Source organism: Streptococcus sp. ELY_137 (assembly GCF_058314515.1).
The window spans coordinates 1-115,343 of record NZ_JBZFUL010000001.1; the positions used below are offsets into that span (position 1 = coordinate 1).

The 115,343-nt window shown below is 42.2% G+C and carries 109 protein-coding genes and 4 pseudogenes (1 of these 113 running past the window's edge); 89 read left to right on the forward strand and 24 right to left on the reverse strand.

Features of this window, described 5'->3' with window-relative positions:
• A pseudogene (locus AC4HAO_RS00005) lies at positions 1-130 on the forward strand (IS30 family transposase); the annotation flags it as partial.
• 86 nt (positions 131-216) lie between these two features.
• Here AC4HAO_RS00005 and AC4HAO_RS00010 read toward each other — a convergent pair.
• Positions 217-1,098 carry a TSUP family transporter gene (locus AC4HAO_RS00010; RefSeq protein ID WP_491134178.1) on the reverse strand — a complete coding sequence of 294 codons (882 nt, stop codon included), beginning with the start codon at positions 1,096-1,098 and terminating at the stop codon, positions 217-219.
• Positions 1,099-1,353: 255 nt separating this feature from the next.
• On the opposite strand from AC4HAO_RS00010, the gene AC4HAO_RS00015 reads away from it, so the two are divergent.
• Together AC4HAO_RS00015 and AC4HAO_RS00020 are read left to right on the forward strand one after the other, a co-directional pair.
• Positions 1,354-2,106 carry a CppA N-terminal domain-containing protein gene (locus AC4HAO_RS00015; RefSeq protein WP_491134179.1) on the forward strand — a complete coding sequence of 251 codons (753 nt, stop codon included), beginning with the start codon at positions 1,354-1,356 and terminating at the stop codon, positions 2,104-2,106.
• Positions 2,103-3,029: a serine hydrolase domain-containing protein gene (locus AC4HAO_RS00020; RefSeq protein WP_491134180.1), complete on the forward strand. Its 927-nt coding sequence runs from the start codon at positions 2,103-2,105 to the stop codon at positions 3,027-3,029. The genes AC4HAO_RS00015 and AC4HAO_RS00020 overlap by 4 nt, the downstream gene beginning before the upstream one ends.
• Positions 3,030-3,093: 64 nt before the next feature.
• On the opposite strand, the gene pflB is transcribed toward AC4HAO_RS00020, so the two are convergent.
• A complete protein-coding gene (gene pflB / locus AC4HAO_RS00025) occupies positions 3,094-5,427 on the reverse strand; it encodes a formate C-acetyltransferase (RefSeq protein WP_491093759.1) in 2,334 nt (777 codons plus the stop codon).
• Positions 5,428-5,650: 223 nt separating this feature from the next.
• Between pflB and dinB the strand changes: the two genes are divergently transcribed.
• Positions 5,651-6,748, forward strand: a complete 1,098-nt coding sequence (dinB, locus tag AC4HAO_RS00030) for a DNA polymerase IV (RefSeq protein ID WP_491093760.1) — start codon at positions 5,651-5,653, stop codon at positions 6,746-6,748.
• Between the two features lie 202 nt (positions 6,749-6,950).
• On the opposite strand, the gene AC4HAO_RS00035 is transcribed toward dinB, so the two are convergent.
• From AC4HAO_RS00035 to rnhC, 4 genes are all read right to left on the reverse strand, one after another.
• Positions 6,951-7,415, reverse strand: coding sequence for a hypothetical protein (locus AC4HAO_RS00035; protein ID WP_447451863.1), 465 nt, complete (start codon positions 7,413-7,415; stop codon positions 6,951-6,953).
• A gap of 26 nt (positions 7,416-7,441) precedes the next feature.
• Positions 7,442-9,895, reverse strand: a complete 2,454-nt coding sequence (gene recD2, locus AC4HAO_RS00040; RefSeq protein WP_491134181.1) for an SF1B family DNA helicase RecD2 — start codon at positions 9,893-9,895, stop codon at positions 7,442-7,444.
• Between the two features lie 107 nt (positions 9,896-10,002).
• Positions 10,003-10,644, reverse strand: a complete 642-nt coding sequence (lepB, locus tag AC4HAO_RS00045) for a signal peptidase I (RefSeq protein WP_491134182.1) — start codon at positions 10,642-10,644, stop codon at positions 10,003-10,005.
• A gap of 8 nt (positions 10,645-10,652) precedes the next feature.
• Positions 10,653-11,561: a ribonuclease HIII gene (gene rnhC, locus AC4HAO_RS00050; RefSeq protein ID WP_491134183.1), complete on the reverse strand. Its 909-nt coding sequence runs from the start codon at positions 11,559-11,561 to the stop codon at positions 10,653-10,655.
• A 191-nt stretch (positions 11,562-11,752) separates the two neighbouring features.
• Between rnhC and AC4HAO_RS00055 the strand changes: the two genes are divergently transcribed.
• The 6 genes from AC4HAO_RS00055 (at position 11,753) to AC4HAO_RS00080 (ending at position 17,327) form a co-directional block, all read left to right on the forward strand.
• Complete coding sequence (locus AC4HAO_RS00055; RefSeq protein ID WP_447451867.1) at positions 11,753-12,070, forward strand: hypothetical protein; 318 nt, start codon at positions 11,753-11,755, stop codon at positions 12,068-12,070.
• Positions 12,067-12,585: a CvpA family protein gene (locus tag AC4HAO_RS00060; protein ID WP_491134184.1), complete on the forward strand. Its 519-nt coding sequence runs from the start codon at positions 12,067-12,069 to the stop codon at positions 12,583-12,585. The genes AC4HAO_RS00055 and AC4HAO_RS00060 overlap by 4 nt, the downstream gene beginning before the upstream one ends.
• A gap of 324 nt (positions 12,586-12,909) precedes the next feature.
• Positions 12,910-15,252 (forward strand): endonuclease MutS2, encoded by a 2,343-nt coding sequence (locus AC4HAO_RS00065; protein ID WP_491134185.1) that lies wholly within the window; start codon positions 12,910-12,912, stop codon positions 15,250-15,252.
• Between the two features lie 31 nt (positions 15,253-15,283).
• Entirely contained in the window at positions 15,284-15,694 is a 411-nt protein-coding gene (locus tag AC4HAO_RS00070) for an acyl-CoA thioesterase (protein WP_491134186.1), read from the forward strand.
• A gap of 21 nt (positions 15,695-15,715) precedes the next feature.
• Positions 15,716-16,528, forward strand: a complete 813-nt coding sequence (locus AC4HAO_RS00075; RefSeq protein ID WP_491134187.1) for a Cof-type HAD-IIB family hydrolase — start codon at positions 15,716-15,718, stop codon at positions 16,526-16,528.
• 208 nt (positions 16,529-16,736) lie between these two features.
• Positions 16,737-17,327, forward strand: coding sequence for a DUF4352 domain-containing protein (locus AC4HAO_RS00080; protein WP_491134188.1), 591 nt, complete (start codon positions 16,737-16,739; stop codon positions 17,325-17,327).
• Positions 17,328-17,911: 584 nt separating this feature from the next.
• On the opposite strand, the gene AC4HAO_RS00085 is transcribed toward AC4HAO_RS00080, so the two are convergent.
• Positions 17,912-18,091, reverse strand: coding sequence for a hypothetical protein (locus AC4HAO_RS00085; protein ID WP_491093383.1), 180 nt, complete (start codon positions 18,089-18,091; stop codon positions 17,912-17,914).
• Between the two features lie 97 nt (positions 18,092-18,188).
• The gene (locus tag AC4HAO_RS00090) at positions 18,189-18,497 is read right to left on the reverse strand and encodes a hypothetical protein (RefSeq protein WP_491134189.1); all 309 of its coding nucleotides are present in this window, start codon (positions 18,495-18,497) and stop codon (positions 18,189-18,191) included.
• A gap of 426 nt (positions 18,498-18,923) precedes the next feature.
• Here AC4HAO_RS00090 and nagA point away from each other — a divergent pair, with 426 nt between their 5' ends.
• The 3 genes from nagA (at position 18,924) to fghA (ending at position 22,803) form a co-directional block, all read left to right on the forward strand.
• Complete coding sequence (nagA, locus tag AC4HAO_RS00095) at positions 18,924-20,072, forward strand: N-acetylglucosamine-6-phosphate deacetylase (protein WP_491134190.1); 1,149 nt, start codon at positions 18,924-18,926, stop codon at positions 20,070-20,072.
• Between the two features lie 235 nt (positions 20,073-20,307).
• Positions 20,308-21,426, forward strand: coding sequence for an S-(hydroxymethyl)glutathione dehydrogenase/class III alcohol dehydrogenase (locus tag AC4HAO_RS00100; RefSeq protein WP_491093380.1), 1,119 nt, complete (start codon positions 20,308-20,310; stop codon positions 21,424-21,426).
• Between the two features lie 519 nt (positions 21,427-21,945).
• On the forward strand, positions 21,946-22,803 hold the full coding sequence (gene fghA, locus AC4HAO_RS00105; RefSeq protein ID WP_491134191.1) for an S-formylglutathione hydrolase: 858 nt from the start codon (positions 21,946-21,948) through the stop codon (positions 22,801-22,803).
• A gap of 170 nt (positions 22,804-22,973) precedes the next feature.
• On the opposite strand, the gene AC4HAO_RS00110 is transcribed toward fghA, so the two are convergent.
• Positions 22,974-23,306, reverse strand: coding sequence for a winged helix-turn-helix transcriptional regulator (locus AC4HAO_RS00110; RefSeq protein ID WP_491134192.1), 333 nt, complete (start codon positions 23,304-23,306; stop codon positions 22,974-22,976).
• Positions 23,307-23,384: 78 nt separating this feature from the next.
• Here AC4HAO_RS00110 and AC4HAO_RS00115 point away from each other — a divergent pair, with 78 nt between their 5' ends.
• The 13 genes from AC4HAO_RS00115 (at position 23,385) to alsE (ending at position 34,297) form a co-directional block, all read left to right on the forward strand.
• Positions 23,385-24,011 (forward strand): NAD(P)-dependent oxidoreductase, encoded by a 627-nt coding sequence (locus AC4HAO_RS00115; RefSeq protein WP_491134193.1) that lies wholly within the window; start codon positions 23,385-23,387, stop codon positions 24,009-24,011.
• A 289-nt stretch (positions 24,012-24,300) separates the two neighbouring features.
• Entirely contained in the window at positions 24,301-24,717 is a 417-nt protein-coding gene (locus tag AC4HAO_RS00120) for an SRPBCC family protein (protein ID WP_491134194.1), read from the forward strand.
• Positions 24,714-25,172, forward strand: a complete 459-nt coding sequence (locus AC4HAO_RS00125) for a MarR family winged helix-turn-helix transcriptional regulator (protein ID WP_491134196.1) — start codon at positions 24,714-24,716, stop codon at positions 25,170-25,172. The genes AC4HAO_RS00120 and AC4HAO_RS00125 overlap by 4 nt, the downstream gene beginning before the upstream one ends.
• Positions 25,165-25,575, forward strand: coding sequence for an EVE domain-containing protein (locus tag AC4HAO_RS00130; protein ID WP_491134197.1), 411 nt, complete (start codon positions 25,165-25,167; stop codon positions 25,573-25,575). The genes AC4HAO_RS00125 and AC4HAO_RS00130 overlap by 8 nt, the downstream gene beginning before the upstream one ends.
• A 284-nt stretch (positions 25,576-25,859) precedes the next feature.
• Positions 25,860-26,777, forward strand: coding sequence for a glycine--tRNA ligase subunit alpha (gene glyQ / locus AC4HAO_RS00135; protein WP_491134198.1), 918 nt, complete (start codon positions 25,860-25,862; stop codon positions 26,775-26,777).
• 195 nt (positions 26,778-26,972) lie between these two features.
• Positions 26,973-29,009 (forward strand): glycine--tRNA ligase subunit beta, encoded by a 2,037-nt coding sequence (glyS, locus tag AC4HAO_RS00140; RefSeq protein ID WP_491134199.1) that lies wholly within the window; start codon positions 26,973-26,975, stop codon positions 29,007-29,009.
• A 48-nt stretch (positions 29,010-29,057) separates the two neighbouring features.
• The gene (locus AC4HAO_RS00145) at positions 29,058-29,315 is read left to right on the forward strand and encodes a DUF896 family protein (RefSeq protein ID WP_491093381.1); all 258 of its coding nucleotides are present in this window, start codon (positions 29,058-29,060) and stop codon (positions 29,313-29,315) included.
• A 200-nt stretch (positions 29,316-29,515) separates the two neighbouring features.
• Positions 29,516-30,991 carry a BglG family transcription antiterminator gene (locus AC4HAO_RS00150; protein WP_491134200.1) on the forward strand — a complete coding sequence of 492 codons (1,476 nt, stop codon included), beginning with the start codon at positions 29,516-29,518 and terminating at the stop codon, positions 30,989-30,991.
• Positions 30,981-31,406 carry a PTS sugar transporter subunit IIA gene (locus AC4HAO_RS00155; protein ID WP_491134201.1) on the forward strand — a complete coding sequence of 142 codons (426 nt, stop codon included), beginning with the start codon at positions 30,981-30,983 and terminating at the stop codon, positions 31,404-31,406. Before AC4HAO_RS00150 ends, AC4HAO_RS00155 begins: the two co-directional genes overlap by 11 nt.
• Before the next feature lie 60 nt (positions 31,407-31,466).
• Positions 31,467-31,916: a PTS sugar transporter subunit IIA gene (locus AC4HAO_RS00160; RefSeq protein ID WP_491134202.1), complete on the forward strand. Its 450-nt coding sequence runs from the start codon at positions 31,467-31,469 to the stop codon at positions 31,914-31,916.
• Between the two features lie 116 nt (positions 31,917-32,032).
• Positions 32,033-32,467: a PTS fructose transporter subunit IIB gene (locus AC4HAO_RS00165; protein WP_491134418.1), complete on the forward strand. Its 435-nt coding sequence runs from the start codon at positions 32,033-32,035 to the stop codon at positions 32,465-32,467.
• A gap of 15 nt (positions 32,468-32,482) precedes the next feature.
• Positions 32,483-33,586, forward strand: a complete 1,104-nt coding sequence (locus tag AC4HAO_RS00170) for a PTS fructose transporter subunit IIC (protein ID WP_491093349.1) — start codon at positions 32,483-32,485, stop codon at positions 33,584-33,586.
• A gap of 21 nt (positions 33,587-33,607) precedes the next feature.
• A complete protein-coding gene (gene alsE, locus AC4HAO_RS00175) occupies positions 33,608-34,297 on the forward strand; it encodes a D-allulose 6-phosphate 3-epimerase (RefSeq protein WP_491134203.1) in 690 nt (229 codons plus the stop codon).
• 312 nt (positions 34,298-34,609) lie between these two features.
• Here the strand turns inward: alsE and AC4HAO_RS00180 are convergent, their stop codons facing one another.
• Complete coding sequence (locus tag AC4HAO_RS00180; protein ID WP_491134204.1) at positions 34,610-35,101, reverse strand: DUF3278 domain-containing protein; 492 nt, start codon at positions 35,099-35,101, stop codon at positions 34,610-34,612.
• A complete protein-coding gene (locus AC4HAO_RS00185) occupies positions 35,098-35,304 on the reverse strand; it encodes a helix-turn-helix transcriptional regulator (protein ID WP_491093352.1) in 207 nt (68 codons plus the stop codon). Before AC4HAO_RS00185 ends, AC4HAO_RS00180 begins: the two co-directional genes overlap by 4 nt.
• Before the next feature lie 917 nt (positions 35,305-36,221).
• Here AC4HAO_RS00185 and uvrA point away from each other — a divergent pair.
• Positions 36,222-39,047 (forward strand): excinuclease ABC subunit UvrA, encoded by a 2,826-nt coding sequence (gene uvrA, locus AC4HAO_RS00190; protein ID WP_491093353.1) that lies wholly within the window; start codon positions 36,222-36,224, stop codon positions 39,045-39,047.
• 164 nt (positions 39,048-39,211) lie between these two features.
• Here uvrA and AC4HAO_RS00195 read toward each other — a convergent pair whose 3' ends face one another.
• Positions 39,212-39,769, reverse strand: a complete 558-nt coding sequence (locus AC4HAO_RS00195) for a hypothetical protein (RefSeq protein ID WP_491093354.1) — start codon at positions 39,767-39,769, stop codon at positions 39,212-39,214.
• A 185-nt stretch (positions 39,770-39,954) separates the two neighbouring features.
• Between AC4HAO_RS00195 and AC4HAO_RS00200 the strand changes: the two genes are divergently transcribed.
• The 4 genes from AC4HAO_RS00200 (at position 39,955) to nusB (ending at position 41,989) form a co-directional block, all read left to right on the forward strand.
• The gene (locus tag AC4HAO_RS00200; protein ID WP_447451892.1) at positions 39,955-40,410 is read left to right on the forward strand and encodes a deoxycytidylate deaminase; all 456 of its coding nucleotides are present in this window, start codon (positions 39,955-39,957) and stop codon (positions 40,408-40,410) included.
• A gap of 159 nt (positions 40,411-40,569) precedes the next feature.
• Complete coding sequence (efp, locus tag AC4HAO_RS00205; RefSeq protein WP_447451893.1) at positions 40,570-41,130, forward strand: elongation factor P; 561 nt, start codon at positions 40,570-40,572, stop codon at positions 41,128-41,130.
• Positions 41,131-41,181: 51 nt separating this feature from the next.
• A complete protein-coding gene (locus tag AC4HAO_RS00210) occupies positions 41,182-41,568 on the forward strand; it encodes an Asp23/Gls24 family envelope stress response protein (RefSeq protein WP_447451894.1) in 387 nt (128 codons plus the stop codon).
• Positions 41,561-41,989 carry a transcription antitermination factor NusB gene (nusB, locus tag AC4HAO_RS00215; RefSeq protein WP_447451895.1) on the forward strand — a complete coding sequence of 143 codons (429 nt, stop codon included), beginning with the start codon at positions 41,561-41,563 and terminating at the stop codon, positions 41,987-41,989. The genes AC4HAO_RS00210 and nusB overlap by 8 nt, the downstream gene beginning before the upstream one ends.
• Before the next feature lie 211 nt (positions 41,990-42,200).
• Here the strand turns inward: nusB and AC4HAO_RS00220 are convergent, their stop codons facing one another.
• Together AC4HAO_RS00220 and AC4HAO_RS00225 are read right to left on the reverse strand one after the other, a co-directional pair.
• Complete coding sequence (locus AC4HAO_RS00220) at positions 42,201-43,163, reverse strand: LacI family DNA-binding transcriptional regulator (RefSeq protein WP_491093355.1); 963 nt, start codon at positions 43,161-43,163, stop codon at positions 42,201-42,203.
• Positions 43,164-43,171: 8 nt separating this feature from the next.
• The gene (locus AC4HAO_RS00225) at positions 43,172-44,608 is read right to left on the reverse strand and encodes a sucrose-6-phosphate hydrolase (protein ID WP_491093356.1); all 1,437 of its coding nucleotides are present in this window, start codon (positions 44,606-44,608) and stop codon (positions 43,172-43,174) included.
• Between the two features lie 213 nt (positions 44,609-44,821).
• Here AC4HAO_RS00225 and AC4HAO_RS00230 point away from each other — a divergent pair, with 213 nt between their 5' ends.
• The 18 genes from AC4HAO_RS00230 to AC4HAO_RS00315 all read left to right on the forward strand — a co-directional run bounded on the left by AC4HAO_RS00230 (position 44,822) and on the right by AC4HAO_RS00315 (position 70,641).
• Complete coding sequence (locus AC4HAO_RS00230; RefSeq protein WP_491134205.1) at positions 44,822-46,777, forward strand: sucrose-specific PTS transporter subunit IIBC; 1,956 nt, start codon at positions 44,822-44,824, stop codon at positions 46,775-46,777.
• A 316-nt stretch (positions 46,778-47,093) separates the two neighbouring features.
• Positions 47,094-47,972, forward strand: coding sequence for a fructokinase ScrK (gene scrK, locus AC4HAO_RS00235; RefSeq protein WP_491134206.1), 879 nt, complete (start codon positions 47,094-47,096; stop codon positions 47,970-47,972).
• A gap of 66 nt (positions 47,973-48,038) precedes the next feature.
• Positions 48,039-48,815 carry a MurR/RpiR family transcriptional regulator gene (locus AC4HAO_RS00240; RefSeq protein ID WP_491093358.1) on the forward strand — a complete coding sequence of 259 codons (777 nt, stop codon included), beginning with the start codon at positions 48,039-48,041 and terminating at the stop codon, positions 48,813-48,815.
• An 86-nt stretch (positions 48,816-48,901) separates the two neighbouring features.
• The gene (locus AC4HAO_RS00245; RefSeq protein WP_491093359.1) at positions 48,902-50,191 is read left to right on the forward strand and encodes a PTS sugar transporter subunit IIC; all 1,290 of its coding nucleotides are present in this window, start codon (positions 48,902-48,904) and stop codon (positions 50,189-50,191) included.
• 78 nt (positions 50,192-50,269) lie between these two features.
• Positions 50,270-51,664 (forward strand): glycoside hydrolase family 1 protein, encoded by a 1,395-nt coding sequence (locus AC4HAO_RS00250; RefSeq protein ID WP_491134207.1) that lies wholly within the window; start codon positions 50,270-50,272, stop codon positions 51,662-51,664.
• A gap of 43 nt (positions 51,665-51,707) precedes the next feature.
• Positions 51,708-52,655, forward strand: a complete 948-nt coding sequence (gene manA, locus AC4HAO_RS00255) for a mannose-6-phosphate isomerase, class I (protein ID WP_491134419.1) — start codon at positions 51,708-51,710, stop codon at positions 52,653-52,655.
• A gap of 238 nt (positions 52,656-52,893) precedes the next feature.
• A complete protein-coding gene (locus AC4HAO_RS00260; RefSeq protein ID WP_491134208.1) occupies positions 52,894-58,197 on the forward strand; it encodes a collagen-flanked surface repeat-containing protein in 5,304 nt (1,767 codons plus the stop codon).
• 421 nt (positions 58,198-58,618) lie between these two features.
• A complete protein-coding gene (gene secA, locus AC4HAO_RS00265) occupies positions 58,619-61,150 on the forward strand; it encodes a preprotein translocase subunit SecA (protein WP_491134209.1) in 2,532 nt (843 codons plus the stop codon).
• Between the two features lie 126 nt (positions 61,151-61,276).
• Positions 61,277-62,308: a 3-deoxy-7-phosphoheptulonate synthase gene (locus AC4HAO_RS00270; RefSeq protein WP_491134210.1), complete on the forward strand. Its 1,032-nt coding sequence runs from the start codon at positions 61,277-61,279 to the stop codon at positions 62,306-62,308.
• 1 nt (position 62,309) lies between these two features.
• Positions 62,310-63,368, forward strand: a complete 1,059-nt coding sequence (locus tag AC4HAO_RS00275) for a 3-deoxy-7-phosphoheptulonate synthase (RefSeq protein ID WP_491093364.1) — start codon at positions 62,310-62,312, stop codon at positions 63,366-63,368.
• Positions 63,369-63,418: 50 nt separating this feature from the next.
• Positions 63,419-63,769 carry a holo-ACP synthase gene (acpS, locus tag AC4HAO_RS00280; protein WP_447451907.1) on the forward strand — a complete coding sequence of 117 codons (351 nt, stop codon included), beginning with the start codon at positions 63,419-63,421 and terminating at the stop codon, positions 63,767-63,769.
• Between the two features lie 483 nt (positions 63,770-64,252).
• Positions 64,253-65,356, forward strand: coding sequence for an alanine racemase (gene alr, locus AC4HAO_RS00285; RefSeq protein WP_491093365.1), 1,104 nt, complete (start codon positions 64,253-64,255; stop codon positions 65,354-65,356).
• A gap of 64 nt (positions 65,357-65,420) precedes the next feature.
• Entirely contained in the window at positions 65,421-67,436 is a 2,016-nt protein-coding gene (gene recG / locus AC4HAO_RS00290) for an ATP-dependent DNA helicase RecG (RefSeq protein WP_491134211.1), read from the forward strand.
• Positions 67,437-67,856: 420 nt separating this feature from the next.
• The gene (locus AC4HAO_RS00295) at positions 67,857-68,249 is read left to right on the forward strand and encodes a DUF5684 domain-containing protein (protein WP_491093367.1); all 393 of its coding nucleotides are present in this window, start codon (positions 67,857-67,859) and stop codon (positions 68,247-68,249) included.
• Positions 68,250-68,265: 16 nt separating this feature from the next.
• Entirely contained in the window at positions 68,266-68,778 is a 513-nt protein-coding gene (locus AC4HAO_RS00300; protein ID WP_491093368.1) for a DUF2975 domain-containing protein, read from the forward strand.
• A gap of 12 nt (positions 68,779-68,790) precedes the next feature.
• The gene (locus AC4HAO_RS00305; protein ID WP_491093369.1) at positions 68,791-69,000 is read left to right on the forward strand and encodes a helix-turn-helix domain-containing protein; all 210 of its coding nucleotides are present in this window, start codon (positions 68,791-68,793) and stop codon (positions 68,998-69,000) included.
• 498 nt (positions 69,001-69,498) lie between these two features.
• The gene (locus tag AC4HAO_RS00310; protein WP_491093370.1) at positions 69,499-70,413 is read left to right on the forward strand and encodes an aldo/keto reductase; all 915 of its coding nucleotides are present in this window, start codon (positions 69,499-69,501) and stop codon (positions 70,411-70,413) included.
• Positions 70,414-70,485: 72 nt separating this feature from the next.
• A complete protein-coding gene (locus tag AC4HAO_RS00315) occupies positions 70,486-70,641 on the forward strand; it encodes a hypothetical protein (protein ID WP_491134212.1) in 156 nt (51 codons plus the stop codon).
• An 84-nt stretch (positions 70,642-70,725) separates the two neighbouring features.
• Here AC4HAO_RS00315 and AC4HAO_RS00320 read toward each other — a convergent pair whose 3' ends face one another.
• Together AC4HAO_RS00320 and AC4HAO_RS00325 are read right to left on the reverse strand one after the other, a co-directional pair.
• The gene (locus tag AC4HAO_RS00320) at positions 70,726-70,869 is read right to left on the reverse strand and encodes a hypothetical protein (RefSeq protein ID WP_491093372.1); all 144 of its coding nucleotides are present in this window, start codon (positions 70,867-70,869) and stop codon (positions 70,726-70,728) included.
• Between the two features lie 9 nt (positions 70,870-70,878).
• Positions 70,879-71,844 carry an asparaginase gene (locus tag AC4HAO_RS00325; RefSeq protein ID WP_491134213.1) on the reverse strand — a complete coding sequence of 322 codons (966 nt, stop codon included), beginning with the start codon at positions 71,842-71,844 and terminating at the stop codon, positions 70,879-70,881.
• Positions 71,845-71,916: 72 nt separating this feature from the next.
• Between AC4HAO_RS00325 and AC4HAO_RS00330 the strand changes: the two genes are divergently transcribed.
• Positions 71,917-73,320: a Cof-type HAD-IIB family hydrolase gene (locus AC4HAO_RS00330; protein ID WP_491134214.1), complete on the forward strand. Its 1,404-nt coding sequence runs from the start codon at positions 71,917-71,919 to the stop codon at positions 73,318-73,320.
• Positions 73,321-73,493: 173 nt separating this feature from the next.
• On the opposite strand, the gene AC4HAO_RS00335 is transcribed toward AC4HAO_RS00330, so the two are convergent.
• On the reverse strand, positions 73,494-73,943 hold the full coding sequence (locus AC4HAO_RS00335; RefSeq protein WP_447451975.1) for a universal stress protein: 450 nt from the start codon (positions 73,941-73,943) through the stop codon (positions 73,494-73,496).
• Positions 73,944-74,239: 296 nt separating this feature from the next.
• On the opposite strand from AC4HAO_RS00335, the gene AC4HAO_RS00340 reads away from it, so the two are divergent.
• The 3 genes from AC4HAO_RS00340 (at position 74,240) to AC4HAO_RS00350 (ending at position 77,110) form a co-directional block, all read left to right on the forward strand.
• A complete protein-coding gene (locus AC4HAO_RS00340; protein ID WP_491134215.1) occupies positions 74,240-75,454 on the forward strand; it encodes a pyridoxal phosphate-dependent aminotransferase in 1,215 nt (404 codons plus the stop codon).
• Positions 75,455-75,691: 237 nt separating this feature from the next.
• Positions 75,692-76,474, forward strand: coding sequence for a GTP-sensing pleiotropic transcriptional regulator CodY (gene codY / locus AC4HAO_RS00345; RefSeq protein ID WP_447451919.1), 783 nt, complete (start codon positions 75,692-75,694; stop codon positions 76,472-76,474).
• An 84-nt stretch (positions 76,475-76,558) separates the two neighbouring features.
• Positions 76,559-77,110: a cysteine hydrolase family protein gene (locus tag AC4HAO_RS00350; protein ID WP_004225258.1), complete on the forward strand. Its 552-nt coding sequence runs from the start codon at positions 76,559-76,561 to the stop codon at positions 77,108-77,110.
• A 557-nt stretch (positions 77,111-77,667) separates the two neighbouring features.
• Here the strand turns inward: AC4HAO_RS00350 and AC4HAO_RS00355 are convergent.
• A complete protein-coding gene (locus tag AC4HAO_RS00355; RefSeq protein ID WP_491134216.1) occupies positions 77,668-78,216 on the reverse strand; it encodes a TetR/AcrR family transcriptional regulator in 549 nt (182 codons plus the stop codon).
• 119 nt (positions 78,217-78,335) lie between these two features.
• Between AC4HAO_RS00355 and AC4HAO_RS00360 the strand changes: the two genes are divergently transcribed.
• Entirely contained in the window at positions 78,336-79,037 is a 702-nt protein-coding gene (locus tag AC4HAO_RS00360; RefSeq protein WP_491134217.1) for an ABC transporter ATP-binding protein, read from the forward strand.
• A gap of 12 nt (positions 79,038-79,049) precedes the next feature.
• Positions 79,050-81,683: an ABC transporter permease gene (locus AC4HAO_RS00365; protein WP_491134218.1), complete on the forward strand. Its 2,634-nt coding sequence runs from the start codon at positions 79,050-79,052 to the stop codon at positions 81,681-81,683.
• A gap of 92 nt (positions 81,684-81,775) precedes the next feature.
• Here AC4HAO_RS00365 and AC4HAO_RS00370 read toward each other — a convergent pair whose 3' ends face one another.
• Positions 81,776-82,558 (reverse strand): TraX family protein, encoded by a 783-nt coding sequence (locus AC4HAO_RS00370; protein WP_491134219.1) that lies wholly within the window; start codon positions 82,556-82,558, stop codon positions 81,776-81,778.
• 131 nt (positions 82,559-82,689) lie between these two features.
• Here AC4HAO_RS00370 and gatC point away from each other — a divergent pair, with 131 nt between their 5' ends.
• The 25 genes and pseudogenes from gatC (at position 82,690) to AC4HAO_RS00495 (ending at position 101,253) form a co-directional block, all read left to right on the forward strand.
• Complete coding sequence (gene gatC / locus AC4HAO_RS00375; protein ID WP_165208940.1) at positions 82,690-82,992, forward strand: Asp-tRNA(Asn)/Glu-tRNA(Gln) amidotransferase subunit GatC; 303 nt, start codon at positions 82,690-82,692, stop codon at positions 82,990-82,992.
• Complete coding sequence (gene gatA / locus AC4HAO_RS00380; RefSeq protein ID WP_491134220.1) at positions 82,992-84,458, forward strand: Asp-tRNA(Asn)/Glu-tRNA(Gln) amidotransferase subunit GatA; 1,467 nt, start codon at positions 82,992-82,994, stop codon at positions 84,456-84,458. The genes gatC and gatA overlap by 1 nt, the downstream gene beginning before the upstream one ends.
• Complete coding sequence (gene gatB / locus AC4HAO_RS00385) at positions 84,458-85,900, forward strand: Asp-tRNA(Asn)/Glu-tRNA(Gln) amidotransferase subunit GatB (protein WP_491134221.1); 1,443 nt, start codon at positions 84,458-84,460, stop codon at positions 85,898-85,900. Before gatA ends, gatB begins: the two co-directional genes overlap by 1 nt.
• A 219-nt stretch (positions 85,901-86,119) precedes the next feature.
• Complete coding sequence (locus tag AC4HAO_RS00390) at positions 86,120-86,338, forward strand: hypothetical protein (RefSeq protein ID WP_491093803.1); 219 nt, start codon at positions 86,120-86,122, stop codon at positions 86,336-86,338.
• A 139-nt stretch (positions 86,339-86,477) separates the two neighbouring features.
• The gene (locus AC4HAO_RS00395; RefSeq protein ID WP_491134223.1) at positions 86,478-87,593 is read left to right on the forward strand and encodes a 5-methyltetrahydropteroyltriglutamate--homocysteine S-methyltransferase; all 1,116 of its coding nucleotides are present in this window, start codon (positions 86,478-86,480) and stop codon (positions 87,591-87,593) included.
• A gap of 235 nt (positions 87,594-87,828) precedes the next feature.
• Positions 87,829-88,485 carry a TetR/AcrR family transcriptional regulator gene (locus AC4HAO_RS00400; protein ID WP_491134224.1) on the forward strand — a complete coding sequence of 219 codons (657 nt, stop codon included), beginning with the start codon at positions 87,829-87,831 and terminating at the stop codon, positions 88,483-88,485.
• Entirely contained in the window at positions 88,478-88,876 is a 399-nt protein-coding gene (locus tag AC4HAO_RS00405) for a hypothetical protein (protein WP_491134225.1), read from the forward strand. The genes AC4HAO_RS00400 and AC4HAO_RS00405 overlap by 8 nt, the downstream gene beginning before the upstream one ends.
• Positions 88,877-88,913: 37 nt before the next feature.
• The gene (locus AC4HAO_RS00410) at positions 88,914-89,786 is read left to right on the forward strand and encodes a DUF3114 domain-containing protein (RefSeq protein ID WP_491093799.1); all 873 of its coding nucleotides are present in this window, start codon (positions 88,914-88,916) and stop codon (positions 89,784-89,786) included.
• Between the two features lie 128 nt (positions 89,787-89,914).
• Complete coding sequence (locus AC4HAO_RS00415) at positions 89,915-91,030, forward strand: SPFH domain-containing protein (RefSeq protein WP_491134227.1); 1,116 nt, start codon at positions 89,915-89,917, stop codon at positions 91,028-91,030.
• Complete coding sequence (locus AC4HAO_RS00420) at positions 91,027-91,548, forward strand: hypothetical protein (protein WP_491134228.1); 522 nt, start codon at positions 91,027-91,029, stop codon at positions 91,546-91,548. Before AC4HAO_RS00415 ends, AC4HAO_RS00420 begins: the two co-directional genes overlap by 4 nt.
• 21 nt (positions 91,549-91,569) lie before the next feature.
• Positions 91,570-92,160, forward strand: a complete 591-nt coding sequence (locus tag AC4HAO_RS00425; RefSeq protein WP_491134229.1) for a hypothetical protein — start codon at positions 91,570-91,572, stop codon at positions 92,158-92,160.
• Between the two features lie 245 nt (positions 92,161-92,405).
• Positions 92,406-92,567 carry a Sec23/Sec24 zinc finger-containing protein gene (locus AC4HAO_RS00430; protein WP_491134230.1) on the forward strand — a complete coding sequence of 54 codons (162 nt, stop codon included), beginning with the start codon at positions 92,406-92,408 and terminating at the stop codon, positions 92,565-92,567.
• A gap of 103 nt (positions 92,568-92,670) precedes the next feature.
• Positions 92,671-93,198 carry a YqeG family HAD IIIA-type phosphatase gene (locus tag AC4HAO_RS00435; RefSeq protein WP_491093796.1) on the forward strand — a complete coding sequence of 176 codons (528 nt, stop codon included), beginning with the start codon at positions 92,671-92,673 and terminating at the stop codon, positions 93,196-93,198.
• Entirely contained in the window at positions 93,198-94,319 is a 1,122-nt protein-coding gene (gene yqeH, locus AC4HAO_RS00440; protein WP_491134231.1) for a ribosome biogenesis GTPase YqeH, read from the forward strand. The genes AC4HAO_RS00435 and yqeH overlap by 1 nt, the downstream gene beginning before the upstream one ends.
• A gap of 23 nt (positions 94,320-94,342) precedes the next feature.
• Complete coding sequence (yhbY, locus tag AC4HAO_RS00445) at positions 94,343-94,651, forward strand: ribosome assembly RNA-binding protein YhbY (protein ID WP_491134232.1); 309 nt, start codon at positions 94,343-94,345, stop codon at positions 94,649-94,651.
• A 163-nt stretch (positions 94,652-94,814) separates the two neighbouring features.
• Positions 94,815-95,447, forward strand: coding sequence for a nicotinate-nucleotide adenylyltransferase (locus AC4HAO_RS00450; RefSeq protein WP_491093793.1), 633 nt, complete (start codon positions 94,815-94,817; stop codon positions 95,445-95,447).
• Entirely contained in the window at positions 95,447-96,043 is a 597-nt protein-coding gene (gene yqeK, locus AC4HAO_RS00455; RefSeq protein WP_491093792.1) for a bis(5'-nucleosyl)-tetraphosphatase (symmetrical) YqeK, read from the forward strand. Before AC4HAO_RS00450 ends, yqeK begins: the two co-directional genes overlap by 1 nt.
• Positions 96,044-96,550 carry a cysteine hydrolase family protein gene (locus tag AC4HAO_RS00460; RefSeq protein ID WP_491093807.1) on the forward strand — a complete coding sequence of 169 codons (507 nt, stop codon included), beginning with the start codon at positions 96,044-96,046 and terminating at the stop codon, positions 96,548-96,550. It abuts the gene before it with no gap.
• A gap of 15 nt (positions 96,551-96,565) precedes the next feature.
• Positions 96,566-96,919: a ribosome silencing factor gene (gene rsfS / locus AC4HAO_RS00465; protein WP_491093791.1), complete on the forward strand. Its 354-nt coding sequence runs from the start codon at positions 96,566-96,568 to the stop codon at positions 96,917-96,919.
• A gap of 47 nt (positions 96,920-96,966) precedes the next feature.
• Positions 96,967-97,704 (forward strand): class I SAM-dependent DNA methyltransferase, encoded by a 738-nt coding sequence (locus tag AC4HAO_RS00470; RefSeq protein ID WP_491134233.1) that lies wholly within the window; start codon positions 96,967-96,969, stop codon positions 97,702-97,704.
• A gap of 69 nt (positions 97,705-97,773) precedes the next feature.
• Positions 97,774-97,983 (forward strand): annotated as a pseudogene (locus tag AC4HAO_RS00475) (hypothetical protein); the annotation flags it as partial.
• 420 nt (positions 97,984-98,403) lie between these two features.
• Entirely contained in the window at positions 98,404-99,501 is a 1,098-nt protein-coding gene (locus tag AC4HAO_RS00480; RefSeq protein WP_491134234.1) for a nucleotidyltransferase, read from the forward strand.
• Between the two features lie 320 nt (positions 99,502-99,821).
• Complete coding sequence (locus AC4HAO_RS00485; RefSeq protein ID WP_165329227.1) at positions 99,822-100,076, forward strand: type II toxin-antitoxin system Phd/YefM family antitoxin; 255 nt, start codon at positions 99,822-99,824, stop codon at positions 100,074-100,076.
• 2 nt (positions 100,077-100,078) lie between these two features.
• Complete coding sequence (locus AC4HAO_RS00490; protein WP_165329226.1) at positions 100,079-100,333, forward strand: Txe/YoeB family addiction module toxin; 255 nt, start codon at positions 100,079-100,081, stop codon at positions 100,331-100,333.
• Positions 100,334-100,539: 206 nt separating this feature from the next.
• Entirely contained in the window at positions 100,540-101,253 is a 714-nt protein-coding gene (locus tag AC4HAO_RS00495; protein WP_491134235.1) for a MerR family transcriptional regulator, read from the forward strand.
• A gap of 482 nt (positions 101,254-101,735) precedes the next feature.
• On the opposite strand, the gene AC4HAO_RS00500 is transcribed toward AC4HAO_RS00495, so the two are convergent.
• A complete protein-coding gene (locus tag AC4HAO_RS00500) occupies positions 101,736-102,431 on the reverse strand; it encodes a GntR family transcriptional regulator (RefSeq protein ID WP_491134236.1) in 696 nt (231 codons plus the stop codon).
• 113 nt (positions 102,432-102,544) lie between these two features.
• On the opposite strand from AC4HAO_RS00500, the gene AC4HAO_RS00505 reads away from it, so the two are divergent.
• From AC4HAO_RS00505 to AC4HAO_RS00530, 6 genes and pseudogenes are all read left to right on the forward strand, one after another.
• A complete protein-coding gene (locus AC4HAO_RS00505; RefSeq protein WP_491134237.1) occupies positions 102,545-103,657 on the forward strand; it encodes an NADH-dependent flavin oxidoreductase in 1,113 nt (370 codons plus the stop codon).
• A 12-nt stretch (positions 103,658-103,669) separates the two neighbouring features.
• On the forward strand, positions 103,670-104,629 hold the full coding sequence (locus tag AC4HAO_RS00510; RefSeq protein WP_491134238.1) for an NAD(P)H-dependent flavin oxidoreductase: 960 nt from the start codon (positions 103,670-103,672) through the stop codon (positions 104,627-104,629).
• Positions 104,630-104,640: 11 nt separating this feature from the next.
• A complete protein-coding gene (locus AC4HAO_RS00515; RefSeq protein WP_491134239.1) occupies positions 104,641-104,781 on the forward strand; it encodes a hypothetical protein in 141 nt (46 codons plus the stop codon).
• Between the two features lie 23 nt (positions 104,782-104,804).
• On the forward strand, positions 104,805-105,479 hold the full coding sequence (locus AC4HAO_RS00520; RefSeq protein ID WP_491134240.1) for an enoyl-CoA hydratase/isomerase family protein: 675 nt from the start codon (positions 104,805-104,807) through the stop codon (positions 105,477-105,479).
• Positions 105,476-105,766 carry a DUF1330 domain-containing protein gene (locus AC4HAO_RS00525; protein ID WP_491134241.1) on the forward strand — a complete coding sequence of 97 codons (291 nt, stop codon included), beginning with the start codon at positions 105,476-105,478 and terminating at the stop codon, positions 105,764-105,766. Before AC4HAO_RS00520 ends, AC4HAO_RS00525 begins: the two co-directional genes overlap by 4 nt.
• A gap of 29 nt (positions 105,767-105,795) precedes the next feature.
• Positions 105,796-105,984 (forward strand): annotated as a pseudogene (locus tag AC4HAO_RS00530) (family 1 glycosylhydrolase); the annotation flags it as partial.
• A 46-nt stretch (positions 105,985-106,030) separates the two neighbouring features.
• Here AC4HAO_RS00530 and AC4HAO_RS00535 read toward each other — a convergent pair.
• A pseudogene (locus tag AC4HAO_RS00535) lies at positions 106,031-106,480 on the reverse strand (transposase); the annotation flags it as partial.
• A gap of 11 nt (positions 106,481-106,491) precedes the next feature.
• On the opposite strand from AC4HAO_RS00535, the gene AC4HAO_RS00540 reads away from it, so the two are divergent.
• From AC4HAO_RS00540 to ltrA, 3 genes are all read left to right on the forward strand, one after another.
• Positions 106,492-107,739 carry a recombinase family protein gene (locus AC4HAO_RS00540; protein ID WP_491134242.1) on the forward strand — a complete coding sequence of 416 codons (1,248 nt, stop codon included), beginning with the start codon at positions 106,492-106,494 and terminating at the stop codon, positions 107,737-107,739.
• Between the two features lie 71 nt (positions 107,740-107,810).
• Positions 107,811-107,969: a hypothetical protein gene (locus AC4HAO_RS00545; RefSeq protein ID WP_491134243.1), complete on the forward strand. Its 159-nt coding sequence runs from the start codon at positions 107,811-107,813 to the stop codon at positions 107,967-107,969.
• 325 nt (positions 107,970-108,294) lie between these two features.
• Positions 108,295-109,572 (forward strand): group II intron reverse transcriptase/maturase, encoded by a 1,278-nt coding sequence (gene ltrA / locus AC4HAO_RS00550; RefSeq protein WP_491134244.1) that lies wholly within the window; start codon positions 108,295-108,297, stop codon positions 109,570-109,572.
• A 71-nt stretch (positions 109,573-109,643) separates the two neighbouring features.
• Here ltrA and AC4HAO_RS00555 read toward each other — a convergent pair whose 3' ends face one another.
• The 3 genes from AC4HAO_RS00555 to AC4HAO_RS00565 all read right to left on the reverse strand — a co-directional run.
• Complete coding sequence (locus tag AC4HAO_RS00555) at positions 109,644-112,532, reverse strand: KxYKxGKxW signal peptide domain-containing protein (RefSeq protein WP_491134245.1); 2,889 nt, start codon at positions 112,530-112,532, stop codon at positions 109,644-109,646.
• A gap of 430 nt (positions 112,533-112,962) precedes the next feature.
• Positions 112,963-114,324 carry an SLC45 family MFS transporter gene (locus tag AC4HAO_RS00560; RefSeq protein WP_491093785.1) on the reverse strand — a complete coding sequence of 454 codons (1,362 nt, stop codon included), beginning with the start codon at positions 114,322-114,324 and terminating at the stop codon, positions 112,963-112,965.
• Positions 114,325-114,335: 11 nt separating this feature from the next.
• Positions 114,336-115,343, reverse strand: partial view of an alpha-glucosidase gene (locus tag AC4HAO_RS00565; protein ID WP_491134246.1) — the 3' portion only. 675 nt of this gene lie beyond the right edge of the window; only the last 1,008 of its 1,683 coding nucleotides appear in the window; its start codon lies off the right edge, out of view; its stop codon occupies positions 114,336-114,338.

Here is a 115,343-nt window from a genome sequence, read left to right on the forward strand (position 1 = left end):
TAAAGGTGTTTCACAAAACACCTTATCAGCTATAGCTGATAAGAGAAATAGAATTCCTAGAAAATCTTTAAATTATCAAACCCCTTATCATGTTTTTCTGAGTCAGGTGAAACTGTCCAACTTAAATTGACAATTTAAGTATTAAAAAATATCTAGAAATGCCTGGCATCTGAGGTAGCTTATCTTTATAATTTATCAAAAAAATCTAGCTTTAAGCTAGATTTTTTTGATAAGGGACGAGCGGATAAGCATAATACCAGTAAAGATAACGATCCCCACGACCAATGTTTTGAGAGTATTGAGATCGATGCTCGTCAAAAATCTAACAGCAATCAGCACTCCAATGATACCTCCAAGAACAAGACCAGCATAGCCGGTCCAATTAACACGGTCGGCCTTGATAAATTGTGTACTGGAAGCTGTCATAATCATGGCCGCATCCAGCATCATAACCGGCATAGCAATGGTTGGGCTGAGTCCCATAAGTGAGAAGAAGATGAGCTCAGGTGCGTAGTTGCCTAATCCCATTGTCATGAGGATTCCAATGATAAAATTGAATATTACCCCGACGATGAGCCAGATACCGTGCAGACCATGGATGCTATTGGACAGGTTATTTCCAGGGTTAGTAAGCATGCGGTAGAGCATGATTAAGGCTGCAACAATCAACAGACTACCTAGAATCAGTTGGACTAATTTTTCATTCCAATTTTTGGTGATTCGTGTTCCATAGAGGGCGCCAAAGAAGGAAGCTGCTGCCATGAGAACCAGGGTCAAAGGCTCAACTTTAACAACCAGAATAAAGCAAAGAGCTTGCACCATAACTGGAATAACATGGGCTGTATTCATAGTACCCGGCAACTTGCTATCATCATCATTAAGTTTAGTAATTTTAAAGAGGGTTGTCGTCGTCGCAAAAGATCCAATTCCTAAGGTATCTAGCATATCTGTGATGAGGCCAATCCAAAAACCCGTGAAGAAGCGTTTAAAAATATCAATTTTATTATGGCGAATGTGAAGAAAAAGTTCGATGATAATCGCCAACATAGCTATTACCAAAGTTGCTTGGATAACATGTAAGATAATATTTTCGTTCATATAGCTAGTTTACAGAAAAAAAACATAATAGTAAATAGTTTTTGCTTAGGGCGCATAATTATTTGTCAAATGGATAGTTTTTGACTAAAATGGAGGAGATCGGGTTGAGAAATCACGATTTAGAAATACAATTGCATTGGCCTTAATCAAGTAGCCAAAATGGTTAAGTCCAGCACGTTTTAGCTTAAGCAGCGGTGCTTTTCTAAAATGATAGCTACTTTTTAAGAGTCTTGAACTTTGTATAAGGAGAGTATTATGACAATATTTGATGGTATTAGTTTATCAGCACCTGTTCTGCGGGTGAATAATCGCGAACGTAATATAGAGTTTTATTGTAAGACGCTGGGATTTAAGGTTTTAAAGGAAGAAAACACCGAGGTTTTTTTCGGTGGTCATGCTAAGAAAATTAATCGTTTTCGGATTGAGGAGTCACCATCGATGCGTGTTCGTGCGGTAGAAGGGCCAAAAAAGCTCCATCGTCTTTATATAAAAGCAACAGTGGCAGGGGAGATCGAGGCTCTTTTAGCAAAAGGCGCCTCTTATCAACACCTTTATAAAGGCGACAATGGCTATGCTTTTGAAGCTCTGTCGCCAGAAGGAGATACTATCTTGCTACATGCGGAAGACGATGTGTCTAGTCTGAAAGATATCTCTAATCAGAAGTGGTCTTTCCAAATTATAGAAAATTTTCAGGGTCTATCTGACTATCAAGTGGATAAGCTTATTTTAAATGTTCCTGATTTACAGCAATCGAATCACTTTTATCAGTATTTTGCTGGCTTATCTTTTCTGCCGGATTTACGTTTAACTCAAGGATCCGATTTACAGGCTGAACCTAATAGCACTTGGGATCTTGAGTTTCTTGAATATCATGTTCCAGACGACTATGATCTATCAATGCTGAAATCTCATCTTGAAACTTTAGGTCTGGATGTTTACTTGGATAGGGCCCAGACTGTGCTTGTTCTTTCAGATCCTAGCCGTGTAGAAATTTGGTTCAGTAAATGAAAGTTATTTTAGATAAAATTAGGGTCCAGATTGAGGCTGGTATTTATCGTGGTGCCAGTCTAGGTCTGTATCGTGGTGACTGGCAGGAATATTATCTAGGCACTCAGGATGGGCACCTACCGGTTGGACCAGACTTGGTTTATGATTTGGCCAGTGTTTCCAAGGTTGTGGGAGTTGGTACTGTGATACTTCAATTGATTGATGAAGGAACTATTCGGCTGGATCAACCGCTCAAGCTCTATTATCCTGACTTTGATAATGGGCAGGTCACCATTCGTCAGCTCCTGACCCATACTTCTGGTATTGAGCCCTTTATTCCGAATCGGGATGATTTAGATGCAGCAGGTTTGAAAGCGGCTATTAACAACATTCAGGTGATAGAAAAAAAGGATTTCCACTATACTGATATTAACTTTATCCTACTTGGTTTTATGCTTGAGCGCGTGACTGGTCAATCCCTATCTCAACTTTTTTCTGAACGTGTATTTAAACCTTTTGGAATGTCAGAAACAGGTTTTGGGCCTGTAGCAGCGGCAGTACCGACAGTAAAAGGTTTACCATCTGGTCGAGTTCATGATCCCAAAGCGCAGGTTCTGGGTGTTCATACGGGTTCTGCAGGCCTTTTCTCAACGTTAAAGGATTTAGAGCTCTTTAGTCAGGCTTATTTGATACAGGATTTTGCAAAATCCCTTCGTCACAATTATGCTCCTTCAGGACATAAGGAACGCAGTCTTGCTTGGGACAAGCAAGGGGACTGGCTCCTCCATACTGGCTACACTGGTACTTTTATTATGTTTAATCGTAAGGAACAGCAAGCTGCTATTTTCCTATCTAACCGCACTTACGATAAGGATGAACGAGCTCAGTGGATTTTGGATCGTGATGAGCTCATTGCAGTCATCAAAGAAGCCTTGGGGCAGTGACGGGGAAAATCTCAAAGTAAAAAAAAGGCTTTGCCTAAGCGGCAAAGCCTTTTATAAATGGATTTTATTTAGCTTGGCCTGAAATGGCTTCAGCTGCATCATCCATTGAAAGAACTTCGTGGAAGACACGTTGCGTCAATTCAGTCTTTTGTTCCTTAGTCAGGTACTTAGTGTTAACACAGTAACCAGAGATACGAACGATAACATCTTCACCATTCATGATCTTGTCGTAAACATCTTTAAGGTCCATGACATTGAGGTTGACGTGTTGGCCACCATTTTCAAAGTAACCATCAAGGATAGTAACAAGATTATCTACTTGTTCATCACGAGTCTTACCAAGAGCACGTGGAGAAACTTGAGTGGTCAATGAGATACCATCTGCTGCATAGCCAAAGTCAAGGCTTGCAAGAGAGTTAAGGTTTTGCAACCAACCACCCTTTGCCTTGTTAGAAGGGTTAGCACCTGGTGAGAAGAATTCGAGTTTAGACAAGTTAACTGTACCATCTTCGTTGAGGTAAACACCCTTGTGGACTGGTGAGTTACCAGTTTGTTTAGAGTAAGCAACATTAGATGTGATTGTAAGAAGTGATACAGTAGCTTCAGCATTCTTGTAAAGCTTGTGGCTGCGAAGACGAGTCGTGTAGGCTTCGATCAACCATTCTGCTAGTTCGTTTGAACGAGGATCGTCTTCACCCCAACGTGGGTAATCACCAGTTGTTTCGTAATCGTAGATGTAGCCATCTTCATCACGAATTGGTTTAACAGTAGCATACTTGATAGCTGAAAGCGTATCAACTGTGTTGGCAAAACCACAGATACCGAATCCCATGTTAGCACGTTGATGAGTAGGCAAGAAGGCCATTTGTACAGCTTCATAGTTGTACTTATCAGTCATGTAGTGGATGATGTTAAGGGCGTCAACATAAGTATCAGTCAACCAATCTAATGATTTTTCAAAGTTTTCCTTAACAGTATCAAAGTCTAGGACATCATCACGGATAGGCTCGATATCGAAGACCTTGTAGTCTTTATGAACATCATCGTAACCACCGTTAAGACCAGTCAAGAGAGCTTTCAGAACATTTACACGAGCACCAAAGTATTGGATGTTGTGGCGTTGCTCTTCATTTTCAGGGTCAAGCGGTGATACACAGCATGAGATACAGCTCATTTCACCGTAACCGTCTTTAGCCATTGTTGTCACACCTTCGTACTGGATAGAAGAGTGCTTATGACTCATATGCATGCAGTAATGACGGAAAGCGTATGGCAATTTATCTGTCCAAAGAACAGTCAGGTTTGGTTCTGGTGAATTACCAATATTATCCAAGGTGTTTAAGAAACGATAATCCATCTTGGTAACACGGTGACGGCCATCCGCTCCCATACCAGCCATAGAAGTAGTGATAAAGGTAGGGTCACCTGAATACAGTTCATCGTATGCTTTAGTGCGGGCAAATTTAACCGTACGCAGTTTCATAACGAAATCGTCAATAAATTCTTGGATTTCACTTTCAGTATAAGTACCGCGAGCCAAGTCACGTTCAGCATAGATGTCAAGAACGATTGGAACACGTCCAAGAGAAGTAGCCGCACCATTGATAACACGGCAGACAGCCATGAAGGCAATATTAGTCCATTGAACAGCTTCTTTTGTATCATAAGCAGGACGGCGGACATCAAGACCATAAAGGTCACCTAATTTAACAACATCTTGTAAAGCTTGATATTGCAGGTTAACTTCTTCACGGAGACGAATGGTTTCTTCGTCAATTTCTGTTAAAGCATTCCAATCATTAACTTTTTCCTGCATAAGGTAGTCAGCACCATAAAGGGCAAGACGAGCATAAACACCGATGATACGTCCGCGTGAGTATGCATCTGGCAAACCAGTTACAGTGTGGGCGTGACGAGCACGACGAATATTTGAAGTGTAAGCACGGAAGATACCATCATTAACAGTTGTCACATGTTTTGTAAAGATTTCATGAACAGCTGGATCTGGTTCGTATCCGTGTTCCTTCAAAGCGGTTTCGGCCATGCGGATACCGCCTTTTGGCATAAAGTTAAGCTTGAAGAGCTCATCATTTTGAATACCGTATATCAATTCTTGATCTTTGTCGATATAACCAGCATCGATATCAGCGATTGATGTTGGGCGAGTATCCATCGGGAAGCGTCCTTGCGCTTCGTAACCAGCTTTAGTTTCATCTACGAGCTTTTTGATGTGCAAGGTCCGTTCAGTTGGACCAGCCAAGAAGCTTTCGTCACCATCGTAAGGGGTATAGTTTGCTTGCACAAAGCGGGCAATACTTGCTTTTTCTCTCCAGTCGGTACCTTTGAAGCCTTCCCAAGCTTTTTCAAAGACATCAGTGTTGGTTTTGACAGTAGCCATGATAAAAAATTCTCCTAATCTAGTAACAGATTTATCTGTTACAATTTACAGTATAATAGTAACACAGAGTAACCGTTTTCACAAGAAAAAAATCTGATAATAGGGGTTTCTTTTATAATACAGTTCCTGAAATTCTTTTAACTGTCTTATAAATTGCTTGATTGGAAATCTCACAGAAAATGTTGTATAATAAACTAACAAAAATATAAAAGAAGGCCTGTGTATGCTCATTTTTCCTCTCTTGAACGATACTAGCAGAAAAATTATCCATATTGACATGGACGCTTTTTTTGCTGCTGTTGAGGAGCGCGATAATCCTGAGCTGGTTGGAAAGCCGGTTATTATTGGAGCCGATCCAAGAAAGACTGGCGGGCGCGGTGTTGTTTCTACTTGTAATTATGAAGCTAGAAAATACGGAATTCATTCAGCTATGAATGCAAAAGAAGCCTTGGAACGCTGTCCAGATGCTATTTTTATTTCTGGTAATTATCAGAAATACCGTAGTATTGGTACTCGTATTCGGGAGATTTTTAGACGCTATACGGATTTAGTAGAACCTATGTCCATTGATGAGGCTTATCTGGATGTTACAGATAATAAGAAAGGACTTAAATCAGCTGTCAAAGTTGCGAAAATGATTCAGTTTGATATCTGGCATGAATTGCGTTTAACTTGTTCAGCTGGCGTCTCCTATAATAAATTTTTGGCCAAGCTAGCTAGTGATTTTGAAAAACCCCACGGTTTGACTTTGATTTTACCAGAGGAGGCAGAAGATTTCTTAAGCACTTTACCGATAGAAAAATTTCACGGTGTCGGTAAGCAGTCGGTCAAGCGTCTACATGAGTTAGGTATTTATACGGGAGGCGATTTGCAGGCTGTACCTGAGATGACTTTAATTGATTATTTTGGCCGTTTTGGTTACGACTTATACCGCAAGGCAAGGGGAATTTCTAACAGTCCTGTTAAGCCCAATCGTGAGCGCAAGTCTATTGGCAGTGAACGTACTTATGGTAAACTTCTTTACAGCGAGGAGGATATTAGGGCAGAGATTGCAAAAAATGTCAGACGGGTTGCGGCTAGTCTAGAGCAGCATCAAAAACAGGGGCGGATCATTGTGCTAAAGGTTAGATATTCGGATTTTTCGACCCTGACTAAGCGCCATAGCCTAGAGTCAGCTACCCATGATGGTGATACTATTGAAAAGGAAGCCTGCGCTATTTTTGATGAACTAGAGGACAGGACAACTTTGGGAGTACGACTTTTGGGTGTTACGGTAGCAGGATTGGAAGATCATAGAGAAGATATTCCTCTGGATATTTAATAAAAACGAATGGGTCTGGTAACTTGGTTTGTCCAGATCCATTCGTTTTAGTTAGAATAAGTAAAAGTATTAATTCCTAGTTTTAATTGGTGTGTTCATTTCAATCTTTAAAGTCGTCAGAGGAATTGGTAATGGCAGACTGGAGGATTATCATTTATTTCATCATTAAGGTAAAAATACAAGGAAAGAGAGTGAGTGATAGCTATAAAGAACTGTTTAAAAGGCGGGCAGCCTTGCGGGAGGAAGCATAAAAAGGAAGGTAGATAATTTGTAAAAAGAGATTGATAGTGATTCCCGCTGTTATCCAGTCGGATAGGACATTGATAGCAAAGAGAGTGTAGCCTAGTAGATAAGGCCATTCAGATAGTCCTTGATTTTTCCTTAGTTTGGCTTGATTTCGAAAGGCTAAAACCATGATAACAACATTAAAAATAATATTTACTAATGTGTTAAATGTAAAATTACCCGGTAAATTTTGCAAGGCATTACTGGCATCAGCAGCTGAAGGGTAACCAGTTTTAGGATAGAGGTCTGCTTGGAGGGAGTACATCAAAAGAATATAGGCTAAAAGTGTCAAACTGTTTAGCACTAGATTGATAAGATGCAGGACAGCAACTGGTCGGTTTGATTTTTTAAAAATTTTTTTTAAATCTTGGATAGGTATCATAGCATAACTCCTATATGTTCAGGGGATTAAACTTGGTCTTGATGGGACTTAAAGAAATGAGCAAAGTCAGCTTCTTCTAAACCAATAAGAGGGTCAATAGTCAGTAAGTTATCGTCTGTAAGGCGATAACTTAGGGCAGATTCGGACTGACGGTCCAACTTTTTTTGTGTTTGACTAGCTGTTTCGTCATCAGAAACAGCTAGAGTACGCTCATTACTATTAACAGTCTTCAAATCAGCTGTCTGGTTTTTAACTTCGGCTTGTTCTGGATCTTTGAAGCGCTCAACCAGATAAGTATGGCGTTGACTGCCTTGATTTTTCACGGCATAATCAAAGGCTGTTATTTCTCCCAGCAGGATAAGTTTACTCTTGGAACGAGTAATAGCTGTATAGAGCAGGTTGCGCTGGAGCATACGGCCGCTCTGGCGTGTCAGAGGTAAAATAACGACCTGAAACTCACTTCCCTGTGATTTATGGATGGACATGGCGTAGGCTAGGGTTATCTTTGACCATTCATTGCGTGGATAGACTACTTCGCTACCGTCGAAGTCCATATAGATTTCATCCTGTTTGCTCTCAGTGTATTTAGCAGGGATAAGGTCAGTAATATAGCCAATATCTCCGTTAAATACATTGAGTTGAGCATCATTAATGAGGTGGAGAACCTTGTCTCCTTTGCGAAAGCTTAAGTCGTTGAAGCGAAATTCATTCTGGCCTGTTAAAGGATTTAAAAGGTTTTGCATCAGGGTATTGAGGTTGTTAATCCCAGCCTGACCGCGGTACATGGGGGCTAAAATCTGAATTTCGAAAGGAGCAATGCCGTTTTTGACCGCAGAGGTAACGATTTGTTCTACCATAGCAGGAATGTGATTGGCTTGTGCTTCAAAATAGGAGCGGTCTGCTTTCTTGGCGGTGAAATCACTGGGGAGCTGTCCTTGCCGAATCTGACTGGCTAGGGTGACAATAGTGGAATTTTCAGATTGTCTAAAAATTTTAGTCAGACTAATTTGTGGCAGCTGCTCTATTTTAAGGAAGTCCGCCAGAACCTGTCCCGGACCTACTGATGGGAGCTGATCGCTGTCACCAACAATGATAACTTGCGTATGGGAAGAGATGCTAGCAAGCAACTGATTAGCGAGCCAGGTATCAACCATGGAAAATTCATCGATAATAATCAGGTCGCAATCAAGATAGTCATCAAGCGCTTGATAATCATTATCATCAGTTGTTAGGCCGAGGTGGCGATGGATAGTCGCGGCAGGCAGTCCTGTGAGTTCGTTCATTCGGCGGCTAGCTCGTCCGGTTGGCGCTGCTAAAATGATGGGAATATCACCCTTATCTAAATCAATGTTATAGAGTTCAGCATAAGCCCTAATGATGCCGTTGATAACAGCTGTTTTACCTGTGCCCGGACCTCCAGTTAGAAGAAAAATTTTGCTGGCTAAAGCCTTTTGGATAGCTGTTTTTTGGATACTGTCGTAGCTGAGATTGAACTCTTCTTCGATATCTTTGAGAATGGTCAATACCGTTTCGGCTTTAGGTGTCTGCACCAACGGTGTCTCAAGAATACGACTAATATGCTTTTTAATCCCTTCTTCGGCATAGAAGAGGCTATTGTCAAAAATATAGGTACCGACATTTTGTACCTTATCTTCGGTGATTAAATGCGTCAGCTCGTTAGCAACTAGCGTAGGATCAAGCTCGATTTGGCGGGCGTTCTCCAAAAGGCTGATGGCATACTCTAACAAGTCGCGGGCTTCTACATAGGTATCCCCGCGTTCGATAGAGAGTTCTGTTAAAGCGTGGACTAAGGCTGCTCGGAAACGTTTGGAAGAATCACTCTTGATCCCCAGCTGCTCTGCCAGAGTGTCCGCAATTTTGAAGCCGATTCCTCTAATGTCCTCGACCAACTGATAGGGATTGTCCTGAAGGATATCTAGTGTTTCTTCCTTATAGGTATCAAAAATATCGAGAGCTTGGCGGTTGCTGAGACCGTATTCCGCTAATTTGGAAAGAACTTGCTCAGTACCGTAATTACTTTTTAACTTAGTGAGGAAGCTGTTTCGACTGTCTTTTGAAAGTCCAGAGATTTGTTTTAGTTTATCAGGGTTGGCTAAAATCTTATCGATCGTATTGCCATCACCATAAGCCTCAACAATGCGTTGGGCTATTTTTTTACCAATCCCTTTGAAGTTATCGCTGGCAAAATATTTGATAAGACCAGCAGCAGTCAGTTGGGCGCGTTCATAGCGATCGGCCTTGAGCTGTTCCCCGTATTTAGGGTGCTGGATGACTTCTCCCCAGAAGGTATAGTCTTCATCTTCCATGATGTCAGCCATGGTTCCAGTGATGATGATATCGCTATCCTCGTAGTCGGGATGATTGGTATCTTCGATATTAAGGAGAAGAATTTTAAAAAAATTACTGGCATTTTCAAAGATAATACGTTCGACAGTTCCAGAAAAATAAACGTGACTCATAAGCTGGTGCTTCCTTGATGTTTATAACTTGATTGGGCTAATAAAAAAGAGAGTAAGGCAAAATGCTAACCAGTGGCTTCTGCTGTCTCTCCATAATTATTATAGGACTATTCTACGCCCCCTACTTTGGTTAAAGGCCAGAAACGTAACTTGACTTCCCCGACGACGGCATCCTTGTCAAAGGTTCCGACTAGGCGGCTATCCTTGGAAACAATACGGTCATCACCAAGGAGGAAATATTGCCCTTTGGGAACTTTAACAGTGAAATTAGCATTACCTTGACTATCAACGGTAAAAGATTTAGCCGCTCTAGCGAGCTGCTGAAAGTAGGTATCATAGGAGTAAGTCGATTGCAACTTATCTTGGGCAAATTTCTTCTGATAAGACTGGAGGTATTCTTCATTGACCTTCTTACCATTGACAGTCAAAACGTCGTTATTGTAGGTGATAATATCACCAGGCATACCGATAACCCGCTTGACAATCTGTTTCGATTTACCTTTTTCGGTCTCCTTGGCAACAACAATATCAAAACGCTCAATCTTAGCTGTTTTGAGAACGATAAGCCGCTGATTTTGGGCAAGAGTAGGATCCATGGAGTGGCCATCGACAGTCACTACACTCCAGATGAAGATACGACTGAGTAAAAGTAAAACAATGATAGAAATTAAAACTCCCCACTCTTTAAGAAAGGTGACAATAGGGGGGTCAAAAGTCTTAGTGGTTTGTTTAGATGAAATTGCAGACATGGTAATAGTTATCCTTTATTTTTTAATAAGGCTTGTGCCTTTTTGGTATTGGCAAAATGAAGTTTAGCACAGTAGTTCAGTCCCTGCATGCCATAGGCTTCAAGAATTTGACTGGCAACTCTGTCAGGCTTACTTCCTGCACCGCTGGGGAGCTGATAGCCCAACTCTTGACCTAGGACCTTGAGGTTCTCCAAGAAAAGGTTGCGGGCAATAATAGAACTAACAGCAACAGCCAGATATTTTCCTTCAGCTTTTTCTTCAAAAGTTAAGGGATTGTCAAATTGGTTGCGCTCCTGCTTGAGGTATTTTTGGTAATTCTGATAATTCGTGAAAGCATCAATTACAATCTTATCCGGTTTGTCTACTTCCTGAAGGAGGAGATAGATAGCTTGATTGTGTAAGGCTACCTTGACGGATACAGCATTGTAAGACTTGCCTGGCCCAACGACCTCATTATATTTTTGCGGCGATAACAGCAAGCACTTGTGGGGAATGGCTTCCTCGAGGAGTGGGGCTATCTGCTGAATCTTTTGGTCTGTCAGAGCTTTGGAATCAGCTACTCCCAATTCTTTTAAAAAAGGGTGCTTGCTAGGTGTTACAAAGCTAGCGACAACAGCGAGACCACCGAAATAGGAGCCATTGCCAACTTCGTCGGAGCCGATGAGGGTCAAATTCTGCTGATCAACCTCAGCTGCCCCCTTATCAGTACTAGTTGACAAACCAAACTGCTGGGCCAGTATTTCAGCCTCTCTTCCTTGAAAAACGACCTTGCCAGAGGTATAAACAAGCACGGTCGTTCCCTGCACTTTAGCTGCAAAGCTGACATAGGGGTTTTTGTTGCTAATCTGATAGGCAGCCAATTCTGTCGGTAGCTGTTCAGTTCTTCCCTGCCCCATTTTCATGACGAGAGTATTCATGAAAACTATTCTATCATAAAAGACTTTATCGTGGCAGAAAGAAGGCACAGAAATTTTATTGACTGCTTGCCAGAGTAAATCCAGATTGGGAATGCCTATAACAGTGAAGCTAATCCTTCTTCTTTTTGTGGAAGGTGAGGATTGTCGAAAGGGGAATTTTACGGTATAATGGCAGGCAAAGAGGTACGAGTATGACAAAGACAAAGAATCGCTATAAATTTACGTTTGGCCAGAAACCGCTGACGCTGACGACTGATAAGGACAATCTCTTTATGGAGGAAGTTGAGAGGGTCGCGCGCGAGAAGTATGAAGCTATCAAAGAGGCTCTCCCTTCTGCAGATGATGAAACGGTTGCTATTTTGATGGCTATCAACTCTTTATCAACCCAGCTCAGCCGTGAGATTGAGTTTGATAAAAAAGAGGCAGAATTAGAGGAACTTCGTAAGAAGGAACTGACAGCGATTAAAGGCAGAAAGGCTAACAAGGCAGCTAGTGGTGGCGAAGCATGATTTCGCTTATCGTTCTCTTGCTTCTTGCTTGGCAGTTTTATATTGGCTACAGGCGAGGCCTGTTTTTGCAGGTCTTTTACTTTATCGGCAGTTTATTCGCGATTGTAGTAGCTTTCCTTTTTAAAAATAAGCTTGCCGATATTCTTAATCTCTGGGTCCCTTATGCTAATCCTACAAAAGGAGCTGAGATGCAGTTTTTCACCTCAGAGAATATCTTTGGTCTAAATCGGCTTTATTATGCTGGAGTAGCTTTTCTTCTCCTTTACCTCACTGTTTACTTAATCTGGCGATTTTTTGGGATTTTTGCCCATGTTGTAAGCAGCCCCCGTCTTGAAATGTTAGCTTATCAGCAGTTGCTTGCTGGTGGATTAGCAGTCTTTGTGGCACTCTTTAGCTTAGGGGCTTTTTTAACTGTTTTAGCTACCCTCCCAATTACAGGCCTGCAGAATATGCTAGCAGATAGCTGGCTGGTTAAGGTATTAGTCGTGCTTTTCCCGAAATTTTTGCTGAATTAAATCAAGATATATTAATGACTGAGGCTGGAACATTTGTGTTCCAGCCTCGAACTTTGTATAGGATAATAGTTTCCTACAGTGCTTAATGTCCCCAAAATGTTTGAATGTCGCAGCTGTGACTTGAACAGTAGGCTGCAACAATAGATCTAGTGGAGTGCCAAAATGAGAATTAAGGTTGATGAAGCAAGGTTACTTTGATTTACTGTGTGATTAAGACTATTCTTTTTGCTCGGTGACAGCTAAGCGCTTGAGTGACAGGGTTTAGTGGCTAGGAAGGTATATTAGAGGCCGCTCATTTAGGCATAAATCTGTTATAATATCCCTATGAACATGAAAATTTTAGAAGCTTTGGAATTTGCCAAGGTCAAAAATCAATTTGAGCCTTATTTACAAACTCAGGCCGGTCAAGAGGAGCTGCAGCAGCTGCTTCCTGAAACTAATCGCGACAAAATTGAGCGCTCTTTCGTTGAAATTCGTGATATGGAGCAGCTTTTTGTAGAGGAACATGGCTTTGCTGTTGGAGCAGTTGGTACTATAGCGGAACCTCTGGGTCGATTAGAGTTAGATGCTGATCTTAATGTTGATGAACTCATTGCGCTCAAGCGTCTTTTAGAAGTTTCTGCTGAGCTTGCTCGTTTTTATGAAAATTTGGAGAATGTCGAGCTAGGAGCTTTGCATCGGCTTTTTGAAAATCTAGAAATCTTTCCTAAGTTGCAGGGGAGTCTGCAAGCTGTGAATGATAGTGGATTTATCGAGAATTTTGCTAGTTCTGACTTAGAGAAAATCCGTCGTCGTATCCATCAAGGGGAAAGCCAAGTACGTCAGATTCTACAAGATATGCTTAAGAACAAGGCTGATTTACTAGCCGAAAATCTGATTGCCAGCCGCAATGGCAGAAGTGTGCTGCCTGTTCGTAATACCTACCGCAACCGGATAGCAGGGGTTGTTCATGATATTTCTTCGTCGGGAGGAACGGTGTATATTGAACCGCGTGCCGTTGTTCAAGTTAATGAAGAGATTACTCAGGCTAGAGCGGACGAGCGTCATGAGTTGCGTCGCATTTTGCATGAATTATCTCAGCTGCTTCGTCCTCATAGGCAAGCGCTTCGCAATAATGCATGGCTGATTGGCCATCTTGATTTTGTTCGCGCGAAGTACCTTTTTATGCAAGAGTATCAGGCTAGTCTTCCGGAATTATCGGAGGACAAAACGGTTCATTTGCTCAATGTCCGCCATCCTTTGCTGACTGCCCCTGTTGCTAATGACTTGCATTTTTCCGAAAACCTGACAGTTATTCTTATCACGGGGCCTAATACGGGTGGTAAAACCATCATGCTGAAAACACTCGGTCTAACCCAGTTGATGGCCCAGTCTGGTTTGCCTATCTTAGCCGATAAGGGCAGTAAGGTCAGCATCTTTAAGGAAATCTTTGCTGATATTGGTGATGAGCAATCAATTGAGCAGAGTTTATCGACCTTTTCCAGCCACATGGGGCATATCGTCGATATTTTGGGACAGGCTGATAAGCAGAGTCTAGTTCTGCTCGATGAGTTGGGAGCGGGAACCGATCCCCAAGAAGGTGCCAGTCTGGCCATGGCTATTTTAGAGCATTTGCGTCTCAGCAATATTAAGACTATGGCAACAACTCATTATCCTGAACTTAAGGCTTATGGTATTGAAACGGCTCATGTTCAGAATGCCAGTATGGAATTTGATGTGGACAGTCTTAGTCCGACCTATCATTTTATGCAGGGCGTTCCGGGGCGCTCCAATGCTTTTGAGATTGCCAGACGCTTGGGCCTAGCTAAGATTATAGTGGATGATGCTGAACGAATGACTAATCAAGACAGCAATACCAATGCCATCATTGAGCAGCTGGAGGCTCAAACAGCTGAAAGTCGCAAGCGTCTGGATCATATCCGAGAAGTTGAGCAGGAAAATCTCAAATTTAATCGGGCCGTTAAAAAACTTTACAATGAATTTTCACACGCCTATGATAAGGAGTTGGAAAAAGCACAGGAACAAGTTCGCCAAATGGTAGATAGGGCCTTAGCAGAAAGCGATCAAATTCTTAAAAATCTCAATGAACGTTCGCAGCTTAAGCCGCATGAAGTGATTGAAGCTAAGGGACAACTTAAAAAACTGACACCAGGTGAAGATCTCTCTAAAAATAAGGTTTTACGCAAGGCTAAACGACAGAAAGCAGCACGCGCCCCTAAGATTGGTGATGATATTGTTGTGTTAGCGTATGGTCAACGAGGAACGCTGACCAGCCAGCTTAAGGATGGACGTTGGGAAGCTCAAGTTGGTTTGATCAAGATGACTCTGAAAGAATCTGAGTTTAATTTGGTGAAAAATCAAGAAAATAAGAAGGTCAGCAAGAAAAAACAAGTTAATGTGGTCAAAAGGTCTACTGGAACTGGTCCGCGTGCCCGTTTGGATCTTCGTGGTAAGCGCTATGAAGAGGCTATGCAGGAGCTGGACGATTTTATCGATCAGGCTTTGCTCAACAATATGGCTCAGGTCGACATCATTCACGGCATAGGTACCGGTGTTATCCGTGAAGGTGTGACCAAATATTTACGAAGTCACCGTCACGTCAAGAGCTTTGGCTATGCACCGCAAAATGCGGGTGGCTCAGGCTGTACCATTGCTAATCTTAGTTGATAGTTGAGGCAAAATTAGAAAGGACATACCTATGCAAGGTTACATCCATAAGGTTCAATACTATGAGACAGACCGGATGGGGATTACGCATCACTCAAACTATGTTCGTTGGATGGAGGAAGCGCGTGTCTACTTCTTGGAGAAGGTAGGCCTTCCTTATGACAAGTTGGAGGCCGATGGTATTATTTCACCGGTCACTGCAGTAGATTGCCGCTATAAGGCGACATCAACGTTTGCAGATAACATTGCTATTGATATTAGCGTCAGCATGCTCAAGGGAGCTAAACTAGGGTTTGATTACACTATGACTAATCAGAATGGACAGCTTGTCTGTCAGGCTCATTCTGAGCACAGTTTTATGGGAGCCGATGGACATTTTGTTGCTCTTAAGAAGGTTTATCCTGAATTTTATGATAAGGTTCAAGATATGATTGATAAATAACATATTAGATAAGGAGTCTTTATGATTAAACTGATTGCCATTGATTTGGACGGTACCCTGTTAAATAGTCAGAAAAAAATTCCGACCGATAATATCGAAGCTGTGCGGAAAGCAGCAGATGCTGGTGTTAAAATTGTTCTGTGTACCGGGCGTCCAAAATCCGGTGTTCTTCCTTATTTTAACCAGTTGGGACTAGCTGGTGAGGAATATATCATCATGAATAATGGCTGTACAGTATACAATACCCAAAATTGGGAATTAATCGGCCAAGCTTCCTTGAACCGCGAAGACTTATCACTTTTAGAGAAAGCGTGTGCGGATGATCCGGATGTCTATCTAACTTTGACAGCCGAAGCGACCTACTATGCAGTTGCTGAACGTGTCCCTGCTTTAGTTGCCTACGATGCGGGTCTGGTCTTTGATACAGCGCAGGCGGCTAGTCTCGATGATGTCGCTGCTAGCGGGCAGATTGTCTTTCAAGCGATGTACATGGGTGAGGAAGAAGTTTTAAATAGTTTTGAATCTCGGGTTGAGCATAAACTCAGTCAATGTTTTTCAACAGTGAGAAGTCAGTCTTATATTTATGAAGTCATGCCCCCTAAGACGACTAAGGCCTCAGCCCTCAAGGCTCTGGCTCAGCAATTAAATATTCAAACAAATGAGATTATGGCCTTAGGAGATGCAGCTAACGACATGGAAATGTTGGAATTTGCCGGTCATAGCGTGGCAATGGGGAATGCTCCGGATACGATTAAGGCTCGCTGCCGTTATGAGACAGAAAGCAATGATAATGCAGGTGTAGCGAAGGCTATTTATGAGTATGTGTTGAACTAAGATATAAAGAAGCTCTGGCTTAACGAAAATCTCTATTTGCGATAGTTGTGACCTAAATTCGATTAAATAAGATATGAAGTCTTGAATGTATGAGTTATTTTTAAGGCTTTTTATTTTAGACGAAGAAATTAAAATGAAATACTTTTGTAATCTATTGACAAATCATATATATATAATATTTCTATCAATTAGATGGGAGTTCTAAGATATGAAGAAATTAAAAGGTTGTTTAAGTGTTATTGTATTGCTGCTGATAATCGGTGCGATTGGTAGTACATTTGGGAAAGATGATGAGAGTAGTGCGAACACTACCAGTGATTCTAAGGTACAAAAAGAAGTTACCGATACGATTAAAACTACTAAAAAGAAAGCCAGTCAGAAAAAGGCTAGCAAGACATACGGAGTTGGTGACGTTGTCAAAGTTGGCAATGTAGAGTATACGGTTAATTCAGTATCACAAGCAACTAGCGTAGGCTCTGAATATTTTGGAGAGACTGCCCAAGGTGTTTATCTATTGGTAAATATTACTGTGAAAAATAATGGTAAAGAGTCTTTAAGTGTTTCAGATGATTTCTTTAAAATTTATAAGGGAGATACTGAATATAAATCTGATTCTGAGGCTTCTTTGTATGCTAATGATAATACTGGGTTTTTCTTAGAAGAAATTAACCCAGGAAATTCTGTAACAAGTACAGTAGCCATTGATGTCCCCCAAGATGTTGCAAATGCTAAAGGCCTTCAATTACAAGTCCAAACAGGTGTGTGGGGAACTGAAAAAGAAAGAATTAATATTCAATAATTTTTAAGGCCTAGTAAGGGCTATTTATGAGTATATGTTAAATTAAAAGGTTTGGTTGTGCTCCGAGCCTTTTAATATTATTTGAAATAGAAACGCTAGATTGTTGTTGATTGGACACGCCTATGCTTTTAGTGCTTTGAATATTAAAAAGAGAGAAGATGAATTTCGTCTCCTCTCGTGCTTTATTTATAAATTCCACACTGCAATTGGCAAAAAGCCGAAAATTTTGAAATAAACGGTTCAGTCATTTCAGTCGGATAGTTGTTATCTATTTTTGTTATTGCGTTCGTCAGCTCTTTTATCTGAATAAATCCATATATACTTAACGCCACGATGAGATGATAGGACAAAGAAACAAAAACCTTGAAGTGTTTCCATAGCACTATGGGGAAAAGTATGAACTACTTTTTTCTAAAAAGTTGAAAAAAACTTATTGAGTAAATGATTATTATACTTAAAACCGCTAATGCCAGTAAGATAAACACAAATTTTCCAAAATGTTTATTTGGCAAACAGCAACAAGGCTAATAAAACGATTAAATAGATCAGGAAATTTTCTTTTTAAAAATTTTTCATAACAATAATTAAAGCTGTGAACCAGCAATACCACAGGTAGTTCCTACTACCATTCCTTCACCAACACCGCCAAGAACAGCACCTACAACACTTCCAGCTCCTTTTTCTACAGCTGTACCGGCGATTAAATCTTTACCCGCACCGTCAATTACTCCGCCAACAAATCCTCCAGCAAAGCCAATCTTCACAACAAGTTATTTTGGTTTTTTCCGATTTATCAATTGTATAATTATTATGACAACTAGTGCTGTAATAGCTCCCGTAATGCAATATTTCATATTAACCTCAACAATTCAGTAAATAGTTCACTCCTCCACCAATTCCGCCGGCAACTGCACCAATAAATCCATTTGCAACACCACAAGCAAATGCACCTGTTACAGTCCCTACACCAGGACAAACGGCAGTTCCACCCATTGCTCCTACCATCGCTCCTTCAGCGGCACCGGTGGCTGCTCCGGCAAGTCCACCATTACCTACGGCATCGTTGAAGCCTTTCCAACTAAAGTTCCCACCTTCAACGTTAACCAAGTAGTTGCTACCTGCTACTTCAAAATTATCAAATGCCATTGAATCTAAAGTTAATGTGTCCATAAAAATTTTCCTTCTTTAAAAATTACATGGCTATTTTAACGTTTAAAATTTACTTATGCAAGAGAAACCAGGGCGACTTTGTAATATTTAGCATAAATGGTAATAAACCGAAAAACAAAGACAATTTTTCTGACAACTATCATAAAAAGTAAATCAGTGGTTTGAGCAGTGATTTGACTAAGGCTAGCTCGTTTGCAGACATCAAGAATTGGTTCTACAATTTCTGTAGTCAGTAACCCTACTATGAAAATGATTGAGGTTTTGAGTCCTTATACCTCAAGGCTCTGTCTATCTTTGATTTTTCTTAGATATTGAAATTGAGTTGGGCACTACAGTTTATAAGATGACTGGTATATACCATTTACAAAATGATACAAAAACATTATAATGAAGAAAGGAAATCTCGTTGAAAGAGGGGAATAATAGATGGCAACCTACATTAAGGCCGATCGTTTTTATTATGCTCATGAGACTAAGCCATACGGCTATCTTGAAATTATTGATGGCCGCTTTGGTCAGTGGGTTGAGAGTGTACCAAGTGCTGCTCAAATCTTAGATTACACAGGTTATCAGATTGCACCGGGACTAGTTGATACCCACATCCACGGTTACGCCGGTCATGATGTGATGGATAATTCCAGAGAGGGTCTCTTTACGATTAGTCATCACTTACCAGAAACCGGTGTCACCTCCTTTTTGCCGACAACTCTGACGGCCGGCAGTCAGCAATTGGAGGATATCTGTGCCACTATCGCCGATACAGCCGGCCATGAGGCTGGTGCCAAGATTCAAGGGATCTACTTTGAAGGCCCCTATTTTACTGAGAGATATAAGGGAGCGCAAAATCCTTCCTACATGAGAAATCCGAGCTTTGAGGAGCTGGAGCGCTGGCAAAAGGCTGCAAAGGGTCTGCTGTGCAAAATTGGTTTAGCACCTGAGCGTGAAGGAACGGTTGAATTTATCCGCAAAGCCACAGCTTCCGGAGTCATTGTCGCGCTGGGGCACTCTGATGCTACTTATCAGGATGCCAAGCGGGCCGTCCAAGCAGGTGCTAGTGTCTGGGTGCATGCCTATAATGGCATGAATGGTCTCAACCATCGTGAACCTGGTATGGTGGGTGCTGTTTATAATCTTGATAATACCTATGCTGAGCTCATCTGCGATGGCTATCATGTGTCGCCAGTGGCTTGTCAGATTCTTTTCAGGCAAAAAGGTATTGATCATGTGGCTATGATCACCGATTGCATGTCAGCTGGAGGTCAGCCAGATGGTGATTATATGCTGGGTGAGCTGCCTGTGATCGTTAAGGATAATACTGCCCGTCTCAAGGATGGCGGTAACCTAGCCGGTTCCATCCTCAAACTAAAAGATGGCCTTAAAAATGTCGTTGACTGGGGGATTGCTACAGCTGAGGAGGCTGTCCATATGGCCACTTACGTTCCGGCCAAATCTGTCGGTCTTGAAGACAAGTGTGGCCAGCTGAAAGCAGATCTCCCAGCAGATTTTATCGTTTTAGATGCTGACTTGGAACTTAAGGCTACTTATATTAATGGTCAACAGGTATGGGGAAACTAGTTGAGTCGCTATTTGGTCTCGTTTGAGTACTTTAGTATCAGCCGTAGTGCTTCAAACAGTTGGTGCTAGAATTTTGCACCAGCTGTTTTCTTTTGTTAAACTATTAATGGTTTAAGGCAAAAGGCTAGTCTTGCCCAACAGGATTTAATATGGGGAAATTTCAGTATTTTCTGATATACAGCAGTTTTTGGCGATAAACCTTTCTTACTAGAATAACTTTTAGGAGGAATAGATGATGGAATTTATGAAAACACGCGCGGCTGTAGCTTGGGCCCCCAATGAGCCCTTAAAGATCGAAGAGGTCGACCTTATGATGCCCAAGGCGCATGAAGTCTTGGTTCGTATAACAGCAACAGGGGTTTGCCATACGGATGCTTATACACTTTCAGGTCAGGATAGTGAAGGGGTCTTTCCCTGTATCTTAGGGCATGAAGGTGCAGGTATTGTCGAGGCAGTCGGTGAAGGCGTTACTGAGTTTCAGGTCGGTGACCATGTCATTCCGCTTTATACAGCTGAGTGCGGTAAGTGTGAGTTTTGTTTATCCGGCAAGACTAACCTTTGTTCATCTGTCCGTGAGACCCAAGGCCGTGGACTTATGCCAGATGAGACTGTTCGTTTCTATAAAGATGGTCAGCCTATCTACCACTACATGGGAACATCAACCTTTGCGGAACACACAGTTGTTGCGGATGTATCCTTGGTTAAGGTCCGTGACGATGCTCCTCTTGAGGAAGTCTGCCTGCTTGGTTGCGGCGTGACGACTGGTATGGGGGCTGTGCTCAATACAGCCAAGGTTGAAGAAGGTTCAACTGTAGCTATCTTTGGTTTGGGCGGTATCGGACTTGCCGCGATTATCGGAGCTCGTATGGCCAAGGCTGGCCGTATCATTGCGATTGATACCAATCCTGATAAGTTTGAAAAAGCTAAGGAGCTTGGGGCGACTGACTTTGTCAATCCAAACGATTATGACCGTCCAATCCAAGAGGTTATCGTCGAGATGACCAACGGTGGCGTGGATTATTCCTTTGAATGTATCGGAAATGTCGAGGTCATGCGTTCTGCCTTGGAAGCTTGCCATAAAGGTTGGGGAGAAAGCATTATCATCGGGGTTGCTCCAGCAGGTGCTGAGATTCATACGCGCCCATTCCAGTTAGTGACAGGCCGTGTTTGGCGTGGGTCAGCCTTTGGCGGTGTCAAAGGGAAATCAGATCTTCCGGGTATCGTTGACCAGTACATGGATGGTGAATTCGCCCTTGATGATTTCATCACTCATACTATGCCGCTTGAAGATATCAACAAGGCCTTCGACCTTATGCATGAGGGCAAATCAATACGGACAGTAGTTCATTACTAAGATACCACTGACTTACTCGAACTAAGAGCTAAAGCTCCTATTCTCCTACGAGAATTTCTATGGAAATTCTCTATGTCACTGACTAATCCTAAACTTTCAGTATTATTGACTGAAAGTTTAGGATGGCGCTAAGCCGTTAAGCGACTAGAATCTTATTTAAATCCCGAGCTTTAGCCTGTGTTCAGTTAGTCAAAATACAGCAGAGGCCAATAACTCTTAACTAGTGTCTCAATGAAAGACAAGAGGGGCTGGGACAAAAGTCCTTCCTCCTTTAACTATTTAAGATATAGCAGTTTGACGCAGTGGTTGATTAGAGCTAACACTTGCATGAACTTTGTTCATATTATTTCCAACCTCAAAAGGTCTCCCAGACCGCAGAGGTGGGATTGAAATACTCCGGTGGAGGATTTCAATCTGAGCCTAACAATAGGAGAGCAAGGAAAATCAAAATCGTGATTTTACCACGATTTACTGATTTTTGTCCCACTTTCTCTGGTTATCAAATATTTACTTAAACCTATGAAAAATCTAGAATTAATTTCAAGCAACCGCTCTTTTGGCGGTCAACACCAGCGCTATAGGCATTTGTCAACCAGCACCAAGACCCGGATGACTTTTGCCATCTATCTGCCGCCTCAGGTAGAAGCGGGAAAGAAAGTGCCGGTAGTGTATTTTCTGTCAGGTTTAACCTGCACTGATGAAAATTTCTCAACCAAGGCTGGTGCCCAGCAATGGGCTGCTAAGTATGGCCTAGCTCTGGTCATGCCAGATACTTCACCGCGCGGTGAAGGTGTAGCAGATGCAGAGAGTTATGATCTGGGGCAAGGAGCAGGCTTTTATGTCAATGCCACTCAGGAACCTTGGGTTAAACATTACCAGATGTATGATTACATTGTCGAAGAGTTGCCTGAGTTGATCGAGGCCAATTTCCCAGTTACTGACCAGCGTTCGATTTTTGGGCACAGTATGGGTGGGCACGGTGCCCTCCAGATTGGTCTTAAGAATCCTGAGCGCTACGCAGCTATCTCGGCTTTTGCGCCTATCGTTAATCCTATGGAGGTCCCTTGGGGGCAGAAGGCTTTCACCGCCTATCTCGGTGAGGATAAGAAAGCTTGGGAAGCTTATGACAGCATCCGGCTACTGGCTCAGGTGGATCCTGATAGGTGCTTGCCGATTTTAATTGATCAGGGACTGGCGGATGGCTTTTATCCCGGACAGCTCCAGCCCGAGCGTTTTGAAGCGGTGGCTAAGGAGCGTCAGCTTCCTGTTACTCTGAATCTGCATGCCGGTTACGACCATAGCTATTACTTTATTGCCAGCTTTGTGGAGCAGCATCTTGCTTTTCATGCTAAGCATTTGGGGTTAATGGAGGATTAATCTTTGAGCAATGAGAGATTTTAGAACAATCGCGTAATTTTGAGAGAGCAGTTTGGGCTGCTCTTTTTTGTTGCTGTCTAATAATACTACCTTGTCAGAATATAACATGAAATGCTTAGTTACCAAAAAGTGCCTACTTTACAGTGTAGGCACTTTGTTTTATGATGCTATTAGGAAGTGGATAATTCTGCCTTTAAGTGGTTATAATTTTCTCCCCAATCAGCTAAGGAGATTAATAGTGGATAGAGATCTTCACCAATATCTGTTAAAGCGTACTCTACCTTGGGTGGTACTTGATGATGATCTCTTCTGAGGATTAAACCATCTCTTTCCAGTTCTCGTAGACTTTCTGTAAGTACTTTCTGGCTAACGTTATCCAATTCTTGCTTAATTTGTCCGTATCTTCGTGTTCCTTTATTATGTAGAAGATAAATGATAAGGATTTTCCATTTACTGGAAATTAAGCCTAAAGTTGTTTTGACAGGGCAAGTATCTGGTGTCATTTGATCAACTTCCTTTCTATGTTTTACACTATTTTAGCATGGATAAAAGTTACAAGTAAATTATAAGGAGGCATTAGTATGAATATTGCAATTTTAGCGGCTAATGGAAAATTAGGGCGTTTACTTGTCCAAGAGGGTTTGGCAAAAGGATTGAGGGTAACGGCTGTTGCGAGGAAATCTAATCAAACATCTAGCCAGTATTTTCTTAAAAAAGATATCTTGGAATTGAGAAAAGAAGATCTAGCACCGTTTGACGTTATTATCAGCGCATTTGGAGTTAGCCAATTATCTGATTTGCATTTATTTTCTGCTACTCCCCAACACTTGCTGGATCTATTGCAAGAAGGTTACAAGCGCTTGATTATAGCAGGCGGTGCAGGAAGTCTTTATATTGATGAAGGACTGCGTTGGGTAGACGCTACAGATTTTCCTGCTGAACTCAAGCCACTTGCTCAAGCAGAAGATGATTCTTTCGCTCTTTTAAGAAGAAATCAAACAGTGAGATGGCTTTATGTTTCGCCACCTGCCGATCTAAGATTCGGTCAGCCCAAGGTGGGTAAAACGGTATTATCGGACGATCATTTGAGGTACAATGTTAGTGGTAAAAGTACTTTAACTTATACGGACTATGCAGAGGCTTTGATAACAGAAGCGCTTTCTTCTAAGCCTCATGTGCGGGAACATATTTCTTTTTTGGAATCTTAGGGAATGAAAAGAGAATGAGATTGGAAATAGGATGAACAGCGTTCATGGGATTAGATAGCCTCCAACAGTTTCCCAAACTGTTGGAGCTATCCCTTGCATGGCAGCTAAACAGTTTAGTGGACTATTTAAGGGGGCGCCTGAAAGTGGGCGCCCCAAGATAAGGACCGCCAGTCTAGTAAAACTAGGGCAAGATGAAAGAGGCAGAGATTTTTTGTACTGACCTCTTTTTCTTGACTTATATTATAAGTTAACTTATAATATAAATACTTATTAATGGGGAGGAGTTTTTATGAAATTTTCTTTTGAGTTGGCTGTTAATGCTAAAAAAGAGGACGTTTGGGTCTACTATTCTCAAATTGATCAGTGGTTTGTCTGGGAGGATGATTTAGAACAGATTACTTTGGACGGTGATTTCACTACAGGACAAAAGGGGAAAATGAAGTTGGAGGGCATGCCTGAACTTGCCTTCACTTTAGCTGAAGTGCGTGAAAGTCAGTGTTTTTCTGATGTAACAGCAACGCCTTTTGGCAATGTTCTTTTTGAACATGAGATACTTGAAAATCCTGCCGGTGGCATCAGTCTGAGACATTCCGTTTCTTTGACAGACGGCGATATGACAGAGGACGCTTTGACCTTTTTGAAACAGGTTTTTGACGATGTGCCAGAAAGCGTTGGAAAATTGAAACAGACTTTGGAGGCATCATGACAAAGACTTTTCATTCCCAATATGCGGACAACCACCAGGAATCGACGGGTCTTTTATTTGCTCGGGTCTACAATGCCTGGCATGGCCGAGTAAAAAAAGCTCTGCAAGACGTTAATCTGACACATCCGCAGTTTATTATTCTGACGAGTTTAGGAGCTTTGGAAACGAAACAAGATTGGATTACCCAAGTTACTCTAGCTACTTTTTCGGATATGGATGTGATGACGGTCTCTCAGGTTCTTAAGCTCCTGCTGAAAAAAGGCTTGGTTGAACGGCGGGAGCATCCGCAGGATAGTCGGGCAAAAGTTGTCTTTCTGACAGATGCAGGCAGAGAGTACATGAATCAGGCTTTACCTCTCGTTGAGGCGATTGATCAGGATTACTTTGGCCAGCTGGACAATCAGCTAGCGGACTTCAATCAACTTTTAATAAAATTGGAGGAAAGAGATGGTTAAATTTTGGGTCGGAGTGGTTTCGGAAAATCATGTCAAACGCGGTGTTGACGGCGATTTTTGTCAAGTTTGTCACGGCAAAGGCGGTCCCTTGAAACGCATGAAAAAAGGAGACTATCTGCTTTATTATAGTCCCAAGGTGGCGCTGGATTCTGATCAAAAGTTGCAGGCTTTCACAGCTGTGGGTAAAATGAAGGATGACAGGGTTTATCAGTTTGAAATGGCACCGGACTTTGTCCCTTTCAGGCGGGATGTTGAGTATTATAGGTCTATTCGTCCCTGCCCAATTGAAGTGGCAAGGCAGCACCCAGACTGGAAAATCTATGCCAGTCAGTTGCGCTACGGGCATTTTGAAGTCAGTCGAGATTTCTTTATGTCTATTTTTGAGTATATGAAAGCGAGGTAAGCCTAGACAATCCGTATCTTTTCTGCTACAATGTACCCCAAGAAGGAATGTTGTTTCAATCGTTTCTCTCAGCGAGTTCGGAATGGTGGAAGCCGAATAGAAAAAAGGAATAACTGGCGCTTTCTCTTAGTTGCTCAACTAAGTTTAATTGTAATAAAATGAAGTAATAAATTAGGGTGGAACCGCGTTTTTAACGCCCCTATGTCACATGGCATGAGGGTTAAAGACATGGTTCTTTTTGTATCCTGGCTTTGCCATTTAATAGAGGAAAAAGGAGGACAGCAATGTCAAAAAAACTAACCTTCCAAGAGATTATTCTTAGCCTACAACAATACTGGAATGATCAGGGTTGTATGCTGATGCAGGCTTATGACAATGAAAAGGGTGCGGGGACAATGAGCCCCTACACCTTCCTGCGGGCTATCGGACCTGAACCTTGGAATGCGGCTTATGTGGAGCCATCACGTCGTCCGGCTGATGGGCGCTATGGGGAAAATCCTAATCGCCTTTACCAGCACCACCAATTCCAAGTGGTTATGAAACCATCGCCAAGCAATATTCAAGAGCTTTACCTTGAGTCTTTGGAAAAACTGGGGATCAACCCTTTGGAGCATGATATTCGCTTTGTTGAAGACAACTGGGAAAATCCTTCAACAGGTTCGGCTGGTCTCGGCTGGGAAGTTTGGCTGGATGGGATGGAAATTACTCAGTTTACTTATTTCCAACAGGTCGGTGGTTTGGCGACAGGTCCCGTAACCGCAGAAGTTACATACGGTTTGGAACGCTTGGCCTCTTACATTCAAGAAGTGGATTCGGTTTATGATATCGAATGGGCGCCGGGTGTTAAATACGGTGAAATTTTCTTGCAGCCAGAATACGAGCATTCAAAATACAGCTTTGAAATCTCAGACCAAGATATGCTCCTTGAAAACTTTGACAAGTTTGAAAAAGAGGCCGGTCGAGCTTTGGAACAAGGTCTGGTTCACCCAGCCTACGACTATGTTCTCAAGTGTTCACATACCTTCAACTTGCTTGATGCGCGTGGTGCCGTTTCTGTAACGGAGCGTGCGGGTTATATCGCCCGCATTCGTAATTTAGCTCGGATCGTTGCTAAGACCTTTGTGGCTGAACGCAAAAAATTGGGTTACCCACTTTTGGACGAAGAAACACGAGTTAAGTTATTAGCTGAAGACGCAGAGTAGTTCAAATTAGGCATTTAAAAAGCGAACGTAGTGAGCTCCAAAGGAGATCTTTCGCTGTGGTGGCAGTGCGATTTATCGTACAAGGGAATCGGCGAGACCTTAGGCTCGAAGATTAGCAATGGAACACCGAAGGTGGTCGCTTGCGACCTCACCACCAAGAAAGATGTCAAAGAAAGGAACATTCGGAGAAAAAATATGACAAAAAATTTATTAGTAGAACTTGGTCTGGAAGAACTTCCAGCCTATGTCGTAACCCCAAGTGAAAAACAATTGGGTAAAAAAATGGCGGCCTTTTTGGCAGAAAATCGTCTGTCATACGACGCTATCCAAACTTTTTCAACACCGCGTCGCTTGGCAGTTCGTGTGATTGGCTTGGCTGATGCGCAAGCTGATTTAAAAGAGGATTTCAAAGGTCCTGCTAAAAAAATTGCCCTAGATAGCGATGGCAACTTCACCAAGGCTGCTCAGGGATTTGTGCGTGGTAAAGGTTTGACCACTGATGATATCCGCTTTGAGGAAGTCAAAGGTGTTGAGTATGTTTATGTGACTAAAAATGAAGCTGGCAAACCTGCTGAAGAGGTTTTAGCAGGCATCCCTGAAGTGCTTAATAGTCTTACCTTCCCAGTTAGTATGCACTGGGCTAAGAATACCTTTGAGTACATTCGTCCTGTTCACACCTTGACCGTACTTTTAGATGATAAAGCTCTTGATATGGATTTTCTCGATATCACGTCAGGTCGTATCAGTCGTGGTCATCGTTTCTTGGGTCAAGAAACTGAGATTGCTTCTGCAGATTCTTATGAAGATGTCCTTCGTAAAGAATTTGTGATTGCAGATAGCCTTGAGCGTGAGCGCATGATTGTGGAACAGATCAAGGCTATTGAAGCTAAGGAAAATGTCCAAGTTGATATCGATCCAGATCTTCTCAATGAAGTCCTTAACTTGGTTGAATATCCGACTGCTTTCATGGGGAGTTTTGATGAGAAATATTTGGAGATTCCAGAAGAAGTCCTTGTAACTTCCATGAAGAGTCATCAACGCTACTTCGTTGTCCGTGATCAGGAAGGTAAGCTCAGGCCTAACTTTATCTCGGTGCGTAATGGTAATGATGTCGCTCTGGAAAACGTCGTCAAAGGCAATGAAAAAGTGTTGGTTGCACGCCTTGAAGATGGGGAATTCTTCTGGCATGAGGATCAAAAACTTCGGATTGAAGATCTTGTGGCTAAGCTGTCTCAGGTGACCTTCCACGAAAAGATCGGCTCTCTGGCTGAACACATGGCGCGTGTTGGTGTTATTGCGGACTATCTTTCAAAACTAGCAGAGCTTTCATCAGATGAGGCGGCAGCTGTTGCTCGTGCAGCTGCTATCTATAAGTTTGATCTCTTGACTGGTATGGTCGGTGAGTTCGATGAGCTGCAAGGCATTATGGGTGAGAAGTACGCTCTTCTTGCAGGCGAAGAAGCAGCTGTTGCGACAGCCATCCGTGAGCATTATCTGCCTGATTCGGCTGATGGTGAGCTTCCAGAAACCAAGGTCGGTGCTGTTTTGGCGCTGGCTGATAAGTTGGATACGCTTCTCAGCTTCTTCTCAGTCGGTCTCATCCCAAGCGGTTCTAATGACCCTTACGCTCTGCGTCGTGCGACGCAAGGGATCGTCCGCATCCTAGATGCTTTTGGCTGGACCATTGCGATGGATGAGTTGGTGGACAACCTCTATGGTCTTGCTTTTGACAGCTTAACTTACGATAATAAAGCTGAAGTCCTTGATTTCATCCGTGCCCGTGTAGATAAGATGATGGGCAAGACACCAAAGGACATCAAGGAAGCGGTTCTCGCTGGCTCTACTTTTGTTGTATCAGACATGTTAGCTGCAGCGGATGCCCTTGTAGAGGCCTCGCAAAAAGACAGCTACAAACCAGCGGTTGAAAGCTTGTCTCGTGTCTTTAACTTGGCTGAAAAAGCTGACAGTGCTGCTACTGTAGAGGCTAGTCTTTTTGAAAATGAGCAAGAAAAAGCTTTGGCTCAGGCTGTTGCTGAGCTTGAGTTGGGTAAGGATGCAAGTGCAAATATTGAGCAACTCTTTGCCCTCAGTCCAGTCATTGATGCCTTTTTTGACAATACCATGGTTATGGCAGACGACCAAGCGGTGAAAAACAATCGCTTAGCTATCCTCTCAGACTTGGCTGATAAAGCCAGTCAAGTTGCAGCCTTTAATAAGTTGGCGACTAAGTAGGTGCTGGCGAAAGTGCTCTCGTAAAAATAATATAAGAAGGTGATGACAATAGATCCTAAAAAAATTGCTCGGATTAACGAGCTTGCTAAAAAGAAAAAAACGCAAGGCCTAACTGGCCAAGAAAAGGTGGAGCAGGCTGAATTGCGCAAGGAATACATCGAGGGTTACCGGCGAAATCTGCGTCACCACATTGAAGGTATCAAATTGGTGGATGAAGATGGTAATGACGTAACCCCAGAAAAACTCCGCCAAATCCAGCGCCAAAAAGGCCTGCATGGCCGCAGTTTAGACGACCCGAACAGTTGATGAGATAAGCATAGGTTAGCGATTTTCGCTGGCCTTTTTGCATACCCAAATGTAAGCGGGTTGTCGAGATTTTAAAACGCTTTTGTAAGAATGGGTATTTAAAGTGAGGATAAGAAAAAAATGACCGTTGCAATGGCCATTTTTTAATAAGCGGACTTTTTTAAAAGCTATAGAATAAAGGTGTAAGTGGGGAAAAAATTATGGTTGAAAGTCGGAAAAAAATTGATGAGCTTCTCTTCTTTTTGAGCCAGCAATCAGATTACGTGACGGCTAGTCAATTAGCTCAGGCTCTGGGAAGATCAGAAAAGACCATTTATCGGATGATTAAGTCTCTCAATCAAGAGCATAACGGTCAGTTGATTGTTTCTCAAAAGGGCAGGGGGTATTGGCTGAATCAAGAAAAATACCTGACCTTTACTCAAAGATCCTATCTTCTTCATGATGACGTAACGGTTGAGAATAGACAGGAACTGATCTTGGAGCGTCTTTTGCTTAGAGCACCCAAAGGTCTGGCGCTCTATGATTTGTGCCAAGATTATTTTGTCAGCGAATCTGTTATTCAAAAGGATAAGCTGGAGTTACAAAAACTTTTGAATGACTATCAATTACGTTTGCTTAGTCGGGGGCGTACTCTCTCTATTCATGGAGAGGAGCAGAATATTCGCCGGGCTATTGCGGATTTGGTCCCAACGTTTAGAACAATTGATTTGGAGCAATTATCTCTTGGAAAAGATCAAACGATTGATAGGGAGGTGGCTAGCTTTATTCGGGCTGAGCTTCATTCTATTGAACAACATCTGCAAGCAGTTCTTCCCTACCCTTATGATGTTAATGTTTTTTCCCACTTATATATCATGATTATGCGTTCTAAAAAGGGGAAGATTTTCCTGGGAACCCATCAACCTCTTCAGAATTTTGAAGAAACGAACTCCTTGATGAAAGAAAGCTGGCGAGTCATTCAGGATGTTAGAGAAAAATTAGGGATTAGTGTTGATGATAGTGAAGTCTATCATCTCTATCAATATTTGATGGCTTCCCACTTTCAGGATATTCATGAGTCTGCTCCGATTTATTTTTCGCAGCGAACGTTGACAATTACTCACTTCTATTTCGAGCAGATACTTCCCGATAGAGGACAGGCTATTATAGAGGATTCTCCTATCTTTGTCGACTTGGCCAATCATATTAGTCCCATGCTCAGGCGTTTGGACCACAAGATTCGGATAAAAAATGCCATGCTGTCGGATATACGATTGACCTATCCTCAAATTTTTGATCGGGTTCGCCGCGTTTCAGAAGCAGTCAGTCAACGGTATGGTTTTCCAACTATTAATCTGGATGAAGTTGGTTTTATTACCCTCTACTTTGCTCGCTATCAAGAGACTCAGTCACCGCCGATTCCTACTTTAATTATGTGTACTTCTGGCATTGGAACCTCAGAGTTGCTTCGCTCCAAGATTGAACAGCAATTTGGCGATTTAGCCATCTTATCGGTTCTGCCCTATCGAGATTTGGCCGATGTCAGTCGGCAATATCCAGAGGCCCAGCTGTTAATTACAACCGTTAATGTAGCGATACCAGAGAATATGACCAAAATCCTAGTCAGTGCCTTGATGACGGAGGATGATCAGAGGCGTATTCGGCGAAAGATTGAGGAGATTCGCTATGGCCACTAATCTTTATGACATTCACTTAGATCTAGCTCTGGCTGGTCGGGAAGAGGTCTATCGGTGTCTAGCAACGGAGCTTGCAAAAGATTCCTCCATTGATCAGTCAGCTATTTTGGAGGCCTTGGTCTGGCGGGAAAAATTGGGTAGTATTGAGATTGCACCGGGAGTAGTCTTGCCCCATATTGAACTTCCAGGTCTAGCCAACCGCATCATTATTAGCAGACTGGCATCAGCAGTCAACTGGTCTGAGACTGTTAATCACGTCCAGCTGGTACTTACTATTGCCTTGGACAGTCAGACCTGTAGTACCGAGCAATTCGCTATTCAGACCTTTGTGCGAAAGTTAGCCGATGAGCACTTTATTAATCAATTGAGGAAGGTGGATTTAAAACAGTTGGAAATCATGCTAGAAAATTTATGAAGCTGGTTAATAGGCTATGTCTGGTCTTTTCTCGGAAGTCATTATAAAAAGGAGAAATTTATGGAAGTGACAGATGTGATTGATGAAAACTTGGTATTGACAGATCTCACTGCTAGAAGCAAGGATGAGGTATTGCGAAAGCTCTGCCAGCAGCTGGAAGAGCAGGCCTATCTGGAGGATGCCGATGGTTTTTTAGAGGATGTCTATTTGCGTGAAAAAGAAGGGCAGACAGGCATCGGTAATTTTGTGGCGATTCCCCATGGTAAGAGCGAAGCGGTTAATAAAATTGGAGTTGCCATTGCCATTAACAAGTATGAAATCCCTTGGGAAAGCTTAGATGGTAAGGGGGTCAAAGTAGTGATTCTCTTTGCCGTTGGCAATGACACTGACAATGCTCAAGAGCACCTAAAACTTTTAGCGCTCTTTGCTAAAAAATTGGGCAAGGATAGGGTGGTTGAAAATCTTTTAGCGGCTCAGTCGGTTGAAGATGTTGTTGCAGCCTTTGCCTAAAAGGAAATAAATGGAGTTGCTTGGGGTTCTTGATTGAGGCAAGCAAAATTTAGACCAGAACTGAACTCGCCTACGACACTGTGCAAAAAGATATGCAACGGTTTCAGTCTTAGCTGATTACAGGTGCAGAGACTTTTAAGTATACAGCCTTCCTAGATATCAAGCATCTGCGTCTGCTTTCCCATTTTGCTGTGTGTCACTTAACACTTTTGTATTTTAAAGAAAGGAAATTATTTATGAAAATTGTTGGAGTTGCAGCTTGTACGGTAGGTATTGCCCACACCTATATTGCTCAGGAAAAACTTGAAAATGCTGCTAAGAATGCAGGGCATGATATCCATATTGAAACTCAAGGAACCATTGGAGTTGAAAATGCGTTAACAGAGCAGCAAATTCAGGAAGCGGATATCGTTATTTTGGCTATTGATGTCAAAATTTCGGGGATGGAGCGATTTGAAGGAAAAAAGGTCATCAAGGTTCCAACAGAAATTGCCATCAAGTCACCTAATAAACTGTTAGAGAAGGCTTTTGAGATAGCACAATCTCAATAAGGGAGGAGCAGATTTATGAAAGATACATGGAAAAAATTAAATCTAAAAGGGCATCTCTTGACTGCTATTTCTTACTTAGTTCCAATTGTATGCGGGGCTGGTTTCCTTGTCGCCATTGGTATGGCTCTTGGCGGTACCGCACAAGATGCCTTGGTTCAGGGGAAATTCACCTTTTGGGATACCTTGGCTACGATGGGAGGGAAAGCGCTAGGGCTGTTACCTGTCATTATTGCAACGGGAATTGCTTATTCTATCGCGGGTAAGCCAGGTATTGCACCGGGGTTTGTTGTAGGCTTATCAGCTAATGCGATCAGTGCTGGCTTTCTGGGTGGTCTCTTAGGCGGCTACTTAGCTGGCTTTTTGGCCTTGGGGATTCTAAAAACTTTTAAAGTTCCCGAATGGGCCAAGGGGTTGATGCCGACGGTCATTGTTCCTTTGCTGTCATCCCTAATTTCTGGCTTGCTGATGATTTATATTGTTGGTATTCCGATTGCGGTCTTTACTGATTGGTTGACGACAGCTTTGCAAGGCCTTAGTTCTTCTTCCATGTTAGTATTTGGTCTAGTTGTAGGTTTTTTGAGTATTGTTGATTTCGGCGGACCGATCAATAAAACGGTTTACGCCTTTACCTTAACCCTTCTAGCGTCGGGAGTAAAAGAACCGGTTACGGCCCTGCAATTAGTTAATACTTCAACGCCTATTGGTTTTGGTTTTGCTTATTTTGTAGCTAAACTACTCCGTAAGAATATTTATGGCAGAGAACAGATTGAAACCTTGAAATCCGCAGTACCCATGGGTGTTCTGAACATTGTTGAAGGAGTTATTCCTATTGTTCTGAATGATATTGCGCGTGCGATTACAGCAGCGGCGATTGGTGGTGCTGCTGGTGGTGCGGTTTCCATGGCTATGGGAGCAGATTCGACGGTTCCGTTTGGAGGCTTTCTGATGATTCCGACGATGTCACATCCCTTAGCTGGTGTTCTTGCGATTATTGTTAATGTATTGGTGACTGGTGTTATCTATGCCTTCATTGCCAAAAATAAAACGGCTGATGAATTAACAGCTGTTTCAGAAATTGAAGAAGAGGATATCAGTTTAGATGATATTGAAATTTTATAGAATGAGAGGTAGGAACCCTATATGGCACATGTTCATTTTTCACCATCACTAATGTGTATGAACCTCGATAAGTTTACTCAGGAAATCACTTTTTTGAATGATCATGCTCAGTCTTATCATATTGATATTATGGATGGTCATTTTGTTCCGAATATTACACTTTCGCCTTGGTTTATTGAGGAAGTAAGAAAGCTCAGTGATTTGCCAATGTCAGGTCACCTGATGGTGACTGATCCTACCTTTTGGGTGGATCAGCTAATCGCTATTAGGTGTGAGTATATCTGCATGCATGCAGAAGTTATTAACGGTCTTGCTTTTCGCTTAATTGACCGTATTCATGCTGCTGGACTAAAAGCTGGTGTTGTTCTCAATCCGGAGACGCCAGTTAGCACCCTCACCCCTTATATTGATTTATTGGACAAAATCACAATTATGACGGTAGATCCAGGTTTTGCAGGACAGCGTTTCCTAGAAACTGCTCTAGAAAAAATAGTTGAATTAAGGAAATTGCGTCAACAGTATGGTTATCATTACTTGATTGAAATGGACGGTTCGTCCAGCCGTAAGACTTTCAAGAGGATCGATCAGGCTGACCCCGATATTTATGTCATTGGCCGCAGTGGTCTCTTTGCAGTCACGGATACAATTGAAGACTCTTGGGCAAAGATGTGTCAGGATTATCAAGATATGACGGGGAAAACGGTAGAATAAGAGAATCAGAAGGAGTCTGGGACAAAAGTCCAGACTCTTTAGCATTATCCTAGATTTACCAGATCGACGCAGTGGCTGGGAGTAAGATTTGTTGGCTAGGCCAGTTTAGTCTTACCCCTGCACAAATTCATTAGATGTTTTAGCACCGATGCCCCCTCCCTACTGCTGGCTAGGTTTTCCTTTTACCACAAGGTCAAAGCGGAAAAACTAAATGAATGTGATAAACGTCGTTCGTCTGTGTGCAGGGTGGGAATACGAACCAAAATTTTCAATTTTGGGGTTGATCCCCCTTCTTTTGATAGCCGTATTTCGTTATTTTCTTGAAATAGTCCCTCTAAAAAAGAATGCCATTATGAAAGCCCAGATGAGTGCTTGAGCAATGGTTTTCACTGAGAAAATGTGGCTAAATCCACTCGTAATCGCATTAATAATCCAAAAAATGATGGCAAAGTATATAAAGCATTTGATAGGGGTATTCCAGAAAGCTTGCTGGCGCTTTTCAGTGTCATTTAGTTCATCAGTTTCAACCTTTGTGATGTCGCTGCCATCATATCTCATGTAAACGATAAAAAAGGTGAGAAGGAGCAAGAACGTTAGTGCGGCAGGGTAGGCAATAGCTATGGCGAGAGGGTATCTATCGGTCAACATAACAACGAAGATATCCCCCACAAAAATAAAGGTGGCTAAGCAGATAAAAACCATATTTCCGATAGCATTGGCCTTTTGCAGTTTAAATTCATCCAAGGGACCGCGGATACCATAGAAGCGCTTGATAAGTTTGGTGGTGAAGGTGTCTTTTTTCATAGCGAATGCTTTCCTTTCTCTTTCCAAAAGAGTTGATTGAGGTCGGTATTCAAAGCCCATGCTAGACGCAGACAGAGGTCCAGCGAAGGGTTGTATTTATCATTCTCAATCATGTTAATGGTTTGTCTAGAGACGCCGATTTCCTTAGCCAGAGCCAACTGTGAAATACCAGACTTTAATCGGTAGTGTTTGACGTGGTTCATAACTCTCCTTTTGTCGTATATAGCTGACATTTGTACTATATCACAGAACACTAAAGTAGTCAATTATATTTGACATTTATTTAGCTTATTTAGAAACGAACGAGAACTGCCATATTTCATTTAGGTTAGACTGACTTTATTCTGCTATAATAAAGAGTTGTAGGATGTTGGAATAGCCTTGTATGTTTTAACCATTGAATTTGGGCTAAATCCTAGGACAAAAGAACGGGAAGTCTTGTATGAAATCATAATGTTCTATAATGTCTCGCAGTGGTTGGGAGGTTTGCTATGCTAACTGAGTCTTACCTCTGCAAGTTCATTGGGTGCTTTAGCACCAATGAGTCACTGCGCCAATCTGGTAAATCTAGAATAATGCTAACGAGTCTGGACTTTTGTCCCAAACTCGTAGTAAAACAAATGCTTTTGCATTTAGCTTCACTCTGCTCGTTATATTTTAGAAAGGAAATGAACCCGCCTACACTTCTGTGAAAAAAGACTCCCTTTCCTAGAATCTTATGATTCTTCGTCCTTTTTCACAGTAGTTGATTGGTAACTCTTGTCGTATGCACGACAGCGACTTCCCTAATCAACCTTGTGGCGGTGTTACGACGCTACCACAGATAGCTATAGCACTCGCTATTTTTCTTTGGAGTGCTTAACGGCTTGGCGACACGAAAAAACTTCGGTCGATATTAACGAAGTTTTGAAGTTAGTAAGGGGCATAGGGAACTACTATAGGAGTTCCCGTAGTAAAGCGAATGCATTTGCATTTAGTTTTACTTTGCCCGTTATATCTTAGAAAGGAAATGAACCCGCCTACGACTCTGTGGAATTAGATAAAAACTCCTAGGTGTCTTTTCACCTGCGTCGATGTTCCTAAATTCCTTTGAGTCGTTTAACGGCTTGGTATCTTAGTTATGCAAGATAAGTTAGTAATTCATGGGGCGCGTGCCCACAATTTGAAAGATATAGATGTAGAAATTCCGCGGGATAAGCTGGTGGTGGTGACTGGTTTGTCTGGATCTGGTAAATCCAGTCTGGCTTTTGATACTATCTACGCAGAAGGGCAGAGGCGCTATGTGGAGAGTCTGTCAGCCTACGCCCGTCAGTTTTTGGGCAACATGGAAAAGCCTGATGTAGACAGTATAGACGGTCTTAGTCCAGCTATTTCTATTGACCAGAAAACTACCAGCAAGAACCCGCGTTCAACCGTTGGTACAGCTACTGAAATTAATGACTATCTGCGTTTACTTTATGCGCGTGTAGGGGTTCCTTACTGTCCAAATGGTCATGGAGAGATTTCCGCCAGCTCGGTTGAGCAGATTGTTGATCAGGTTCTGACACTTCCTGAACGCACTCGCATGCAGATTCTGGCACCTGTGGTACGTCGCAAGAAGGGACAGCACAAGACGCTCTTTGACAAGGTTCAAAAAGAGGGTTATGTTCGCGTGCGCGTGGATGGTGAGGTCTATGATGTGACCGAGGTACCTGAGCTATCTAAGTCCAAGATGCATAATATTGAGGTGGTCATTGACCGTCTGGTTAACAAAGAAGGTATCCGCAGCCGTCTCTTTGACTCTGTCGAAGCGGCACTTCGGATTGCGGATGGCTATGTCATTATCGACACTATGGATGGCAATGATCTTCTTTTTTCGGAGCATTATTCCTGTCCAGTCTGCGGATTTACCGTTCCTGAGTTAGAACCGCGTCTTTTTTCTTTCAATGCTCCTTTTGGGTCCTGTCCAACCTGTGATGGCTTGGGGATGAAGTTGGTGGTCGATATGGATCTTCTCATTCCGGATCCTAGCTTGACTTTGCGTGAGGGAGCTCTTGCGCCTTGGAATCCTATTTCTTCCAATTATTACCCAGCCATGCTGGAGCAGGCCATGGAAGCATTTGGGGTTGATATGGATACACCGTTTGAGTCCTTGCCAAAAGAACAGCAAGATTTAGTGCTCTATGGATCAGACGATCGCGAATTTCATTTCCATTATGTCAATGACTTTGGTGGTGTACGCGATATTGATATCCCCTTTGAAGGGGTTGTCAATAACGTCAACCGCCGTTATCATGAGACCAATAGTGATTTCACCCGCAATGTTATGCGAGGTTACATGAATGAGCTGACTTGCGCGACTTGTCACGGCTATCGTCTCAATGATGCTGCGCTATCGGTCAAGGTGGGTGGTGAGACCGGCCTTCATATCGGTCAGATTTCTGATCTGTCTATTCAGGACCAATTGGCTCATCTAGGACACTTAGTTTTATCAGACAATCAAGAAACCATCGCAGCACCTATTTTGAAAGAGATTAGAGATCGTTTGACTTTTCTAAATAATGTTGGCCTTAACTATCTAACTCTTTCCCGTGCCGCTGGGACCTTGTCCGGCGGTGAAAGTCAGCGGATTCGTTTGGCTACTCAGATTGGTTCTAACCTCAGTGGTGTCCTCTATGTCTTGGACGAGCCATCTATTGGTCTTCACCAGCGGGATAACGATCGTCTGATTGCCAGCCTGAAAAAAATGCGTGATCTAGGCAATACCTTGATTGTGGTTGAGCATGACGAAGATACTATGCGACAGGCCGATTGGCTGGTGGATGTCGGTCCGGGAGCAGGTCATTTTGGTGGTCAAATTGTAGCTTCAGGTACTCCAGATCAGGTTTCTAAAAATAAGAAATCTATCACTGGACAGTACCTATCTGGTAAGAAGGCCATTCCTGTCCCATCTGAGCGCCGTTCAGGCAATGGCCGTTTTGTTGAAATTAAGGGAGCTAGCGAAAACAATCTCCAAAATATCGATGTCAAGTTCCCACTTGGAAAATTTATTGCAGTGACAGGTGTCTCGGGGTCTGGGAAGTCTACTCTGGTTAATAGTATTTTGAAAAAAGCCATGGCGCAAAAGCTCAATCGCAACTCGGAAAAACCAGGTAAACACAAGGCTATTGAAGGTATTAACCATATTGAGCGCTTGATTGATATTGATCAAAGTCCGATCGGACGAACTCCCCGTTCCAATCCGGCTACTTACACAGGTGTTTTCGATGATATCCGTGATCTCTTTGCCAAAACCAATGAAGCTAAGATTCGTGGTTACAAGAAAGGACGCTTTAGTTTCAATGTCAAGGGTGGTCGTTGTGAGGCCTGCTCTGGCGATGGCATTATTAAGATTGAAATGCACTTTTTGCCAGATGTCTATGTTCCTTGTGAAGTTTGTCATGGTACCCGCTACAACAGCGAAACGCTTGAGGTCCACTATAAGGAGAAAAATATTGCTGAAATCCTTGATATGACCGTTAATGATGCAGTGGATTTCTTTGCGCCTATTCCAAAGATTGCCCGCAAACTCCAAACGATTAAGGATGTGGGGTTGGGCTATGTTACGCTAGGTCAGCCGGCTACGACTCTATCAGGTGGTGAGGCTCAGCGTATGAAGCTGGCCAGTGAACTCCATAAGCGTTCGACTGGGAAATCTTTCTACATCTTGGATGAGCCGACAACAGGACTCCATACTGATGACATTGCCCGCTTGCTTAAGGTGCTGGAACGGTTTGTTGATGAAGGAAATACGGTTCTCGTTATTGAACACAATCTAGATGTCATCAAAACTGCTGATTATCTTATCGATCTTGGTCCAGAAGGTGGTATCGGCGGCGGTACTATCGTTGCAACCGGAACACCAGAAGAAGTTGCTCAAAATGAGCAATCTTTTACTGGTCGATACTTAAAAGAAAAATTGAAATGAAGTAAAAAACGTCAGTGTTGTAGTGCTTGCAGAGCATAGCCAACGCTGACGCTTTTATTTATGTTTTTAGTCGGTATAAAAAATGGAATTCTTCACCGCTTAGCAAGAGTAAAAGGATTGGAGAAAATGGATCTCCGCCTGTCGATCTCTGTCTCAGTTTTCCTCTAATAACTTATTGACATGCCGATTAAAACCAAAATGAGAATAAGGAAGAGGAAGATAATAGGAAGAGCTAATCCAATGCTGTTAAGGATAATTTCTGTCTTATATTTATGGGGTTTATTATTTTGAACGAGAGAAAGGATTAGGCCGATAATGCCCAAAATGAAGCCGATAAAGACAAAGTATAAACTTAAATCTAAAATGATAGATAAGATTCCTAGAACTAGGGGAGCCTGAGACTTAGCCGGCTGTGGCATTTGGAAGGACTGAGGATAAGGTGGCTGTGTGGGTTGTTGAGGCTGTTGATAGAAGTATTCCTGCTGCTGTTGTAGGTAGGTTCCATTTGGTTGTTGCTGGGTATTTGGATTTTGTTCTTGGTAATATTGCCCTTGTTGCTGCCACTGGGGATATGGGGCTTGCTCTTGATAAGCAGTTCCCTGCTGTCCCTGAGGGTAGGTTTCTTGTGCTTGGGGTTGTTGATTTGGGATCTGCTCTGATGGCTGACTTTGCCCGTTTGGTTCTTGTGGTATTTGAGATTGAGGGAATTCTGGTTGGGTCATTTTGGTTCTCCTTGACTAATATTTCTGCTCTCATTTTATAGACTCTGTAAAGTTTTGTCAAATGACGACTCTGCACTCCATTGTAGACGCGGGAGGCGCGGAGATGGTATACTAAATATTATTGCTGAGCTTTATTGGGCTTTGAAAGCGTAGCGCTAAGAGATGTGTAATGAGGAGGACGAAGGATGTCGGAAAGATTATCGTGGCAGGACTATTTTATGGCTAATGCGGAACTGATTTCTAAGCGATCGACCTGCGATCGTGCTTATGTTGGTGCTGTTTTGGTCAAAGATAAACGAATTATTGCCACCGGCTATAACGGCGGTGTATCTGAGACAGATAACTGTGACGAAGTTGGACACTACATGGAGGATGGTCACTGTATTCGAACTGTTCATGCAGAGATGAACGCCCTCATTCAATGTGCTAAAGAAGGGATTTCGACTAAGGATACGGAAATTTATGTGACGCATTTTCCCTGCATTAACTGCACTAAGGCCCTGTTACAGGCAGGTGTTAAAAAAATTACCTACAAGGCTAATTACCGCCCAAGTGCTTTGGCAGTCGAATTGATGAAGCAAAAGCAGGTTGAATATGTTCAGCATGATGTTCCAGAGGTGTCCCTAGGGATGAATCAGTGAGCGCCTGCCTAGAAGTAAGATTAACCCTCTATTTCCTATCAAAACAGTGCTTTTATGCCCTGTGTAAGGCTATTAGAGTATTCTTAAAAAATTTGAGTATCCCTTGTAATTATGATAGAATGAAGTGATAATTAAATTTAATAAAGGGGTAGTTAAAACATGATTGAAGCAAGTAAGCTCAGAGCTGGTATGACGTTTGAAACGGCTGATGGAAAGCTGATCAAGGTGCTTGAAGCCAGCCACCACAAACCTGGTAAGGGTAATACAGTTATGCGCATGAAGCTGCGTGATGTACGTACTGGTTCAACTTTTGATACGACTTACCGTCCAGAAGAAAAATTCGAACAGGCTATTATTGAAACGGTACCTGCACAGTATCTTTATAAGATGGACGACACTGCCTATTTCATGAATAATGAAACTTATGACCAGTATGAAATTCCTGTTGCTAATGTTGAAAATGAATTGCTCTATGTTTTGGAAAATGGTGAGGTTAAAATTCAATTTTATGGAACAGAAGTTATCGGAGTGCAAGTACCTACAACAGTTGAGCTGACAGTGACAGATACTCAGCCATCGATTAAAGGGGCAACGGTTACTGGTTCAGGTAAGCCGGCTACTTTAGAAACTGGTCTTGTAGTCAATGTACCGGATTTCATTGAAGTGGGTCAAAAGTTAGTGATTAATACGCAAGAGGGAACTTATGTTTCCCGTGCTTAATGATGAGGCAAGCGTATCAGATTTATAGAAAAAACTAGAAAGGACAGACCTATGGCAGAAACAATCGGAGACATTGTCATTGCTCCGCGTGTGCTTGAAGTCATCACGGGGATTGCAGCGACAAAGGTTGAGGGGGTCTATTCTCTTAATAACAAGGCCGTGACAGATAGCATCAGTAAGACCACACTCAGTCGGGGGGTCTACCTAACGACCAAGGAAGGCGATAAGGTAACCGCTGATATTTATTTACAACTCCAATATGGAGTGAATGTACCGGCTGTCTCAATTGAAGTTCAGCGTGCTGTTAAATCAGCTGTTTATGATATGGCTGAAGTAGAGATTTCAGACGTCAATGTCCATGTAGTCGGTATTGTCCCCGAAAAGACACCTAAACCGGATATGGCTGCTTTGTTTGATGAGGATTTCTTAGATGACTGATTCAAGACGTAACTTACGTGAGCGTGCTTTCCAGGCTATTTTTAGTTTAGAATTCGGTCAAAGTGACTTTCTCCAAGCAGCTGAGTTTGCTTATAGCTATGATAAGGATTTAGAGAACAGACAGGAAACAGAGGTTCCTGCCTTTCTTCTGAACCTTGTTAAGGGTACTGTTGATGAGCGTCCAGAGATAGACGATCTTATCGTTGAAAATCTAAAAAAAGGCTGGTCTCTGGAGCGTCTAACCTTGACAGACCGCAGCCTTCTGCGCTTGGGTTTGTTTGAAATCAAATATTATGATGAAACACCTGAACGTGTAGCTTTAAATGAGATTATCGAGTTGGCTAAGTTATATTCAGACCAAACATCAGCCAAGTTTGTCAATGGTATCTTGACAAAGTTTGTGGAAGAAGAAGCTTCGTAACGACGTTAACAAATAAATAAAACTCGGGGAAACAAAATTTATTAGTTAGTTTCCCCGAGTTTTTATTATGAGAATTTTAGCCCGTTTGGCCTCCTATGGTGCAAGGTAAGAGAGGTCGAAATAAACATCTAGAATTTTAACCTGCGCTGATTCAATATAGTAGTATATAAAAGAGAGTAATGAGCACTTGGAACTCATTACTCTTTTGTATTTATAGGGATTTTCCTGTCAGCAAGCTGATTGGAAGAATGTAGCTTTCTTGAACAGGATGCCCTTCAATCTTAGACAGAAGAACATCTACTAAGAGCTCTGCGATTTCTTTAATCGGCTGCTTGATGGTAGCTAACTGCGGAAAGTAATTTTCAACAAATTGAGTTCCATCGTAACCAACAATCTTAAGATCTTGTGGGATATTCAGTCCCAGATCCTCAGCTATTTTCATTGTCAGAATGGCAGTCATATCATCGGAGGCGAAAATACCATGAGGTTTTTCGTTGTTGAGGATCGTTTTAATTTCCATTTCTTTGCGGATAGCTGAATAATCGCTGGGAATATTAAAAACTTTGGCTTGTGGTAGAACAGCGTTAAAACCTTGACGGCGCAATCCTGTTGTTGAATTGGAATTGTCATTGCCAGTAAACATGATAATGTTATTGCAGCCAACCTTTTGTAAGGCGAAAGCAGCCATCTTGCCTCCTTCAAAATTATCTGATGAAACGACAGGGATATGCGGAGCAAGGTTACGGTCAAAAGCAACGATAGGAGCTTCCACTTGTTCGTAATCTTTGATATCCAGATTATGACTGGATGAAATGATGCCATCCACCTGATTGGCCGCCAGCATCTCTAAATATTCTCGCTCCTTTTGGGATTCATTTTGGCTGTTGCAGATAATGACCTTGTAGCCGTGATAAAAGAGAATGTGTTCCAAGTGTTCAATAATTTCAGCGTAAAAAACATTGCTGATTTTTGGGAAAATCAACCCGATCAGCTTTGAGGATTTGCCTTGCAGTCCGCGGGCTAAATTATTGGGCTTATAGCCTAACTGGCGCATAGCAGTATGGACTTTTTCCTTGGTCTTTTCAGATAGATAGCCTTTGTTATTGATGACACGTGATACAGTTGTTGGACTAACTCCAGCTAACTCTGCAACATCTGTTAGTTTTGCAACCATAGGCTTATTTACGCTTTCAATTCAAAGTATGATCCAGCCGGTTGACCAGATAGGATTTTGATACCGGATTGTCCTTTTTCGGGGAAGACACGGCTGGTAAAGACTTTTTCTCCTTTGTTGATAAAGATTTCTACGATTGAGTTATCAACAAAGATATTGGCAGTCTGAGCCTGTTCAATACGGCATTCACGACTGGTACCAAAGTCGGTTGCATACTGGATTCCAGCTTTAGAGCGGTCTAGTGTGACAGTACCGGTGGTATTATCGACCGTCAGTTTTAGCCCTTGCCCTTTTTCATCTGCAAAGAGTAGAAGCTCTGTTTTTTCCTTTGCTTTAAAGTTGACTTCTAATTCGTAGGTGTTTGAGGTCTCAAGCATATTTGTCAGCCTGCCTTGTGATGAGCGCAGGGAAGTGATGGCAGGTACGGGATACTGGTAGAGTTTGCCATTCTTGATAGTTAATTCTTTAACGAGGCTCATAGCTCCTTGATAATTGTATTGGTCGGTTGGGTAGTCGATATCAGGGAGACCGATCCAGCTAACGATCAAGGCACGGCCATCTGGAGTGTTAAAACCTTGGGTAGCATAAGCTTCAAAACCATAATCAAGGTTGCTAATTTTAGAAGCACCTATCAGGGCAGGTTGGTTTGTGTCAAACGTTTGACATATCTTATAGGTGTTAGGGTAGATGTTATCATAGCTCAATTCAGTTTTGCTCAGCCCCTGTGGACTGTAAAGCAGAACTGGCCTGTTATCAACAAATACTAGGTTAGGACATTCAATCATATATTCAGAGCCTGTCCCGCCAAAGTCCAAATTGCCGACTTCCTGCCAGTTGTAAACATCATTATCAAGAGCTTTGTAGAGTTTGATGAAGCCTTGTTTATTTAAGCTTTGAGCACCAACAATCGCATAAAACTGGTCTTGGTATTTAAAAATTTGGGGATCGCGGAAGTGTTCGGTGACATCGTTTGGCTGTGGAATAAGGACGTCTGTAAATTTCTCGATCTTACCATTTTTATCCATCCAGGCCCCAATCTGCAGAGGGTCGCGAACCCAATTTTCATCGCGGACATTGCCGGTGTAAAAGAGAAAGAGTTTATCACCAATTGGGTAGGCGGAACCAGAGTAAGCCCCGTGGCTATCATTTTTGTTATCAGGTTCAAGAGTGACACCTGTCTCTTCAAAATGAACTAAATCGCTTGATTGGGTGTGTACCCACTGTTTTAAACCGTGCGCAGCTCCAAAGGGCCAATTTTGGTAAAAAAGGTGAAACTTTCCATTAAAATAGGAGAAACCATTAGGGTCATTTAGCAGCCCGGTTTTTGGCTCAATATGGTAGTGGGTATGCCAAGGGGATTCGGCTACCTTAGCCCTGATTGCTGCACGTTCTTCCTGGGTCCAGTCAGCATAGGGGCGGTAGCGTACCTCTGTTGGTAGATTCATAATTGTTTCCTCCGATATAGGTCGATCATCTGTCAAAAGATGTCACTTCTTTAACATAGTAAAGGTTTTCAAAAAAAAAATCAAGGTGTAACTCTGCAATAAAAATAAAAAGTATGTAAAGCGGTTGACATATTTTGTTGAGTGTGATAAATTAGGAAATGTAAAAAAGCGTTTTCAAAAATGAGATGCTAAAAAATTAAAAGGAGTTACGCTATGGATTATTCTAAAGTAGCTGCTGACGTCATTAAGGCGGTCGGTAAAGATAATCTTGTCGCTGGAGCTCACTGTGCAACTCGCCTTCGTCTGGTTTTGAAAGACGATAGCAAGGTTGATCAGGAAGCTCTTGATAACAATCCCGATGTTAAGGGAACTTTCAAAATGGATGGCCAATACCAAGTGATTATTGGTGCTGGTGATGTTAATCATGTTTATGCTGAACTGATTAAGCAAACGGGTCTGAAAGAAGTTTCAACAGAAGAAGTTAAGCAAATTGCTGCTCAAGGGTCCAAGACCAACCCAGTGATGGCATTTGTCAAGATGCTTTCTGAAATTTTCGTCCCAATTATCCCAGCTCTCGTCGCTGGTGGTTTGTTGATGGCGGTTAACAATATTTTCAAGTCTCCGGATTTGTTCGGACCCCAGTCACTTGTTGAACAGTTTCCGCAAATCTCTGGTGTTTCTCAGCTTTTGACAGTTTTGGCTGATGCGCCCTTCATCTACATGCCAGTTCTTATTGGTATTTCTACTGCCAAACGCTTTGGTGGTAACCAGTTCTTAGGTGCGGCTCTGGGCTTGATGATGAGTTCGCAAGAGCTCAATGAATTCGTAGCTAAAGCAGCAGATTTCTCTCTTGACTGGAACTTCTTTGGTTGGACGCTTCATGCGCAACAGTACACATCGCAAGTTATTCCTGCCATTATTGCTGTATGGTTGATGTGTGTCGTTGAAAAATGGTTCCATAAGCATTTGCATTCAGCAGTTGACTTTACCTTCACGCCGCTTCTGACGATGATTATTACTGGTTTCTTGACATTTGCTGTTATTGGACCGGTCTTTGGTCAAGTATCTGATTGGGTAGCCAACGGTTTGGTTTGGCTGTATGATACGCTTGGTTTCCTTGGTATGGGTATTTTCGGTGCCTTCTATACCCCAATCGTAGTTACCGGTCTGCACCAATCCTTCCCTGCTTTTGAAACCATTCTTTTGAACTCTTGGAAAGATGGTCAAGGTTCAGGTGATTTCATCTTTGTTGTTGCCTCAATGGCCAATATGGCTCAAGCAGCGGCAGCCTTTGCAGTCTTTACTTTGACGAAAAACTCTAAAACAAAAGGTCTCTCAAGTTCCGCTGGTATTTCAGCCCTTCTTGGTATTACAGAACCTGCAGTCTTTGGGGTTAATCTGAAATACCGCTTCCCATTCTTCTGTGCTTTGGTGGGCTCAGCAGTCTCTGCAGCTGTTGCGGGGCTTCTTAGAGTCATTGCAGTATCACTTGGTTCGGCTGGTGTGCTCGGTCTTATCTCTATCTATCCTAAATCAATTCCATTCTATCTAATTTGTGAAGTTATCTCATTTGTCATTGCATTTGCGATTACTTATTACTATGGTAAAACAAAAGCGGCTAATGTTTTTGCAGCCGAAGCAGCCGTTGCAGCAGCTGAAGCTGATGTAGAAGAACACAACGAGGTTGCTGCTGCAGACAAACCAGCGGCAGAGGTAACTGAAGAAACCATTTATGCTCCGCTTGATGGTAAAACCGTTGATCTCTCTGGTGTCAATGATCCAGTATTCTCGTCGGGTGCTATGGGGAAAGGAATTGCTGTAAAACCTAGTGGAAATACAGTTGTTTCACCAGTTGATGGCTTAGTACAGATTGCCTTTGAAACTGGCCACGCTTATGGTCTAAAATCAGATAATGGCGCTGAAGTCTTAATTCATATTGGTATTGATACAGTCTCTATGGATGGTAAAGGTTTCGAGCAAAAAGTCAAGGCTAATCAAAAGGTTAAGAAAGGTGATGTTTTGGGAACATTCGATTCAGAAGCTATCGCTGAAGCTGGCCTTGATAATACTACAATGGTTATCGTCACGAATTCAGCTGACTATGCTGAAGTTACCCCTGTGGCTAATGGTGATGTCAAAGCTGGTGCTGACTTGATTGCTGTTGAATAAGATGGTTATCAAGATAGTCTATTGATAATAGATGAGGAGGTTGGGCTGATGTCTCAGCCTCTTTCTTGTTGGCAGCAACTCAATTATCATTGATTTATAGTCCCAATTTTTTTATAATGGGAAAGAAAAGAAGTTAAGTCATTTATTAATGAAACATAGGCTAAAAGCGTCGGGAAAAAGCAGTGCGGTTGTTAGAATTTTAGTTCTTACAGATGTAACTATTCTGGAGTGTAAGTATTTCTAAATGTTATTACACGCTCACCGCACTTCTTGTTTTCATCGCTGAATGGCTTAGTATTGTTTGGAGGAAGGGTATATGAAATTATACGGAAGTGTGGAAGCGGGCGGAACAAAGTTTGTCTGTGCAGTTGGTGATAAGAATTTTCAAATCGTCGAAAAGGTTCAGTTCCCTACAACGAAGCCTTATGAAACCATTGATAAAACGGTTGAATTTTTTAAAAAATTTGAGGACGATTTACAAGGCATCGCAATTGGATCATTTGGTCCAGTAGATATTGATGAGAATTCTAAGACCTATGGTTATATCACCAAGACGCCTAAACCCAATTGGTCTAATGTTGATTTAGTTGGTCTGATTTCTAAGGAGTTCAAAATTCCATTTTATTTCACAACAGATGTAAATTCGTCAGCTTATGGTGAGGCTCTGGTGCGTCCAGGTGTGGATAATCTGGTCTATTATACTATTGGGACAGGTATTGGTGCTGGCGCAATCCAAGGAGGAGAGTTTATCGGAGGTGCTGGTCACACTGAGGCTGGTCACGTCTATGTTGCCTTGCATCCAAGTGATGTTGCCAATGAATTTCACGGAACCTGTCCTTTCCACAATGGCTGCTTGGAAGGTCTGGCGGCAGGCCCTTCACTGGAAGCTCGTACCGGTACTCGCGGTGAGTTGATTGAACGGAATGCGGATGTTTGGGATATTCAGGCTTACTACATTGCCCAAGCTGCCGTGCAGGCAACCCTGCTTTATCGCCCAGATGTCATTGTATTTGGCGGCGGCGTGATGGCACAGGAGCACATGCTTAGACGCGTGCGTGAAAAATTTGCTGGCTTGTTAAATGACTATCTGCCGGTTCCTGATGTGTCTGACTATATTGTGACGCCAGCTGTTGCTGGCAATGGCTCAGCAACCCTTGGTAACTTTGCTCTAGCGAAAAGAGTGGCAGAACGCTAAATTAATGAGAGTAATCAACCAGCTCCTGAAGCTTGTCTTTGGGAGCTTTTCACTTAGGAGGAAAGTATGAATTTTAAAGAGCGGATTTCGCTTCAATTTACGAATCTGACAAAAACTGATAAAAGAATTATCAATATATTACTTAAGTCTCCGAATTATTTAATTGATAATAGTGTTCAAGAGGCAGCAGCTCTGATTGAAACCTCTCCTGCTGCTTTAGTTAGACTGGCTAAGAAGATTGGTTATAAGGGTCTGCCAGATTTTAAAATATCATTGGAGGAGTATTTTCAGGAAGGAGAAGCCAGTGAGGCTCATTCAGACAAAAGTTTAATCACTAATGTTGTTGATAATTACCGCCATAACTTAAATCTTGTTGAGAGTCAACTGGATGAAGAGCAATTAGAGCGTGTATCGCAACTGCTAATTTCATCGTCTAATATTAAAATTTTGGGAATCGGAAGTTCTGGTTTAAGTGCTGAGCAGATGGTTTACTTTTTACTCTATCAGGATAAATATGCAGAAAGTGTCACTAGCAAGACAAAAATGTACTACTTATCTCGTAATCTGAAAAAAGAAGATGTCTTGATTTTTTATACTGTATCAGGCAATAAAGACTATCAAGAGATTTTCAATGCAGCTCAGAAGGTCGGTTGTACGACAGTCATCATAACAATGGATGATAAAAGGGAATTGCGAGAACTGGCATCAGAGTTCATACTCTTACCTTCTAATCTGTCACTATTCCTTGGCGATTCACAGGAAATTTATCAACTCGATAATCGTTCCATATTTTTAATTTTTTCAGAAATTCTAGCGGCCTATATTAATAAAAATATGAAATAAATTTTATTTTTATAAAATAAATTGAAACATATTTTATAAATGATATAATGAGCATGTAATAAATCACATTTCAAAAGGAGATCGCCATGAACAGATTTATGGACATGCTTAGTGAAAAGGTATTGCCGATAGCAACGATTTTGGGCAATAATAAATATTTGCTGGTGCTGCGCGATGCTTTTATGTTATCGTTTCCTCTGACGATGTTTGGCTCTTTGATTGTTGTTTTTAATAATCTGCCATTTTGGCCGGATAATTTAAAGGTACAATTTGCAGATTTATTTGGCAACGGACAGAGCGCTACAATGTCTATTATGACCATTTTTGTCAGCTTGGGTATTGGTTATTATTTAGCCAAGGCTGAGGAGCTGGAAGAAGGACTTTATGCAGCTGTTGTTGCTCTGGCTTCATTTTTGATTTTAACACCGTTTTTCTTTGATGTTTTAGGGGATAATGGTAAGGTTGTAGCTAAAGCAACTGGTGCGCTTAGCCTTGATAGATTGGGAGCTAAAGGGATGTTTTTAGGTATCATAACATCCTTTGTTGCTGCTAAATTATTTGTCTATCTAACCAAGCGTGGTTTTACGATTAAAATGCCAGAAAGTGTTCCGCCAGCGGTTTCTAAATCATTCTCTGCTTTAATTCCTGCAATTGGAACCTTGATGGTTTTCTTGTTGGTCAATGCTTTGATGACATCGGTTTTCAATACTAATTTACACGATGTTATTTATAGTCTTATTCAACAACCGCTGACTGGTTTGGGAACGAGTCTGTTTGCAACAGTTGTCGCTGTATTCTTTGTACAATTTTTATGGTTTTTTGGTCTACATGGCCAAGTTATTGTCAATTCAGTATTTGAGCCCTTCTGGCAAACCAATATGCTGGATAATGCAAGGCTGACTCAAGAGGGAGCAGATGCCTTGGCGCAGCATGGGCATATTGTTACTAAAACGTTCATGGACACTTTTACCGTTGGTCTGGGAGGTTCCGGTTCAACTTTAATTGTGGTCGTTATGATGGCCTTCTTAATGAAGCAGAGGCAATATCGCGAAGTGGGTCGCTTTGCCTTGGCACCTGGTATCTTCAATGTGAACGAGCCGGTAATTTTCGGTTTGCCTATGGTCATGAATGCTAGTATCTTTATTCCTTGGCTGCTTGCACCGATTGCTTCAGTGATCGTAGCTTATCTTGGTTTTGCAAGTGGACTAGTGCCTCTAACAACTGGCGCTCAGGTTCCTTGGACAATGCCAATTTTCGTTTCAGGATTTTTGGCGACCAATTCCATTATGGGCTCCTTGCTACAATTGGTTCAAGTTATTGTTATTGCGATTATCTGGCTTCCGTTTCTGAAAATAGTTGACCGTCAATTGGACTGATAAAGGCTGGTTCGCGAGATGTTTAAGCCAAAGAAGCTTGGAATATTATTCCAGCTTCTTTCATTAGGAGGGAAGAAAATGACGAGATTAGAATTTCCAAAAACGTTTTGGTGGGGAGGAGCTACAAGTGGCCCACAGCTAGAAGGTCGTTTTAAAAAAACGCATCAGAATGTGATGGATTACTGGTATGATAAGGCACCGGAAGATTTCCATAATCATGTTGGCCCTGATGTGGCCTCCAATTTTTATCATGATTTTAAAGAAGATATTAAACTGATGAAAGCCAGCGGTCTTAATAGCATTAGAACATCTATTCAATGGTCACGTTTGATCGATGATTTAGAAAAAAATACAGTTAATGAAGCGGCAGCAGCTTTTTATAATGCAATTATTGATGAATTTTTAGCGAATGGTATTACCCCTTTTATCTGCCTTCACCATTTTGACCTACCAGTTGAGTTACTGCATCGGTATGGTGGCTGGGCGAATAAGCATGTTGTTGAGCTATTCGCTGGATTTGCAGAAAAATGTTTTGAACTTTTTGGTGATCGCGTAAAACACTGGTTTACTCATAATGAGCCTCTGGTAGTGGTCGAAGGAGCTTATCTGCATCAATTTCATTATCCTAAGCTTGATGATGGCAAAGCAGCAGTTCAAGTGGCTTACAATTTGCAATTAGCTAGCAGTATGGCTATCGAGAAATATCGCCAATTAGGATTAGATGGTCAAATTGGTATTATTTTAAATTTAACCCCAGTCTATCCAGCTAGTCAGGAAAGGGAAGATGCAGAGGCTGGGAATATTGCTGACTTATGGTACAACCGACTTTTTATGGATGCCAGCAGTAAAGGGGCTTTTCCGAAAGATTTGGTCACTTTATTAGATCAAGAAGGGGTTCTTTGGGAAAGTAGTCAAGAAGAATTAGAGCTTATTGCTGCCAATACGATTGATTTCTTAGGCATTAACTTTTATCATCCCAATCGCGTTCAGCGTCCGCGCTATTCGCCTAATAGTTTAGCCGTTGATTTTCGTCCGGATAAGTATTGGCAGGCTTATGATATGCCTATGGCACGAATGAACGTTGATAAAGGATGGGAGATTTATCCCAAGGCTGTTTATGATATCGCCAAGGACATTCAAAATAACTATGGCAATATCTCATGGTACATCAGTGAAAACGGTATGGGGGTGTCGCATGAAGAGCGTTTTCTTAATAGGGATGGTATGATCGAGGATGATTATCGTATTCAATTTATTCAGGAGCATTTATTTTGGTTGCACAAGGGAATTGTTGAGGGAAGCAACTGCCTAGGCTATCATTTGTGGACACCGATTGACTGTTGGAGCTGGGCAAATGCTTACCGCAATCGTTATGGATTAATTTCGAACAATATCCATACGCAGGTTAAAAGGTTAAAAAAATCTGGTTATTGGATGAAGACACTAGCTGAAAATGGCTATTTTGATATGTGACATGCTATAATGGAGGCAGAATGATTAGACAGGAAGTGGTATGATGGCAGAACCATTATTTTTACAATCAACCATGCACGATAAAATCTGGGGTGGGACACGCTTGCGAGATGAGTTTGGTTATGATATTCCTACGGAGACAACTGGGGAATACTGGGCGATTTCAGCTCATCCTCATGGTGTCTCGGTAGTAGAAAATGGTCCTTACACTGGTATGGGATTAGACCGTCTCTATCGGGAGCAGCCAGAGCTTTTTGGCAATCCATCCAGCCCAGTTTTTCCGCTTTTAACGAAGATTTTAGATGCCAACGACTGGCTCAGCGTCCAAGTGCACCCTGACGATGCCTATGCCAAGGAGCGCGAGGGTGAATTAGGTAAAACTGAGTGCTGGTATATTTTGGCTGCTGATGAGGGGGCAGAAATTATCTATGGGCACACCGCCCAGAGTCGCCAGGAATTAGCAGAGCAGATTGAGGCTGGAGAATGGGAACAACTCTTAACGAGAGTGCCTGTCAAGGCTGGTGATTTCTTTTATGTTCCAAGTGGCACGATGCATGCCATTGGTAAAGGAATTATGGTGTTGGAAACTCAGCAGTCCAGCGATACAACCTACCGGGTCTACGACTTTGACCGTCCTGATGCATCAGGAAACTTGCGCCCTCTGCATATCCAGCAGTCCATTGATGTCATGACGATTGGTCAACCGCAAAATTCTCACCCTGCCACTTTAAGAACGGGTGACTTAACATCCACTTTGTTGGTAGCCAATGAATTCTTTACGGTCTATAAGTGGGATGTTGGTGGCCAGACTACTTTTGAGGCTGTTGCCCCTTACTATCTTGTCAGTGTCATTGATGGTCAAGGTCAGATTAAGATTGCTGATCAATCCTATCCATTGGGAAAAGGACAGCATTTTATCCTGCCTCACACAGTTCAAGAGTGGGAAATGTCAGGAAACCTGTCGCTGATTGTCAGTCATATAGCTCATTGAATAAAGTAAATCAAGGAGGAAAGCTCCTTGGTTTTTTTATTTTTTGAAAGTGCATCAAGGTTCTGCATACTAGAGATTCATAAGCGCGGTCATATGAAAATAATTAAAAATATTACATTTTAGTTGCAATTATTTTTCTTTGTTTTATAATTAGAGTGGTTATGTTTGCTTTTGACAATAGACGTTTGAAAGTGTTTATAATCAACATAAAATATTTAGAGAGGGATGGATACATTCTATGAAACCTAAGCCTAGGAAATCTAAGTATTCTATTCAAAGGAAAGAATACTTTTCTATTCGTAAGTTTAAGTTTGGCGCAGCTTCGGCCTTGATCGGGGTCAGTTTGTTCGCTGCCGGTAGCGTTCTTGCTGAAGAGCAGCCCCAAACTCAGTCTACAGTCGTAGCTGTTCAGTCTTCGGAAGGGTCGGCCGGTCAGTCGGCTAGTTCGGAGCAGACAGTGACGCCAGCACAGGATGCTGGTTCTAGTAATAGCACTGGTGAAAGTCAGACGAGCCCATCAAGGGAGAATGGCAGCTCGGCAGAAACGTCACAAAATGCAGAACCAACTACCGATAAGGGTTCAACTGCTGATCACACATCAGTAAGTGAGGGCTCACAATCAAACAGCTATGTTGATGATCTGGCTAGAGTAGATGCTGCAGGGCAGAATGCCTATGTTTTTTATAAGGTCCGTTATGTTGAACAAGGAGCTAATGGTTCCGAATCAACAGTTGGTCAAACGCCAGCTAAATCCTTGGTGATTCCTGCTCATGATTTAGCTGATAAAATTGTGACTGAAACAGCCAACTTAAATCAACTGGGCTTATCAGGTTATGCTTTAGCTCCGAATCAAGCGGATACGCAAGCGGTTGCAGCCTTAGAACTTCAAAAGTCCAAGTATGTAACGTTCTATGTTCAAAAGACTGCTAATCAAGTGACAGCTGCAGCAAGTAATGGACAAACGTCTGTTCAGCATCAGGGCAGTCAAATGGTTACTGAACAGCATGGTGGTCAAGCCCAAGGAACCCTTGGTGTGACTATTGGTCGTGACTATCAATCGCTGAATGAAGCAAGCAGTATCCGTCCCATTGCTATCACAGCGACTCAATCTGGTCAGGCGATTAATCTTGTTCCTGCGGGAAGTGTTGATGAAGATGAGGAGGAAGCATCAGATAGTAAGGTAGCTCAGGCAGAATTATCCTTTAGTTACACTAAGGAAGGGACGGCTGAAGTTATTGATGGATTGCCTGCCGGCCTCTTCTATGATGCTGAAAATGGTACCTTAACAGGGTCAGTCCTCCAATCTGGTCAATATACGATTCAAGTTACTGTTCAGTCTGTTGATGGTGCGACAGTCAGCAAAACGATTGATCTGGATGTTAATGCGCTGCCTAAGAGTGATCAGGCTGTCTTTTCTGGTCGTAAAATTTCTGGTATTGCCGTTAATGGTGGGGTTAATGCGGTCTCAACCAAATTTAGTTATAGTGCAACTATCAATGGAAAAACAGTGACTAAGGATGGTTTACCAGATGGCCTGGTGTATGATTCATCTACTGGTAAAATTGAAGGGCAGGTTGCTCAGGCTGGTAGTTATACTATTTTGTCGCAGGCTAGTGTTGAAGCAACAAACCCTGACGGTACCTATGTTGGTTCAGGTGCTGTAACTTATGTAACAGAAAGCCATTTATATGTAGCTGAACAAAATGGCCCTGGTCTGCCATCTATTTCGCTTACAGCTAACCCGATAAATGCATCAGCAGTGTCTGCTCAGCCAACCCAATCGGGCGGTCCTGTATTTAGGGCTGTAGCTGGTGAAAATCCTGTGGGTACCGTTCATCTGGGTGACAACGCGACACCATCCAACAATCACGATACCGCTATTGGTTACTATGCAGAAACCAATGTTGATTTGGATAATAAGGGTGGTGCAGTTGCTCTTGGTACTTATACAAAGGCCAATGGTGAAAATGCGATTGCTATTGGTAATACTGCCAATGCTAGCGCTAATTCAGCCATTGCTCTCGGTGGTAAGGCAAGCGGTGTTGGTGCAATAAATATTGGTTATACAGCCTCTGCTGATGCTCCTTCAAGCGTTAGCATAGGTTACTATGCCAATGCTCAATCGTCAAATAGTGTTGCGCTTGGTACCCAAGCTAAGTCGGAAGCTATTCTGGCTTCAGCAATTGGTCCTTCAGCGCAAGCTACTTACTATAATTCTGTTGCTCTTGGTGCAGGTTCTATAACAGATTCTGATGCAACAACAGAAGATAGCGCTACTATTAATAACATAACTTACTCAGGATTTGCAGGTCAGACGAAAGCTGCTGGAGATCAGGTTTCAGTTGGTTATAAGGACAAAGAACGTCAGATTAAAAATGTAGCTGCAGGTGCAATTTCTGAAACATCTACAGATGCTATTAATGGTTCTCAATTGTACCTTCTGACTAGAGATTATCATTGGATTGCTACATCTGGTACTGCTGGAACAGGTACACAAAATCAAGTAAATGATACCAATGTTGCTCCTGATGCTCAGCAGGTTCATGGTGGTGACACCATTACTTTCCGCGCAGGAAATGGCCTTAATATTGAGCAAAATGGTAATGTCTTCACCTATTCGATTAATACTCAGAAGCCTAAGCTTGAAATTACTCCAGGTGAAAACGGCACCTACACGGTTAAATACACTGATGCCTTTGGACAAGAAGCTTCGGCGCAGTTTACCGTTAATACTATTAAAGGTGAAAAAGGTGACAAGGGTGATACCGGAGCCGCAGGTCGCGATGGCCGTGACGGTGTAGATGGTAAAGATGGTAAAGCCGGCGCCGCAGGCTTCGTTGATGTCAAGGATAACAACAATGGCACTAAGACTATCACCACAGGAACTGACACCAACGGTGACGGTGTAGTCTCTGAAGACGAAAAGACTAGCGTAACTGTTTCTGATGGCGCTAAAGGTGAAAAAGGCGATAAGGGCGACAAAGGAGACACAGGTGCACAAGGTGTCAAAGGTGATAAAGGCGACACTGGAGCCGCAGGTCGCGATGGCCGTGACGGCGTAGACGGTAAAGATGGTAAAGCCGGTGCCGCAGGCTTCGTCGATGTCAAGGATAACAACAATGGCACTAAGACTATCACTACAGGAACTGACACCAACGGTGACGGTGTAGTCTCTGAAGACGAAAAGACTAGCGTAACTGTTTCTGATGGTGCCCAAGGAGCCAAAGGCGATAAAGGTGATAAAGGTGCAGCCGGCCGTGACGGCGTAGATGGTAAAGCTGGTGCCGCAGGCTTCGTTGATGTCAAGGATAACAACAATGGTACTAAGACCATCACCACAGGAACTGATATCAACGGCGACGGTGTGGTCTCAGAAGATGAGAAGAGCCGTGTAACGGTTTCCGATGGCGCCAAAGGTGATAAAGGAGATACTGGCGCAGCCGGTCGCGATGGTGCAGATGGTAAAGCCGGCGCTGCTGGTTATATCAATGTTGTGGATAACCACGATGGCACTAAGACGATTACGACTGGTACCGATACCAACGGTGATGGTGTAGTTTCCGAAGATGAGAAAAACAGCGTGACGGTTTCCGACGGTGCTAAAGGAGATACCGGAGCTGCTGGCCGTGATGGCGTAGACGGCAAAGATGGTAAAGCTGGCGCCGCAGGCTTCGTCGATGTCAAGGATAATAACAATGGCACCAAGACCATCACCACAGGTACAGATACCAACGGCGACGGTGTAGTCTCTGAAGACGAAAAGACTAGCGTAACTGTCTCTGATGGCGCTCAAGGAGCTAAAGGCGATAAGGGCGATAAAGGTGACACCGGTGCTGCAGGTCGTGATGGCGTAGACGGCAAAGATGGTAAAGCTGGAGCCGCTGGTTACGTTAATGTCGTAGATAATAACAATGGCACCAAGACCATCACCACAGGAACTGATACCAACGGCGACGGCATCGTTTCCGAAGACGAAAAGAGCAGCGTGACCGTTTCTGACGGTGCCCAAGGAGCTAAAGGCGATAAAGGTGATAAAGGTGACACCGGCGCTGCAGGTCGTGACGGCGTAGACGGTAAAGCCGGTGCCGCAGGTTTCGTCGATATCAAGGATAACAACAATGGCACTAAGACCATCACCACAGGAACTGATACCAACGGCGATGGTGTAGTCTCTGACGACGAAAAGACTAGCGTAACTGTCTCTGATGGCGCTCAAGGAGCTAAAGGCGATAAGGGCGATACCGGAGCAGCTGGACGCGATGGCCGTGATGGTGTAGATGGTAAAGCTGGTGCCGCAGGCTTCGTCGATGTCAAGGATAACAACAATGGCACTAAGACCATCACTACAGGTACTGATACCAACGGCGATGGCATCGTTTCTGACGATGAGAAGAACAGTGTGACCGTTTCTGACGGCGCTCAAGGCGCCAAAGGTGATAAAGGTGATACTGGAGCCAAAGGTGACACAGGAGCCGCAGGCCGTGATGGCGTAGATGGTAAAGCTGGCGCCGCAGGCTTCGTCGATGTCAAGGATAATAACAATGGCACCAAGACCATCACCACAGGAACTGATACCAACGGCGATGGTGTAGTCTCTGAAGACGAAAAGAGCAGCGTGACCGTTTCTGACGGCGCTCAAGGAGCTAAAGGCGACAAGGGAGATAAGGGTGATACAGGCGCAGCTGGCCGCGATGGTCGTGACGGAGTAGACGGCAAAGATGGTAAAGCTGGCGCCGCAGGTTACGTTAATGTCGTAGATAATAACAATGGCACCAAGACCATCACTACAGGTACAGATACCAACGGCGACGGCATCGTTTCCGAAGACGAAAAGAGCAGCGTAACTGTCTCTGATGGCGCTCAAGGCGCTAAAGGCGACAAGGGAGACACCGGAGCCAAAGGTGACAAGGGCGAAAAAGGTGACACCGGAGCCGCAGGCCGTGATGGTCGTGACGGCCAAAACGGTAAGTCAGCCACTGCCACAGCTAAAGACAACGGAAATGGTACGTATACGATTACACTCATTAATGGTGATGGGACAACGTCATCCGTAACTGTACGAGATGGTAAAGACGGAAAAGATGGTAAATCACCAACTGTAACGGTTAGCGATAATCACAACGGTAGCTACACTATTACAGTAACAAACGCAGATGGTTCAACATCAAGAGTAGTAGTTAGAGATGGAAAAGACGGTCGTGATGGTATTTGTGGCTGTCCACCGATAATTCCTGACCAACCGCTTTCTCCAATTCCTCCTCTCCCTCCAACCCTACCTAATGTGCCTATAGTCAATCCACCTAGTGGTTCGGGTAACTATGACCCTGATCTTCAACCCTCGCTTTCTAATGAAGGTGTGAAGAAAGGCATCATTGCTAATGAAAAGTCTGTACAGTCGGTGACGAGAAAACAGGATGTACAGTCAAATCGTTTGCCAGATACAGGTGATAAGGGCATAAGCCTTGCCACTCTTGCAGGTACAGCTCTTGTTCTTGTAGTTATGGTTGGGGTATTCGGGAAAAGACGGGATGAAGATATTTAACCTATATGATATGGAAGATTAACTATAGCTTAATTTAGTCTAATTAATAGTCCAACGTGACAAAAGCAACAGTGAATTTAGCTGTTGCTTTTTAGCTTGAAATGATTTTAAATGGCCTGTTTCTATGTTATGAGGAAATGATTATGCTACGGTTAGGTAAACGTCACGAAATGTAGCAGGCAATCCCATTAATGCTATAGCTCGGTATTAAATGATTTTATTATCGACAAATTAATATCATAAAGAGAGCTATTTATGGGACAAATATAGAAGTTATAACAGACTCTCAAACTATTTTGTCATTAGCGTAACAAATACTATTTTGGGCTAATTATTTAGATGAGTCAGATTGGTTGAATTCTTGTATCAGTATGGCTTTTATGATAAAATATGGTGTTAGTGACTATCGAAAGGAAAAGAGATGGCAAATATATTACGCAAGGTCATTGAGAATGACAAAGGCGAACTTCGAAAATTAGAAAAAATAGCTAAGAAGGTTGAATCTTATGCGGATGACATGGAAGGATTGTCAGATTCAGAACTTCAAGGCAAAACAGAAGAATTTAAAAAGCGTTATCAAGATGGGGAGAGTCTTGATCATTTACTACCAGAAGCTTTTGCGGTTGTACGTGAAGGAGCGAAGCGAGTTTTAGGACTTTACCCTTACCGTGTTCAAATCATGGGAGGCATTGTTCTGCATAATGGGGATGTCCCAGAGATGCGTACCGGTGAAGGTAAAACGTTAACAGCGACTATGCCTGTATACCTCAATGCTTTATCTGGTGAAGGTGTGCATGTTATCACCGTCAATGAGTATCTTTCCGCCCGCGATGCAACTGAAATGGGTGAACTCTATAGCTGGTTGGGTCTATCAGTGGGGATTAATCTATCTTCTAAGTCTCCAGCTGAAAAGCGAGAAGCCTATAACAGCGATATTACCTATTCTACCAACTCAGAGGTTGGTTTTGACTATCTCCGCGATAACATGGTTGTCCGCAAGGAAGATATGGTTCAGCGCCCGCTGAATTATGCCTTAGTCGATGAAGTTGACTCTGTTTTGATCGATGAAGCACGGACCCCCTTGATTGTATCAGGTCCTGTAAGCTCTGAAACCAGTGCACTCTACACGCGGGCTGATAGGTTTGTTAAAACACTAGAATCTGTTGATTATGCTATCGACGTTCCGTCAAAAACAATTGGTCTGATGGATTCTGGAATTGATAAGGCAGAAGACTTCTTTAACTTGGATAATCTCTACGATATTGAAAATGTTGCTCTGACTCACTATATCGATAATGCATTGAGAGCCAACTATATTATGAATCTCAATATGGACTATGTGGTTAGCGATGGAGAAGTTTTGATTGTCGATCAATTTACTGGCCGGACAATGGAAGGCCGCCGCTTTTCAGATGGTCTTCACCAAGCGATTGAAGCTAAAGAAGGTGTGCCAATTCAGGATGAGTCTAAGACATCAGCATCTATCACTTACCAAAATATGTTCCGGATGTACCGCAAACTTTCAGGAATGACGGGTACTGGTAAAACAGAGGAGGAAGAATTCCGTGAAATATATAATATGCGCGTTATTCCGATTCCGACTAATCGCCCCGTACAGCGGATTGACCACCCTGATTTACTTTATGCGACAACAGAAGCTAAGTTTAGGGCAGTTATTGAAGATATTAAAGAGCGCCATGAAAAAGGACAGCCTATTTTGGTTGGTACCGTAGCTGTTGAGACTTCTGATTTTATTTCTCAAAAACTACAGAAGGCTGGGATCCCGCATGAGGTTTTGAATGCTAAGAACCACGAAAAAGAGGCCCAAATTATTATGAATGCTGGGCAGCGTGGTGCTGTTACGATTGCAACTAACATGGCTGGTCGTGGTACAGATATCAAGCTCGGTAAAGGCGTTGTAGAGCTAGGAGGCCTTTGTGTTATCGGTACGGAACGCCATGAAAGTCGCCGGATTGATAACCAGCTGCGGGGGCGTTCTGGTCGCCAAGGAGATGAGGGTGAGTCTCAATTTTACCTCTCCTTTGAAGACGATCTGATGAAGCGTTTTGGATCTGAGCGTGTCAAGTTCTTCTTGGAGAGACTCTCGCCAGAAGATGAGGATGTCGTAATCAAATCGCGTATGCTAACGAGGCAGGTGGAATCAGCGCAAAAACGGGTTGAAGGAAACAATTACGATATCCGTAAACAAGTTCTTCAATATGATGATGTCATGCGGGAGCAGCGTGAAATTATTTATGCTGAACGCTCTGATGTCATTACGGCTGAACGTGATTTAGGTCCTGAAATCAAGGCTATGATTAAGCGGACGATTGACCGAACAGTCGATGGTCACAGCCGTGGTGATGTAGATGAAGCTTTGGAAGCGATTTTGAATTTCGCTCATACTAATCTTTTGCCTGAGGATTCCCTAAGCTTGGATGACTTGGATGAGTGGACTTATGAAGAAATGAAAGATGAGCTCTATGAGCGAGCTCTTGATGTTTATGATTCGCAAATTGCTAAACTGCCAGATCAAGAATCTGTTGTTGAATTCCAAAAGGTTCTTATTCTTCGAGTTGTTGATAGCAAGTGGACAGATCATATCGATGCATTAGATCAGCTTCGTAATTCAGTAGGATTGCGTGGCTATGCTCAAAATAATCCGATTGTTGAATACCAATCAGAAAGCTTCCGCATGTTCAATGACATGATAGGTGCTATTGAATTTGATGTGACGCGTTTGATGATGAAGGCACAAATTCATCAGCAAGAGCGCGAAAAGACTACTGCTCATGCTCATACAACAGGGGCGGCTAACATTGCAGCACAGCGTCCACATCAGCTTGTTGACGATGCAGATCTTGACTTGACCAATGTCAAGCGTAATGATCCGTGTCCATGTGGTTCAGGTAAAAAATTTAAAAATTGTCATGGGCGTCAGCGAGCGGTTTAGAACTAATGAAATATTCTGATAATAGATTGAAATAAGCCTAGAAAGTGATATAATGGAGAAGCTATATCACTTTTATTTTCTCTAAATCCTGGGGAAAGATTTTATCAGTATTGAGGGAGGTACAGTATGGCATTTATACCGGTAAGCGATAAGATTGATATCGAAGACGTTCGGCAGCTGTCCAAATTAAGAGGAGAGGCTTTAGCGCGCAAGGAGCAGCGAGACAGAGAGCTCGAAGCAATTATTAAAGGAGAAGATGATCGTCTTCTTTTGGTTATCGGGCCATGTTCGTCTGATAATGAAGAGGCTGTTCTTGACTATGCCCACCGCTTAGCTGATTTGCAGGAAAAAGTTAAAGATCGCGTCTTCATGGTCATGCGGGTCTATACAGCTAAGCCCCGTACTAATGGTGACGGCTATAAGGGTTTAGTTCACCAACCGGATGCACAGGGTCAGCCTAATCTTATCAATGGTATTAAGGCAGTCCGTAATCTCCACTACCGTGTGATTACGGAAACAGGTTTGACAACGGCTGATGAAATGCTGTATCCAGAAAATCTGTCCTTGGTTGATGATTTAGTATCTTATATTGCCATCGGAGCTCGCTCAGTAGAGGATCAGCAGCACCGCTTTGTAGCCTCAGGTATTGATGTCCCTACAGGTATGAAGAACCCAACCTCTGGCAATTTAAAGGTCATGTTTAATGGAATGTATGCAGCCCAATCCAAGCAGAACTTTCTTTACAATGGGCAGGAAGTTAATACATCCGGCAATCCTTTGGCTCACGCTATTTTGCGTGGGGCTCTCAATGAAACAGGGAAAAATATCCCTAATTATTACTATGACGATCTTTTGGATACTATAAATCAGTATGAAAAATTGGGTTTAGAAAATCCTTTCATTATCATTGATACCAACCATGATAATTCCGGAAAACAGTACATGGAACAGGTGCGGATTGTCCGCCAAACACTTATTAACCGAAATTGGAATGACAAGATCAATCAGTATGTTCGAGGTTTTATGATTGAGTCCTACTTGGAAGATGGTCGTCAAGATGTACCAGATGTGTATGGGAAATCAATTACAGATCCTTGCTTAGGCTGGAGTAAGACAGCTGAGCTGGTTCAAGAAATTTATGAAACGCTAGGAAAATAATATGGGAATTCATCAAAAAAGCCAAAAAATCAATGTAGCAGAAGTTAAGCAACTTTCAAAGTTAGAAGGTGGTGCTTTAGCTAGGAAGCAGGCGCGTGATCAAGAATTAGAAGCTATTATCAAAGGTGAAGATAATCGCACGCTTCTAGTCATTGGACCGTGTTCATCCGATAATGAAGAGGCTGTTCTGGAATATGCCCGTCGTCTATCAGCCCTACAGGAAGAAGTTAAGGACCGTGTTTTCATGGTCATGCGGGTTTATACAGCTAAGCCTCGTACTAATGGGGATGGCTATAAAGGTCTTATTCATCAGCCTGATACTTCAAAATTGCCGGATTTAATCAATGGTATTGCAGCCGTCCGCAATCTTCACTACCGTGTCATTACTGAAACGGGTCTGACAACTGCTGATGAGATGCTCTACCCATCTAATTTACCCTTAGTTGATGATCTGGTTTCTTATCATGCGATTGGAGCGCGTTCAGTTGAAGACCAGGAGCATCGCTTTGTAGCCTCAGGTATTGATGTGCCGACTGGTATGAAAAATCCAACATCTGGTAATCTTAATATTATGTTTAATGCCATCTATGCCGCTCAGAATGAACAGAATTTTATCTACCATGATGCTGAAGTTGACACTGACGGAAATCCGCTGGCGCACGCTATTTTGCGAGGGGCGACCAATGAGCACGGTGAAAATGAACCAAACTTCTATTATGATATTTTGGTCAAATCAATTGAACGATATGAGCAGATGGGCCTGTCTCATCCTTTCATCCTAATTGATACTAATCATGATAATTCTGGTAAAAATTATTTAGATCAGATCCGTATTGTGCGCCAAACCTTGATAAATCGTGATTGGAATGATAAGATTAACCAGTATGTCCGAGGCTTTATGATTGAATCTTACTTGGAAGATGGCCGTCAGGACAAGCCAGAGGTCTTCGGGAAATCCATAACGGACCCTTGTCTGGGGTGGGATAAGACGGAGAAACTTATCCGTGAAATCCATCAAACTCTGGGTAAGAATTCATTTGAAGAAATGCTAAATGACTAAAGGGAGGAGAGCTGGGCAACTCGGCTCTTTTTCTATAGGGGGATTAGAAAATGATTATCGGCCATGGGATTGATCTGCAGGAAATTTCTAAGGTTCAAGAAGCATACGAAAAAAATCCAGTTTTTGCCAAAAAAGTACTGACAGATTTAGAATTTGAGCGTTTCAGCGACTTGAGCGGACAGCGGCAAATGGAATATTTGGCTGGTCGTTGGTCTGCTAAAGAAGCTTTTGCAAAAGCGTGGGGAACCGGTATTGGTAAGTTACGTTTCCATGATATTGAGATTGCGACCAATGAAAAGGGGGCTCCTATTATCAGCAGTTCGGTTTTTTCAGGCCGTAGTTATGTTTCTATTTCACACAGTGGCAATTTTGTACAAGCTAGTGTAATTTTGGAGTCTTAATGCTTCTAGCAAGTGAGAGCTACAGTAAGATAAACATGGCTCTTAGAATTTTGTGAGAAACGCAGCAAATAGTCCGTTTCATGTTAGTAAGATTCAATTGTGCTAGGTGGATCAGGTTGGAGATGAGATGAACAGCCTTCATCACATGAGTCTGGGAGACCTTTGGAGGTTGGAAGTAAGATGAAGAATGTTCCTCACATTCGTTTAGGCTTTTCCGCTTTAGCCTTGCGGCAAAGGGAAAGCCAGCAGTGATTCATTGGTACTAAAGAACCAACTGTACAGGGGTAAGACCAAGCTGGCGTTGCTAACATTCTTGCTTCCAACCACTGCATCAAGAGTTTATTCTAAAATAAGAATACTGGACAAGTTTTTGCCCAGCCTCTGTCCGGCATCTGATTTTTGGGTGCCTTACCTGTTAGTCTTTCTTTCTCAGTGTTTTGATTTTGGCAATATCTGTTATAAATAAGTGAGGTTTTAATTAGCATGATTTCAAGTTTGCACCGGCCGACCTTGGCCAAGGTTGATTTGTCAGCCATTTCATCCAATATTGAGCAGGTTCAGCACCATATTCCCAAAGGGGTAATGACTTACGCAGTTGTTAAGGCTAATGCTTACGGTCATGGAGCTGTTGCTGTTGCCAGTCATATTCAGACTATGGTGGACGGTTTTTGTGTCTCTAATATTGATGAAGGAATCGAGTTACGTCAAGCAGGTGTCCGCAAGCCGATTTTGATTTTGGGTGTTGTTCTGCCAGATGAGGTAGCATTGGCACGAGATTACCGCTTGACGTTAACAGTAGCAAGTTTAGAATGGTTGCACTTAGCTCAAGATAAGAAAATCGATCTAAATGGCTTAACTGTACATATTAAGGTTGATTCTGGCATGGGGCGGATTGGTGTTCGTAGTCTAGCAGCTGCTAATCAACTGATTGCTGGTCTGCAAGAAGCTGGAAGCTATGTCCAAGGTGTTTTTACGCACTTCGCAACGGCCGATGAATATAAGGATAGTAAATTTCAAGAGCAACTCACTTTCTTTAAAGAAATACTAGCTGGACTGGCTTATTGCCCAGAAATTATCCATGCCAGTAATTCAGCTACGAGTCTCTGGCATGGAGAGGGAATTTTTACTGCTGTTCGCCTAGGTCTTATTATCTACGGCCTCAACCCCAGCGGGCAGGTTTTGGAATTGCCTTATGCTGTCAAGCCAGCATTGAGTCTGGAATCGGAATTGGTCCATGTCAAGCAAGTACCAGAGGGAAGTGATATTGGCTATGGAGCAACTTATACGGTTCGTCAGGAAGAGTGGATCGGTACTCTGCCACTTGGTTATGCGGATGGTTGGACGCGCGATATGCAAGATTTTAATGTCCTCATTGACGGTCAAAGCTGTCCGATTGTCGGCCGTGTTTCTATGGATCAGATTACAGTCAAATTACCCCAGGCTTATCCTTTAGGAACAAAGGTAACTCTGATTGGAAGCAACGGTGGTGCTACTATTACTGCAACGGATGTCGCTAAACAGCGGGGAACTATCAATTATGAAGTTCTCTGTTTGCTCAGTGACCGTATCCCACGCGAATATGAATAAAAGAATAAAACAGAGCCCTAGCTTGTGATAATCACTACAGGGTTCTTTTTGTTATAATAGGGATATGTTATTAAGTGAACCAATTGCAGCACTTAAGGGGTTTGGACCGAAGTCTGCAGAAAAATTTACAAAATTGGGTCTTTATACTATCGGTGATTTATTACTTTACTATCCTTTTCGCTATGAAGACTTTAAAAGCAAGTCTGTTTTTGAACTGGTAGACGGTGAAAAGGCGGTTATTACAGGGACAGTTGTGTCACCTGCTAATGTCCAATATTATGGTTTTAAGCGCAACCGTCTCTCTTTTAAGATTAAGCAGGGAGAAGTTGTTATTGCGATTAGTTTTTTCAACCAGCCTTATCTAGCAGACAAGATTATCTTGGGGCAAGAGGTAGCTGTTTTTGGCAAATGGGATGCGCTTAAGTCCTCTGTAACAGGTATGAAAGTTTTGGCACAGGTCGAAGATGATATGCAGCCCGTTTATCATCTAGCTCAAGGTGTTTCACAAACGGCTCTTATCAAGGCGATTAAGGCAGCTTTTGATAGTGGTGCTCTGACAGCCTTGCCAGAAAATTTACCAAGTATTTTGTTAGATAAATATCGACTTTTGGATCGTCAAAGTGCAGTGCGTGCCATGCATTTTCCCAAGGACTTAGCAGAGTATAAGCAGGCCTTGCGCCGAATTAAGTTTGAGGAGCTATTTTATTTCCAACTCAATTTGCAGATGTTAAAGTCGGAAAATAAGTCGGAAAGCAACGGTTTAGCTATTGCCTACGATGGCGAGAAGGTGGAAAAGCAGCTTGCCAGCTTGCCTTTTGCCTTGACAGAAGCGCAAAAGCGTAGTCTGTCGGAGATTTTGCAGGATATGCGCTCGGGTGCCCACATGAATCGGCTCTTGCAGGGGGATGTCGGTTCAGGAAAGACAGTCATTGCCAGTCTAGCCATGTATGCTGCTTATACAGCTGGTTTGCAGTCAGCACTCATGGTTCCTACGGAAATTTTGGCTCAGCAGCATTTTGAAAGCCTAGTCACCCTTTTTCCCAGTCTAAATATTGCCTTGTTGACCTCAGGAATGAAACCAGCTGTAAAAAAAGCAGCTCTAACTGCAGTTGCCGATGGATCGGTTGATATGGTTGTTGGAACACATGCTTTGATTCAAGATAGTGTCACCTACCACAGATTGGGTCTGGTTATTACGGATGAGCAGCACCGTTTTGGTGTAAATCAACGCCGAATCTTCCGTGAGAAAGGGGATAATCCCGACGTTCTTATGATGACGGCGACTCCTATCCCTAGAACTCTAGCTATTACGGCTTTTGGTGAAATGGATGTGTCGGTTATCGACCAAATGCCAGAAGGACGTAAACCTATCATTACTCGCTGGGTCAAACATGAGCAGCTAGACACCGTTTTAAATTGGCTTAAGGGTGAATTGAATCAGGCAGCTCAGGCTTACGTTATTTCACCTTTAGTTGAAGAATCTGAGAGTATGGATTTGAAAAATGCAGTGGAACTGCACCAAGAATTAATAGACTTTTTCGATGATGATCTTAAAATTGCTCTTGTACACGGACGTATGAGGAATGACGAAAAAGAAGCAATTATGCAAGATTTTAAAGATGGACATTCTCAGATTTTGGTTTCAACGACAGTTATTGAGGTGGGCGTTAATGTCCCCAATGCTACAGTTATGATTATTATGGATGCTGATCGCTTTGGACTCAGTCAACTTCATCAGTTACGTGGACGTGTCGGTCGTGGACACAAGCAATCTTATTGTATATTGGTTGCTAATCCTAAAAATGATGTCGGTAAGCGCCGCATGTCGGCTATGTGTGAGACGACTGATGGTTTTGTTCTGGCTGAGGAAGACCTTAAGATGCGAGGTTCCGGGGAAATTTTTGGCACACGTCAATCTGGAATTCCTGAATTTCAGGTTGCCGATATTGTTGAGGATTATAATATCCTAGAAGAGGCGCGCAAAGTCGCCAGTCAGATTGTTCAAGATACTCATTGGCAGGAAGACCCACGTTGGCAGATCTTATTGCCCCATTTGAAAGAGACAGGGAACTTTGACTGATAGCAATTAATTTTAGCTACCAACACCGGATGAATTCACTTTCTAAAGTCCGGTCTGTGCCTTGGCGCTAATAGGTACAAGAAGAGGCTGGCGAAACTCGTCCAGTCTTCTTATTTTAAAATGAATTCTTACTCCTGCACAGTTCATTAGCTGCTGAACCACTGCTGGCTGATTTTCGTTTTGCCACATGAGGTCTGAGGAGAGATCATTTCAGGTTTCCATCTTAAAATTAGGACGTGGAGAGAGCCAAAATTTTCAATTTTTAGGTTGATCCCACTTCCTTTTTTTATTCTCAACAAAAAAATATCAAAAAACGATAAAAATTATTGACAAACAGCTTTCTGTGTTGTAATATAAAAATATCGAAATACGATAATTATATTCCGAAAAAGAGAAATATTAGTCATAAGGAGAATCAACATGGAAACCATTTATACGAATCAAGATCTTATTGCTTTAGCTGGCTATGCCATCGCGCTTGGCATTGGCCTAGCCTTTATCTTGATGGAAGTCATTGTCAATGCTGTTCTCTTTCAGAGAGCAGGAGAATCTTGGTGGAAGGCGATCATCCCCTTTTATAATAGCTTTACCAAGCATAAAATCAGCTTTGGCGAAGAAAATAAGTGGTTCTGGTTCCTCCTCATTTTTGGGATATATGACCTCTACACGAATTTTTCTTATGTAAGAAGCTATGGCAAGAGCTTAGGTTTCTGCGTCTTTGCTGTGATTCTGCGGCCGATTGCTAGCCTCGTCATGCTTATACAAGGAGATCGCTACCAAGGTCCACGCCCGCATGTTTTGAGAAGTCTGTAGTTAAAGGAGAAAGATTATGACTAAACAAACTAAATTTATTAAAGCTATTTATTATTTTGTAAACTTGATGTTGGGATTTAACTACTTTGCCTTTGGTTTTCTGATTTTGACTGGTGTGATTGCTGTAGTAGTGCCGCCAGTTAGAGACTATGTCGGTGCGGCATTAGCAAGAGAAAATTTTCATACCTCTTTCTTAAGCATTAGCCTAGCCGCGATCGCTGTCCTCTTTAACTTTGTCTTAATCGTATTGGTTCTTAGGGGGATTAAGCAATTTTTGAGAAACCTTCTTAATGATCATATTTTTACTGAGCAAAATGTTACATTAGCCCGTCGTACGAGTCTCTACTTATTTTTGATGTCCTTTTATACAGGGGATTCAGGTATTATCAATTTCAGTATCAATGCTCACTATAATGATATTTCAATGTTTGACTTTAGTTATATCTTAGCTGCGCTTTTGGTCTGGGTGATTTCTGTTGTACTTGAAAGAGCTGTTGTTATCGCCAAAGAAAATGAATTTACGATATAGGAGGTCAGTCCATTGATTATTGTTAATTTAGATGTCGAGCTGGCCAGAAAAAAGATGAAATCGGGGGACTTGGCTGAGCGTATCGGCATTACACCTGCCAATCTCTCTATCCTTAAGACGGGGAAAGCCAAGGCTATCCGCTTTTCGACCCTAGAAGCCATTTGCCGAGAATTAGACTGTCAACCGGGAGATATCCTAGAGTATCGTCCAGATGATGAATAATTAAGAGGTTGAGACAAAAGGTCTCAGCCTTATTTATTTGGTCCATTTTATTTGCTAGGCGCAGAGGTTGGTTGGATATTCTTATCTTGGGGCGCTTTCCTATTTTTAGGCGCCCCCTTAAATAGTCCACTGGACTGTTTAACTCCCCCCAAGTGATAGCTCCAACAGTTTGGGGAACCGTTGGAGGTTATCTAATGTGATGAACTTGCTGTTCATCTCATTTCCAACCTCAAAAGGTCTAGTAGACCTTTTTAATTGAGAAATAAAGCCTGTAAAGCAAGTGTCAAAATGCTCCAGTGGAGTTTGGATAGCCTGCCACCTAAAAACAGGAAAGTGGCAGAGGACTGAGCCTTAAAATAAGAGAGCGAGGAAAATCAAAATCGTGATTTTATCACGATTTACTGATTGAGTCCCACTCTCTTTTACAGCAGAGATTTGAAATCGCTTACATATTTGTATATACTACATACTAGTAATCTTATAGTGAGGTAGGAACTAATGAAGCAGATAATCGGACAAACTGGTCTTGAAGGCTCTCGAATTGCTCTTGGCTGTATGCGAATGGCCGGGCTGGAAACTGCGGAAGCCGAGCATGTAATTGCCATGGCTTTTGAGAGCGGTATTAATTTTTTTGACCATGCGGATATCTACGGTGGCGGTCAATCAGAAGAGCGTTTTCGTGAGGCTCTAGCCAATCTAAATATCAAGCGGGAAGACATTATTTTACAGTCTAAGTGCGGGATTCGAAAAGGCTATTTTGATTTTTCGAAAGAGCATCTTTTAGCTTCTGTTGATGGGATTCTAAAGCGCTTGGGTACGGATTATTTAGATATTTTGGTGCTTCATCGGCCTGATGCTTTGGTTGAGCCAGAAGAGGTAGCAGAAGCTTTTGATCGTCTGCGCGAATCTGGCAAGGTTAAACATTTTGGTGTTAGCAATCACAATCGCTATCAGATGGAGCTCCTGCAGGCCTATCTCAAGGAGCCCTTGGCAGTCAATCAAATGCAGCTTTCTCCAGCACATACTCCTATGATTGATGCGGGACTCAATGTTAATATGGCCAACTCTGCTAGTATCGACCGTGATAATGGCACCATTGAATACTGCCGTCTTAATAAGGTCACCCTGCAAGCCTGGTCCCCTTTTCAGATTGATCTTGGTCGAGGATTGTTTATGGGGAATGCTGATTATAAAGAGCTGACGCAAACGATTGAGGCTTATGCCAGACAGTATCAGGTCTCCACAGAAGCGATTATCGTGGCTTGGATCCTGCGTCATCCTGCTAAGGTCCAAACGATTGTTGGTTCTATGAATCCTAAGCGTTTAGTGCGAATCACTCAGGCTGAAGAATTTCAGCTCACACGCTCCGAATGGTATGAAATTTATAGAAGTGCGGGTAATAGCTTGCCTTAAGAGTAATAGCAAAACACTTCTGTTGAAATCTAGTAAACTAGAAGCAGAAGTGTTTTTGTTATAGTAGAAAAAGTGTACTCGTTAGAAACTAAATTAGCCTGTATCGAGATGAAGAAAGCAGGCAAGTCCAATAAGGCTATCATGGAGACTTTGGGAATTAAGAATGATAGTCAAATCTACACTTGGATGGGATGGTACGAGGACAAAGCACTGCACCGTCTTCATTAGTCTGTAGGGAAACAATATATTTAAGGGTAAAGGGCTGGAAACCGTTTGCTATAGAAAAAATCTGGAATCCGAGTAATCCAGATTTTATTTTGACTTTTTGGCCCAGCAAATGAAGGCTGTCGATGCTAGGATTGCTCCATAAAATAATAAGTGGGTTTTAGAGAGTTCTAGTTGGTAATCAAATTTAGTATCCTTTGACTTATCGTACGATGAGATGGTCAATTTCATAATTTCCTCCTATCCTTCAATATAATCTTTTAAAGCTTGCCCAGACAGACCGACGTTGAGGGCGATGAGCAATTTGAGCCGAGCTTTAGGAGCGTTGAGTTCTTTAACAAACATAACGCCAGACTCAGCCAGCTTGACTCCACCACCTTCATAAGCGTAAACGGGTTCAGCAATTCCGTTGAAACAGCGGGAAACAAGGACAACCGGAATGCCGTTGGCCATTAAGCTTTCTAGCTCATGGGCGGCTTCTGGGGGCAGATTGCCTGCCCCCAGTGCTTCGATAACTACCCCGTTAATTTTTTGAGGATCTAGCAAGCTGATAATACCGTCGCCCACTCCCATACCGGCATAGGCCTTGATAATAGGAACGGTACCTGTAATACTGTCTAAGTCAAAACGTACACGTGGTCCAGCTGTTTTGAAAAAGAGAATATCGTGCTTCATGATAATACCAAGCGGTCCGTGGGTAGGTGTATTAAATGTGGCAAGGTTGGTTGTGTGCGTTTTGGTTACATATTTAGCAGCGTGAATCTCATCATTCATGACAACCAGTACGCCTTTATCCGCTGCTTTGTCATGACTGGCTACACGAATAGCGGATAGGTAGTTATAAATACCATCGCTTCCTAATTCGTTGGATGAGCGCATAGCTCCAGTCAAAACGACAGGAAGGGCAGGAAGAGCCATGGTATCCAAGAAATAAGCTGTTTCTTCTAAAGTATCTGTTCCGTGTGTAATCACGACACCATCAAACTGGTTAGCGCATTCTCTGACTTTGTGATAGATAGCCAACATGTGGTAAGGAGTCATGTGAGGACTGGGGATATTTAAAAAATCGATAATGGTTAGATCCAGATTAGCTAAATCAAGACCAACATGGTTCATGGGATTATCGTCACTGGGATTGATTTGGCCAGTGTCATCAGCCTGCATGGAAATGGTACCGCCTGTATGGATAACAAGGATTTTTTTCATCTGTCTGAATTTTCTTTCCAAAATTGTGTTATAATTTATTCTAACATAAATCATATGAAAGGAGCCTGTGGTTTGGCGATTCGGGCGGTTTTTTTCGACATAGACGGTACACTCTTGAACGATCGTAAAAATGTGTCACGTTCGACACAAAAGGCAATTTCAGAGCTTAAAAATCAAGGGATTTTAGTCGGTGTGGCTACGGGTCGAGGACCTGCTTTTGTCGGTCCTTTTATGGAGAATCTTGGTCTGGATTTTGCGGTTACCTACAATGGTCAATACATTTTCACTCGTGATAAGATTATCTACCAAAATCAACTGCCTAAATCTACCGTCTACCGCCTGATCAAATATGCTCAAGAACGCCGTCGGGAGGTTTCTTTGGGGACCTCTCTGGGACTTTTGGGCTCCAATATTATCAATATGGGAACCAGCCGTTTCGGTCAGGTTGTTAGTCGTCTAGTTCCTAAGAAGCTGACTAAGCTAGTTGAGCGCAGCTTCAAGAATATTATTCGTCGAATCAAACCGCAGAATTTGGAGGCCCTCAAAACGATTATGAGGGAACCTGTTTATCAGGTTGTTATGGTTGCAACAGAAGGGGAAACGACAAAAATCCAAGAGCGATTTCCCCATATTAAAATTACCCGCTCCAGTCCTTATTCAGCCGATTTAATTTCTCAAGGACAGTCTAAGATCGAGGGGATTAAACGTTTAGGGCTGCAGCTGGGTTTTGATTTATCAGAGGTTATGACCTTTGGTGATTCGGAGAATGATATTGAGATGCTAGTGGGCTCTGGTATCGGTATTGCTATGGGAAATGCGACGGAGGCTGTGAAGCAGGTCGCTTATTATATCACGGATTCTAATAATCAAGATGGTATTGCCAAGGCCTTATCCCACTATGGTCTTATTCATTTAGATAGTGAAAATGACTTTCTGTCTTCTGATGAGAATTTCAATAAGGTACGTGATTTTCATCGGCTTATGGATGGAGAAGTCAACAATACTCCCCGTGTTTATGAGCTGACTGAAGCAGGTCACCGCGCTGATTTTAAACTAGAAGAAATTGTCGAATTTGTCTATGCTGCCAGTCATAATCAGGAGGAATTTGAACAGGCAATTTCTAAACTTCATCAAGCGATTGATAAAGCGGCAAACAAGGTGCAAGCTAAGGATCATCCTGAAAGCCCTCTGATTGGGCAAGTTGATGCTTTAGTAGATCTGCTGTATCTGACTTATGGTTCTTTCGTCCTTATGGGAGTGGATCCGAATGCTATTTTTGATATTGTCCACGGTGCTAATATGGGAAAGACTTTTCCAGATGGTAAAGCACATTTTGATCCTGTGACGCACAAGGTCTTGAAGCCCTCTGATTGGGAAGAACGCTTTGCACCTGAACCTGCTATTAAACAAGAAATTGATCGGCAACTGCAAAAAGCTCTCAATCGCCAGAACAACCGTGAATCTAGGGGAGACTGAGATTTCCATTATTAAGGAGTTAGAAAAGCTTTCCCCATTTTTATTTTAATTCTGGTCAAACTGTGAACCAAAATTCAACTCAGTATCCATGCAAAAATTCGGCATTCAAAAACACTCCTAAGTAAGATAGCTTATCAAACCTAAGGAGTGTTATTTGCTTTTTGAGTAATGGACTAAAGTGTTTTTTGTTCATCACGGACAACTAGGATATCAACCTTAGCATGGCGCATGATATACTCTGAAGACGAACCGATCAGTAAGCGTTCAAAGCTATTTAGTCCTGTTGCTCCCAGAAGAATCAAGTCCGCTTTTTCTTGTTCAGGGATATCAACGGCTAACAGGCGTTTAGGATTCCCGAATTCGACGACCTTGCGAACATCTTTTACTCCAGCTTCTTTGGCAGTTTGGGTGTAGCTATCTAGCAATGTATCCGCCTCTTTTTCAAGGTTTTCATAAGTGAAGGTATCAACGGCTGCGACATTTTGAATGGCGCGTGTGTCAATAACGTGTGCTAGAATTAATTCAGCTCCGTTTCGTTTGGCAACAGCTATACCTTTTTTGAAGGCTAATTCAGCCTGCTTAGAACCATCAACGGCAACGAGGATATGTTTATATGCTTGAATCATAAGTTTGACCTCCAGTGTTCTTACTTCTGCGCCCTTATTATACTCTTTTTTCATACTTTATGAAAGCGATTACTGGAATTTTCCGAAATTTTTTATATACCTTACCTAATCTTCTCCCGAAGCTAAAAAGATTAAGGTATTACAATCAGTATAAAAACCTAGATGTGGAAGCTAAGAGAAGTAGGGGGTAGACAGCATTGGCCTTTTTGTTCTGGTAGGAGTTAAGGTTTTTACCGTATTTATTTCAATTTTTTGACAATTTAAGCTATAATAGAGCAACAGAGGTTACAAGTATGAAACAGTATGATAAGTCGGTCAAGTTAGAACATGTGGCCTACGATATTCGTGGACCCGTCTTAGATGAGGCTAATCGCATGATAGCCAATGGCGAAAAAATTCTTAGGCTCAATACAGGAAATCCAGCAGCTTTTGGTTTTACTGCTCCTGACGAAGTCATTCAGGATCTGATTGCCAATGTTCGTAACAGTGAGGGTTATTCTGATTCCAAGGGGATTTTTTCAGCTCGTAAGGCTATCATGCAGTACTGCCAGACTAAGGGATTCCCATCAGTTACCATTGATGATATTTACATCGGCAATGGGGTGTCGGAACTTATCTCTATGTCTCTACAAGCGCTTCTTGATGAAGGAGATGAGGTGCTAGTACCTATGCCTGATTACCCTCTGTGGACTGCTTGTGTCAGTTTGGCAGGTGGGAAAGCCGTCCATTATATATGTGATGAGCAGGCTAGCTGGTATCCTGATATTAATGACATCAAATCAAAAATTAGCTCTAACACAAAGGCCATCGTCGTTATCAATCCAAATAATCCGACGGGAGCTCTCTATCCCAAGGATATCTTAGAAGAACTTGTTGATATTGCGCGGCAAAACGATTTGATCATTTTTGCGGATGAAATATACGACCGTTTAGTTATGGATGGGGCTCGGCACACGGCCATCGCCAGTCTGGCGCCGGATGTGTTCTGTGTGTCCATGAATGGCCTTTCCAAATCCCACCGTATCTGTGGTTTTCGTGTTGGTTGGATGGTGCTGTCAGGCCCCAAGGAGCCTGTTAAGGGGTATATTGAAGGCCTCAATATGCTGGCTAATATGAGACTTTGCTCTAATGTCTTGGCTCAGCATGTCGTTCAGACCTCTTTGGGAGGTTACCAATCAGGTGATGAACTGCTGATACCAGGTGGTCGTATTTACGAGCAGCGAGAGTTTATTACTAAAGCTATTAACGATATTCCTGGGCTGTCAGCGGTCAAACCCCAAGCAGGTCTCTATATTTTTCCTAAAATTGACCAAAGTATGTACCGGATTGATGATGATGAAGAATTTGTTCTGCAATTGTTGAAACAAGAGAAGGTTATGCTGGTTCCTGGTAAAGGCTTTAACTGGAATAAACCCGATCATTTCCGAATTGTCTATTTACCAAGAGTTGAAGAATTGTCAGAGGTACAAGAAAAAATTACCCGTGTTTTAGCGCAGTACAAACGTTAGTGACTTTGAAAAGTGGAGTTGGATCCAAGATCTGGCTCTATTTTTTAGGTATTAGAAGGGAGATTTTTAGCATCAATGAGGGATTTTATAGATAGAATCCGAACATTATAGGAGAAGCAGATTGAAATTGCTTATAATTTTGGAATAATAAGCAATATTCTGATAATTGTTTGCAATTTACTAGGGCCTCTGATATAATGGGGGAAATGAACGAATAAAAGAAGGAAAAATGATGCTATGAGCTTATTAGAAAAAACTAGGAAAATCACTTCCATTTTGCAACGCTCAGTTGATAGTTTGCAGGAGGATCTGCCTTACAATATTATGGCCATGCAGTTAGCAGATATTATTGACTGTAACGCCTGTATTGTTGATGGTGGCGGAACCCTTTTAGGGTACGCCATTAAGTATAAGACTAATACAGACCGTGTTGAAGAAATCTTTGATGCTAAACAGTTTCCAGATGATTACCTGCGTGGGATTAGTCGAGTTTATGACACGGAAGCTAATATTCCAGTTAGCAGTGAGTTAACAATCTTTCCAGTTGAATCAAGGGATATTTATCCTAATGGACTGACAACGCTAGCGCCGATTTACGGTGGAGGCATGCGTCTAGGTTCTTTGATTATCTGGCGGAATGACAATGAGTTTACTGAGGATGATTTGGTCCTAGTTGAAATCGCGGCAACCGTTGTTGGGATTCAATTGCTCAATCTGCAAACAGAGAATCTAGAGGAAACCATTCGTAAGCAGACAGCGGTGAATATGGCGATTAATACGCTATCTTATTCGGAGATGAAGGCTGTCGCGGCTATTCTCAATGAACTAGGTGGTGTTGAGGGCCGCTTGACTGCTTCGGTTATTGCCGATCGTATCGGGATTACTCGTTCGGTTATTGTCAATGCTTTACGGAAATTGGAAAGTGCTGGAATTATTGAAAGCCGTTCCTTGGGGATGAAGGGAACATATCTTAAAGTTATCAACGAAGGTATCTTTGACAAAATTAAAGAATTTGAATAAGCTAAAGGGGCTGGGGCAAAGGTGTCCCGCTCCCTTTTTATATAACGAGATAGCTAAACTGGGATTTAGAAAGTAGGAGTGAAAATGACTAAAGCGCTGATTTCGATTGATTATACCTATGATTTTGTGGCGGATGATGGCAAACTGACAGCAGGTCAGCCTGCTCAGGCCATTGAAACAGCCATTGCTGCTAAAACCCAGACAGCCTATGAAGCTGGTGATTATATTTTCTTTGCCATTGATGGCCATGATGAAGGAGATACTTTTCATCCCGAAACCAAACTCTTTCCACCCCACAATATCAAGGGGACTAGCGGACGCAACCTCTATGGTCAGCTGGCTGATGTTTATGAAGCTATCAAGGATGACAGTCGGGTTTTCTGGCTGGATAAGCGCCACTATTCAGCCTTTGCGGGAACGGATTTGGATATTCGGCTGCGGGAAAGGCGGGTGACAACTTTAGTCTTAACTGGTGTTCTCACCGATATCTGCGTCCTTCATACAGCTATTGATGCTTATAATCTGGGTTATGATATTGAGATTCCTGCTTCCTGCGTGGCAAGCCTGACTCAAGAAAATCATCAATTTGCCCTTGATCATTTCAAGAATGTCTTAGGGGCGACTGTTACAGAATGAAAATCGAATCGCTATTTAAGCGATGACTAGGGGCGCAATTTTCAGTAAGCTTTACCCTACTGAGTGCTATAATTTTAGACTTTGGGCAATACTTCCCTTCTTTAGTAAACACAAAAATAACCAACTGGATTTCAGCCGGAAAAATTCCTGATGTCTAGTTGGTCGTTTGAGTATGTGTCTGACTTAACTTAATGACATTGGCTGCAAGGGATTAGAATAGGGTTAATCGCTGAGGCAGGAAATGGGGCTAGGGGATTTTTGAGCAGAATAGTGAATACTATGAGAAAGAGCAATAGGAGTAGTAAGGAAAGTTTGTTGCTTACCCTTATCACAGATTCTCTATCTTCCCGCACATTTATAGTCAGTACAGGACTGGTAAATCCTAAGACATCTTTGACATAGACAGTGTGTTCGCCAGCCGATACAGAGCATTCCCTTGGCTTAATGACTGTCAGCCGGCCAAGATTTTTGTTGTCAAGTATGAGAAAGAGTGGGCTTTCGGTCGTTGAAAAGACTGATATTTCGATGGATAGATAGCCTTGCCATAATGTTACCTATTATTTTTGATAAAATCCTCGGACAACTAGAATCATATCTGCAATGTCTTGGGGGGCTTCTTGAGCACCTGTTAGCATCCAATGGGCATAAATACTCTCAATGCTGGCAACATAAGTTGTCAGCCTATAATCTTTGGGCAGGGGTAGATCTGGGTTGACCACATCATAAAAGAGGGAGGAGTCGCTTTCAACCAGCTCAGTGATAAACTGGCGTGTTTTCTGAGAAAAATTTACCGGTGCTATGTCAATGATGAGTTTAATAAATTCTTGCTGGCTTTGCAGGTAATTGAGGCTGTGAATGAGTTTTTCTTCTATATTGGCAGGATCATCATGCAATTCTTTTCGGAGGTGGTCAGTTATCTCATGCATAAGCTTTTCAATCAAGTCATATTTATCTTGATAATGAAGGTAAAAAGTGCTGCGGTTGATGTGGGCTTTCTCAGTGATTTGACGGATAGTAATATCTCCAAATGCTTTCTTTTCTAGCAGCAGCTCGGTAATAGCTGCTTTTATTTTGGCCTTACTTTGTGTGTGACGTTTTTGAGTCATAGGATATCCTCTCTTTAAATAGACAAAGGTCTATATAATGCTGCTTGTTTTTCACTTTAGTCTATTATATACTAAAGGAAAGATTAAAGCAACAACTGTCTAAATAAGGAGGTGGTTAGATGAGTTATGTTGAAATGAAACATTCTTATAAGCGTTATCAGATGGGAGAAAGAGAAGTCGTCGCCAATAACGATATCAGTTTTGAGATTAATAAAGGAGAGTTGGTTATTGTCTTGGGAGCTTCTGGCGCTGGTAAATCAACGATTCTTAATATTCTTGGCGGCATGGATACGAATGATGGAGGAGAAGTTTGGATTGATGGTAACAATATCGCAACTTACAGTCCAAAAGAGTTAACGACTTATCGCCGCAATGATGTTGGTTTTATCTTTCAATTTTATAACTTGGTTCCCAACTTGACAGCTAAAGAAAATGTAGAACTGGCTTCAGAGATAGTATCTGATGCCAAAGATGCTGCCGCAACCCTAGAGGGAGTTGGACTTGGAAGTCGATTAGATCATTTTCCTGCCCAGCTGTCTGGTGGCGAGCAACAGCGGGTATCTATTGCCCGTGCCTTGGCTAAAAATCCTAAGTTACTTCTATGTGACGAACCTACAGGAGCTCTAGACTATCAAACAGGTAAGCAGATTTTAAAACTCTTGCAGAATATGTCTCGTCAAAGAGGAGCTACTGTTATTATCGTAACGCATAACTCGTCCTTGGCTCCGATTGCCGACAGGGTGATCTATCTGCATGATGCTAAGGTTAGTAAAGTTATCTGCAATGATCAGCCTTTAGATATTGATAGTCTTGAGTATTAAAGGGGTGATTTTATGAGAAAAAAGATTTACTGGGAAACGATCTGGAAAGCCTTGTTAGGGTCAAAAGGCCGTTTTCTTTCCATTATGTTTTTGATGTTTTTGGGATCGTTTACCTTTATTGGTTTAAAGGCAACAAGACCCAATATGCACGGGCGAGCTGATGCGTATCTGCAGGTCCATCAAACAGCAGATTTATTTGTAACAGCCAGCCATGGTTTTAGTCAGGCTGATCAGGAAGAGTTAGAGCATGTTGATGGTGCTAAGGTAGAGTTTGGGAAAGTAACAGATGTGACGATTGAGGATACCGACAATGCTGTGAGGGTGTTTTCCAATAGTCAGACTATCTCGACCTACCAGTTAGAATCAGGCAATTTACCCAAGAAACAGAATGAGATTGCTCTGGCTGCTCCTTTGAAAAAGAAATATAAACTGGGGGATAAATTATCCTTTCAGCTTTCTGAGAAGTCTAATTTGGTAGAAAAAGATTTCAAAATAGTCGGTTTCATCAAGTCATCTGAAATTTGGTCTAACTTAAATTTAGGATCATCGACAGCAGGAGATGGTAATCTGACAAGTTATGGTGTTGTGAATTCCTCAGCCTTTGCGAATAGCACCAATACTTTGGCTAGAATTCGCTATGACCGACTGAAAAAGCTTAATCCTTTTTCCGATGGTTACACTAAAAAAGTGAATAGTTATCAAGACGCGTTAGATACAGTGTTAGAGGATAATGGCCAAAAGCGTCTGGCAGACTTGAAAAAGGCACCGCAGAAAAAAGTTGACCAAAGTAAAATAGCCTTGGCTGACGCAAAAAAGAAGCTGCAAGAAAGTACAGCTGCTCTAGCATCAGCACCTCCTTATCAGCAAGAGTTGGCTCAGCAGTCTATTAGTCAAGCGCGCCAATCAATCGCTCAAAAGGAGCAGCAGATTCAAAAAGCTCAGGCTCAAATTGATGCCATGCCAAAACCAATCTATAATACTTATACACGTTCGACCATGCTGGGCGGAGAAGGTTATACGGTCTATTCTGCCAATGCAGACAGTATGGGCAATCTCGGCAATATTTTTCCCATTGTGCTCTATGGTGTTGCTGCCTTGGTTACCTTTACGACGATGACTCGATTTGTTGATGAGGAAAGAAACAAATCGGGTCTACTGATAGCTCTGGGTTATACGAAACAAGATGTTATCCAGATATTTCTTATTTATGGTTTTGTAGCTAGCATGCTGGGCAGCCTCTTAGGCATTATCGGAGGCCATTATTTACTTTCAAGAATTGTGCTACAGATTTTTTCAGGGAATATGGTCTTGGGCGCTCCCCACTTATCCTTTTACTGGTCTTATACCTTAATCGCTGTTTTGTTAGGATTGGCGAGTGCTGTTTTACCGGCTTATCTTATTGCCAGTAAGGAGCTGGGTGAAAAACCGGCTCAGTTGCTGCTGCCTAAGCCGCCTGTGAGAGGGTCGAAGATCTTTTTAGAGCGGATAGGGTTTATGTGGCGGCGTTTGAGTTTTACTCATAAAGTGACCGTCCGTAATATTTTTCGCTATAAGCAGCGGATGCTGATGACGATTTTGGGGGTGGCTGGTTCAGTTGCACTTCTTTTTGCAGGATTAGGAATCCAATCCTCTTTGGGAAAGGTGATTAGGGAACAGTTTACGCAGTTGACCCCTTATCATCTGGTAGCTATGAAAAAGGAAGGTGTCAAAGATAATGATAGCTTAACGGACTTTTTAAGGTCAAAGGACGTTGCGCGTTATCAGAGTATTTATTACACTAACTTGACTGAAGAGGTGCCTCAGTTAAAAGACAGGCAGAGTATTGCTGTTATGGCAACGGATGGCGACAACTTTGACGACTTTGTTCGCTTAAAGGATGCCCGTACTAATCAGGACTTAAAACTGCCTAAGCACGGTGTCGTTATCTCTGAAAAATTAGCCCGCTTTTATAAGGTCGATGAGGGTAAAAGCTTTTATCTTAAGGATAGTGATGGTAAGAAGCGCCGTATTAAGGTTGCTGCTATTGCCAAGATGAATGTCGGTCATTATTTGTTTATGACTCGGTCAACTTATCGAGATATTTTTGATCAACATCCCGATGATAACGCTTATTTTATCAATTTAAAAGATGATTCCTCTTCCCATATTAAGAATATATCAACGAAATTACTGGCTATGAATGAGGTTGCATCGGTGACTCAAAATACATCTCGAATGAAGATGATTAAAACAATTGTTACCTCTTTGAATGCAGCCATGCTTGTTCTCGTTGTTAATACAGTTCTTTTGGCCCTTGTTATTCTTTATAACTTGACTAATGTCAATATTGTTGAACGTATTAGAGAATTATCCACGGTAAAGGTTCTTGGTTTTTACAATAGTGAGGTTACCTTGTATATTTATCGCGAAACGATGGTGCTTTCCATGGTAGGAATTGCTTTAGGATTCTTAGCAGGTCATTATTTGCATCAAGTTATCATGGAGATGATTGGTTCTGACAATGTATTATTTGGGACAAACGTTGGTATTCAGGTCTATGTGATCCCAATCGTTTTTATCTGTTTTATTCTTGTGGGATTAGGGGTATTTGTTCACTATCGGCTCAAATATCTTGATATGCTGGAAGCTTTACAGGCAGCAGAGTGATAGGCCAGCAGAAGTGTTGGTGATATCATCCTCTCTGCAGGTTAAAAGAGGTTGGGAACGTTCCCAACCTCTTTATGATGTGCAAGATTCATTTACAAGAAGAAAGCTAGTATATGCAAGACCCAGAGATGGGCAGGGTAAAAGATGTAGAAAAACCATCTGTGGATAGGCTTAGTGCTGCCTTTTTGCCCGTTATAGAAAAATAGGAAGGGAAGGAAGAGGAAGCTCATAGCATCGCTGTTGTAACAAAACATCTCAAACCAGACGCCCAGACTTGGGTAATGACTGATATTAAGGTCTGGTCCCATTATGATAAAGAGCAAGACGCTCCATAATCCAAAGACGAGCAGCTGCCTTTTAGGACTGCCGTAGAATCCCCAAAAAATCAGCATAAGAAAGAGAATTGGGACACCGCCTTCCAGTGTCAGGCTGAGGTGCTGGCCAAGAGGCAGACCAATAAGCGATAGGAAAAGTCCCATGATGAAAATCACTGTTCCCAAGATAAAATTAAGGATGCGCTGATTGGTGGAGTCTTTAGCTTTTTGCCAAAAATAGATCATGCTGTAACCTAAAGCGAGGGTTAAAAAAATATTATCTACGATCTGGTGCTTAGATCCTAGGAGCAGCAAAGATAGGAAGTCACCCAGCTGCATGAGAATGGCAGCCACCCACAATCGAAGCAAATGTTTTTGCCGATTTCTGGTATGAAAGAAACCTTCCAGTGTTAAATAAGCAAAGACAGGAGCAACAAATCGTGTCATGAGATGCAGCCAGCTTGGCAAGCCAGGGAAGGCAAAAAATGCAGAATCCATTACCATAAAAGTCAGGGCGATGTATTTAAGCTGATTAGTATTCCATCCTTTTAGTGTTTTCATGGCATCTTCCTCCTTAATATCAGTGTACCAAAATAATGAAGCCCTGCCCTTACAATTTTGAAAGAATGTTTTTATCTTTAAAAGTGTGATATAATTTTGAAGACTATGTAATGCTTATAGGAGAAAAATGGATGAAAATTTCTGAAGAAGAAGTTCGCCATGTAGCGGCCTTGTCAAAGTTGTCCTTCTCAGATGAAGAAACGGCTGAATTTGCGACTACCTTGACCAAAATTGTCGACATGGTTGAGCTGTTGAATGAAGTTGATACGACTGGTGTGCCTATTACAACAACCATGGCTGACCGCAAGACAGTTATTCGCCCTGATGTGGCTGAAGAAGGAACTGATCGCGATCAGCTCTTTAAAAATGTACCGGAGTCGAAAGATTACTATATCAAGGTACCGGCGATCTTAGATGACGGAGGAGATGCCTGATGTCTTTTAATCATAAAACAATTGAAGAATTACACGACCTTCTGGTCAAAAAAGAAATTTCTGCGACTGAACTGACTGAGGCGACACTCGAGGATATCAAGGCGCGTGAGGCGGCTGTTGGCTCTTTTATCACGGTAGCAGAAGAGGCAGCTCTAGAGCAAGCTCAGACTATAGATGAAGAAGGAATTGATGCGGATAATGTCCTGTCAGGAATTCCTTTAGCGGTTAAGGATAATATCTCGACTAAGGGTATTTTAACAACTGCTGCATCGAAAATGCTCTACAATTATGAACCCATCTTTGATGCGACAGCTGTTCAAAATGCCTATGGAAAAGGTATGATCATTGTTGGTAAGACCAATATGGACGAGTTTGCTATGGGTGGCTCAACCGAAACTTCCTACTTCAAGAAAACTAAAAATGCTTGGGATCAAAGCAAGGTCCCTGGTGGTTCATCTGGTGGTTCAGCGACAGCAGTAGCTTCTGGTCAGGTTCGTCTGTCACTGGGATCTGATACGGGTGGTTCCATCCGTCAACCAGCAGCCTTCAATGGTGTTGTCGGTCTTAAGCCAACTTACGGTACGGTGTCCCGTTTTGGCCTGATTGCCTTTGGCAGCTCGCTGGATCAGATTGGTCCCTTTGCGCCAACAGTCAAGGAAAATGCCCAACTGTTAAATGCTATTGCCAGCGAGGACAAGAAGGATTCCACCTCTGCTCCTGTTCGGATTGCTGATTATACCAGTAAGATTGGGCAAGATATCAAGGGGATGAAAATTGCCCTGCCTAAGGAATACTTGGGCGAAGGCATTGATCCACAAATTAAAGAAAATATTCTAGCAGCGGCTAAGCAGTTTGAAAAACTGGGAGCCATTGTTGAAGAAGTTAGTCTGCCCCATTCCAAGTATGGTGTGGCGGTTTATTACATCATTGCTTCTTCAGAAGCTTCCTCCAATCTGCAACGCTTCGATGGGATTCGCTACGGCTTCCGAGCAGAAGGTGCCGAATCTCTAGAGGATATCTATGTCAAGACTCGCAGCCAAGGCTTTGGTGATGAAGTTAAACGCCGTATCATGCTGGGGACCTTCAGTCTGTCGTCTGGTTATTATGATGCCTACTTTAAAAAGGCAGGTCAGGTACGCAGTCTGATTATCCAAGATTTTGAGAAGGTCTTTGCCAATTATGACCTTATCCTTGGCCCTACAGCACCGCAGGTAGCTTTCGGTTTGGATACGCTCAATCACGACCCTGTTGCCATGTATCTGGCTGACCTTTTGACCATTCCAGTCAATCTAGCTGGGCTGCCAGGAATTTCGATTCCGTCAGGCTTTGTGGAAGGTTTGCCAGTTGGATTGCAATTAATTGGTCCTAAATATGGTGAGGAAACTATCTATCAAGCAGCCTCTGCTTTTGAAGCAGTGACTGACTACCATAAGCAGCAGCCAGCAATTTTTGGAGGTGAGAACTAATGAACTTTGAAACCATTATTGGGCTGGAAGTCCATGTGGAATTAAATACCAATTCAAAAATTTTCTCACCATCATCGGCTCATTTTGGTGAGAATCCCAATGCCAATACTAATATCATCGATTGGTCCTTCCCCGGTGTTTTGCCGGTTATGAATAAGGGTGTTATTGATGCGGGAATAAAAGCTGCTTTGGCGCTCAATATGGATATTCATCAGACCATGCACTTTGACCGCAAGAATTATTTCTATCCAGATAATCCAAAAGCCTATCAAATTTCGCAATTTGATGAACCAATCGGCTATAATGGCTGGCTGGAAGCGCAGCTGGATGATGGTTCGACAAAGAAAATTCGTATTGAACGGGCGCACTTGGAAGAAGATGCTGGTAAGAATACTCACGCTGATGATGGTTATTCCTACGTTGACCTCAACCGTCAGGGTGTCCCTTTGATTGAGATTGTTTCTGAGGCTGATATGCGCTCTCCTGAAGAGGCTTATGCTTATTTGACAGCTTTAAAGGAAATTATCCAGTATACCGGTATTTCTGATGTCAAGATGGAAGAAGGCTCCATGCGGGTTGATGCCAATATTTCCCTGCGTCCTTACGGTCAAGAAGAATTTGGTACCAAGACAGAGCTAAAAAATCTCAACTCCTTCAGCAATGTCCGCAAGGGCTTGGAATATGAGGTTGAGCGTCAAGCGAAAATCCTGCGTTCCGGTGGTGTGATTCAACAAGAAACGCGTCGTTATGATGAAGCAGGGAAACAAACGATTCTTATGCGGGTTAAAGAGGGTTCGGCCGATTACCGTTATTTCCCAGAGCCTGATCTGCCAATCTTTGAGATTTCTGATGATTGGATTGAGGACATGCGAGGCAGCCTGCCTGAATTTGCCAAAGACCGCCGAGCCCGCTATGTGAATGAATTGGGTCTGACGGATTATGATGCTAGTCAATTGACAGCGACTAAGGCGACATCAGACTTCTTTGAAAAAGCTGTTGGTCTAGGCGGCGACGCCAAGCAGGTTTCCAATTGGCTCCAAGGTGAAGTAGCCCAATTCCTCAATAGCGAAGCTAAAACCATCGAGCACATTAATCTGACACCAGAAAATCTGGTGGAAATGCTGGGCTTGATCGAAGATAGTACCATTTCATCGAAAATTGCCAAAAAGGTCTTTGTTCATTTGGCGAAAAATGGCGGTGGTGCGCGTGATTATGTGGAAAAAGCCGGACTGGTGCAAATCTCTAATCCAGACGTCTTGATTCCGATTATCCACCAAGTCTTTGCCGATAATGAAGCAGCCGTTGCTGATTTCAAATCCGGTAAACGCAATGCTGATAAAGCTTTTACAGGCTTCCTTATGAAAGCTACTAAAGGTCAGGCCAATCCACAGGTGGCTCTCAAGCTCTTGGCTCAAGAGTTACAAAAACTGAAAGAGGAGTAACAAATCGGGACTACTAGCCTCACAGGCTGGTAGTTCATTTTTATTTTGCTAAAGGAGAAAAATGTGTCGTCTATTTTTGTTACCTTATTCTTTTTTCTATGTTTTTATAATCTAATTTGGTTATGCTTACTTCCCATAAATCTTCATCGTTGGTATTGGAGTTGACGAGTGAGACGGGAGGGACAAGAACTAATCCTACAGGGAAAGGAAGTAGCTGAAATGAGTCGAGGTATAAGAGGCATTATTGTCTATCGTCATTTCTTAAGCTTTATGGATTACCGTTTTGTAACAGACCGCAATCCCTACGGTGTTGTTAGAGCCTTGAATCGAAGTAGAATTACCTATCTAGGGCGCTTACAGTACCTTTCTGGTCGTTATCGCGTCCGCTATCTTCAGAGAAAGGGGAAAACCTATCTGCTTGTTTTAGAACCGGATTGAGCATTACTAGAGCGATTCTAGGGAAGCTATTCGGACGGAGGTATAGTTTTAAGCTATTTAATAATATATAAAATATATATTTTACAGTTATATCGCTCTCTGATACAATAGAAGCATATTCAATAAAGGGGTAAGAGTAATGACTAAAAAATATTTTGAACATGTGGGGTCTTTCCTAAGGCCAACTGAATTGAAGGAAGCACGTGGAGCTTTTGAAGCTGGTAAGATTTCGGAAGCAGACTTGACCGCAGTTGAAGACCGGCTGATTATGGACTTGGTCGATAAACAGGTCGCTGCCGGTCTTGAAAAAGTAACCGATGGGGAATTTCGTCGTGCCAACTGGCATGTGGATTTTTTCTGGGGCTTTGATGGTATTGAGCGCTACCAGTATGGAGAAGGGTTGGCCTTCCAAGAGGTAGAAACTAACGATGATTCGGCTATCGTTACTGGTAAAATTGGTTTTACCAAGGAACACCATCCCTTCATCAAGCACTATCAGTTTTTGAAAAAACTGGCTGATGAGCACGGCGTAGAGGCTAAAATCAGCATTCCCGCACCATCCCAGTGCTTGGTTGAGCTGCAACGCGGCACTAATATCCAAAAGGCCTTAGCTGTCTATCCTAATCAGCAAGACTTGATTGACGATTTGGCTGCAGCCTATCACGATGCTATCCTTGCTTTTTACGAAGAAGGTGCACGCACGGTTCAGCTGGATGATTGTACCTGGGGGATTATCATGGATGATGAGTTTTATAAGACCGTAACGGATGGTAAGATTGATAAGGATACTATTCGTGAAGGTTTGCTTTATATCAATAATAAGGCCTTGGAAAATCTTCCAGAAGACCTCCAAATTAATACCCATGTCTGCCGTGGAAATTACCAGTCAACCTATGCGACAACAGGACCTTACACAGCAGTGGCTGAGACACTCTTTGGTCGCGAACGGGCGACAGCTTACTTCCTTGAATACGATAATGAGCGGTCTGGTGGATTTGAACCTTTGGCGGCATTTAAGGACCCTAACAAGGTTGCTGTCCTTGGCTTGATTACCACAAAAGAAGGAAAACTAGAGGATAAAGAGGCTGTTATCAAGCGCATTCGTCAAGCTCAGGAGATTCTGCCGTTGGAACAACTCTGGCTGGCAACCCAGTGTGGCTTCGCCTCAACCCAAGAAGGCAATCTCATCACAGAAGAAGATCAGTGGAACAAGCTGGCTCTTGTTAAAGAGATTATTGATGAGGTTTGGGGATAGCTCTATTTGGTGGCCATGCCTTTATCATATGTTAATTACAGGTAGATAAAAAAGCTATTTTAGATCCGTGAAGGATGCTTTAGTGGATATTTTTCTTAAAACTAAAGAGCAAAGAGCGGAAAACGATTTGTGATAAAAATCTATTTCTTTCTCATTTTCTTGACAAACAGAGCTCTTATCCTTATAATCAAAAACAGACTGTTGGTCTGTTTTTTGATAGAGAGGATAGAGTCTATTGAAACAAGAAGAAAAATCCCTGCGAACAAAAGAATTGATCCTAAAAACGGCCCTCCCTCTATTTGCCAAGCAGGGTTACCAGACAACGACCATGGCTGACATTATTAAAAGTGCAGATTTATCAAAAGGGGCTGTCTACCATCACTTTGCCGGTAAAGAGGCTATTTTACAAGAAATTATGAAAGCTGAAGTTGCTGAAGTGACTCAGTATTTATCTAAGCTATGCGCTGATAAGGATATTTCGGCCAGTCAGCGTTTTAGCCATTTAGTGGATTTTTTACTTCAAAAGGATTCCTTGCAGGATATGTCTCATATTAACTGGGCTGAAAAAGTTCCCTTTGGCTTGTTATTTACGCTCAGAAATACAATTCAAGTGTTGGTACCTTACGTAAGTGATATGATTCAGCAGGGCAACCAGCAGGGAGAGTTTGATTGCTCCTATCCCGATGAAACTGCCAGCGTTTTTCTTATCTTAGCTGATATTTGGTTTGATCCAGTTCTTACGGGGGTGGACTATTCCTTTTCTTCCAAAATTGACTACCTGTTTCATTGGTTAGAACTAAGCGGTGTTCCTATATTATCTGCCAAAAACCGCCAGCAGATTAAAAAGAGGATGGCTGATATCTATGAAAAGAAGGGGAAATCAGATGAATAAGTTTCTGAAGGTTGTATTTGTTGTCGTTATTGCTGCTATGTCCTGTGCTAGTCTATTGCAGCTTTTGGCTCCGAATTTCATGGGCAGCCAGTCCGCTTACGGTATTTCTCGTGGTTGGCAGAGAGAAATAGCATTTTGGGATATAGCAGTTGTTATTATATTAATGGCTGTGCTGATGAAATATGATTGGTTTTACCTGAGGGCTGTTTTATTGGGACTCATTATTGGTGGTCTTGGCATTGGAAGCAATCACTTAGTGGGCTTTATTCAGGAACCGTCCCAGTACATTAACCTTATTGGAGCCGTTGAGAACTATCTGCTTGTTTTGGCCTGGATCCTTGGTTGGCGGCTAGAAAAGCGAAAGCACCATCGAAAAGAAGAGGCAGATTGATAAGCCTCTTAGTAATAATCATATAAAGGAGAGTAATATGGATAAAATTGGGTCGCCAGTCTTTTACCAGTACTGGGAGCAGATAAAAACAGAAAAGATGGCGCATGAAGCCTTGCACTATCTCTTGGACAGCGCAGGCATGCCTGAGGAGCTGTCGGGGGATTTAGAGGAGAATCGTCGTTTGGTCTCTCGGTTTGCTGATGACTTAGCGCCACATGATAATTTTTGGAAAGATTTAGCACGTTTGGTTCGTCGGGCGATGAAGGAACGTTTATTTACGGAAAAAACGAGTTTTAATCGCCGCTTGCATCAGCTGCGCTATGTCATTTCATCTCAGCAGGCTCAGTATGTTCGCCGGTACTATCGTCAATCTGGAATGACCGATCAAGCGGCTTTGATAACCTACCTAAAAGTTAATCGCCTGCGCCCCAATATTTTTGACAATGCCCGCCTACACAATAAGCGTCAGTCTAAGCAGGAGGCATTTGCTTTTCCTGATCATCGGGAATCCTATAATATAAAGATTTTACTTCAGCTTCGCACGGAGTTTATCCTAGATAGTCAGGGGTATTTTCTTAACGAACTAGATGCGGATAAAGTTAATATTAATGGAATTGTTAACGGTGCTAGCTTCAACTATGGCAATACTCCGTGGAGTCATGTTCGTTTGGATGTTGAACCAATAAGAGCGCACGATCCTATTTTTAGAAAAGCGATAGTGAAACCTTTTAAATCGCCCAATCAAGCTGGAAAAATCCGCCTAGCTCGTTTTTGGAAAGAGCGCAAGGTAGCGGACTTTGAGCGCAGTTTTTATAATAGACAAGGGGGATTTGCCAAGGATGGTCAATCTTTAGCCCGCCTTATTAAGCTGCGCAAAAAGTCATTTAAGCGAGAGTATAAGAGAAAATAGTCAGTAAGCTGGCTTTTTTGTTTGCTGAAATCTCTGCCGAGTTTTTCTGTAAGACTTTCTGTAACATTATTGACATATTATATATATATATAATAGTTTTGTAAAATTAAAAAATGGGAGTGAGCTAAATGGGGATTATTAAAGGTATCAACGATGCCTTTGGTAGCAATTTCGCAGATCAGTGGAAGGATATAATCACTGCGGGGCATTTTCATGAACAATTAGCGGTTGCTCCAGGATTGGTTCAATCAACTAACAATAACAGAGGGGCTAATACGAAAGCTTCTGTCGGTGTGATTAGTAACGGTTCAATTATTAGGATTCCAGAAAGTACAGCAGCGTTTATTTTTAGCCAATCAGGAATTGAACAAGTTCTAGTTAATCCAGGTGAGTATATTTATCAAAATGGTGAAGCGAGTTTTTTTAATCAAAATGGTTTTTATAAATCATTAATTAAACAGTCTATTGGTAGGATGGGCTTTGGAGGTCAGGCTTTAGTAGAAAAGAGGGTTTCGTTTATTAATCTTCGAGAAATTAGAGGCTTAAAATTTTCTACAAAGACTCCTTTAATTTATCATGATAGTTTTTATGATACAGACTTAGAGGTTAGTGCAAGCGGAGAGTTCTCTATACAAATTATTAATCCAGTTAATTTTGTGAAAAATTATTTACCAGCAAATGTGAGCTTCTATTCTTTTACAGATGATAATGCGAAAGGGCAAATTCATTCGGAATTTATGCAGTCTTTTCTTCAAGCTTTAAATAGTTTATCTGAGCGTTATCGTATTTCGCAGTTACCATCAGCTGGGAAGGAAATAACAGAAGCGCTATATTCTGGACAAGGGAATGTTGGTGGCTGGGGAGAGCGTTTCGGCTTTAAACTTGTTAGTGTTGGGATTGAAGACATTCAACTTTCAGAGAATTCTAAAGAACTTGTTAATATTTTTTCGTCAAATAAAATGCAGGTCGACGCTTATAAAACAGTCTCTCAGCGTTCTGCTAATATATCATCTCAACAAAAAATTTCTGAGGGAATTAAACAGAATGGTTTTGGGGACGGTTTGGGAACTATTGTTGGAATGCAAATGGCTCCAGAACTTAATCCTGTAAAATCTATCCCAAATGCCCATGTGAGTTTTGATGAACAAGTTGAAATGTTAAAAAAATTAAAGGACTTACTTGATAGTGGTATTTTAACTCAAGAAGAATTTGATACCAAGAAAAAAGAGGTGATGGGACTATGACGAAGTCAGAAGTTTGTTCTAATTGTGGTAGTACTCAGTGGGAAGACGTTGATTCAGAGATTAGATGTGCTTACTGTGGTGTACCTAAATCACAACGAAAACAACAGTTTGTTAATGATGATGAAATCAGCAAGTATCGGTTTGATTATCTAAAGGAGAAGGAGAATAATCGTACAGTTCTTATCATATTGGGATTTATGATGTCATTGCTGATATTTTCTTCTTGTAGTATGTTTTTAATCTCTGACTCATCATCGGAGTCAACCCAGCATTCAACTTCTCCACTCGAAAAGCTAGAGTTAAAAGTTGAGACTCTCTCCGTTGTTGGTAAAACTGGAGAGGAAGCGACTCAAGAAATTAAGAAGGTGGATAAAGATGCCAAAATAAAGTATGTTAAAAAAAGTATGTTGGGTAGTTTATTTGAAGATAAACCTACTTCGGATTTAAGCCTGAAAGTTTCAGAAATGCAAGTCAATTATAGTAAGGATGATCATGAGGTCACTCTTACTTTAGAATAGATAAAAATTAAGGAGAGAATTATGTCTAAAAAAATTGTTGATGCAAATGGTAATGTTTATGTACAAAAGAAACCTTTTTACAAAAAGTGGTGGTTTATTACTATCATTATCTTGGTAGTCCTAGGATACTTTGGTGGAAGAAATTCAGACAAGAAAGAAACGAAATCAAGCACTGCTGCTAAGAGTTCAGTTGTTCAAAGATCTGATGCGAAAAAGTCAAGCTCTGAAATTTCTATGAGTTCTTCGTCTGCTAATTCTACGGGTTCATCAACTGCAAGTAAGTCGACAAGCAAGTTCGAACCCAAGGACTCTTCGGATAAAACCATTGAGTCAATCAGTACTTACGAAGATTATCTCAGTATGTATGGTTTTATCGTAAACGAGTATATCTCAAATTATGAAGCTGCTGTGAAGCAATATGGTCTAGGCGATAATCCAACTTATGCTTCTATGCGGGAAGAAGTTGAAAATAGTGTTGAAGAACAGAAAAAGCAGTATGGTCCGATGAAGAATGCCAAAATTATTGGTAAGGATGACTTAGTTCAATTTTTAAAAGATTATCGTGACACACTTAAGTCTTATACTGACCAAATGGCAAATGGTGTTTCTTAGTTCTTAGTAAGAGGAAAGTAATTAAATGTTTAGACATTTATAAATTCGCAGTCTTTAGAGGTAACAAAATGGGTATAGTAAATAAAATTCTTGAAAATAAAATTGTTAATACGAATGGTTATACACGTTCAGACACGGGAACAAAAGTGCATTCTTATTTACGAACGCATCCGAAAAATACGGGTTTAACTAAGAAAGTAACGAGAAGTTTTATTAGTGGTATTAAAAAGAAATGAGGGTAAGGTATGACACAACGATTTCCAGATGTTAATTGGTATTGTGATGAGTGTGGTGCTTATTTGAATGACCAAGCTGGTTTTGATGATCACAAATATTTATGGAAATGTACAGAATGTGGTTATAAAAGTAGCATTTCTAGTGATAATATATTAAATGTAGATGATTAATTATATAGTGAGCCTTGAGCTTACTTTTTTTATTTTTTCCTAAAATTTAAAGCATCAAAAATTATGCTATAATAAGATGTACTATCATATTTTGGAGAAAGCTGTGAGTATTGAAGATTATATACCCACCTTTGCGGTGGAAGCTGTTTATGATTTGACACCTGAAAGCCTGCGTAAGCATGGAATTTCTGCGGTACTGGTGGATTTGGATAATACCTTGATTGCTTGGAATAATCCTGATGGGACACCGGAGCTGCGGGAGTGGTTGGATGATATGACAGAGGCTGGAATACCAGTGGTGGTCGTCTCCAATAATAAATTTGAACGCGTTCAGCGTGCGGTTGAACCTTTCCATGTGGATTTTGTCAGCCGTGCTATGAAGCCCTTTACTCGTGGTATTGACAAGGCGATTGAACGCTATAGCTTTGATCGCGATGAGGTTGTCATGGTTGGTGATCAGCTAATGACAGATATTAGGGCTTGTCATCGAGCGGGTATTCGCTCTATTTTAGTGAAGCCATTGGTAAGATCGGATGCTTGGAATACCAAGTTTAATCGTGCCAGAGAGCGCCGTGTGATGCGAAAGATTGCTAAGAAATACGGTGATATTATTTATAAAAAGGAAATTTAATGGAAGAATTACTCTGTATTGGCTGTGGAGCCAAGATTCAAAGCGAGAATAAGGAAGCTGCTGGCTATACCCCCCGCTCCAGTGTTGAGAAGGCGACAGAAAGCGACAGTGATCTTTATTGTCAGCGCTGTTTTCGCCTGCGCCACTACAATGATATCGTCGATGTCCATATTAGTGATGATGAATTTCTGACCTTACTGCATGAAGTTGGCGATAGTCAGGCATTGGTTGTCAATGTTGTAGATATTTTTGACTTTAACGGCTCTGTTATTCCGGGTCTCAGTCGCTTTGTATCTGGTAACGATGTCCTCTTAGTGGGGAACAAAAAAGATATTCTACCTAAATCTGTTAAAGATAGCAAGGTTACTCAGTGGCTGCGCGAGCGTGCTCACGAAGAAGGTCTGCGGCCAGTTGATGTCCTGTTGACCAGTGCCCAGAATCATTATGCTATCAAGGAATTAATTGAGCGGATTGAGGAGCTTCGTGCTGGCCGTGATGTCTATGTTGTCGGTGTGACCAATGTCGGTAAATCCACCTTAATCAATGCCGTGATTAGTGAGATTACTGGGGATAAAAATGTGATTACGACATCACGCTTTCCTGGAACAACACTGGATAAGATTGAGATTCCTCTGGATGATGGCAGCTATATCTTGGACACACCGGGGATTATTCACCGCCATCAAATGGCTCACTATCTCAGTGCCAAGGATCTCAAGTATGTCAGCCCTAAAAAAGAAATCAAACCTAAAACCTACCAGCTTAATCCTGAACAGACCCTATTTTTAGGAGGTTTGGCTCGTTTTGATTTTATTAAGGGAGATAAACAAGGTTTTACCGCTTATTTTGATAATAATCTTGACTTGCATCGGACTAAGTTGGCTGGAGCAGATGACTTTTATGATAAGCATCAAGGCGATCTTCTGGTACCACCGCATGCTAAAGACTTAGCTGAGTTTCCTGCTCTTGTCCGCCATGAGTTCACGATTACGGACAAGATCGATATCGTCTACTCAGGTCTCGGCTGGATTCGTGTTAAGGCAAGCAGTAGTCAGCCTGTTAAGGTAGCTGCCTGGGCACCGGACGGGGTCGGTGTGGTTATCCGCAAGGCCCTAATTTAAAAAATGAAATAGAAGGAATACATATGCTTACATCAAAACAACGTGCCTTTTTAAATGCTCAGGCACACGCTATGAAACCCATTGTGCAGATTGGCAAGAACGGCCTTAATGACCAGATTAAAACCAGCGTCCGCAATGCCCTAGATGCACGTGAGCTTATCAAGGTAAAGCTATTGCAAAACACTGATGAGACCATTCATGAGGTTGCTGAAATTTTAGAAGAAGAAATTGGGGCGGATTCTGTTGCTAAAACGGGTCGTGTTCTTACCCTTTATAAGCAGTCTGCTAAGAAGGAAAACCGCAAATTATCACAGAAGGTAAAGGAGCTCTGAGCTTAAGTTTCTTATAATGTTGTAGGAAATGTGACACTTGTTAATCCCCTTGAAAAGCCTTCTTGTCGCTTTTTACCAGCCGCTTTGTCGGCTTTTTCTTTTGCCTTATTTATGCTATAATGGGAGCTAAAAGAGTTGATACGTAAAGCATGAGGAGAAGTCTATGGCACTTGATTTAGTAACGCCATTTACCAAGGTAGAATTGGAGGCAAATGTTGAGGAAACTGGACGTAAGCAGGTTGGGATTTTAGGCGGCAATTTTAACCCTGTTCATAATGCTCATCTGCTTGTTGCTGATCAGGTTCGTCAGCAGTTATGCTTGGATGAAGTTTTTCTGATGCCGGAATTTATTCCTCCTCACATTGATAAAAAGGAGACCATTGCTGAGCAGCACCGTCTCAATATGCTTATGCTGGCTATCAATGGTATCGAAGGTTTGGATATTGAGACGATTGAGCTGGAGCGTCAAGGCATTAGTTACACTTATGATACGATGAAGTACCTGACAGAAAACAATCCTGATACCGATTATTACTTTATCATTGGGGCGGATATGGTGGAATACCTGCCCAAGTGGCATCGCATTGACGAGCTGGTTGAGCTGGTGCAGTTTGTTGGGGTTCAACGTCCCAAGTATAAAGTTGGAACGTCCTATCCTGTCATCTGGGTTGATGTGCCCCTAATGGATATTTCATCATCGGATGTGCGCGATTTGATTAAGACTGGCCATACTCCCAATTTTATGGTGCCTCAGTCAGTTTTAGCCTATATCAAGAAAGCGGGGCTCTATCGCTGATGTATGAAGAATTTTTAAGACATGGTTACGACAGAGACCGCCTGCTGGAGCAAATGAAAATGACGCTGAGTGATAAGCGGTTTCAGCACTGTTTGGGGGTCGAAGCAGCTGCCAGACATTTGGCAGAGCTCAATCATTATTCGCCTGAAAAAGCTGGACTCGCTGGTCTACTCCATGACTATGCCAAGGAGCTCTCTGATGAGGAGTTTCTGGATCTGATTGACAAGTATGGTCTGGATCCAGACTTGAAAAACTGGGGCAATAATATTTGGCATGGCAAGGTTGGTATTTATAAGATCCAAGAAGATCTAGGAGTAACAGATTCTGAAATCCTAGCTGCCATTGCAGATCATACGACAGGAAGCAGGGTTATGACAGTCTTAGATAAGATTGTCTATGTGGCTGATTATATCGAGGACAATCGTCATTTTCTAGGTGTTGAGGAAGCGCGTCGACTGGCTGAGGTATCCTTGGATAAGGCTGTCGCCTATGAAACGGCCCATACCATTGAGCATTTGGCCCACCAAGCTATGCCCATCTATCCACAAACTATTGAAACCTACAATGCTTATGTCAATTATTTGAAGGAGACCTAGATAGTGACAGCTTTATTGGTTGTAGATGTCCAGACTGGATTAATTAAGGAGCAGCCTTATCAAGTGTCGCTTTTCTTGGAAACTGTAGGGCAAGCCATAAAACAAGCGCGTGCTCGTCAAATTGAGGTGATTTATGTCTGCCATCATGATGATGAGTTGCCAATGGGCAGCAGTGATTGGAAGATATCTGATTCAGTAGCACCCCAAGCAAATGAGTTGATTATTGATAAAGCCTACAATTCGGCTTTTAAAGAGACAGGCTTGCGGGCTTATTTAGCAAACAAGGGTGTGGAGCGGTTGATTATTGTAGGGATGGCAACTGATCACTGCATCGATACGACGGTCAAGGTGGCTTTTGAGATGGGTTATGAAGTTGCTGTGGTGGAACATGGTACGACGACCTTTGGGACATCAGATATCCCAGCAAATATCTTGATTGACTACTATGAGACGATTTGGCATGACCGCTTTGCTCAGGTTTTGCCTCTGGAGAGACTATTTAATTAAAGGAAATAAAGATTAATGACTAAAGACGAACTTTTAGAATTGGTTGTTAAAGCTGCTGATGAAAAGCGGGCTGAAGATATTGTTGTTCTTGATTTAGCTGGTTTAAGCAGTTTGACAGATTATTTCGCCATCATGAGTGCTATGAACAGCCGTCAGTTGGAAGCTGTTTCGGATAATATCCGTGAGAAGGTTAAAGAAGCAGGCGGTGATGTTAGTCACATTGAAGGGGATAGCAAGACCGGTTGGGTTCTCCTTGATCTCAATGATGTGGTCGTCCATATCTTTACCGAAGAAGCACGCGACCACTATAATCTGGAAAAACTCTGGCACGAAGCACCACTGGTGGATGTGACGGCCTATCTTGGATAATAATGAGCAGTCGCTGAGACTGCTTTTTTAGAATAGGGATAAGAGATATGACAACTTATGAAACTTTTGCGAGAGTCTATGACAGTATCATGGACGATTCACTTTATGATCAATGGACGGACTTTTCGCTGCGCCATTTTCCAAAAACAAAAAATGCCAAACTCCTAGAGTTGGCTTGTGGGACGGGGATTCAGTCCATTCGTTTTAAGCAGGCAGGATTCGATGTGACAGGGCTGGACTTAAGTGAAGAGATGCTGAACTTGGCCTGCAAACGTGCCGAGGCAGCGCACTTAGACATTCCTTTTGTGCAGGGCAATATGCTGGATTTATCGCCTGTCGGAACCTTTGATATGGTGACCTGCTATTCGGACTCTATCTGCTACATGGAAGATGAGGTAGATGTGGGTGATGTTTTTGCGCAGGTTTACCAGCATCTCAATGATGGTGGAGTCTTTATCTTTGATGTGCATTCTACCTATCAGACAGATGAGGTTTTCCCTGGCTACGCTTACCATGAAAATGCGGAAGATTTTGCTATGGTCTGGGACAGCTACGAAGATGAAGTTCCACATTCAGTGGTCCATGAGCTGACTTTCTTCATTCAAGATGAGGATGGACGCTTTACACGCTTTGACGAAGTTCATGAAGAGCGAACCTACGAACTTCTCACCTACGATATATTATTGGAACAAGCTGGTTTTAAAACGGTCAAGGTCTATGCTGACTTTGAAGATAAAGAGCCGACAGAAACAAGCAAAAGATGGTTCTTTGTGTGTGCGAAGTAGGAAGGAACAGTTATGAAGAATTTGGCTTTTGTCATAGGCTTGGCGCTAGCGGGCATTGATCCTGTTGGCATGATATTGCTGATGACCATGCAGGCAGTGGGTTTATCCCTTAAAAAAGTCTATCTTTTTGGTGGTTTAGTCCTTTTTGGTACGGCTTTGCTGGGTTTCATTTTATCACTCATACTGGGTAATGAGATATCGAATCTAGCGCAAGTCCTTGGTCAACTTCCTGATAGAGTATGGGTTTGGATTTATTTGGTGCTTATTGCTGTCTTAATAGCTTGGGGAGTCAAACGTCTGCTGGCAGTAGAAGATCTGGACCGTCAAAATAGCCCAAAGAGCAGTAAGGGAATCTATGCAGCAGCGGTCTTCATGATTTATACAGCCATCGTGGATCCAACTTTTTTAGCCGTGCTAGCTTTGTCCGGTCAAGTAAATGATACTTTCTTATCGCTGCTTTACAATTTTCTCTGGGTATTTATCAGCCAAAGTCCGCTCTTCTTGCTGATTTTAGCTGTTATGTGCAACAAACATCATGTCTTTATTGATAAATTTAATGCTTTCTATAAAAGATATCGGCAACCTATCAGATATGGTGTCACAGGAATTATCTTTTTATCAGCTATTATTTTGATAGTTGATCTATCTTCTTATTGTTTTTTAGATAGCTGGCTTTTAGGCTAAAATGGAGGGAACCCCATGACCACAACTGGCATCATCGCTGAATTCAATCCTTTTCACAATGGGCACAAATATCTGCTCGATCAAGTAGAAGGTGTCAAGATCATAGCTATGTCTGGTAATTTTGTCCAGCGGGGGGAGCCTGCTCTTGTGGATAAGTGGACAAGAGCCCAGATGGCTTTGGAAAATGGTGCAGATCTTGTGATTGAGCTGCCGTTTTTGGTGTCGGTTCAGTCGGCCGACTATTTTGCTCAGGGGGCTGTGGATATATTGGCACGATTGGGCATTGATCAGCTGGTCTTTGGAACCGAGGAAGCTCTGGATTACCAAGCTATTTCAGATACTTATGCAGCTAGGGGGACTGAGATGGAGACCTTTCTTTCCCAGTTACCTGACAGTCTGTCTTATCCTCAGAAGACCCAGAAAATGTGGGAAAGGTTTGCAGGTGTAGATTTTTCTGGAAATACGCCCAATCATATTCTGGGACTCAGTTATGCCAAGGCTTGCGCAGCCTATGGTATCAAACTAACCCCTATTTCGCGTATTGGGGCAGGCTATCATTCCGACAGCAAGCGAGAGCAAATTGCCTCAGCCACTGCTATTCGTAAACATCTGGGGGATCAAGAATTTTTAGATAGGACTATGCCTGCCCCCCAACTTTTGGAGCAGGCAACTATGGTCAGCTGGGCGAATTATTTTTCCTTGCTCAAGTATCAAATCCTGACAAATCTTGATCTGACTGCTATTTTTCAGGTCAATGAGGAGCTGGTTAGCCGAATCAAAGAGTCTGTTAAGACGGCGGTTGATTTTGATGATTTGGTTGATAAGGTGGCGACAAAACGCTACACTAAGGCACGGGTGCGGAGAATTTTGACCTATATTTTGGTTAATGCTAGAGAAGCAGCCTTACCAGAGGCTATCCATGTCCTAGGTTTCACTGAAAAAGGCCAGCAACACCTCAAGTCCGTGAAAAAATCCGTGGAGATTATCACTCGTATCGGTGCTAAACCGTGGGATGCTATGACCCAGCAAGCCGACAAAGTTTATCAACTAGGCTATCTCAATATTCAGGAACAAAACTGGGGACGGGTGCCGGTGAGAAATTCTAATGATTAAGTTGGTTTTCTGATTAATTAGTAAATATTTAAGTATAAAAAGCTACACTGACATAGTAAACCTTAAGAATTAGGAGAAATATAATAGAACTAATTAATAATTTACTTGAGTGGACTTTTGTTTCAGAATGTCAAATTCCAGAAGATGTTTCGTCATCTCTTGTGACTGGTGAAATACCTTATGCTGCTTACAAAACAATCAGAGATATTGCAATTCATCTTTCTTAAAGATTTACATATGAAAACTTGTACAATTTATTGACAAGTTTTTTCTTTTATTTTATACTGTGGTTAAATATTAGGAATTAGTGAGGTTTTATCATGGAAGCAGTCGTTTATTCAACTTTTCGTAATAATCTCAAAGACTATATGAAAAAGGTCAATAATGAATTTGAACCGCTTATAGTTGTTAATAAAAATCCTGATGAAGATATCGTTGTTCTTTCAAAAAGTGAGTGGGATAGTATTCAGGAGACCCTTCGAATTTCACAAAATAAATATCTTTCGGATAAGATTATTGAAGGGCTTGCTCAAGCAAGAGCGGGTCAGGTTGAAGTTCATGAGATTGAGGATTAGTTATGCCTATGAAATTTACAGATTCTGCGTGGAGGGATTACTGTTATTGGCAGAATCAGGATAAAAAGACACTCAAGCGCATTAATAGGATTTTAAAAGATGTTCAACGTTCTCCTTTTGAAGGAATCGGTAAGCCTGAACCCTTAAGGCACGACTATCAAGGAGCATGGTCAAGACGAATTGATGCTGAAAATCGTCTCGTCTATCTAATTGAAGATGATGGAGTCACTTTCATTTCACTACGAGATCATTACTAAATCTAATCTCCAAATTTTTTTGGAGATTTTTCCTTCTTTCCCTTGACCCTTACGCTGCGTCATGGTCTATACTCATAATTGAGGTGAACAGAGCCTACACTTCTGTGAAAATAGCTAAGTCTTTCTAGGTGTTTGATCACTTTTATCAGGCTTACTAAGTTCTGGGAGTGTGCGGCCTTAGTATCCTCAGTAGAGAGGAGGTTTCTATGAAGACCGTTAAGGAGATGAGTCAGCTGTCGGGTGTCAGTGTGCGCACACTGCATTATTATGATGAGATCGATCTGCTCAAGCCCAGTCAGGTGGCTGAGAATGGCTATCGCTATTATGATCATCAGGCGATAGAGCGCCTTCAGGAAATCTTGCTGTTTCGGGAGCTGGAATTTCCTCTCAAAACCATTAAGAAGATTGTGGATAGTCCGAGCTATGACCGCAAGGTAGCTTTGACCAAGCAGATAGCCCTTTTGGAGGCCAAAAAGGCGCACTTGGAGGGCGTTTTGGCGCATGCTCGTCGTCTGCAAGAAGGAGGAGATACGATGACATTTACCGCTTATGATAAGTCTCAGCTGCAAGCCCTTGAGACTGAGGCCAAGGAGCGTTGGGGAGAAACTCAAGCTTACCAAACTTTTGAGGCTAAGACGGATAAGAAAGATTTTGCCCAAGTGACTGATGAGATGTTGGCTATCATGGCTGAATTTGGAAGTCTGAAAGATTTGGATGTTGCCGATAGCAAGGTCCAAGCCCAAGTCAAGGTTCTGCAGGATTATATTTCAGATCATTTTTATCCTTGTAGTCCTGAAATCTTAGCTGGACTTGGAAAAATGTATGCGGCTGATAATCGTTTCAGTCAAACCATTGACCAAGCTGGCGGAGCAGGGACTGCTGACTTTGTTAGCTGTGCCATTGAACGGTATTGCCTATAGTGAGTATATAAAAAGGGAAACTCTTTTGAGTTCCCTTTTTTTGGGTACGACAGGCATGTTATACATCTGAGGTGAAAGTCCTCTGTGGGCACCCGCTACCGGTGAACCAATAGCGACTCCCAAGCCTGACTATCGTGAGGTAGCGGGGAGAGGAAGGGATAGCGAAATCGTGGCTCTAAGAACAGAAACATGATATCAAGGCGTATATAGGGGATGAGGAGGCACATAACTCTAAAGTCCAAAAAGGTAGTCGTAACCTATTCATATTTCCGTAGACACAAAGTGGAGACATAGGTGATGGCGTATGAGGGAATAGATGCGTCCCCTCTTAAATCACATGATTGTGAGCTAGACTAGCACGTACTTTTGTGTGATAGGGTCTAGAGATAAGCCTCTATGGGATCTGTTCAAATTTGAAAAATTTTTGGATGAGGTATTCATGAGTGAGTTAGGTATAATTTCCCCAAGGTTTTATACTTTTCTCAATTACTTTGCGTATAAAAATTTGTAAATTCTTGACGATAGAGGCTACGGGAAAAATCAAAGGGGCGACCGTCAGTAAGGTAGTAGATTTCTTCCATGAGGAGGGCAGGACTTTGAGGGCTTGTACCCAGGTAGGCTGCTTGCTCAGCATCTAGGGCAGCAACCTTGAGGTATTTGTCTGAAAAACCGGGTTTAACTCCCTTTTTTTTGATATGACTAAAAATAGAATGTCGGGCAATACTTTCATCCAGCGGACAGGTACGGTCGGCTAGGTAGTAGGATTCTTCTAAGCAGAATGGCTTGTCTTCTAAAGTTTGAAGGCGTAATATATGATAGACTTGATCCCCTATTTGGCAATCTAATTCCCTGGCTAGTTGATCATCAGCTGTGCTTATTTCAAAAGAAAGAAGCTTACGGGTCATCTGGTCTTTGAAATTACCTGAAAATCCAGTACTATTTTGAAACATAGGAAGATAATCCGAACGGCTTAAACGTCGAACAAAGATACCTGAACCCTGTACTTGGTAAATACGGTGCTGGCTTTCAAGATTTTTCAGAGCCTGCATCATGGTGTTTTTACTGACATTGTAATGCTGAATTAAATCAGCTAAGCAAGGAAGTTTGTGACCATGAGGTAATTTTGCTTGGTCAATATTTTCTTGCAACAGTTGGGCAATTTCTTGGTGTTTAAGCATAAATTCTCCTTGAAAAGTAATTATCTTTATTATAGCACGAAAAAAAACACTTGACAAATTGTTTGGGTATAATATACAATAATTGTACCCAAACAATAAAAGGAGGTGACAAAATGTCTTCCCTATTTACACCCTATACCTTTGACTCGGGAGTGAAAGTGCGGAATCGCTTATTTGTGCCGCCGATGACCATTGGTTCAAGTTTACAAAATGGGGCAGTGACCTCTGAAGAACTAGAATTTTATCGGCATCATAGCAAAGGTGTTGGGATATATGTGACCCCAGCTACCAGTATCAGTCCTTTAGGTAAAGGCTTTGAAGGTCAACCGTCTGCAGCTGAAGATCGCTTTATTCCAGGTCTGACACGTATGGCACAGGCTATTCAGGAAAATGGGACAAAAGCGATTTTACAATTATTTCATGCAGGTCGCATGACGAATTCTATTACTTTGAGAGGAGCTCAACCTGTTTCAGCGTCATCTATTGCCGCTCCGAGGCCTGGCGCAGAAGTCCCCAGGGAGCTGAGTTCGCAAGAAATTTTAGAGACTATTGATGATTTTGCCCAAGCTACTCGCCGTGCTATTCAGGCTGGCTTTGATGGTATTGAGTTGCACGGAGCTAACACTTACCTGCTCCAGCAGTTTTTCTCACCGCACTCGAATCGTAGGACTGATGATTGGGGTGGTAGTATTGAAAAACGCATGGCTTTTCCGTTGGCGGTAATTGTTGCAGTTCAAAAGGTTATCGCAGAAGTCGCAACTAAGCCTTTTATTCTGGGTTATCGTATCTCTCCAGAGGAGCTGGAAGAACCTGGCATTCGTCTGGCGGACACCTTGGTTTTGGTTGATCGATTGGTTGAGGTAGGACTGGACTACCTACATATTTCACTTGGTGATGTTTGGCTTACTTCAAAGATTTATAAAAGCGATAAAGAGCCTATTATCAAGCAGATTCAGAAACAGGTTGCTGGTCGTTTGCCACTCTTCGTTGTGGGAGGGATTGAAGATCCTGAGAAGGCTGAGGAAGTCCGTCAAGAAGGTTTCGACTTTGTGGGCATTGGCAAGGCCATTATCCGTGATCCTCAATGGGCTGAAAAAACTGCCACTGGCAAAGCAAACAGCATTCGTAAAAGTATTTCTCAAGAGCAAATGCTAGCCGAAGGAATCAATCCTGCCATTCAAGATTTGCTTGATTTATTGCATTTTGACACTCGTACAAAAGATTGAGGAGAACTTCACATGGAAGCAAAAATTACTGATATTTTAAACATCGCTTATCCTATCATCCAAGCTCCCATGTTTTGGATTACCGATGCTAAGTTTGTGGCAGCAGTCAGTGAGGCTGGCGGTCTGGGAGTATTGGGACCAAATGCCGGACACCGAACCATTACAGATAGCGTTGAAGAAACAGCTGAGCGCATGCGAACAGAAATTCGCAAAGTGCGTGAACTAACCGATAAACCTTTCGGTGTGAATATTGGTCTGACACCAGACATGACCTTTTCCAATGCCTTGATTGAGGTCATCATTGAGGAAAAAGTCCCTGTAGCGGTCACAGCTGGCTGGCTTGATGTTGATACGATTACACGATTGAAAGCAGAAGGTTTGACTGTGGTTTACCGTGCCTTAACCCCGACGGTTGCAGATGCACAAGTGGCCGAAAAAGCTGGAGCTGACATCATCGTGGCGACTGGCTTTGATGAGGGAGGAACTCTGCCAGAACGTCCTGTTGGCACCTTTACGATTGTACCTTTAATTGCAGATGCTGTCTCTGTTCCAGTTATGGCAGCAGGTGGTATTGGCGATATCCGTGGGGTTCGTGCGGCTTATGCTCTTGGAGCGGATCGTATTTATGCAGGATCGGTCTTTATTCCGACGGTGGAAAACCCTGCAAGTCAGCTGGCTAAGGAAGAAATCGTCAAAGCAACGGCAGATGATATGATTACTTACCGTGCCTTTCCAGCCTATGCCCGCTTTATTCGCAACAATGATCGTGCTCGTGAGATTGAACAGTTGGAAAAAACAGATGCCACCCGTCAAGAACTACAAGACAAAACAGGACGTCTCCGTTTAGGTTTCCTTGAGGGGGACTTAGTTGACGGTGGCATTGCTGTTGGACTTGGCATTACACCGATTAGGGAAATACGTACCGTAAAAGCAGTCATCGAAGATTTGATGCAAGATTTTATTGAGAATTAAGGAGAAGAGATATGTCTGATCATCAGAAACGTTTAGAAATTATCAAAGAAAGCGCAGGCTATTGGCGCGTAGTCTTTAACAACCCACCTTTTAACTACTGGGATCCGTGGCTTTTTGCTGAGCTCAACCAACTCAACTCATGGATGCCGTAGAGTCAGATAAAGAGCTAAAAGTTTTGGTTTTTGAAAGTGCAAATCCTGACTTCTTTTTTAACCACCATGATGTGGCAAACCGCATGGTGGTGCCTGATATACCTGGTGCTAAGCACTTCTTTCATGAGTGGCCACACTTTGTGTCGCGACTCATCAATAGCCAGGTACTCAGCATTTCTAAAGTTCGTGGGCGTGCCTGGGCGCAGGGCTTTGAGTTTGCCTTGGCAACAGATATGATTTTTGCCTCAAAAGAAAAAGCCCTCTTCTCTCTTGTTGAAGTGGGAGGGGGCTCGATTCCTGGCGGTGGCGGGGTAGAATGGCTGACACGACTTGTTGGTCGTGCTCGTGCTTTAGAGATTGTCCTCAGCGCTGATGCCTACGATGCTGATTTGGGTGAGCGCTATGGTTTTGTCAACCGTGCTATTCCAGACGCAGAATTAGATCGTTTTGTGGATAGTTTTGCCCGCCGTATCGCTGGTTTCCCTCAGCGCTCCCTCATTTTCGGAAAACGCTTAGTCAATGCTCATTCAGATTTACCAAGTGAGGCGGAACTTTTTACATCCAACTACATCCTCCATGCCTTTGATGATTGGAAAGAAGGCAAAGCGGAGTATCCAAACGATGGCCGTCCACTTGATTTCAGTAATCCAGAAGATTTGGAACTCAATTTCCCTCAGCGACTAGGAGAAGATAAATGACAGCTTATATGATTTACTTACGGGACAAGGTGACTGACCCTGAAGAAATGAAACGCTACGAAGAACTCTCTAGTAAGGTATCTACTGAAGGCCGCATGGCGCCACTAGCTTTTTATGGTCAGATTGAAACCTTGGAAGGAACTGAGGTGGACGGGGCGACCATCATTCCTTTTCCTGATATGGCATCAGCCCGTGCAGCTTATTATGACCCTGTTTACCAAGAAGCGGTGCCCCACAGACTCAAAGGCGCTACCTACCGTGTTTTTATTGTGGATGGCATGGACTAAAACACAAAAATTATTATAGGAGATTAACAATGATTCATAAAACGTTAAAACCTTTTTCGGATAATTTTTTATGGGGTGCTTCAACCTCGGCCTATCAAGTTGAAGGGGCGAGTCTTGAGGATGGCAAGGGTCCCTCTTTCCAAGATACCAAAGAAATTCCAGAGGGAACCTCTGATTTGACGGTTTCTGTGGACCACTATCATCGTTACAAGGAAGATTGAAAAGGCAACATTTTTCTGTACAAAATTTATAAAGTGTATTCCGTTAGGTCACTATTCTCATCGCCATAGGGGTCTGATAATTGAGACTGCCGTGGATACGGTGATAATTCCACCAATGAACATAATCTCTAGTTTCAATAGCTAATTCTTCCAGAGACGTAAATTGTTCTTGATCGATAAATTCAATCTTGAAGGCGTGGTAAGTACTCTCAGCCACGGCGTTATCATACGGACAGCCTGCTTGACTCAATGAACGCTTGATTTGAAAGACCTCAAGCAACTCATCAATCAAGTTATTGTCAAACTCTTTTCCTCTGTCAGAATGAAAGAGATGAACCTTCATTAACGCGTATGGAATGCTCTGAAGAGCTTGTTTGACCAAATCTGCTGTCTTATGCCAACCAACAGATAAGCCAATGATTTCCCGATTATAGAGGTCAATGATGAAACAGACATAAGCCCACCTCTGACCAACACGAACAGCTATCAAGTTATGAGAATCAAGTGAATTACTACCGTGATTATATTTCAAAGAGAGAAGATTACGAATTAGTAGACATCTATGCGGACGAGGGCATTTCAGCAACCAATACTAAAAAACATGATGCTTTTAACCAACTGATACAGCATTGTAGAGAGGGGAAGATGGATAGGATTTTGGTTAAGTTCATCAGCCGATTTACCAGAAATACCTTGGACTGTATCAAGTATGTCCGTGAGTTGAAGGAACTTGGCATTGGTGTTACCTTTGAGAAAGAGAACATTGATAGCTTGGATTCTAAGGGAGAAATATTACTTACCATTCTGTCCTCTCTTGCCCAAGATGAGTCACGGTCTATCTCGGAGAATGCGACTTGGGGTATAAGAAAGAGATTTGAACGTGGTGAAGTACAAGTGAACGCCACTAAGTTTATGGGCTATGACAAGGATGAAAATGGAAAATTGATTATCAATCCAAAGCAAGCAAAAGTAGTCAAATACATCTATGCTCAGTTTCTAAAAGGCTATAGTCCGGAAACTATAGCAAAAGACCTTAATGAAAACAATGTGTCAGGTTGCTCAGGAAAAGCCAACTGCTACCCAAGTGCCGTTCTCAAAATGCTTCAGAACGAGAAATACAAAGGGGATGCTTTACTTCAAAAAACCTACACAGTGAACTTCCTAACCAAGAAACGAACCGAAAATGATGGGCAGGTCAATCAATATTATGTTGCCAATAACCATGAAGCTATCATAGATGCGGATGTATGGGAGATGGTTCAACTGGAAATTGCAAGGCGGAAAGAATTCAGGGTAAGGCACAAACTGAAATCCTATATGAGGCAAAACAAGGGTAATCCATTTGCGACTAAGGTCTTTTGTTCCGAATGTGGTTCAGCCTTTGGCAGAAAGAATTGGACGACAAGTCGAGGGAAACGTAAGGTTTGGCAGTGTAGCAACCGCTACAAGGTCAAGGGACAGATTGGTTGTCACAATAACCACATTGATGAAGAAACACTTGAACTAGCCGTTGTGAAGGCGATAGAAATGTTGAGTGATAATGCAGACCTTTTACATGGTAAGTGGGAGGAAATCTTAAGTGAAGGTAGATTGCTGGACAAACATTACAGTATGGCACTTGCGGATTTACTTAAAAGGGAGAGATGGGTATTTGATGCAGAGGAGATGTGTCAGGTTTTAGACCACATCAGTATTTCTGAGAATGGACAACTTACAGTGACCTTTCTTGAAGGACCTGAGATTGAATTATGAAAAACTGTGACTGAGAGGTGGCAGTTTTTTTGTGTTTTCGTGGTATAATTTAGCAAGAGAAGGTATGTCATATGATTGAAAACGTAAATCCGAATATAGATCCCAGAATTAGATTTCAGCATTTACCACCAGCCACTATAATTGAGAGGTATGTAGGTGGTGAACCTGATTGTAATTATGAAATTTATTTGTTGGAATTGCTTGATTCATCTCCTTTAGATGATTTATAAAATACAATGTGACAGGGTTTGGACATTAAAAAATCTGGTATAAATTTACCAGATTTTTTTGGTACGACTTATCCCGTGAGGTCTCATGAGCGTCTCAGACGTAGTAACAACGAATCATGAGAAGTCAGAAGAGGCCATAGTAGTGAAGAAACTTCTGTAATGGAAGCGGAGCGAAGGGCTGAACAATTAACCGAAGTATACCTACTTCACTTGTGTCTGTAAACTTAGCGGTCTGATAGAACTGGATGCAGTCACGTATTGACTAGAAGAAAGTTCACCAATATAAGATGTCCCTCAGACACCGAAACAAGAAAGGAATACGCACATGTCAAAGTTACTAGATCATATCCTATCTCAGTCCAACATGCTTGAAGCCTACAATCAAGTGAAAGCTAACAAAGGCTCAGCTGGAGTTGATGGCATTACAATTGATGATATAGATGACTATCTCCGCCAACACTGGCGACCAACCCAGGAATTGATAAAACAGAGGAAATACAAACCTCAACCAGTCTTGCGAGTTGAAATCCCTAAACCCAATGGAGGGGTCCGTCAACTAGGAATCCCCACAGTGATGGATAGGATAATCCAACAAGCTATTGTCCAAGTCCTTAGTCCCATCTGTGAACCTTATTTCTCTGAAATGAGTTACGGGTTCCGACCGAATCGTTCATGCGAAAAAGCCATCATCAAGCTACTAGAGTACCTTAACGATGGCTATGAGTGGATTGTGGATATTGACCTAGAGAAGTTCTTCGATACAGTTCCTCAAGATAGACTGATGTCGCTTGTCCATAACATCATTCAAGATGGTGATACGGAATCTCTGATTCGTAGGTATCTCCATTCAGGCGTGGTTATTAACGGACAACGTCACAAAACATTGATAGGGACACCACAAGGTGGCAATCTGTCGCCACTCCTGTCTAATATTATGCTTAATGAGCTGGATAAAGAGTTGGAAAGTAGAGGGCTTCGCTTCGTTCGTTACGCAGATGATTGTGTCATCACAGTTGGAAGTGAAGCAGCCGCCAAACGTGTTATGCACTCTATTAGTCACTTTATTGAAAAACGACTAGGACTGAAGGTCAATATGACCAAGACTAAGATAGTCAGACCAAGCAAACTGAAATACCTGGGATTTGGCTTCTGGAAGTCAGTAGAAGGGTGGAAAACTCGTCCACATCAAGACAGTGTACGGAGTTTTAAGAGAAAGCTCAAGAAACTCACCACACGCAAATGGAGTATTGACTTAGATAGCCGTATTGAAAAACTCAACTGGCTCATCAGAGGTTGGATAAACTATTTCTCAATGACGAGCATGAAGTCTATCATAACAAGCATCGATGAAAGGTTGAGGACACGAATTAGAGTTGTTATCTGGAAACAATGGAAGAAGAAATCTAAGCGACTTTGGGGACTTCTTAAATTAGGCGTTCCGAAATGGATAGCAGATAAAGTATCTGGCTGGGGCGACCATTATCAGTTAGTGGCGCAGAAGTCAGTTCTAAAAAGAGCTATATCAAAACCAGTTCTCGTCAAACGAGGACTGGTTTCATGCTTGGGTTACTACTTAGAACGACATGCGTTAAAAGTTAATTGAACCGCCGTGTGCCGAACGGCACGCACGGTGGTGTGAGAGGGGCTAGTGATTAGCCTCTACTCGATTGAGGATTAATGAATTAAAGTAGCCTTCCCCTTATCGTCAAGTTGGTAGGTATGCCCTTCATAATCCAATGTTCGATTGGTCCAAAGTTCACCAGAGTCGGGGTCGAAGTAGTACTGATTGCCATCAATGTCGACTAATTCCCCCTTGACTTGGATACCAGTGTTGCCTGTAAATTGCTGGCGCTTATATTCTTCACCGACTCCTTTATCGATATGACCAAGACTGAAGTAGTAGGTTTTGCCATCAATCACCTGCCAGCCGGTTAGGACTTTTCCATTAGCATCTAGATAGCGCCACTCATTTCGATCTGGGTATGCTTGATACCAGCCGCTTGGCTTGAGTTCTCCGGTTTCTTTATCAAAGCCATAAACATCCTGATCAACGCCTTGAACTCCGTTTGCGCGTGTGTATGACGGCTGATAGATGCTTGCATTTTCGGGTTCTACGGTATAGTAGGTTTTGCCATCTTTTTCATACCAGCCCTGTTGCAGTTTACCATCAGCACCAAAGTAGCCAACCTGATTATTATAAGATGGATTATAGCCAAATGATGCGAGGTTATAAGGTACTAGGGTGTCGGTGACAACTTGGTCATCTTTGATGTAGTAGATATCATCTTCCACAGTGACAGGGCGTGGATAATTGCTGGAAACGGATTGACCGCCAGCTCCAAAGTAATAGCGTTTGCCATCGATAGTTTGGAAACCTTCAACTCCATAGCCATCTTTACCAAAGTAATAGGTGCTGTAGTAGCGGCTATCCTTGAAACCGTAGAGAGCGTGGTCTTCATCCAAAATAATTTTATCCTTTACCATTTCTCCCGTTTCTTTATCAAAATAATAATTTTTATGATCGATAATGGTCAAGCCCTTGGCATAGTTGCCATCTTCCAGTTGATAGTAAGTTTTACCATTTTCCTTGGTAATAAAACCATAGTTTTCCTGGGCTTTACCATCTTGTCCCAGGGTGTAATCTTTTCCATCAACAGTTACTGTTTTTATCTTTGGATATCCCAAAGGCTCTGAAGGATTATTGTTTTTATCAATAGTGACTGTTTTATTTTTAACCAGCTCACCAGTATTTGGGTCAAAGTAATATTTGGCACCATCAATGATCAGCATTTGTCCCTTAATCTGTCCAAATCTAGTCCGATGATCATAATAGTATGTTGTGTCTTCTGGTTTAGCGAAGTAGTAGGTCTTGCCGTCAATGGTTTTCCAGCCTTCAGCCAGCTGTCCGTCTTCATTGGCGTAGTAATAACCCTGATAGTCCTCAGTATTCACTTGAATAAAGGCATTTTTTACAGGACGACCGTTGCTATCAAGATAGTAGTAGCCGGCAGCACTGCCGTCTAAACCTTGCTCCTGTTGGTGATAGACGGTGTTTTTATACTGTCCGCCGTATTTTTTATCAAAGTGATAGAGCACGCCGTCGATAAGCTGATCGCCTTTGACGGCTTTGCCATCTTCTCCGATATAGAGCCAGCCTGTTTGATGGGCACTTCGTTTGATGTTAGTTGGATAGTCTTTATCATAGACAAAGCGGTTGCTGACAGTATGACTGTTTTCATCGTAATAGATAATGTCAGACTGATCTTTGGTGAAGGTTCTGCTGACTTGGTCACGGTACTGAGCTGTTCTGGCTGCTTCTCCCTCTAGGATGATGCCCGTATCTTTATCTGTGACGATAGCTTTTTCATACTTATCATAACCGATTCCTTTGAGCTGACGCCCGTCCTGTTTAAAGTAGTAATTCAGACCATCAATCGTCTGATAACCATAAACTAATCGTCCGTTTTCGTCAGCATAGTAGTAAACGAGTTGTCCTGAGTCTTCATCAATGTGAGGGACAAATTGCTTCTTAAAGAGTGCACCATCTTGGCTGTCGAAGTAGTAACGGGAACTCTGAATTTTTCTGAGTCCACCTGTGCGGTTTACATAACCGTTTTCATCAAAATAGTAAGTCTTCCCGTCAATGTCCGCAAAGCCATCTTTTACTTGGTAGCCTTTATTGAAATAAACTTGTTTGTTATCGATGGTCTGCCAGCCAGAGAAACCTTTGCTGTCGGCAATGCTGAAATCATCGTTGAAATAATAGGTTCTCCCATTAACTTGATGTAAACCAGTGACTTCTAGTCGACTGCTGTCTTCAGCAAAGTAATAGGTCTTAGAATCAGGGGTAACCCCAAACTTTTCAGTAATGACTTGTCCGCTGTCCTTATCAAGATAATAGGTTTTGCCATTGTTCTCAGCAATGTTACCTTTAGCTTGGTTACCATTTTTGTCGAAGTACAGTTTTTGACCGTTGATGGTCTGCCAGCCAGACACCTTTTGTTTATTGGCATCGAGGAAGTACCACTGACCGTTTTCTTCGTTGAATGAATTAGCCGCTTGGCTGTTGTTTGGTGCTTGGATGGTTAATTCAGCAGGCTGAGCCGGTGTTGCTGGCTGAGCTGCCTGATTGTTGGCTGGTGTCTCTTGCTTCTCAGCTGCTTGGCCATTTTGGGCATCGACTTGTTTATTGTTAGCTTGGATATCTTGATTATCAGCTGCCTTGTCGTTTTGTTCAGCCGTTTGCTTAGCTTCTTCAGCTTGTCCTTGATCACCGCCTGATCCATCTTGACCAGAGGCTACTTCAGGGGTGCCTTGGGCTGATTTTTGTTGGGCAGCTGGAGCTTCTTGGACAACAGGTGCCTGTTCTGCTTTTGGGACACCAGCCTGATTAGCTGGGGTATTTTGCTGAGCAGCTGCCTGTTCTTGAGGAGCTGGTGCCACTTGGTCAGCGCTGGCTTGACTGCCAGCCGCAAAAAGTGCTGTAGCAGCTGTTGCGGTTACCGCGATAGTCACCCAGTGTTTTTTGACTTTATGCAGTTTGAAGCGTTTTTGATTTTCCATAGAAAATACCCTCACTTTAAAATAATTTTTCTTCATTTTAGCATAATTTTACAGCTATTCTTTGCCATCTTAGAAAAGATAATTAATTGTAATTTTTGAGATACAACACTAATAAAACTAAATTTTATTAGAAATGTTGAAAAAATCAGTCTATATCAAAGCTGATATCTGTGCACTTTACGATGGGGCTGGTTCTTAAAATTACTTATAATATTCAGCACCCCATGGCTATAGCCAGTCTTTTATTTTTTATAGAAAAAGATTTGGTTTTCATGTTCTCCTACAGCAGATATTACGTTTTTATGTTATGAAACTTTAGTCCACCGTGAGGCAAACAAACCACCCTTTTGACGGGTGGCCGTGGTTATTTTGCCAAGGAATTCTGTTACTTTTAAGGCAACAGATAAGCAGAGGTAGTGATTGCTATCAGTTATTTGCCTTCGTGGATAATAGCAACGAGGATAGCTGCGATTGCCGTTGCAACTGCCCCTAAAATCATCATGTGTGATTGTTGATTCCCCAATAGCGGATAAATCCAAAAACTAAGCAGAGAACCGACAATTTGAGGGAAACAGATGGCGACGTTTAAAAGTCCGATGTAAGCACCCTTGTTGGTGCCGTTCAAAGAAGAAGTCAACAGGGAGTAGGGGATAGCATTGATCGTAAAGTTACCGATACCATAGAATAAAAATGCAGCCAAAGCGATCCATTTATTACCAGTAAGGGCTACCATTGTGATACCAATAACATTCATAGCTAAACCGAAAGAATACCATTTTTTTCGGCTGCCAGCCTTAGCCTTGGAATAAGCAAGTGCCCAAATCAAGGCAACAACGCTGAGGACGGCTGACATGACGCCGTACCAGTTACCGGCAGCTTGGAAACCAGCTGATGTGGGGTCTGTGGTATGCCAAATATTCTTAGCCATGGCACCGGTAGCATACGTCCAAGTGTACATGACACCGATCCAAGAGAAGAATTGAACGATGGAGATTTCCCAGAAGGCACGGGGGGCTTTGATAAAGAGTTCAAGGATTCCTGGTTGTTTTTCAGTTTCTTTACTTACATCTAAACCTTGATATTTAGCGTAAGTTTCTGGGTCGTATTCTTTAACATTAAAAACGGTAATGAGACTGCAAATTAGCAAGACAGCTGCACTAATAAGATAAGCCCAGATGACAGTAGGCGGGACTTCACCTTTTGGAGCCGTATTAGCCATTCCAATTTGGGTAAAAATGAAGGGAAGCAAGGCAGCGATAATTCCTCCTGTGTAAGCAAAGACTTGTTGCCAAGCCCAGGCGAAATTTTTTTGTTTATTGTTGACCATATCGCCGACAATCATCCGAAATGGAGCCATGCAAACGTTGCTCAAAATATCCATGAGAGCAATAGCAGAAGCAGCATAGACCAGTGCTCCTACAGAACCGTAAGTCAAACCGAAGTGCCCAGAAAACGGTAATAAGCCTATGATTAGGGCAGCAAGAGGTGCTGCGACAAGGAGGTAAATCATTCGTCTACCGAATCGTTTGGTCCATGTCCGATCTGAGTACTTTCCGAGTATCGGTTGGACAATCATTCCTGTTAGAGGGGGTAGAAGGAAGAAGAACCCTAAGCTATTTGGGTTGGCTCCCACAGTTTGAGTGATTCTGCTCATCTGCGCTCCTTGGATGGAGAAAGCCATGTTGATACCTAGATAGCCAAAGGTTATTGCAAGAATAGTTTTGATGGGGAGATCAGGCATGCCTGTATCAACTCCCACGCTGTCGTTTTTTAATTTTTTTGAATCTGCCATTTTAGGCCTCCTTAAAATTGATAAACTTTAGCTTCATAGGCACGCAAGCTATTTCCTTGATCATCCGGATAATTGCTAATCAGCAGTTTGGCATTAGCTGGAATATCGTATTGTCGTACCAAGGTTTCTTTAGTATAGTTTAGAATGACGAGCAAGGTTGTTTGATTGTTTTTTCGGTAATAAGCGTATACTTGATCATCATCTGTGTTGCCTTCCACAAGCGAATAATGGCCATCTGTTATAACTGGCAGGGTGTGCCGTAAACGAATGAGCTGTTGATAGTAGTAAAAAATTGAATGGGGATCTGCTAGGGCTTGCTCAACATTGATCGTTGTAAAGCTTGGATTGAGTTTAAACCAAGGGTCATGGTCAGAAAAACCTCCGTTTTTAGTACTATTCCACGGCATCGGTGTTCTAGCATTATCCCTAGAGTGGGCTGCGATATAGGTCATCATTGTTTCCTCATCAACTAAGTGCTGTTCATCGACAAATTGGTGGTAGGGATTGATAGAATCAAGATCTTCATAATCATCGATATCGGTAAAGTTAGCATTAGGTATACCAATCTCTTCTCCTTCGAAAATAAACGGGGTACCTTGCATAAAGTGGAGCATGGTTGCTAACATTTTAGCACTGAGAACTCGATATTCTTCTGTTGAGTCATCACCAAAACGGGAGACGACTCGGGGCTGGTCGTGGTTATTCCAATAGAGTGAGTTCCAAGCTTTTCCTGCCAGTTTTTGCTGCCATTTTGTAAGATTATCTCTAAGATCTTTAAGACTGGTTTTTTTATTGCTCCAACGTCCCAAAACAGGATTATCATTGCTATCTAGTCCCATATGCTCAAATTGAAAAACCATATTTAATTCTTTACTATCAAGACTAGCATATTTTAAAGCTTCTTCCGGTGTTACCCCCGGTGTTTCTCCGACGGTGACCATCCGATAATGACTCATCACCTCGCGGTTCATTTCTTGGAGAAAGTGATGAATCTTATGACCGTTGGCCATGATTGGTTC

Excerpts from the sequence above, each read along its gene's own strand:
- nagA (WP_491134190.1), top strand. The coding sequence starts at position 18,924 with ATGGCAACCTACATTAAGGCCGATCGTTTTTATTATGCTCATGAGACT.
- AC4HAO_RS00425 (WP_491134229.1), top strand. The coding sequence starts at position 91,570 with ATGTCTAAAAAAATTGTTGATGCAAATGGTAATGTTTATGTACAAAAG.
- AC4HAO_RS00260 (WP_491134208.1), top strand. The coding sequence starts at position 52,894 with ATGAAACCTAAGCCTAGGAAATCTAAGTATTCTATTCAAAGGAAAGAA.
- AC4HAO_RS00295 (WP_491093367.1), top strand. The coding sequence starts at position 67,857 with ATGGAAACCATTTATACGAATCAAGATCTTATTGCTTTAGCTGGCTAT.
- AC4HAO_RS00020 (WP_491134180.1), top strand. The coding sequence starts at position 2,103 with ATGAAAGTTATTTTAGATAAAATTAGGGTCCAGATTGAGGCTGGTATT.
- AC4HAO_RS00080 (WP_491134188.1), top strand. The coding sequence starts at position 16,737 with ATGAAGAAATTAAAAGGTTGTTTAAGTGTTATTGTATTGCTGCTGATA.
- AC4HAO_RS00065 (WP_491134185.1), top strand. The coding sequence starts at position 12,910 with ATGAACATGAAAATTTTAGAAGCTTTGGAATTTGCCAAGGTCAAAAAT.
- lepB (WP_491134182.1), bottom strand. The coding sequence starts at position 10,644 with ATGTCTGCAATTTCATCTAAACAAACCACTAAGACTTTTGACCCCCCT.
- AC4HAO_RS00515 (WP_491134239.1), top strand. The coding sequence starts at position 104,641 with ATGTCTGATCATCAGAAACGTTTAGAAATTATCAAAGAAAGCGCAGGC.
- AC4HAO_RS00415 (WP_491134227.1), top strand. The coding sequence starts at position 89,915 with ATGGGGATTATTAAAGGTATCAACGATGCCTTTGGTAGCAATTTCGCA.
- AC4HAO_RS00320 (WP_491093372.1), bottom strand. The coding sequence starts at position 70,869 with ATGAAATTGACCATCTCATCGTACGATAAGTCAAAGGATACTAAATTT.
- AC4HAO_RS00010 (WP_491134178.1), bottom strand. The coding sequence starts at position 1,098 with ATGAACGAAAATATTATCTTACATGTTATCCAAGCAACTTTGGTAATA.
- AC4HAO_RS00115 (WP_491134193.1), top strand. The coding sequence starts at position 23,385 with ATGAATATTGCAATTTTAGCGGCTAATGGAAAATTAGGGCGTTTACTT.
- yhbY (WP_491134232.1), top strand. The coding sequence starts at position 94,343 with ATGCTTACATCAAAACAACGTGCCTTTTTAAATGCTCAGGCACACGCT.
- AC4HAO_RS00150 (WP_491134200.1), top strand. The coding sequence starts at position 29,516 with ATGGTTGAAAGTCGGAAAAAAATTGATGAGCTTCTCTTCTTTTTGAGC.
- AC4HAO_RS00120 (WP_491134194.1), top strand. The coding sequence starts at position 24,301 with ATGAAATTTTCTTTTGAGTTGGCTGTTAATGCTAAAAAAGAGGACGTT.
- rnhC (WP_491134183.1), bottom strand. The coding sequence starts at position 11,561 with ATGAATACTCTCGTCATGAAAATGGGGCAGGGAAGAACTGAACAGCTA.
- dinB (WP_491093760.1), top strand. The coding sequence starts at position 5,651 with ATGCTCATTTTTCCTCTCTTGAACGATACTAGCAGAAAAATTATCCAT.
- AC4HAO_RS00555 (WP_491134245.1), bottom strand. The coding sequence starts at position 112,532 with ATGGAAAATCAAAAACGCTTCAAACTGCATAAAGTCAAAAAACACTGG.
- AC4HAO_RS00060 (WP_491134184.1), top strand. The coding sequence starts at position 12,067 with ATGATTTCGCTTATCGTTCTCTTGCTTCTTGCTTGGCAGTTTTATATT.
- AC4HAO_RS00430 (WP_491134230.1), top strand. The coding sequence starts at position 92,406 with ATGACACAACGATTTCCAGATGTTAATTGGTATTGTGATGAGTGTGGT.
- AC4HAO_RS00510 (WP_491134238.1), top strand. The coding sequence starts at position 103,670 with ATGGAAGCAAAAATTACTGATATTTTAAACATCGCTTATCCTATCATC.
- gatA (WP_491134220.1), top strand. The coding sequence starts at position 82,992 with ATGTCTTTTAATCATAAAACAATTGAAGAATTACACGACCTTCTGGTC.
- AC4HAO_RS00560 (WP_491093785.1), bottom strand. The coding sequence starts at position 114,324 with ATGGCAGATTCAAAAAAATTAAAAAACGACAGCGTGGGAGTTGATACA.
- AC4HAO_RS00275 (WP_491093364.1), top strand. The coding sequence starts at position 62,310 with ATGGGAATTCATCAAAAAAGCCAAAAAATCAATGTAGCAGAAGTTAAG.
- AC4HAO_RS00210 (WP_447451894.1), top strand. The coding sequence starts at position 41,182 with ATGGCAGAAACAATCGGAGACATTGTCATTGCTCCGCGTGTGCTTGAA.
- AC4HAO_RS00480 (WP_491134234.1), top strand. The coding sequence starts at position 98,404 with ATGACCACAACTGGCATCATCGCTGAATTCAATCCTTTTCACAATGGG.
- fghA (WP_491134191.1), top strand. The coding sequence starts at position 21,946 with ATGAAAAATCTAGAATTAATTTCAAGCAACCGCTCTTTTGGCGGTCAA.
- AC4HAO_RS00340 (WP_491134215.1), top strand. The coding sequence starts at position 74,240 with ATGAAACAGTATGATAAGTCGGTCAAGTTAGAACATGTGGCCTACGAT.
- AC4HAO_RS00310 (WP_491093370.1), top strand. The coding sequence starts at position 69,499 with ATGAAGCAGATAATCGGACAAACTGGTCTTGAAGGCTCTCGAATTGCT.
- efp (WP_447451893.1), top strand. The coding sequence starts at position 40,570 with ATGATTGAAGCAAGTAAGCTCAGAGCTGGTATGACGTTTGAAACGGCT.
- AC4HAO_RS00390 (WP_491093803.1), top strand. The coding sequence starts at position 86,120 with ATGAGTCGAGGTATAAGAGGCATTATTGTCTATCGTCATTTCTTAAGC.
- gatB (WP_491134221.1), top strand. The coding sequence starts at position 84,458 with ATGAACTTTGAAACCATTATTGGGCTGGAAGTCCATGTGGAATTAAAT.
- AC4HAO_RS00070 (WP_491134186.1), top strand. The coding sequence starts at position 15,284 with ATGCAAGGTTACATCCATAAGGTTCAATACTATGAGACAGACCGGATG.
- alsE (WP_491134203.1), top strand. The coding sequence starts at position 33,608 with ATGGCACATGTTCATTTTTCACCATCACTAATGTGTATGAACCTCGAT.
- AC4HAO_RS00110 (WP_491134192.1), bottom strand. The coding sequence starts at position 23,306 with ATGACACCAGATACTTGCCCTGTCAAAACAACTTTAGGCTTAATTTCC.
- AC4HAO_RS00410 (WP_491093799.1), top strand. The coding sequence starts at position 88,914 with ATGGATAAAATTGGGTCGCCAGTCTTTTACCAGTACTGGGAGCAGATA.
- AC4HAO_RS00270 (WP_491134210.1), top strand. The coding sequence starts at position 61,277 with ATGGCATTTATACCGGTAAGCGATAAGATTGATATCGAAGACGTTCGG.
- ltrA (WP_491134244.1), top strand. The coding sequence starts at position 108,295 with ATGTCAAAGTTACTAGATCATATCCTATCTCAGTCCAACATGCTTGAA.
- AC4HAO_RS00395 (WP_491134223.1), top strand. The coding sequence starts at position 86,478 with ATGACTAAAAAATATTTTGAACATGTGGGGTCTTTCCTAAGGCCAACT.
- AC4HAO_RS00090 (WP_491134189.1), bottom strand. The coding sequence starts at position 18,497 with ATGGACACATTAACTTTAGATTCAATGGCATTTGATAATTTTGAAGTA.
- glyQ (WP_491134198.1), top strand. The coding sequence starts at position 25,860 with ATGTCAAAAAAACTAACCTTCCAAGAGATTATTCTTAGCCTACAACAA.
- AC4HAO_RS00245 (WP_491093359.1), top strand. The coding sequence starts at position 48,902 with ATGAACAGATTTATGGACATGCTTAGTGAAAAGGTATTGCCGATAGCA.
- AC4HAO_RS00500 (WP_491134236.1), bottom strand. The coding sequence starts at position 102,431 with ATGCTTAAACACCAAGAAATTGCCCAACTGTTGCAAGAAAATATTGAC.
- AC4HAO_RS00055 (WP_447451867.1), top strand. The coding sequence starts at position 11,753 with ATGACAAAGACAAAGAATCGCTATAAATTTACGTTTGGCCAGAAACCG.
- manA (WP_491134419.1), top strand. The coding sequence starts at position 51,708 with ATGGCAGAACCATTATTTTTACAATCAACCATGCACGATAAAATCTGG.
- rsfS (WP_491093791.1), top strand. The coding sequence starts at position 96,566 with ATGACTAAAGACGAACTTTTAGAATTGGTTGTTAAAGCTGCTGATGAA.
- AC4HAO_RS00505 (WP_491134237.1), top strand. The coding sequence starts at position 102,545 with ATGTCTTCCCTATTTACACCCTATACCTTTGACTCGGGAGTGAAAGTG.
- gatC (WP_165208940.1), top strand. The coding sequence starts at position 82,690 with ATGAAAATTTCTGAAGAAGAAGTTCGCCATGTAGCGGCCTTGTCAAAG.
- AC4HAO_RS00195 (WP_491093354.1), bottom strand. The coding sequence starts at position 39,769 with ATGACCCAACCAGAATTCCCTCAATCTCAAATACCACAAGAACCAAAC.
- AC4HAO_RS00230 (WP_491134205.1), top strand. The coding sequence starts at position 44,822 with ATGGATTATTCTAAAGTAGCTGCTGACGTCATTAAGGCGGTCGGTAAA.
- AC4HAO_RS00325 (WP_491134213.1), bottom strand. The coding sequence starts at position 71,844 with ATGAAAAAAATCCTTGTTATCCATACAGGCGGTACCATTTCCATGCAG.
- AC4HAO_RS00485 (WP_165329227.1), top strand. The coding sequence starts at position 99,822 with ATGGAAGCAGTCGTTTATTCAACTTTTCGTAATAATCTCAAAGACTAT.
- scrK (WP_491134206.1), top strand. The coding sequence starts at position 47,094 with ATGAAATTATACGGAAGTGTGGAAGCGGGCGGAACAAAGTTTGTCTGT.
- AC4HAO_RS00300 (WP_491093368.1), top strand. The coding sequence starts at position 68,266 with ATGACTAAACAAACTAAATTTATTAAAGCTATTTATTATTTTGTAAAC.
- AC4HAO_RS00495 (WP_491134235.1), top strand. The coding sequence starts at position 100,540 with ATGAAGACCGTTAAGGAGATGAGTCAGCTGTCGGGTGTCAGTGTGCGC.
- AC4HAO_RS00450 (WP_491093793.1), top strand. The coding sequence starts at position 94,815 with ATGGCACTTGATTTAGTAACGCCATTTACCAAGGTAGAATTGGAGGCA.
- AC4HAO_RS00130 (WP_491134197.1), top strand. The coding sequence starts at position 25,165 with ATGGTTAAATTTTGGGTCGGAGTGGTTTCGGAAAATCATGTCAAACGC.
- AC4HAO_RS00185 (WP_491093352.1), bottom strand. The coding sequence starts at position 35,304 with ATGAACCACGTCAAACACTACCGATTAAAGTCTGGTATTTCACAGTTG.
- AC4HAO_RS00370 (WP_491134219.1), bottom strand. The coding sequence starts at position 82,558 with ATGAAAACACTAAAAGGATGGAATACTAATCAGCTTAAATACATCGCC.
- AC4HAO_RS00355 (WP_491134216.1), bottom strand. The coding sequence starts at position 78,216 with ATGACTCAAAAACGTCACACACAAAGTAAGGCCAAAATAAAAGCAGCT.
- AC4HAO_RS00405 (WP_491134225.1), top strand. The coding sequence starts at position 88,478 with ATGAATAAGTTTCTGAAGGTTGTATTTGTTGTCGTTATTGCTGCTATG.
- glyS (WP_491134199.1), top strand. The coding sequence starts at position 26,973 with ATGACAAAAAATTTATTAGTAGAACTTGGTCTGGAAGAACTTCCAGCC.
- AC4HAO_RS00015 (WP_491134179.1), top strand. The coding sequence starts at position 1,354 with ATGACAATATTTGATGGTATTAGTTTATCAGCACCTGTTCTGCGGGTG.
- AC4HAO_RS00470 (WP_491134233.1), top strand. The coding sequence starts at position 96,967 with ATGACAACTTATGAAACTTTTGCGAGAGTCTATGACAGTATCATGGAC.
- AC4HAO_RS00420 (WP_491134228.1), top strand. The coding sequence starts at position 91,027 with ATGACGAAGTCAGAAGTTTGTTCTAATTGTGGTAGTACTCAGTGGGAA.
- yqeH (WP_491134231.1), top strand. The coding sequence starts at position 93,198 with ATGGAAGAATTACTCTGTATTGGCTGTGGAGCCAAGATTCAAAGCGAG.
- AC4HAO_RS00100 (WP_491093380.1), top strand. The coding sequence starts at position 20,308 with ATGGAATTTATGAAAACACGCGCGGCTGTAGCTTGGGCCCCCAATGAG.
- AC4HAO_RS00220 (WP_491093355.1), bottom strand. The coding sequence starts at position 43,163 with ATGGTTGCAAAACTAACAGATGTTGCAGAGTTAGCTGGAGTTAGTCCA.
- recG (WP_491134211.1), top strand. The coding sequence starts at position 65,421 with ATGTTATTAAGTGAACCAATTGCAGCACTTAAGGGGTTTGGACCGAAG.
- AC4HAO_RS00365 (WP_491134218.1), top strand. The coding sequence starts at position 79,050 with ATGAGAAAAAAGATTTACTGGGAAACGATCTGGAAAGCCTTGTTAGGG.
- AC4HAO_RS00545 (WP_491134243.1), top strand. The coding sequence starts at position 107,811 with ATGATTGAAAACGTAAATCCGAATATAGATCCCAGAATTAGATTTCAG.
- AC4HAO_RS00360 (WP_491134217.1), top strand. The coding sequence starts at position 78,336 with ATGAGTTATGTTGAAATGAAACATTCTTATAAGCGTTATCAGATGGGA.
- AC4HAO_RS00160 (WP_491134202.1), top strand. The coding sequence starts at position 31,467 with ATGGAAGTGACAGATGTGATTGATGAAAACTTGGTATTGACAGATCTC.
- AC4HAO_RS00180 (WP_491134204.1), bottom strand. The coding sequence starts at position 35,101 with ATGAAAAAAGACACCTTCACCACCAAACTTATCAAGCGCTTCTATGGT.
- AC4HAO_RS00155 (WP_491134201.1), top strand. The coding sequence starts at position 30,981 with ATGGCCACTAATCTTTATGACATTCACTTAGATCTAGCTCTGGCTGGT.
- alr (WP_491093365.1), top strand. The coding sequence starts at position 64,253 with ATGATTTCAAGTTTGCACCGGCCGACCTTGGCCAAGGTTGATTTGTCA.
- AC4HAO_RS00170 (WP_491093349.1), top strand. The coding sequence starts at position 32,483 with ATGAAAGATACATGGAAAAAATTAAATCTAAAAGGGCATCTCTTGACT.
- AC4HAO_RS00250 (WP_491134207.1), top strand. The coding sequence starts at position 50,270 with ATGACGAGATTAGAATTTCCAAAAACGTTTTGGTGGGGAGGAGCTACA.
- secA (WP_491134209.1), top strand. The coding sequence starts at position 58,619 with ATGGCAAATATATTACGCAAGGTCATTGAGAATGACAAAGGCGAACTT.
- AC4HAO_RS00240 (WP_491093358.1), top strand. The coding sequence starts at position 48,039 with ATGAATTTTAAAGAGCGGATTTCGCTTCAATTTACGAATCTGACAAAA.
- recD2 (WP_491134181.1), bottom strand. The coding sequence starts at position 9,895 with ATGAGTCACGTTTATTTTTCTGGAACTGTCGAACGTATTATCTTTGAA.
- AC4HAO_RS00225 (WP_491093356.1), bottom strand. The coding sequence starts at position 44,608 with ATGAATCTACCAACAGAGGTACGCTACCGCCCCTATGCTGACTGGACC.
- nusB (WP_447451895.1), top strand. The coding sequence starts at position 41,561 with ATGACTGATTCAAGACGTAACTTACGTGAGCGTGCTTTCCAGGCTATT.
- AC4HAO_RS00075 (WP_491134187.1), top strand. The coding sequence starts at position 15,716 with ATGATTAAACTGATTGCCATTGATTTGGACGGTACCCTGTTAAATAGT.
- AC4HAO_RS00350 (WP_004225258.1), top strand. The coding sequence starts at position 76,559 with ATGACTAAAGCGCTGATTTCGATTGATTATACCTATGATTTTGTGGCG.
- AC4HAO_RS00525 (WP_491134241.1), top strand. The coding sequence starts at position 105,476 with ATGACAGCTTATATGATTTACTTACGGGACAAGGTGACTGACCCTGAA.
- codY (WP_447451919.1), top strand. The coding sequence starts at position 75,692 with ATGAGCTTATTAGAAAAAACTAGGAAAATCACTTCCATTTTGCAACGC.
- acpS (WP_447451907.1), top strand. The coding sequence starts at position 63,419 with ATGATTATCGGCCATGGGATTGATCTGCAGGAAATTTCTAAGGTTCAA.
- AC4HAO_RS00490 (WP_165329226.1), top strand. The coding sequence starts at position 100,079 with ATGCCTATGAAATTTACAGATTCTGCGTGGAGGGATTACTGTTATTGG.
- AC4HAO_RS00200 (WP_447451892.1), top strand. The coding sequence starts at position 39,955 with ATGTCGGAAAGATTATCGTGGCAGGACTATTTTATGGCTAATGCGGAA.
- AC4HAO_RS00125 (WP_491134196.1), top strand. The coding sequence starts at position 24,714 with ATGACAAAGACTTTTCATTCCCAATATGCGGACAACCACCAGGAATCG.
- uvrA (WP_491093353.1), top strand. The coding sequence starts at position 36,222 with ATGCAAGATAAGTTAGTAATTCATGGGGCGCGTGCCCACAATTTGAAA.
- yqeK (WP_491093792.1), top strand. The coding sequence starts at position 95,447 with ATGTATGAAGAATTTTTAAGACATGGTTACGACAGAGACCGCCTGCTG.
- pflB (WP_491093759.1), bottom strand. The coding sequence starts at position 5,427 with ATGGCTACTGTCAAAACCAACACTGATGTCTTTGAAAAAGCTTGGGAA.
- AC4HAO_RS00035 (WP_447451863.1), bottom strand. The coding sequence starts at position 7,415 with ATGATACCTATCCAAGATTTAAAAAAAATTTTTAAAAAATCAAACCGA.